This is a genomic window from Streptomyces sp. NPDC045026 (assembly GCF_056432625.1).
The window spans coordinates 56,513-144,127 of the sequence record NZ_JBWKIS010000011.1 but is presented as its reverse complement, the minus strand read 5'-3'; the positions used below and the strand labels follow the sequence as shown (position 1 = coordinate 144,127).

73 protein-coding genes, 1 tRNA gene and 3 pseudogenes are annotated in these 87,615 nt (G+C 70.6%); 45 read left to right on the top strand and 32 right to left on the bottom strand.

From position 1 onward, the window contains the following. Nucleotides 1-154: 154 nt before the first annotated feature. From AC07EJ_RS23955 to AC07EJ_RS23935, 5 genes are all read right to left on the bottom strand, one after another. Nucleotides 155-1,105 carry an alpha/beta fold hydrolase gene (locus tag AC07EJ_RS23955; RefSeq protein ID WP_389488242.1) on the bottom strand — a complete coding sequence of 317 codons (951 nt, stop codon included), beginning with the start codon at nt 1,103-1,105 and terminating at the stop codon, nt 155-157. Next, complete coding sequence (locus AC07EJ_RS23950; protein ID WP_389488244.1) at nt 1,102-1,611, bottom strand: phage holin family protein; 510 nt, start codon at nt 1,609-1,611, stop codon at nt 1,102-1,104. The genes AC07EJ_RS23955 and AC07EJ_RS23950 overlap by 4 nt, the downstream gene beginning before the upstream one ends. A gap of 98 nt (nt 1,612-1,709) precedes the next feature. Continuing rightward, nucleotides 1,710-3,125 (bottom strand): Na+/H+ antiporter NhaA, encoded by a 1,416-nt coding sequence (gene nhaA / locus AC07EJ_RS23945; protein ID WP_389488246.1) that lies wholly within the window; start codon nt 3,123-3,125, stop codon nt 1,710-1,712. 205 nt (nt 3,126-3,330) lie between these two features. Continuing rightward, the gene (gene acs, locus AC07EJ_RS23940) at nt 3,331-5,349 is read right to left on the bottom strand and encodes an acetate--CoA ligase (protein ID WP_389488248.1); all 2,019 of its coding nucleotides are present in this window, start codon (nt 5,347-5,349) and stop codon (nt 3,331-3,333) included. A gap of 124 nt (nt 5,350-5,473) precedes the next feature. Continuing rightward, nucleotides 5,474-7,831 carry a bifunctional SulP family inorganic anion transporter/carbonic anhydrase gene (locus AC07EJ_RS23935; protein ID WP_389488250.1) on the bottom strand — a complete coding sequence of 786 codons (2,358 nt, stop codon included), beginning with the start codon at nt 7,829-7,831 and terminating at the stop codon, nt 5,474-5,476. A gap of 347 nt (nt 7,832-8,178) precedes the next feature. Here AC07EJ_RS23935 and AC07EJ_RS23930 point away from each other — a divergent pair, with 347 nt between their 5' ends. Beyond that, nucleotides 8,179-9,459 carry a polysaccharide deacetylase family protein gene (locus AC07EJ_RS23930; protein WP_389488252.1) on the top strand — a complete coding sequence of 427 codons (1,281 nt, stop codon included), beginning with the start codon at nt 8,179-8,181 and terminating at the stop codon, nt 9,457-9,459. 28 nt (nt 9,460-9,487) lie between these two features. Here the strand turns inward: AC07EJ_RS23930 and AC07EJ_RS23925 are convergent, their stop codons facing one another. Beyond that, nucleotides 9,488-10,468: an ATP-binding protein gene (locus AC07EJ_RS23925; protein ID WP_389488254.1), complete on the bottom strand. Its 981-nt coding sequence runs from the start codon at nt 10,466-10,468 to the stop codon at nt 9,488-9,490. Between the two features lie 100 nt (nt 10,469-10,568). Between AC07EJ_RS23925 and AC07EJ_RS23920 the strand changes: the two genes are divergently transcribed. Beyond that, nucleotides 10,569-11,393, top strand: coding sequence for a Fic family protein (locus AC07EJ_RS23920; RefSeq protein ID WP_389488256.1), 825 nt, complete (start codon nt 10,569-10,571; stop codon nt 11,391-11,393). A gap of 417 nt (nt 11,394-11,810) precedes the next feature. On the opposite strand, the gene AC07EJ_RS23915 is transcribed toward AC07EJ_RS23920, so the two are convergent. After that, on the bottom strand, nt 11,811-12,659 hold the full coding sequence (locus AC07EJ_RS23915) for an HAD family hydrolase (protein WP_389488258.1): 849 nt from the start codon (nt 12,657-12,659) through the stop codon (nt 11,811-11,813). 594 nt (nt 12,660-13,253) lie between these two features. On the opposite strand from AC07EJ_RS23915, the gene ssd reads away from it, so the two are divergent. The 7 genes from ssd (at nt 13,254) to AC07EJ_RS23880 (ending at nt 18,639) form a co-directional block, all read left to right on the top strand. Continuing rightward, nucleotides 13,254-14,375, top strand: coding sequence for a septum site-determining protein Ssd (ssd, locus tag AC07EJ_RS23910; protein ID WP_389488260.1), 1,122 nt, complete (start codon nt 13,254-13,256; stop codon nt 14,373-14,375). Between the two features lie 149 nt (nt 14,376-14,524). After that, nucleotides 14,525-15,670, top strand: a complete 1,146-nt coding sequence (locus AC07EJ_RS23905) for a TadA family conjugal transfer-associated ATPase (protein WP_389488276.1) — start codon at nt 14,525-14,527, stop codon at nt 15,668-15,670. A 66-nt stretch (nt 15,671-15,736) separates the two neighbouring features. After that, nucleotides 15,737-16,651 (top strand): type II secretion system F family protein, encoded by a 915-nt coding sequence (locus tag AC07EJ_RS23900; RefSeq protein ID WP_389488262.1) that lies wholly within the window; start codon nt 15,737-15,739, stop codon nt 16,649-16,651. After that, nucleotides 16,648-17,433 (top strand): type II secretion system F family protein, encoded by a 786-nt coding sequence (locus AC07EJ_RS23895; protein ID WP_389488264.1) that lies wholly within the window; start codon nt 16,648-16,650, stop codon nt 17,431-17,433. Before AC07EJ_RS23900 ends, AC07EJ_RS23895 begins: the two co-directional genes overlap by 4 nt. Nucleotides 17,434-17,541: 108 nt before the next feature. Continuing rightward, nucleotides 17,542-17,745: a DUF4244 domain-containing protein gene (locus tag AC07EJ_RS23890; RefSeq protein WP_100597770.1), complete on the top strand. Its 204-nt coding sequence runs from the start codon at nt 17,542-17,544 to the stop codon at nt 17,743-17,745. Then, nucleotides 17,738-18,196 (top strand): TadE family type IV pilus minor pilin, encoded by a 459-nt coding sequence (locus AC07EJ_RS23885; protein ID WP_478884903.1) that lies wholly within the window; start codon nt 17,738-17,740, stop codon nt 18,194-18,196. The genes AC07EJ_RS23890 and AC07EJ_RS23885 overlap by 8 nt, the downstream gene beginning before the upstream one ends. Then, nucleotides 18,193-18,639 (top strand): Rv3654c family TadE-like protein, encoded by a 447-nt coding sequence (locus tag AC07EJ_RS23880; RefSeq protein WP_478884902.1) that lies wholly within the window; start codon nt 18,193-18,195, stop codon nt 18,637-18,639. The genes AC07EJ_RS23885 and AC07EJ_RS23880 overlap by 4 nt, the downstream gene beginning before the upstream one ends. Nucleotides 18,640-18,667: 28 nt before the next feature. Here AC07EJ_RS23880 and AC07EJ_RS23875 read toward each other — a convergent pair whose 3' ends face one another. Next, nucleotides 18,668-21,250, bottom strand: a complete 2,583-nt coding sequence (locus AC07EJ_RS23875; protein ID WP_478884901.1) for a DEAD/DEAH box helicase — start codon at nt 21,248-21,250, stop codon at nt 18,668-18,670. A gap of 80 nt (nt 21,251-21,330) precedes the next feature. On the opposite strand from AC07EJ_RS23875, the gene bldG reads away from it, so the two are divergent. The 13 genes from bldG (at nt 21,331) to AC07EJ_RS23810 (ending at nt 39,740) form a co-directional block, all read left to right on the top strand. Next, entirely contained in the window at nt 21,331-21,672 is a 342-nt protein-coding gene (bldG, locus tag AC07EJ_RS23870; RefSeq protein ID WP_003975386.1) for an anti-sigma factor antagonist BldG, read from the top strand. Between the two features lie 97 nt (nt 21,673-21,769). Next, nucleotides 21,770-22,207: an ATP-binding protein gene (locus AC07EJ_RS23865; protein WP_389488272.1), complete on the top strand. Its 438-nt coding sequence runs from the start codon at nt 21,770-21,772 to the stop codon at nt 22,205-22,207. A gap of 331 nt (nt 22,208-22,538) precedes the next feature. Continuing rightward, entirely contained in the window at nt 22,539-24,944 is a 2,406-nt protein-coding gene (locus tag AC07EJ_RS23860; RefSeq protein ID WP_389488274.1) for a sodium-translocating pyrophosphatase, read from the top strand. A gap of 218 nt (nt 24,945-25,162) precedes the next feature. After that, on the top strand, nt 25,163-25,753 hold the full coding sequence (locus AC07EJ_RS23855) for a small secreted protein (RefSeq protein WP_389489919.1): 591 nt from the start codon (nt 25,163-25,165) through the stop codon (nt 25,751-25,753). Between the two features lie 222 nt (nt 25,754-25,975). Then, complete coding sequence (locus tag AC07EJ_RS23850; RefSeq protein WP_478884900.1) at nt 25,976-27,499, top strand: DUF7059 domain-containing protein; 1,524 nt, start codon at nt 25,976-25,978, stop codon at nt 27,497-27,499. 303 nt (nt 27,500-27,802) lie between these two features. Then, complete coding sequence (locus AC07EJ_RS23845; protein ID WP_389489914.1) at nt 27,803-28,000, top strand: hypothetical protein; 198 nt, start codon at nt 27,803-27,805, stop codon at nt 27,998-28,000. A 250-nt stretch (nt 28,001-28,250) separates the two neighbouring features. Continuing rightward, nucleotides 28,251-31,100 carry a type I DNA topoisomerase gene (topA, locus tag AC07EJ_RS23840; RefSeq protein WP_389489913.1) on the top strand — a complete coding sequence of 950 codons (2,850 nt, stop codon included), beginning with the start codon at nt 28,251-28,253 and terminating at the stop codon, nt 31,098-31,100. A gap of 162 nt (nt 31,101-31,262) precedes the next feature. Then, complete coding sequence (gene tmk, locus AC07EJ_RS23835) at nt 31,263-34,514, top strand: dTMP kinase (protein ID WP_389489911.1); 3,252 nt, start codon at nt 31,263-31,265, stop codon at nt 34,512-34,514. Nucleotides 34,515-34,635: 121 nt separating this feature from the next. Further along, nucleotides 34,636-35,841, top strand: coding sequence for a DNA polymerase III subunit delta' (locus AC07EJ_RS23830; RefSeq protein WP_389489909.1), 1,206 nt, complete (start codon nt 34,636-34,638; stop codon nt 35,839-35,841). Between the two features lie 79 nt (nt 35,842-35,920). Further along, the gene (locus tag AC07EJ_RS23825) at nt 35,921-37,492 is read left to right on the top strand and encodes an alpha/beta hydrolase (RefSeq protein ID WP_389489906.1); all 1,572 of its coding nucleotides are present in this window, start codon (nt 35,921-35,923) and stop codon (nt 37,490-37,492) included. A 129-nt stretch (nt 37,493-37,621) separates the two neighbouring features. Continuing rightward, nucleotides 37,622-37,695: transfer RNA gene (locus AC07EJ_RS23820), tRNA-Thr, on the top strand. Between the two features lie 223 nt (nt 37,696-37,918). Then, nucleotides 37,919-38,428: a SigE family RNA polymerase sigma factor gene (locus AC07EJ_RS23815; RefSeq protein WP_389489904.1), complete on the top strand. Its 510-nt coding sequence runs from the start codon at nt 37,919-37,921 to the stop codon at nt 38,426-38,428. A gap of 37 nt (nt 38,429-38,465) precedes the next feature. Continuing rightward, nucleotides 38,466-39,740 carry a hypothetical protein gene (locus AC07EJ_RS23810; RefSeq protein WP_478884899.1) on the top strand — a complete coding sequence of 425 codons (1,275 nt, stop codon included), beginning with the start codon at nt 38,466-38,468 and terminating at the stop codon, nt 39,738-39,740. A gap of 200 nt (nt 39,741-39,940) precedes the next feature. Here AC07EJ_RS23810 and AC07EJ_RS23805 read toward each other — a convergent pair whose 3' ends face one another. The 5 genes from AC07EJ_RS23805 to AC07EJ_RS23785 form a co-directional block, all read right to left on the bottom strand. Next, nucleotides 39,941-41,632 carry a bifunctional 3'-5' exonuclease/DNA polymerase gene (locus AC07EJ_RS23805; protein WP_478884898.1) on the bottom strand — a complete coding sequence of 564 codons (1,692 nt, stop codon included), beginning with the start codon at nt 41,630-41,632 and terminating at the stop codon, nt 39,941-39,943. Between the two features lie 98 nt (nt 41,633-41,730). Then, nucleotides 41,731-42,570 (bottom strand): nitrilase-related carbon-nitrogen hydrolase, encoded by an 840-nt coding sequence (locus AC07EJ_RS23800; protein ID WP_389489897.1) that lies wholly within the window; start codon nt 42,568-42,570, stop codon nt 41,731-41,733. A gap of 212 nt (nt 42,571-42,782) precedes the next feature. Beyond that, nucleotides 42,783-43,709 carry an NADP-dependent oxidoreductase gene (locus AC07EJ_RS23795; protein WP_389489895.1) on the bottom strand — a complete coding sequence of 309 codons (927 nt, stop codon included), beginning with the start codon at nt 43,707-43,709 and terminating at the stop codon, nt 42,783-42,785. 294 nt (nt 43,710-44,003) lie between these two features. Then, a complete protein-coding gene (locus AC07EJ_RS23790) occupies nt 44,004-46,328 on the bottom strand; it encodes an ABC transporter permease (protein ID WP_478884897.1) in 2,325 nt (774 codons plus the stop codon). Next, nucleotides 46,322-47,188 (bottom strand): ABC transporter ATP-binding protein, encoded by an 867-nt coding sequence (locus AC07EJ_RS23785; RefSeq protein WP_478884896.1) that lies wholly within the window; start codon nt 47,186-47,188, stop codon nt 46,322-46,324. The genes AC07EJ_RS23790 and AC07EJ_RS23785 overlap by 7 nt, the downstream gene beginning before the upstream one ends. Nucleotides 47,189-47,442: 254 nt before the next feature. Between AC07EJ_RS23785 and AC07EJ_RS23780 the strand changes: the two genes are divergently transcribed. Continuing rightward, nucleotides 47,443-48,666, top strand: coding sequence for a DUF2786 domain-containing protein (locus AC07EJ_RS23780; protein WP_478884895.1), 1,224 nt, complete (start codon nt 47,443-47,445; stop codon nt 48,664-48,666). Between the two features lie 423 nt (nt 48,667-49,089). After that, nucleotides 49,090-51,261 carry an FUSC family protein gene (locus AC07EJ_RS23775; RefSeq protein ID WP_478884894.1) on the top strand — a complete coding sequence of 724 codons (2,172 nt, stop codon included), beginning with the start codon at nt 49,090-49,092 and terminating at the stop codon, nt 51,259-51,261. Nucleotides 51,262-51,495: 234 nt separating this feature from the next. On the opposite strand, the gene AC07EJ_RS23770 is transcribed toward AC07EJ_RS23775, so the two are convergent. From AC07EJ_RS23770 to rpmB, 3 genes are all read right to left on the bottom strand, one after another. Continuing rightward, complete coding sequence (locus tag AC07EJ_RS23770; protein ID WP_389489881.1) at nt 51,496-51,993, bottom strand: hypothetical protein; 498 nt, start codon at nt 51,991-51,993, stop codon at nt 51,496-51,498. 97 nt (nt 51,994-52,090) lie between these two features. After that, nucleotides 52,091-52,396 (bottom strand): 30S ribosomal protein S14, encoded by a 306-nt coding sequence (rpsN, locus tag AC07EJ_RS23765; RefSeq protein WP_478884893.1) that lies wholly within the window; start codon nt 52,394-52,396, stop codon nt 52,091-52,093. After that, nucleotides 52,396-52,632 (bottom strand): 50S ribosomal protein L28, encoded by a 237-nt coding sequence (gene rpmB / locus AC07EJ_RS23760; protein ID WP_389489877.1) that lies wholly within the window; start codon nt 52,630-52,632, stop codon nt 52,396-52,398. The genes rpsN and rpmB overlap by 1 nt, the downstream gene beginning before the upstream one ends. Nucleotides 52,633-52,803: 171 nt before the next feature. On the opposite strand from rpmB, the gene rpmG reads away from it, so the two are divergent. The 4 genes and pseudogenes from rpmG to rpsR form a co-directional block, all read left to right on the top strand. Continuing rightward, a complete protein-coding gene (gene rpmG, locus AC07EJ_RS23755; RefSeq protein ID WP_478884892.1) occupies nt 52,804-52,968 on the top strand; it encodes a 50S ribosomal protein L33 in 165 nt (54 codons plus the stop codon). Nucleotides 52,969-52,973: 5 nt separating this feature from the next. Continuing rightward, nucleotides 52,974-53,228: a type B 50S ribosomal protein L31 gene (locus AC07EJ_RS23750; RefSeq protein ID WP_389489875.1), complete on the top strand. Its 255-nt coding sequence runs from the start codon at nt 52,974-52,976 to the stop codon at nt 53,226-53,228. Continuing rightward, nucleotides 53,225-54,364, top strand: coding sequence for a CobW family GTP-binding protein (locus AC07EJ_RS23745; RefSeq protein ID WP_478884891.1), 1,140 nt, complete (start codon nt 53,225-53,227; stop codon nt 54,362-54,364). The genes AC07EJ_RS23750 and AC07EJ_RS23745 overlap by 4 nt, the downstream gene beginning before the upstream one ends. Before the next feature lie 15 nt (nt 54,365-54,379). Further along, nucleotides 54,380-54,511 (top strand): annotated as a pseudogene (gene rpsR, locus AC07EJ_RS23740) (30S ribosomal protein S18); the annotation flags it as partial. 19 nt (nt 54,512-54,530) lie between these two features. Here the strand turns inward: rpsR and AC07EJ_RS23735 are convergent. Then, a complete protein-coding gene (locus AC07EJ_RS23735) occupies nt 54,531-55,988 on the bottom strand; it encodes an aldehyde dehydrogenase family protein (protein ID WP_389489871.1) in 1,458 nt (485 codons plus the stop codon). Between the two features lie 163 nt (nt 55,989-56,151). Then, nucleotides 56,152-57,018, bottom strand: a complete 867-nt coding sequence (locus tag AC07EJ_RS23730; protein WP_393586747.1) for a helix-turn-helix domain-containing protein — start codon at nt 57,016-57,018, stop codon at nt 56,152-56,154. 266 nt (nt 57,019-57,284) lie between these two features. Here AC07EJ_RS23730 and AC07EJ_RS23725 point away from each other — a divergent pair, with 266 nt between their 5' ends. After that, on the top strand, nt 57,285-57,767 hold the full coding sequence (locus tag AC07EJ_RS23725; RefSeq protein WP_389489867.1) for an ATP-binding protein: 483 nt from the start codon (nt 57,285-57,287) through the stop codon (nt 57,765-57,767). 79 nt (nt 57,768-57,846) lie between these two features. Here the strand turns inward: AC07EJ_RS23725 and AC07EJ_RS23720 are convergent, their stop codons facing one another. Together AC07EJ_RS23720 and AC07EJ_RS23715 are read right to left on the bottom strand one after the other, a co-directional pair. After that, nucleotides 57,847-58,089, bottom strand: a complete 243-nt coding sequence (locus AC07EJ_RS23720) for a DUF397 domain-containing protein (protein ID WP_362900964.1) — start codon at nt 58,087-58,089, stop codon at nt 57,847-57,849. 140 nt (nt 58,090-58,229) lie between these two features. Beyond that, nucleotides 58,230-58,568: pseudogene (locus AC07EJ_RS23715) on the bottom strand (SRPBCC family protein); the annotation flags it as partial. 69 nt (nt 58,569-58,637) lie between these two features. On the opposite strand from AC07EJ_RS23715, the gene AC07EJ_RS23710 reads away from it, so the two are divergent. From AC07EJ_RS23710 to AC07EJ_RS23700, 3 genes are all read left to right on the top strand, one after another. Continuing rightward, nucleotides 58,638-59,279 carry a PadR family transcriptional regulator gene (locus AC07EJ_RS23710; RefSeq protein WP_478884890.1) on the top strand — a complete coding sequence of 214 codons (642 nt, stop codon included), beginning with the start codon at nt 58,638-58,640 and terminating at the stop codon, nt 59,277-59,279. 105 nt (nt 59,280-59,384) lie between these two features. Continuing rightward, nucleotides 59,385-60,365 (top strand): ATP-binding cassette domain-containing protein, encoded by a 981-nt coding sequence (locus AC07EJ_RS23705; protein WP_478884889.1) that lies wholly within the window; start codon nt 59,385-59,387, stop codon nt 60,363-60,365. Beyond that, nucleotides 60,362-61,132 carry an ABC transporter permease gene (locus AC07EJ_RS23700; protein ID WP_393586750.1) on the top strand — a complete coding sequence of 257 codons (771 nt, stop codon included), beginning with the start codon at nt 60,362-60,364 and terminating at the stop codon, nt 61,130-61,132. The genes AC07EJ_RS23705 and AC07EJ_RS23700 overlap by 4 nt, the downstream gene beginning before the upstream one ends. A 73-nt stretch (nt 61,133-61,205) precedes the next feature. On the opposite strand, the gene gad is transcribed toward AC07EJ_RS23700, so the two are convergent. Further along, on the bottom strand, nt 61,206-62,618 hold the full coding sequence (gene gad, locus AC07EJ_RS23695) for a glutamate decarboxylase (protein WP_389489858.1): 1,413 nt from the start codon (nt 62,616-62,618) through the stop codon (nt 61,206-61,208). 86 nt (nt 62,619-62,704) lie between these two features. Further along, complete coding sequence (locus tag AC07EJ_RS23690; RefSeq protein WP_478884888.1) at nt 62,705-63,982, bottom strand: ion channel protein; 1,278 nt, start codon at nt 63,980-63,982, stop codon at nt 62,705-62,707. Nucleotides 63,983-64,125: 143 nt separating this feature from the next. Between AC07EJ_RS23690 and AC07EJ_RS23685 the strand changes: the two genes are divergently transcribed. After that, a complete protein-coding gene (locus tag AC07EJ_RS23685) occupies nt 64,126-64,893 on the top strand; it encodes a MerR family transcriptional regulator (protein ID WP_389489854.1) in 768 nt (255 codons plus the stop codon). 6 nt (nt 64,894-64,899) lie between these two features. Here the strand turns inward: AC07EJ_RS23685 and AC07EJ_RS23680 are convergent, their stop codons facing one another. Beyond that, nucleotides 64,900-65,265 (bottom strand): YbjQ family protein, encoded by a 366-nt coding sequence (locus AC07EJ_RS23680; RefSeq protein WP_384683033.1) that lies wholly within the window; start codon nt 65,263-65,265, stop codon nt 64,900-64,902. A 131-nt stretch (nt 65,266-65,396) separates the two neighbouring features. Between AC07EJ_RS23680 and AC07EJ_RS23675 the strand changes: the two are divergent. Continuing rightward, nucleotides 65,397-66,062: pseudogene (locus tag AC07EJ_RS23675) on the top strand (DedA family protein); the annotation flags it as partial. Nucleotides 66,063-66,123: 61 nt separating this feature from the next. Here AC07EJ_RS23675 and AC07EJ_RS23670 read toward each other — a convergent pair. Together AC07EJ_RS23670 and AC07EJ_RS23665 are read right to left on the bottom strand one after the other, a co-directional pair. Beyond that, a complete protein-coding gene (locus AC07EJ_RS23670) occupies nt 66,124-67,821 on the bottom strand; it encodes a threonine/serine exporter family protein (RefSeq protein WP_389489851.1) in 1,698 nt (565 codons plus the stop codon). Between the two features lie 88 nt (nt 67,822-67,909). Then, nucleotides 67,910-68,401: an inorganic diphosphatase gene (locus tag AC07EJ_RS23665; protein WP_100597700.1), complete on the bottom strand. Its 492-nt coding sequence runs from the start codon at nt 68,399-68,401 to the stop codon at nt 67,910-67,912. Between the two features lie 86 nt (nt 68,402-68,487). On the opposite strand from AC07EJ_RS23665, the gene dacB reads away from it, so the two are divergent. From dacB to folE, 6 genes are all read left to right on the top strand, one after another. Continuing rightward, nucleotides 68,488-69,972 (top strand): D-alanyl-D-alanine carboxypeptidase/D-alanyl-D-alanine endopeptidase, encoded by a 1,485-nt coding sequence (gene dacB / locus AC07EJ_RS23660; protein WP_478884941.1) that lies wholly within the window; start codon nt 68,488-68,490, stop codon nt 69,970-69,972. Between the two features lie 166 nt (nt 69,973-70,138). Then, nucleotides 70,139-71,281, top strand: a complete 1,143-nt coding sequence (locus tag AC07EJ_RS23655) for a zinc-dependent metalloprotease (RefSeq protein WP_389487527.1) — start codon at nt 70,139-70,141, stop codon at nt 71,279-71,281. Between the two features lie 216 nt (nt 71,282-71,497). Then, the gene (tilS, locus tag AC07EJ_RS23650; protein ID WP_389487525.1) at nt 71,498-72,520 is read left to right on the top strand and encodes a tRNA lysidine(34) synthetase TilS; all 1,023 of its coding nucleotides are present in this window, start codon (nt 71,498-71,500) and stop codon (nt 72,518-72,520) included. 45 nt (nt 72,521-72,565) lie between these two features. Further along, nucleotides 72,566-73,126, top strand: a complete 561-nt coding sequence (hpt, locus tag AC07EJ_RS23645) for a hypoxanthine phosphoribosyltransferase (RefSeq protein WP_362901456.1) — start codon at nt 72,566-72,568, stop codon at nt 73,124-73,126. Nucleotides 73,127-73,323: 197 nt separating this feature from the next. Continuing rightward, nucleotides 73,324-75,333: an ATP-dependent zinc metalloprotease FtsH gene (gene ftsH / locus AC07EJ_RS23640; protein WP_389487523.1), complete on the top strand. Its 2,010-nt coding sequence runs from the start codon at nt 73,324-73,326 to the stop codon at nt 75,331-75,333. A gap of 78 nt (nt 75,334-75,411) precedes the next feature. Further along, a complete protein-coding gene (gene folE, locus AC07EJ_RS23635) occupies nt 75,412-76,017 on the top strand; it encodes a GTP cyclohydrolase I FolE (RefSeq protein ID WP_389487521.1) in 606 nt (201 codons plus the stop codon). A 57-nt stretch (nt 76,018-76,074) separates the two neighbouring features. Here folE and AC07EJ_RS23630 read toward each other — a convergent pair whose 3' ends face one another. The 6 genes from AC07EJ_RS23630 to AC07EJ_RS23605 form a co-directional block, all read right to left on the bottom strand. Continuing rightward, nucleotides 76,075-76,563, bottom strand: coding sequence for a DUF3180 domain-containing protein (locus AC07EJ_RS23630; protein ID WP_389487519.1), 489 nt, complete (start codon nt 76,561-76,563; stop codon nt 76,075-76,077). A 58-nt stretch (nt 76,564-76,621) separates the two neighbouring features. After that, nucleotides 76,622-77,233, bottom strand: coding sequence for a 2-amino-4-hydroxy-6-hydroxymethyldihydropteridine diphosphokinase (folK, locus tag AC07EJ_RS23625; protein WP_389487517.1), 612 nt, complete (start codon nt 77,231-77,233; stop codon nt 76,622-76,624). After that, a complete protein-coding gene (folB, locus tag AC07EJ_RS23620) occupies nt 77,230-77,589 on the bottom strand; it encodes a dihydroneopterin aldolase (protein ID WP_116511517.1) in 360 nt (119 codons plus the stop codon). Before folB ends, folK begins: the two co-directional genes overlap by 4 nt. 214 nt (nt 77,590-77,803) lie before the next feature. Beyond that, nucleotides 77,804-78,355 (bottom strand): nuclear transport factor 2 family protein, encoded by a 552-nt coding sequence (locus AC07EJ_RS23615; protein WP_389487514.1) that lies wholly within the window; start codon nt 78,353-78,355, stop codon nt 77,804-77,806. Continuing rightward, the gene (gene folP / locus AC07EJ_RS23610) at nt 78,352-79,218 is read right to left on the bottom strand and encodes a dihydropteroate synthase (RefSeq protein WP_389487512.1); all 867 of its coding nucleotides are present in this window, start codon (nt 79,216-79,218) and stop codon (nt 78,352-78,354) included. The genes AC07EJ_RS23615 and folP overlap by 4 nt, the downstream gene beginning before the upstream one ends. A gap of 60 nt (nt 79,219-79,278) precedes the next feature. Continuing rightward, nucleotides 79,279-81,108, bottom strand: coding sequence for a phosphatidylglycerol lysyltransferase domain-containing protein (locus AC07EJ_RS23605; protein WP_478884887.1), 1,830 nt, complete (start codon nt 81,106-81,108; stop codon nt 79,279-79,281). A gap of 185 nt (nt 81,109-81,293) precedes the next feature. On the opposite strand from AC07EJ_RS23605, the gene AC07EJ_RS23600 reads away from it, so the two are divergent. Next, nucleotides 81,294-82,409 carry an alpha/beta hydrolase gene (locus tag AC07EJ_RS23600; RefSeq protein ID WP_393586760.1) on the top strand — a complete coding sequence of 372 codons (1,116 nt, stop codon included), beginning with the start codon at nt 81,294-81,296 and terminating at the stop codon, nt 82,407-82,409. A gap of 28 nt (nt 82,410-82,437) precedes the next feature. Here the strand turns inward: AC07EJ_RS23600 and AC07EJ_RS23595 are convergent, their stop codons facing one another. Beyond that, on the bottom strand, nt 82,438-83,586 hold the full coding sequence (locus AC07EJ_RS23595; RefSeq protein ID WP_478884886.1) for an ABC transporter ATP-binding protein: 1,149 nt from the start codon (nt 83,584-83,586) through the stop codon (nt 82,438-82,440). Between the two features lie 185 nt (nt 83,587-83,771). Here AC07EJ_RS23595 and AC07EJ_RS23590 point away from each other — a divergent pair, with 185 nt between their 5' ends. The 4 genes from AC07EJ_RS23590 to AC07EJ_RS23575 all read left to right on the top strand — a co-directional run bounded on the left by AC07EJ_RS23590 (nt 83,772) and on the right by AC07EJ_RS23575 (nt 87,544). Further along, nucleotides 83,772-84,551 carry an ABC transporter permease gene (locus AC07EJ_RS23590; RefSeq protein ID WP_389487504.1) on the top strand — a complete coding sequence of 260 codons (780 nt, stop codon included), beginning with the start codon at nt 83,772-83,774 and terminating at the stop codon, nt 84,549-84,551. After that, nucleotides 84,548-85,267 carry an ABC transporter permease gene (locus AC07EJ_RS23585; RefSeq protein ID WP_389487502.1) on the top strand — a complete coding sequence of 240 codons (720 nt, stop codon included), beginning with the start codon at nt 84,548-84,550 and terminating at the stop codon, nt 85,265-85,267. Before AC07EJ_RS23590 ends, AC07EJ_RS23585 begins: the two co-directional genes overlap by 4 nt. Nucleotides 85,268-85,386: 119 nt before the next feature. Further along, entirely contained in the window at nt 85,387-86,364 is a 978-nt protein-coding gene (locus AC07EJ_RS23580; protein WP_478884885.1) for an ABC transporter substrate-binding protein, read from the top strand. Nucleotides 86,365-86,494: 130 nt separating this feature from the next. Further along, entirely contained in the window at nt 86,495-87,544 is a 1,050-nt protein-coding gene (locus tag AC07EJ_RS23575) for a hypothetical protein (protein WP_389487498.1), read from the top strand. Nucleotides 87,545-87,615 lie beyond the last annotated feature (71 nt).

The window sequence follows — 87,615 nt, the reverse complement described above, 5'->3', positions numbered from 1 at the left end:
GGCGGCGACGGGGCGGCGTCTAGCGGTCGGGCTCGGGGTCTTTCAGCCAGTTCACGAGTTCGTTGGAGAACGCGACCGGGTCCTCCTCGTGCGGGCTGTGTCTTCCCGGGGGATGACCCCCGGACCCCCAGCCGGGGCGGCGACGGGGCGGCGTCTAGCGGTCGGGCTCGGGGTCTTTCAGCCAGTTCACGAGTTCGTTGGAGAACGCGACCGGGTCCTCCTCGTGCGGGAAGTGGCCCAGACCGTCGAACAGCCGCCAGCGGTAAGGCGCTTCGACGTACTCGCCGGAGCCCGCCGCGCTGCGCGTACGCATCACGGGGTCGAGCGAGCCGTGCAGATGCAGCGTCGGCACCCGCACCGGACGCTTCATGCGCCGGTTGAACTGGATGCCGTCCGGACGGGCCATCGACCGCACCATCCACCGGTACGGCTCGACCGAGCAGTGCGCCGTGGACGGGATGCACATGGCGCGCCGGTAGACGTCCACGGCCTCGTCGTCGGGGAGCCTCGGCCCGGACCAGTCCCGGATCAGCCGCCCGACCAACGCGCCGTCGTCCGCGGCGAGCTGACGCTCCGGAATCCACGGCCGCTGAAAGCCCCAGACGTACGAGCCCGCGGCGGTCTGCTTGGGGTCGGACAGCATGGCCGAACGCCAGCGCCGGGGGTGCGGCATGGAGGAGACGACGAGCCGGCGCACCAGCTTGGGCCGCATCACGGCCGCGGTCCACGCGAGATAGCCGCCCAGGTCGTGCCCCACGAGCGCCGCGTCGGGCTCGCCGAGGGACCGGACGACGCCCGTGATGTCGAGGGCGAGGTTCGCCGGGTCGTAGCCGCGGGGGGTGCGGTCGCTGCCGCCGACGCCGCGCAGGTCCATGGCCACGGCCCGGAACCCGGCGTCGGCGAGCGCCACGAGCTGGTGCCGCCACGTCCACCAGAACTGCGGGAAGCCGTGCAGGAGCAGGACCAGCGGTCCGTCGCCCATCTCGGCGATGTGGAAGCGCGCGCCGTTGGCGGCGACGTCCCGGTGGGTCAGCTCGCCGCCGCCCGGGACGCCGATGCGTACGACCGAGGCAGGTTGCGCCGAAGGTGTGGCGGGGTCCGTCATGAAGACGAGCGTGCCACAGCCTCGACGGTGTCGCCGACTCGGTTCGCCGGGGTCACCTGACGGGGGTGCGGTTTGGCGTTCCCCAGTACGCCGGCCGTCTCCTTGACCGAGGCGGCGACCTTCTGCGGGCCCTTGCCCTTTTTGGCCTTCTTGAAGAAGACGAGGCCGATCAGGCCGAGCAGGACGGCCACCAGCACGTTCGCCGCGAAGGACAGCAGGAAGCACCAGGCGAGGTTCCAGCCGCCTTCGCCGTTGTGCCCGCCGGTCCACGCATGGATCCCGTACGCGAGCGCGAAGCTCAGCATCGGCAGCGAGAAGATCAGGATCGCGCCGGCCACCGCGAAGACGACACTGCCGATCGCGCCACGCGTCACGTCCTGCTTGAGCTGGGCCTTCGCCAGGGCGATCTCGTCGTGCACCAGCGCGGACATCTCGGTCGTGGCCGTGGCGACCAGCTGGCCGATGCTGCGCTCGGCGCCGACCGGTGTCCCGTCGGGTGCGCTCATCGCGTACTCCCTCGTCTCTTCGCGGGCTTGTGAAGCGGGTGGTGTATCGGGCGTGTCGTCCGCCGCGGGCCGCGCTCCTGCGCGGACCTGCTGTCAGATCATGCCGGACGACTGCTCTCGTCGCTTGCCCCGCCCGTCACTTCGGCAAGCCTGCGGTGTTCGGCGGCCTTCTTCTCGTAGATCTCCGCCATCCGCAAGTGGTACTCCGGCTTGTCCTCCTCGTAGATGTCGGGGATGCCGTCGAGGTCCTCGTCGCGCTCCTCCTCCGCGCACATCGCGCGGTACTTGGCGTTGCGGATCTTGAGCAGGATGCCGGACAGGACGGCCGCGATGAGGGAGCCCATCAGGACGGCGGCCTTGATCTCGTCGGTCAGCAGGGGGTTCTCGGCGAAGGCGAGTTCGCCGATGAGGAGCGAGACGGTGAAGCCGATGCCGGCGAGGGACGCGACCGCGAACACGTCGGGCCAGGCCAGTTCGTCGGAGAGCGAGGCCCGGGTGAAGCGGGCCGTCAGCCAGGTGCCGCCGAAGATGCCGACGGCCTTGCCGACGACGAGCCCGAGCACCACTCCGAGCGTCTCCGGCTTGGTGAACACGTCGGTCAGGGCGCTGCCCGACACGGCGACGCCAGCGCTGAGCAGGGCGAACATCGGGACGGCGAGCCCTGCCGAGAAGGGGCGCACCAGGTGCTCGATGTGCTCGCCGGGCGAGTGCTCCTCGCCTTCCTGACGGGTGCAGCGCAGCATCAGGCCCATGGCGACACCGGCGATGGTGGCGTGGATGCCGCTGTTGTACATCAGGCCCCAGATGACGAGGGCGAGCGGCACGTAGACGTACCAGCCGCGCACGCCCTTCCGCAGGAGCAGCCAGAAGACGCCGAGGCCGACGACGGCGCCGGCGAGGGCAGCGAAGTTGATGTCGCTGGTGAAGAAGATCGCGATGATCAGGATTGCGAAGAGGTCGTCGACGACGGCGAGCGTGAGCAGGAACGCGCGCAGCGAGGACGGCAGCGAGGTGCCGATGACGGCGAGGACGGCCAGCGCGAACGCGATGTCGGTGGCGGTCGGCACGGCCCAGCCGTCGAGCGAGCCGCCACCCGTGACGTTGACGAGGAAGTAGACGAGCGCGGGGATCGCCATGCCGCAGAGCGCGGCGGCGACGGGCAGCATGGCGGCCTTGGGGTCGCGCAGGTCGCCCGCGACGAGTTCCCGCTTGAGCTCGATGCCGGCGACGAAGAAGAACACCGCGAGCAGTCCGTCGGCGGCCCAGTGCTCGAGGGACAGATCGAGGCCGAGTGCCGCGGGGCCGAAGTGGAAGTCGCTCACGGACTCGTAGCTGTGGCTGAGCGGGGTGTTGGCCCAGATGATCGCGGCGATCGCGGCGACGAGGAGCAGGACTCCGCCGACGGTCTCGGTACGCAGAGCGTCCGCCACGAACGTACGCTCGGGCAGGGAGAGTCGGCCGAATGCCTTACGGCTGTTCTCGCTGGGGGCGGGCGTCTTGCTGGGCGCGGCCACGGGTGAAGACCTCCGGTCGGATTCGGCTTTCACAAACGCGTCGACGAGGGGTCGCCGACGGCGTTGCCGACCAGACTTCCCGGCACACCAGTTGAGCTTTCACCCTACCGGGTGTACGTGGGCCGTAGCTGGTGATCATCACTTTAAGCACGAAATGGGCACCCGGCGCGTTCTGCGCCGGGTGCCCATCGCGGTGTGCGTGCGGTCAGTCCTCGCTCGACGCGGCCGGGAGCTTGGTCTGGATGAGATCCATGACGGACGAGTCCGTCAGGGTCGTGACGTCTCCCAGCTCCCTGTTCTCCGCGACGTCACGCAGCAGGCGCCGCATGATCTTTCCGGAGCGGGTCTTGGGCAGCTCGGCCACGGGCAGGACCCGCTTCGGCTTGGCGATCGGGCCGAGCGTCGCGCCCACGTGGTTGCGCAGATCCGCGACGAGGCCCTCGTCGTCGGCGGACGCCGTGCCGCGCAGGATCACGAAGGCCACGATGGCCTGGCCGGTCGTCTCGTCGGCCGCGCCCACGACCGCCGCCTCGGCGACCGAGGGGTGCGAGACGAGCGCCGACTCGACCTCGGTGGTCGAGATGTTGTGGCCCGAGACCAGCATCACGTCGTCCACCCGGCCGAGCAGCCAGATGTCACCGTCCTCGTCCTTCTTGGCGCCGTCGCCGGCGAAGTATTTGCCCTCGAAGCGCGACCAGTACGTGTCGATGAACCGCTGGTCGTCGCCCCAGATGGTGCGCAGCATCGACGGCCACGGCTCGGTCAGGACGAGGTAGCCGCCGCCCCCGTTGGGGACTTCCCGGGCCTCGTCGTCCACGACCGTCGCCGAGATGCCGGGCAGGGCGCGCTGGGCGGAGCCCGGCTTGGTCTCGGTGGCGCCCGGCAGCGGCGAGATCATCATCGCGCCGGTCTCGGTCTGCCACCAGGTGTCCACGATGGGGCACTTGTCGGCGCCGATGTTCTTCCGGTACCACATCCAGGCCTCGGGGTTGATCGGCTCACCCACCGAACCGAGGACCCGCAGACTGCTCAGGTCGAACTTGGCGGGGATGTCGTCCCCCCACTTCATGAACGTGCGGATCGCCGTCGGCGCCGTGTACAGGATCGTCACCCCGTACTTCTGCACGATCTCCCAGAAGCGGCCCTGATGCGGGGTGTCCGGGGTGCCCTCGTAGATGACCTGCGTCGCGCCGTTCGAGAGCGGGCCGTAGGTGATGTACGAGTGTCCGGTGACCCAGCCGATGTCGGCCGTGCACCAGTAGACGTCGGTCTCCGGCTTGAGGTCGAACACCGCGTGGTGGGTGTACGAGGCCTGCGTGAGGTAACCGCCGGAGGTGTGCAGGATGCCCTTGGGCTTACCCGTCGTTCCGGACGTGTAGAGGATGAACAGCGGCTGCTCGGCGTCGAACGCCTCGGGCGTGTGCTCCGCCGACTGCCTCTGCGTGATCTCGTGCCACCACACGTCGCGGCCCTCGGTCCAGGCCACGTCCTGCTTGGTGCGCTGGACGACGAGGACCTTCTCGACCCCGTCGACGCGGCTAACGGCGTCGTCGACGGCGGGCTTGAGCGCGGACGGCTTGCCGCGCCGGTAGCCGCCGTCGGCCGTGATGACGACCTTCGCGTCGGCGTCCTGGATACGGGCCGCGATGGCGTCGGCCGAGAATCCGCCGAAGACGACCGAGTGCGCGGCGCCGATGCGCGCGCACGCCAGCATCGCGATGACGGCCTCGGGGATCATCGGCAGGTAGACGGCGACGCGGTCGCCCTTCTGCACACCCAGCTCGGTCAGCGCGTTGGCCGCGCGGCTGACCTCGTCCTTGAGTTCCGCGTAGGTGATGGCCCGGCTGTCGCCCGGCTCACCCTCGAAGTGGATGGCGACCCGGTCGCCGTTCCCGGCCTCGACGTGGCGGTCGACGCAGTTGTACGCGACGTTCAGCTTCCCGTCGGCGAACCACTTGGCGAACGGCGGGTTCGACCAGTCGAGGGTCTCGGTCGGTTCAGTGGCCCAGGTCAGCCGGCGGGCCTGCTCGGCCCAGAAGCCGAGCCTGTCAGCCTTGGCCTGTTCGTACGCCTCCGCTGTGACGTTGGCGGCAGCCGCCAGGTCGGCGGGCGGCGCAAACCTTCGCTCTTCCTTGAGAAGGTTGGCCAGGCTTTCGTTGCTCACGACATCTCCCTTACGGTGCTTTGCCGGGGCGCGACCGTTGTGTCCCAGGCCACAGCTCATCAGACGGCGCCCCTCGATGACAAGGGGGGTCCGAATAATGGTTTAGACCTGTTGAGCTTCAGGCGTGCGTGCCGATGGGGTCACCCACCGGCACGCACGCCGTCACCGGCGGGTTCAGGCAGGTTCATGCACGGTGCAGTTCACCCTCCGGCTCCACCTGGTCGAACACCTCGTCGGGCTGCTCGGTGAGCAGATAGGCCTGCGCCTCGCCCACGTGGAAGTACATCCCGTGCAGTTCGAGCGAGCCCTCCTGGAGGCGGCGGGTCACCGACTCGTGAGCCCGCAGATGTTCCAACTGCTGGACGACATTGGTCAGGCAGAGCTGCTCGACCGCGTCGGCGGGGGCGCGCCCGGCGAGCCGCGCCCATGGCTGGTTCGCGGCCGCCATGCGGGCCAGGCTGGGCAGGCCGTGCCGCAGCCATCGCTTCAGGGGTGTCTGCGCGCCGCCCTCGGGCGGACTGTTGAGCAGCGCCTGCATCGCCCCGCAGCCGGAGTGCCCGCACACGGTGATCGACTGCACCTTCAGTACGTCGACGGCGTACTCGATGGCCGCGGCGACCGAGTCGTCACCGCTCTCGGCGCCCGGCAGCGGCACCAGATTCCCCACGTTCCTGACGACGAAGAGGTCACCGGGGCCGCTGGAGGTGATCATCGACGTCACGAGCCGGGAGTCGGCGCAGGTCAGGAACAGCTGGGTGGGCCGCTGTCCCTCACGGGCGAGCCGGGCCAGCTCGTCCCGTACATGCGGCGCGGTGTTCCGCTGGAACGCGCTGATCCCACTGGCCAGTTGATACCCGCCACTGCCCGCGGGGGGAGCGGCGGTCTCGGTCTGCGGGCGGTCGCAGTGGTGGTTGCGCCAGGGTGTCCACGGCCGGCAGCAGGAGTTCGACGCCGAGGCGGGCTCGGCGATACGGGTCCCCGCCCGCCCGGTCACCTCGACCTTGCCGCCCTGCCCGACATGCGACTTCTGCCAGTCCTGGAGAGACTCGAACGCGGCATGGTCCATGAAGGACCCGTCCAACTCCACGACGCAGCGGGTTCCTTGGGGTACTTGGTGCAGTACGCGGCTGAGCCGGGGCACGGCGAGGAACGTCAGCTGCCCGCGCACCCGCACGTGATGAGTCCCGCCTTGGCCTTCGGCGTCCGCCTCGTCCACGGAGTGGGTGATCCGCGTGCGGGCGAGCCGGTGCAGGGCGACCCCGACGGCGACCGCGATGCCGAGGGCCACGCCCTCGAGTACACCGAGGACGACCACGCCGAGCGTCGTCACGACGTAGACGAGGATCTCGCGGTGGCGGGTGACCGTCCGGATGTGGTGCAGGGAGACCATCTGGATGCCGACGGCCATCACCAGGGCGGCGAGTGAGGCGAGGGGGATCAGCTCAAGCGCCGGGACCATCAGGAGCGCGGCCACTACTACCCAAACGCCGTGCAGCATCGTGGAGTTCCTGCTTTCACCGCCCGCGTTCACATTCGCGGCGCTGCGGACCGCTACCCCGGCCACGGGGAGTCCGCCGAGGGTGCCGGAGACGATGTTGGCCGCGCCCTGGCCGAGCAGCTCCCGGTCGAGGTCGGAGCGGCGCGCCTCCGGTCGCAGGGTGGGCTTCGAGGAGGCGAGCTTGTCCACGGCGACGGCGCCGAGCAGCGACTGCACGCTGCACACGAGCGTCACGGTCAGGACGGCCGCCGCGAGGCCCAGTACGGGCCCTTCGGGCATGGTGGCCAGGGCGTGGCTGCTCCAGGACGGCAGGTCGACCTTGGTCACGGAGATTCCGGCGAACGCGGCCGTCGCGGTGGCGCAGGCAACGGCGACGAGTGCGGCGGGCACCCGGCGCAGGGCCCGTCCGGCGCGTCCGGGGAGCCGGGGCCAGGTGAACAGGACCGCGAGCGTCAGCAGGCTCAGGAGCAGCGCGGCCAGGTCGACGTTGGTCAACTGGGCGGGCAGTGCGCGGAGATTGTCGAGAACCGCGCTCTGAGGGGTGCCGCCGAGCACGATGTGCAGCTGGGCGACCGCGATGGCGACGCCGATTCCGGCGAGCATGCCGTGGACGACGGCGGGGGACACGGCGAGCGCGGTGCGGGCCACGCGCAGGCAGCCGAGGCCGATTTGGGCGAGTCCGGCGATGACGGTGATCGCGCAGGTCGTCCGCCAGCCGTAACGGTGGATGAGGTCGGCGGTGACCACGGTGAGGCCGGCGGCGGGACCGCTGACCTGGAGGGGGGAGCCGCCGAGGCGGCCGGCCACGAGGCCGCCGACGGCGGCGGCGACGAGTCCCGCTTGGAGTGGGGCCCCGGTGGCGAGGGCGATTCCGAGGGACAGCGGCAGGGCGATCAGGAAGACCGCCCCGGACGCGGACAGGTCGGCGCCCGAGATGCGGAAGCGGCGGGGCGGCTTCGGCGGCGGGCTGTGGGGTGGGTGGGTACGGCTGGATTCGTCGGTCCGTGTCGGATCGGCGGGGCGTGTGGGGACGCAGGCTGACATATTTCCCGTCTCCTCCGGGGCAGCGCGGTCGCGGAATGAGGGGCCCCGTCTGTGGCGGGGCAGGGGCGCGGCCGTGGATCACGGCGTGCAGCGGCGGGATGAATCAACTCTCGGTAAATGGATCGTAATGCAGAGTAAAGGTTTTGGACGTATTTTCGGAGCAAATGGGGCAATGATTCACTCTGGTGGGTGAATAAGGGTCTTTATTTGGCTTGTCGTACTAATTCTTCGTCGGGCCTCGTGCGACGTTGGCGGCGCCGTCGATAAATGCGGCATTTCACCGCATTGCCCTGCCTTGGCGCGAAGAGATCCAAGCCGAAGAGACCCAAGGAAGAAGGTGGGCGGACGTGGCCGCCACCCAGAAGCTCGCCGCGAGCTTCACCGCCGCCGCGGCTTGTGCCGCCGTCCTGTCAGGTTGCGCGACTGGTGACCACCAGGCGACCGGACCCCAGCAGGGCGCTCTCGGCCCGAAGGGGGTGGCGCCCGCCCCCGCGCCGGGAAGCGCGGTGCGACTGATCGGGGACGGTTCGACCGCCTTCACGGGAGGTCAGCCGCATCTGCCGAGGGCCGAGCGTCTGAAGGCCGGCCAGAAGCCTCCGCAGTTCGTGGTGTTCTCCTGGGACGGCGCGGGGGAAGACAGTCAGAAGTTGTTCTCGCGCTTCCGCAAGGTCGCCAAGCGGAACAACGCGACGATGACGTACTTCCTCAGCGGCGTGTACCTGCTCCCGGAGGAGAAGCGTGACCTCTACCGGCCCCCGCAGCACTCACCGGGCAGCTCGGACATCGGATTCAATGACGAGCGGGGAATCAAGGACACCGTGGACCAGCTCCGCGGCGCCTGGCTCGAGGGCAACGAGATCGGCACGCACTTCAACGGCCACTTCTGCGGCAAGGACGGCGGCGTCGGCGAGTGGTCGGTGGCCGACTGGAAGGACGAGATCGGCCAGGCCAAGTCCTTCGTGAAGTCCTGGAAGACGAACTCGGGCATGAAGAACGCGGCCCCGCTCCCCTTCGACTACGACAAGGAGCTCATCGGCGCCCGCACCCCGTGCCTGGAGGGCAAGAAGAACTTCAGGCGAGCGGCCCACGACCTCGGCTTCCGTTACGACACCAGCGGCATCAACGACCAGGTCTGGCCCAAGAAGCAGGACGGCCTGTGGGACCTGTCGATGCAGCTCGTGCCCTTCCCGGGGCACTCGTACGAGCAGCTCACCATGGACTACAACTTCATGATCAAGCAGTCGGGCACCGCGACCCAGGGCGACCCCGACAAGCAGGAGCTCTGGGGTGACGAGATGCGGGACGGCCTCCTCCAGGGCTTCGACCGCGCCTACAACGGCAACCGCGCGCCGCTGATCATCGGCAACCACTTCGAATCCTGGAACGGCGGCAACTACATGCGCGCCGTCGAAGAGACCGTCCACACCGTGTGCAACAAGCCCGAGGTGCGCTGCGTCTCCTTCCGCCAGCTCGCCGACTGGCTGGACGCCCAGGACCCGCAGACCCTGGACCGGCTCGCCGAGCTGGGCGTCGGCAGTGCCCCGAAGCAGGGTTGGGCATCATTCCTGTCGACCAGCCCGGCCCCGGCGCCCAAGGGGGTTCCGGGCGCGCCGGCGGTCAAGCAGTAACCGAGCCTGTCGGGCGTGGTCGCGCCGGTCAGACCGGTGCGACCACGCTCTCCCGCAGGACGAAAACGGGGTCGACCTGGGCCGCCAGGTCGGCGCCCGTCTTCGCATTGCCCCAGCTCTGGGCGTTCTTCAGGTGGAAGTGGACCATCTGGCGTGTGTAGCGCTCCCAGTCACGGCCTCCGTATGCCGCGTCCGCGGTGGAGCGGAGTGTGCGCAGGGCGGCTGCGTTCGGCTCCTCCAGGAGGTCGAACCGGGGCGGGCGGCCCTTCTCCATGGCGCGCACCCAGTCGGAGTGCCCGACGGTGACAAGCAGGTCGTCCCCCACCTCTGCGCGGAGGAAGTCGAGGTCGTCCTGACCCTGCACCTTGTTGCCCACGACCTTCAGCGTGACGCCGAAGTCCCGTGCGTATTCCTTGTACTGGCGATAGACCGAGACCCCCTTACGCGTCGGCTCGGCGACGAGGAACGTCATGTCGAAGCGGGTGAACATGCCGGAGGCGAAGGAGTCCGAACCGGCGGTCATGTCGACGACCACGTACTCGTCGCGGCCGTCGACGAGGTGGTTCAGACACAGCTCCACCGCTCCGGTCTTGGAGTGGTAGCAGGAGACACCGAGGTCGGCTTCGGTGAAGGGGCCCGTGACCATCAAACGCACGGCCCCGCCGTCGAGTTCCACCGGGCGGGCACACGCGTCGTACACCGGATTGTTCTCGCGCACCCGCAGGAGTCGTGAGCCCTCGCCGGGCGGGGTCGTCTTGATCATCGTGTCCGCGGAGGCGATCCGTGGATTCGAGCCGCGCAGGTAGTCCTTGATGAGCGGGAGGCGCGCGCCCATGGCGGGCAGGTCCGCAGCCTGCTCGTCGTCGAGGCCGAGCGCGGGCCCCAGGTGCTGGTTGATGTCGGCGTCGACGGCGATGACCGGGGCGCCCATGGCGGCGAGGTGACGGATGAAGAGCGAGGACAGCGTGGTCTTCCCGCTGCCGCCCTTCCCCACGAAAGCGATCTTCATGTTCACCAAGCGTAGTGGGGTCGTCGCTGTTCGTGTCCGAGAAGCGTGAAGAAGACCACTCCTTCGTGGAGGGGGCCCTGAACTGCGTAATGTCGTACTCATGAGTACGACAGCCGATCCGCTCGCCGCCCTCGGGGCCTTGCCGGGCGTGGCCGAATCCGTGGATTCCGTGCGCAAGGCGGTGGACCGGGTCTACGGCCACCGGGTCATGCGGCGTCGCAGCAATGCGGTCACCTCCGAGGCCGCTCTGCGTGGCGCGCGCGGCAGCGCGGCACTGTCCGGCGCCGACTGGCCGCTCGAAGAAGTGCGCAGGCGCTCCGACTTCAGCGGCGCCGGTGGGGACGAGGAGGCACGCGCCGTCGGTGCCGCCCTGCGGCTGACCGCGGAGGCGGGCCAGCTCCTGTCGATCTGGCGGCAGTCCCCGCTGCGGGTGCTCGCCCGTCTGCACCTCGTGGCGGCCGCCGACAACGGCGACACCGTGGGGCGCCCCCGCCAGGGTGACGAGCCGGTCGACGAGCCGCTGGTCGAGCTGCCCCTGCCGGACGCGCAGGAAGTGGCGGGTCGGCTCGAGGGGCTCTCGGGGCTGATCATCGCGGGCGGCTCGGCTCCGGCCCTGGTCACCGCCGCTGTCGTGCACGGTGAACTGCTCGCGCTGCGGCCTTTCGGGTCGCACAACGGGCTGGTCGCGCGCGCGGCCGAGCGCATCGTCCTGGTGGGCAGCGGTCTCGACCCGAAGTCGATCTGTCCGGCCGAGGTGGGGCACGCGGAGCAAGGGCGCGCGGAGTATCTGGCCGCACTTGAGGGCTACGTGTCGGGCACTCCGGAAGGGGTGGCCGCATGGATCGCACACTGCGGCCGGTCCGTTGAGCTCGGCGTCAGGGAGTCGACGGCGGTCTGTGAGGCGCTCCAGCGCGGAGCGGCGTAGGCGCCGTAACGGGTTTTGGAAAGTCCCTGAAAGGGAGTCCCTGAAAAGGGTTGCGGCGGTACGAGTCCTCGTACCGCCGCTGGCATGTTCACCTGGTTACCAAGCGTCCTCGAAAGTTGCCCATCAGGTCGGGAACTTAGCCCGTGGCCTGGTGCGGCTGGCCCGTAATCGACGGGTCGACGTCGCGTGGGTGCCTGGTGTTCATGCTCGGTCCGTGGGGCCTTGGTTGCGTTTTAAGGTGATCCTCTCGGATGTCCCTTGGTCTCGCGGGCCGTTGCCTTATTTGTACTCCAGGAGTGGAGGAAGCGAAACCCCTGGCCGCACTTCTTTACTTTTAGGTTCAATTAGGGATGAAACGGGCGGCCCGGATACGGGACCGTCCAGCGGCCGTGTGGCGGGCTTGCCCAAAGGGGCCGGTCAGCCGGCTGTGGCGCGCCGGCGACTGGCGTACCAGACCAGGCCCGCGGTGGCGGCCGCGGCGCCGACGGCGGCGGCGGCCGCGACGAGGGCGGGCCGCGATGGCGCCGACAGAGAGGGCAGCCGCTGCTTAAGTCGGACGGGCCGGTTGAAGTCGAGAATCGGCCACTCGCGCGCGAGAGCCTCACGGCGCAGTGCCCGGTCGGGATTGACCGCGTAGGGGTGGCCGACGGACTTCAGCATCGGCACATCGGTCGCCGAGTCGCTGTACGCATAGCAGCGCGAGAGGTCGTACCCCTCGGACCGGGCGAGCTCCTCGATCGCCTCCGCCTTCGTCGGCCCGTACGCGTAGTACTCCACCTCGCCCGTGAAGCAACCGTCGTCGCCCACGACCATGCGCGTGGCCACCACGCGGTCCGCGCCGAGGAGTTCACCGATCGGCTCGACGACCTCCGCGCCGGACGTGGAGACGATCACCACGTCGCGTCCCGCGGTGTGGTGCTCCTCGATGAGCGACGCGGCCTCGTCGTAGATGATCGGGTCGATCAGGTCGTGGAGCGTCTCGGCGACGATCTCCTTCACCTGCTGCACGTTCCACCCGCGGCAGAGTGCCGAGAGGTACTCGCGCATCCGCTCCATCTGGTCGTGGTCGGCGCCGCCGGCGAGGAACACGAACTGCGCGTACGCGGTCCGCAGCACCGCCCTGCGGTTGATCAGCCCGCCTTGGTAGAACGACTTGCCGAAGGTGAGCGTGCTCGACTTCGCAATGACCGTCTTGTCCAGGTCAAAGAACGCGGCTGTGCGAGGCAGCGAGTGGGTCAAGGAGTGGTTTTCCACGAGCCCGAGCATAGGCGCCCACCATTCGGCGTAAGCTGTGGCGCGTGGGTTTGCCTGAGAAGGCTCTCGGGTACACCATGGAAGTCACGGATCGTTCGCGACCGTGCTAACCCGGTCTGGCTCCTCCCCCCCCGAGTCGGACCGTGGGGACGACCCCCGCTCTCCCCCCCGGCGGGGGTCGTCGCATGTCCGGACCCACTTTGGGTCCGGACTTTTGCGTTCTCCACCCCTGTTTCGCCACGTGTCGTGCTTCCGGCGCACGGCTCCCCACTGTCCGGTGCCGTCACTGTGTGTAGCCGTGAGGCTGCTCTGTGGAAGGTGTGGAGAGGGTAGTTGAGGGGCCGCCCTGGATGGCACAAGTGATGTCACCGGTATGGGCGATGGGGATATTCACAAGCACTCTCTTGTCCACAGTAATTGACCAAGATCCACACGATTTCCGAGATCGCTGCACGGTGATTCCACTCGCGAAGTCGGGACCGGTGTTCATTACCGGTTCGGTTCGCCGGCCGGGCAGTCGGTAGGGCTGTCGGCCGAGCCTGGCTGCGCGAGGGGAGTGCCCGGCTCGCAGGTGCGAGCGGGACAGCGAGCAAGGGGGCGGAAATCGTGGCGGGAGCCATCACATGTGACCGGGCGCCGGTCGCCGACGGGCGGCGGCGCACACCGCTGATCGTGACCGAGGACGTGGATCTGCTGGACGATCTGCTGCGGCTGTGCGCCGCGGCAGGCGCGCGGCCCGAGGTCCATCACGGGGTGCCGGAGCACAGAGGAAGCTGGGAATCTGCGCCGCTGGTGCTCATCGGGGACGACGCGGTCGAGCGGGTACGGGGTGTGGTGCGGCGGCGCGGCGTCGTGCTGGTGGGGCGTGATCAGGACGATTCGGGCGTGTGGCAGCGGGCCGTCGAGATCGGCGCCGACCATGTGCTGATGCTGCCGGACGGCGAGCAGTGGCTGATGGACCGGATCGCCGATGTGGCCGAAGGTGTGGGACGGCCCGCGCTCACCGTCGGGGTGATCGGTGGGCGGGGTGGTGCCGGGGCGTCCTCGCTGGCGTGCGCGCTCGCCGTGACCTCGGCGAAGGCCGGGCGGCGCACCCTCCTCGTCGACGCGGATCCGCTCGGCGGTGGGCTCGACGTGCTGCTCGGCGGGGAGGTCGCGGAGGGGATGCGCTGGCCTGCGTTCGCCGAGTCGCGGGGGCGGGTCGCGGGTGGCGCACTGGAGGAGTCGCTCCCCGAGCTGCATGCCTTGCGGGTGCTCAGCTGGGACCGGGGCGACACGGTGTCGGTCCCGCCTGAAGCCGTACGCGCGGTATTGGCCGCGGCGCGGCGGCGGGGTGGCGTGGTCGTGGTGGATCTGCCCCGCCGGGTCGACGAGGGGGCGGCCGAGGCGCTGGCCCAGCTGGATCTGGGGCTCCTCGTGGTGCCGCCCGAGCTGAGGGCCGTCGCGGCGGCGAAACGGGTCGCCTCGGGTGTGGGGATGGTGCTGCGGGATTTGCGCGTCGTTGTGGGGCCCGCGCGCGGGGGCTCTGCCGCCGCGCTCGATCCGGAGGAGGTCGCACGGCTTCTCGGGCTTCCCCTGGCCGGTGAACTTCCGGTCGACCGCGCGCTGTTGGCGGGCCAGGCCGACGGATTGCCGCCGGGTGGCGCGGCGCGGGGGCCGCTCTCGCGGTTCTGCGCGGCCTTTTGGGAGCGCGTGCCGGTTGTGGCGGCTGAGGGGGGCGGGGCGTGAGAGCGGGGGGTGGGGGTCGGTATGTGGGCGTGCGGCGTAGGGGTCGCTACGCGGGCGTGGGTGCGGCGAGTCGACAGGGGTGGGCTGTGAGTACGGGTGTGGTGGGTGATGACGGTGTGCGGCGCGTGAGTGGGGTTGTGGGCGTGAGCATGTTGGACGGGGTGCGTCAGTGGCTCGCGGAGAACGGTGCGGAGGCGACCCCGGCGCGGGTCGCGGAAGCACTCCGGGCCCAAGGGAAGCTCCTCGGGGACACCGAAGTGCTGGGCGCAGCAGGCCAGTTGCGCTCCGAACTCGTGGGCACGGGCCCGCTTGAGCCTTTGCTCGCCGACCCTTCGGTGACCGACGTGCTGGTGTCCGCGCCCGACCGGGTGTGGGTGGACCGGGGCGGTGGCCTGGAGCTGACAGGCGTGTCGTTCGAGAGCGCCTCATCGGTGCGGAGGCTCGCGCAGCGGCTCGCCGCGGTGGCAGGGCGACGACTCGACGATGCGAGGCCGTGGGTGGACGCCCGGCTGCCGGACGGGACCCGGCTGCACGCCGTCCTGCCGCCCGTCGCCGTCGGCTGCGCCTGCCTGTCGCTGCGGGTGGTGCGGCCGCGTGCCTTCACGCTGGAGGAGCTCGTGACGGCGGGGACGGTGCCGCCAGGCGGGGACCGGGTGCTTCGGGCCCTTCTCGGCGCCCGGCTGTCGTTCCTGATCAGCGGCGGTACGGGATCTGGGAAGACGACGCTCCTGAGCGCGTTGCTCGGACTGGTGGGGCCGGGCGAGCGCGTGGTGCTCGCCGAGGACTCCGCCGAGCTGCGACCCGACCATCCGCATGTGGTGCGGCTCGAGGCGCGGCCCGCCAATCAGGAAGGGGCGGGGCTCGTGGCCCTGGACGACCTCGTGCGTCAGGCGTTGCGCATGCGGCCGGACCGCCTGGTGGTGGGCGAGGTGCGGGGCCCGGAGGTCGTGGCGCTCCTCGCCGCGCTGAACACGGGACATGAAGGTGGCTGCGGCACGGTCCACGCTAACGCCGCTCACGATGTGCCCGCCCGCCTGGAGGCCCTGGGGACGGCGGCCGGCCTCGATCGCGGCGCCCTGCACAGCCAGTTGGCGGCGGCCTTGTCGGTGGTTCTTCACCTCGTACGGGACCGGAGGGGGCGGCGTCGCATCGCCGAGGTGCATGTCCTGGAGCGTGACGCGGCCGGCTGGGTGGTCACGGTGCCGGCGCTGCGGTGGGGCGAGGGGGAGTTCGTGCGGGAGCGGGGGTGGGGGCGGTTGCGGGGGTTGCTCGGGGAGTTCGTGGAAGGGGGTTAGGCGTGTTGGGGCTGGTGGGGGGCGGGTCGGGGTGGTCGGGCGGGGCGTGGGTCGACGTGAGGGGTGATGTCCGTGGAGGGGGCGGTGTTTGTGGTTGGGGCTGGGCCGGTGGGGGTCGGGGTGGGTCCGGGCTGTGCGGCTCTGCTGTGTGTCGGGGTCGCGGCCTGGGTTGCCGGCGGTGGGCATGGGCGTGAGGTGCGGCGGGCGAGGGAGCTGCTGGGTGCCGGCGATGGTGTGCCGTGGGGCTCGCGGGCGTGGCGTGTGGGGTGGGCGCGGTGGCGGGAGCGGTGGGAGTGGTGGGTGCTGGTCGTAGGGGCCGTGCTCGCGGTCCTCGGAGCTTCCGTGGTGCCACTGGTGGTGGGTGCGGCCGGGGTGCCTCTGGCGGCGCGGGTGCGGGGTGACCGGGAGGCGCGGCGGGTGCGGGAGCGTCGGGCGGGCGCGGTGATCTCGTTGTGCGGCGTGCTGGCAGGGGAGGTGCGGGCGGGGCGGCAGCCGGGGGAGGCGCTGGTCGTGGCTGTGCGCGAGGAGGGAGGGCCGAGAGAGGGCGACGGCTCGGGTGTCGGCGATGGGGCGGTGGTGGCTGCTGCCCGGTTCGGAGGGGATGTGCCGGGGGCGTTGCGGGAGGCGGCGCGGGAGCCGGGGGCCGAGGGTCTGTTGGGGCTGGCGGCCTGCTGGCGGGTGGCGGTGGACCGGGGCGCCGGACTCGCGTCCGGGCTGGAGCGCCTTGCCGACGCACTTCGGGCCGAGCGGGACCAAAAGGCGGATCTGCGCGCCCAGTTGGCCGGTTCGCGGTCGACGGCGGTGATGCTCGCGGGGCTTCCCGTCCTGGGTCTGTTGCTGGGGAGCGTGCTCGGGGCCCGGCCGTTGAGGGTGCTGCTGCACACCGGTGCGGGGTTTGGGTGCCTGCTGGTGGGTGGGGTGTTGGAGGGAGCGGGGCTGTGGTGGGCGCTGCGGATCGTACGGGGGGCGGAGGAGCGATGAACGTTGTCCACAGGCTGGGGCTCGCGCTGTGCGCCGTGGCGGCCTTGGGATGGGTCGTGCACGAGGTGGCGGTACGGCGCAGGGAACGGGCACTGCTGCGGAGGCTGAACGCCCTGCTGGAGGCGGTGGCCGAGAAGCCGGCGGGACGGGGGGTGGATGTTCGGGGCGCCGTGGGCCGGTGGGGGCCGTCAGCGGGGGCGGTCTGTGCCGGATACGTGCTGGTGGGTGGGGTGGTCGGGCTGTTGTTGGGGCTGGTCACGGCGTTCGGGGTGTGGCGGTGGCGGCGAAGGGCCCGCGCGGCGGCCGACGTGACATCGCCCTCGGAGGCCGCGCACGCAGAGGCACGTCGGCAACTGCCGCTGGCTGCTGACCTGCTCGCCGCTTGCATTGCTGCCGGGGCGGATCCTGTGAGGGCGGCGAGGGCTGTGGGGGAGTCGCTGGGCGGCCCGGTCGGGGAGGTCCTGGCACGGGGTGCGGCCCAGGTGCGGCTCGGCGGTGAACCACGTGCTGCGTGGAGGCAGTTGGCGTCGATACCGGGGGCCGGTGCGCTGGCCGGACTCCTTGAGCGGGCCGGCGATTCGGGCGCCCCGGCCGCGGAGCCGGTGGCGCGGCTGGCCGCGGAGGCCCGGGCCGAGCGGGGGCGTGCGACCGCCGCGGTGGCGCGCCGGGCGGCCGTGCTGATCACGGCACCGGTGGGCCTGTGCTTCCTGCCCGCGTTCGTGGCCATCGGAGTGCTGCCCGTGGTGATCGGAGTGGCCGGCGGGCTGTTGGGAGGTCGGTGAGAGGCCGCGGGGGCGGCGCGGGCCGTTGCGTGGCTCGGCCCGAGTTCGGAGGACGTCATGTGGGCGTCGGTCGGTGAGGAACTTCAGAGGAACTTCATGGGGGTTGAGATGTACGGAGTGATGCGGGCGCGTGCCGGGATGTGGGTGCGTCGGATGCGTGCGGCGAGGCGGGACGCGGGGATGGTCACGTCGGAGTACGCGATGGGGCTGATCGCGGCGGTCGGGTTCGCCGGGCTGCTGCTGAAGGTGCTGACCAGCGGACAGGTGCAGGCCGCGCTGCAGGGGATCGTCGAGAGGGCGCTCCATGGGTAGGGCCGACCCGCGTACGCGACGGGCCGGTGCGCGGCGGGCCGGCCTGCGACGGGCCGGGGACCGGGGGTTCGTGACGGCGGAGGCGGCCGTGGTGCTGCCGGTACTCGTGACCTTCACGTTGGCGCTGGTCTGGGCGCTGATGGCTGCGTCCGCGCAGATTCAGTGCGTGGACGCGGCCAGGGCGGGCGCCCGGGCGATCGCCCGCCAGGACCCGCAGGGATCGGCGGTGGAGTCGGCGAAGAGGGTCGCGCCACGTGGCGCGAAGGTCGTCGTGAGCCGGGAGGGCGACCTGGTCCGGGTCGCGGTCGAGGCCGCGGCGCCGGGGCCGGGAGTGCTGAACGTCCACCTGCGGGCCGACGCGGTGGCGTTGGCGGAGGAGACGGTGGGGACGGCCGAGGCAGCCGAGGTAGCCGGGACAGTGGGGATGGTGGGGACGGTGAGCGCGTCATGAAGCGGCGAAAGGAGGCCGGGGACCGGGGTTCCGCGACCGTGTGGGCCGTGATGGCGATGGCCGCGCTCGGGCTGGTCTTCGGATGCGTACTGACCATGGGGCAGGCCGTCGTAGTACGTCACCGGGCAGGCGGGGCCGCCGACTTGGCCGCTCTCGCGGCCGCCGATCACTGGATGGAGGGCCGGAAGGAGGCCTGCGCCCACGCGGGCCGGGTGGCGGCCGCGCAGGACACGCGGCTCGTGCGGTGCACGGTGTACGGAGAGGTGTCGGATGTCACCGCGGCGGCCGGCGCGGCGCCGTTGGCCACGGAGGTCAGGGCCAGGGCGGGCCCTGCGGGGCCGGTAGCGCCTGAGCTCCCGACCGACCCGGCCGGTGCCGGTCCAGCCGGATCTGAGATCCCGGCCGACCCGACAGATCCTGCCGATCAGGCCGGCCCTCGCTGATCCCAGGTGAGGGGCTTCGGGGGACCGGTCAGTCGGCCGCCTGGCTGGGTTTCTGGTCCTGCGATGGCGGACGCTCCTCCGGCGGAAGCCCTTCCGGCGAGGCCTCCGCCGGAGACGCCGCCGTAGCCGTCGAGACCGGTGTCGGGGCCTCCGGAGCCGTCCCCGTCGGTGCGTCCTTGAGCAGGACCTTCAGCAGCCGTACCGCGCCGCGCTTGTGGAGAGGGTCATTGCCGTTGCCGCACTTGGGGGACTGGATGCAGGACGGGCAGCCTGCCTCGCACTCGCAGGACGCGATCGCTCCGAGGGTGGCCGTGAGCCACTCGCGGGCCGTGTGGAACGCCCGTTCCGCGAATCCTGCCCCGCCAGGATGGCCGTCGTACACGAAGACCGTGGGCAGCAGGGTGTCCGGGTGGAGGGGGATGGAGACGCCGCCGATGTCCCAGCGGTCGCAGGTGGCGAAGAGCGGCAGCATGCCGATGGAGGCGTGCTCGGCGGCGTGCAGCGCGCCGCCGAGGATCTCCGGGTTCACGCGGGCCGCGTCGAGTTGGTCCTCGGTCACCGTCCACCACACGGCGCGGGTGCGGAGGGTGCGTGGAGGGAGGTCGAGTTTGGTCTCGCCGAGGACTTCACCGGTGATGAGGCGGCGACGCAGGAAGGACACGACCTGGTTGGTGACTTCGACGGAGCCGTAGCACAACCTGCCGTCGCCCCAGGGGACTTCGACGTCCGTCTCCAGTACGGAGATGGCGGTGGTGTCGCGGGCCGTCGTCGAGTAGGTCGGGTTGGCCTCCTCGACGAGGGCGACCGAGTCCTCCAGATCCAGGTGCTTCACGAGGTAGGTGCGGCCCTGGTGGAGGTGGACCGCGCCGTCGTGGACGGTCGTGTGCGCCGAGCCGGCGTCCACGGTGCCCAGGAGGCGCCCCGTACCTGCCTCGACGATCTGTACAGGGCTGCCGCCGTCGCCGCGGATGTCCGTCAGATCGGCGGCCCGTTCGCGGCGGGTCCAGTGCCAGGCCTTGGTGCGACGGCGCAGCAGCTTCGCGTCCTCCAACTGGGGAAGCAGCTCGGCGGTCGTCGGGCCGAACAGAGGCAAGTCGTCGTCGGTGAGGGGAAGTTCGGCGGCGGCCGCGCACAGGTGGGGGGCGAGGACGTACGGGTTGTCCGGGTCCAGGACGGTGGACTCCACCGGCTGGTCGAAGAGGGCTTCGGGGTGGTGGACGAGGTACGTGTCCAGTGGGTCGTCGCGGGCGACGAGGACGGCGAGCGCGCCCTGTCCGGACCGTCCCGCGCGGCCCGCCTGCTGCCACAGAGACGCCCGGGTGCCCGGATAGCCGGCGATGACGACGGCGTCCAACCCCGAGACGTCGATGCCGAGTTCGAGGGCGGTGGTGGCGGCGAGGCCGAGGAGTTCGCCGGAGTGCAGGGCGCGTTCGAGGGCGCGGCGTTCCTCGGGCAGGTAGCCGCCGCGGTAGGCGGCGACGCGGCGGGCGAGGGAGCGGTCGATCTCGGCGAGGCGTTCCTGGGCGATCACCGAGATCAGCTCGGCGCCGCGCCGCGAGCGTACGAAGGCGACGGAGTGGACGCCCTGCACGGTCAGGTCGGTCAGCAGGTCCGCCGTCTCGGCGGTTGCGGTGCGGCGGACGGGCGCGCCCTTCTCGCCGTGGAGTTCGGTGAGAGGGGGTTCCCAGAGGGCGAAGACGAGCTCTCCGCGCGGTGAGGCGTCGTCGGCGATCTCGAGGACGGGGAGGCCCGTCAGACGCTCGGCAGCGACGGCCGGGTCGGCGGCGGTGGCGGACGCCAGCAGGAACACGGGTTCCGAGCCGTAGCGGGCGCACAGGCGGCGCAGCCGGCGCAGGACCTGGGCGACGTGGGACCCGAAGACACCGCGGTAGGTGTGGCACTCGTCGATGACGACGTACTTGAGCGACTTGAGGAAGGAGGACCAGCGGGGGTGTGAGGGCAATATCCCGCGGTGCAGCATGTCGGGGTTGGTCAGGACGTAGTTGGCGTACTGCCGCACCCACTCGCGTTCCTCGACGGGGGTGTCGCCGTCGTAGACCGCGGGGCGGATCGCCGTGCCGAGCGGTTGTGAAAGTTCCTTCACCGATCGGCACTGGTCCGCGGCGAGCGCTTTCGTCGGCGCGAGGTAGAGCGCGGTGGCGCCGCGGCCGTTCGGGGCCTCGGAGCCGTCGAGGAGCCGGGAGAGGACCGGGACGAGGTACGCGAGGGACTTTCCGGAGGCCGTTCCGGTGGAGACGACGACCGACTCGCCGTCCATCGCGTGCTCGGCGGCGAGTGCCTGGTGGGCCCAGGGGTGCTCGATTCCGGCCGACTGGACGGCGGCGATGACCTCGGATCGGATGCGGTCGGGCCATACGGCATGACGACCCGGTCGCGGGGGCAAGTGCTCCGTATGAGTGATGCGCGAAGCCCGGCCCGGACCCGAGGCGAGCCGGTCGAGAACCGCCCCTGGAGAGGGGCGGGAAGCGGTGTCCGCCGTGGGTTGTCCGCGACGGTGATTCTTGGCCATCGGCACCGAGTGTGTCACTGGCGTGACGGACAATGCTCCTAAGGCGTCGTGCACGCCTGCCGGTAAGTGATTGAATGCCATCGCGGCTGGCGATCCGTCCCGGGGGCTCTGCCGAGGTGTCCCGAGGGACGACCGCTCGATAGCAAGGTGCTGGAGGATCCGTGGACCTGTCCCTGTCGACCCGTACCGTCGGCGATCGTACGGTCGTCGAGGTCGGTGGCGAAATCGATGTATATACCGCGCCCAAGCTGCGTGAGCAGCTGGTCGAGCTGGTGAACGACGGCAGCTTCCACCTTGTCGTCGACATGGAGGGAGTCGATTTCCTCGACTCCACCGGGCTCGGCGTGCTGGTGGGCGGTCTGAAGCGAGTGCGGGCCCATGAGGGCTCGCTGCGACTGGTCTGCAACCAGGAGCGCATTCTCAAGATCTTCCGTATCACCGGCCTGACCAAGGTGTTCCCCATCCACACCTCGGTCGAGGAAGCCGTAGCGGCTACCGACTGATCGGTCACCGGCCCACAGGCCGGTGGCTGAGCGGAAGTGGGGGCCGGGCCGATGGCCCGGTCCCTTCCGAGCACGCCCGTACATCCGAGGGGGATGCATGGCCACCGTCGAACTCCGATTCAGCGCGCAGCCCGAGCACGTCAGAACCGCCCGTCTGGTGGCGGCCGCGGTGGCGCGCAGGGCCGGAGTGGACGAGGCCGTGCTCGACGAGGTCAGGCTCGCCGTCGGCGAGGCCTGCAGCCGTGCCGTCGGTCTTCACCGCAGTGGCGGTATCGCTGCACCCGTTCGGGTCCTTCTCACCGAGGAGGAGAAGCAGTTCTCCATCGAGGTCGGGGACGAGGCTCCGCGGAGCGTTCCCGGCGAGCAGTCGTCCGACGCGCCCGGCGGGTCGGACGATCTGGAGGCGGAGGGCGAGGACGACATGGGCCTCGCCGTCATCAGCGGCCTCGTCGACGATGTGGAGGTCACCGCGGACGAGTCCGGTGGACTCATTCGGATGACTTGGCCGACCACGCCGGCGACTCTTCCGTCCTGACGCGGCCCACCCGGCGTCCACACAACGCCCCCTGATCCACCCGTACGAGGCCCCGCCCGACGGCGCCCCCATGTGATCGTTTCTGGTTCGAGGCCCTGCACTCACCCCGGTGAGCAGGGCCCTTTTGCGTTTCCTAGATCGTCGATCATAATTGGATCACGCCTCAATGCTTTCAGGGCATTACCGCTTCTTGTGCGCCCATCGTGTTGGACGATCATTTGCCGGGTAGTAACGGATGGCAAATTCCGTTTCTCGCGCACTGTTTTGATCAGGCGCCGCTCCCTACAATCCGTCCACATCTTGAGCTCAGCCCAAGCGTCAAGGAGGACGAATGGCGGGGCTTTCTACCCCTCAAGCGTTTGACCACCCCTCAACCTTCGCAGCCGCGGTCCTGACCGACGACAACCGGCTCATCGTCATGGTGATCGGAATCGTCGCGCTCGCCGCCCTCGTGGTGGCCGCAGTGCTCGTACGCCAGGTACTGGCGGCAGGCGAGGGCACCGACAGCATGAAGAAGATCGCGGCAGCGGTCCAGGAAGGCGCGAATGCCTACCTCGGGCGGCAGCTGCGGACCCTCGCGGTATTCGCCGTCGTGGTGTTCTTCCTGCTCATGCTGCTGCCCGCGGACGATTGGAATCAGCGAGCCGGGCGTTCGATCTTCTTCCTGATCGGCGCCGTGTTCTCGGCGACCACCGGATACATCGGAATGTGGCTCGCGGTGCGCAGCAATGTGCGCGTCGCCGCCGCCGCCAGGGAAGCCACCCCGGCGGAAGGCGAGCCGGAAAAGGATCTCACTGCTGTCTCGCACAAGGCCATGAAGATCGCTTTTCGCACGGGTGGCGTAGTCGGCATGTTCACGGTGGGGCTGGGTCTGCTCGGCGCCTCCTGTGTCGTGCTGGTCTACGCGGCCGACGCGCCCAAGGTCCTCGAAGGATTTGGCCTCGGTGCGGCGCTCATCGCGATGTTCATGCGTGTCGGAGGCGGCATCTTCACCAAGGCCGCCGACGTCGGCGCCGACCTGGTCGGCAAGGTCGAACAGGGCATTCCGGAGGATGATCCGCGTAATGCCGCGACCATCGCCGACAACGTGGGCGACAACGTCGGTGACTGTGCCGGTATGGCCGCCGACCTGTTCGAGTCGTACGCCGTCACGCTGGTCGCCGCGCTGATCCTCGGCAAGGTGGCCTTCGGTGACTCCGGGCTCGCCTTTCCGCTGATCGTTCCCGCGATCGGCGTAGTGACGGCGATGATCGGAATCTTCGCCGTGGCGCCGCGCCGGTCCGACCGCAGCGGGATGAGTGCGATCAACCGCGGGTTCTTCATCTCCGCGGTCATCTCGCTCGTCCTGGTGGCCGTAGCGGTCTACATCTATCTGCCGGCCACGTATGCCGAGCTCAACGGCATCACCGACGCGGCGATCAGGGTGAAGGACGGCGATCCGCGGGTCCTCGCCCTCGTCGCCGTGGCCATCGGCATCGTGCTCGCCGCGCTGATCCAGCAGCTGACGGGCTACTTCACCGAGACCAGCCGGCGCCCGGTGCGCGACATCGGAAAGTCGTCGCTCACCGGCGCCGCGACCGTCGTGCTCGCCGGAATCTCCGTCGGCCTCGAATCGGCTGTCTACACCGGCCTGTTGATCGGTCTCGGCGTGTACGGAGCGTTTCTGCTCGGCGGCACGTCGATCATGCTGGCGCTGTTCGCGGTCGCCCTCGCGGGCACCGGCCTGCTCACCACGGTCGGCGTCATCGTCGCCATGGACACCTTCGGGCCCGTCTCCGACAACGCGCAGGGCATCGCCGAGATGTCCGGCGACGTGACGGGATCGGGCGCGCAGGTTCTCACCGACCTGGACGCCGTGGGCAACACGACCAAGGCGATCACCAAGGGAATCGCCATCGCCACGGCCGTACTCGCGGCCTCGGCGCTCTTCGGGTCCTATCGAGACGCGATCGTCTCCGCCGCCAAGGACGTCGGCGAGAAGGTCGGCGACAGCGGCCCGATGAACCTCGTGATGGACATCTCGCAGCCCAACAACCTGGTGGGCCTGATCGCCGGTGCCGCGGTCGTCTTCCTCTTCTCCGGACTCGCGATCAACGCGGTGTCGCGGTCCGCAGGTGCCGTGGTCTACGAGGTGCGGCGGCAGTTCCGCGAGCACCCCGGGATCATGGACTACACGGAGAAGCCGGAGTACGGGCGCGTCGTCGACATCTGTACGAAGGACGCGCTGCGGGAGTTGGCCACGCCGGGTCTGCTCGCCGTTCTCGCGCCCATCGCGATCGGGTTCACGCTCGGTGTCGGGCCTCTCGGTGCGTTCCTCGCCGGCGCGATCGGCACCGGGACCCTGATGGCGGTCTTCCTCGCCAACTCCGGTGGCGCGTGGGACAACGCGAAGAAACTCGTCGAGGACGGGCACCACGGCGGCAAGGGCAGCGAGGCCCATGCCGCGACCGTCATCGGCGACACGGTCGGAGACCCGTTCAAGGACACGGCCGGGCCCGCGATCAACCCGCTTCTGAAGGTGATGAACCTGGTGGCGCTCCTCATCGCGCCCGCGGTCGTCAAGTTCAGCTACGGGGCGGACGCGAGCGTGGGCGTACGGATCGGGATCGCCGTGCTGTCGATCGCCGTGATCGTCGGTTCCGTTTACGTCTCCAAGAGGCGCGGCATCACGGTCGGCGACGACGACAACTCCGACCACGTACCGAAGCAGCCGGCGGATCCGGCCGTGGTTTCCTGACCCCGGGTTTCACCTGGTCAGGGACGGCCGCAAGCTCAACGGGCGGGCGGGCAGCGCGCATTGACGCGCTGCCCGCCCGCCCGTGTCAGATGACGGCCCTTCAGTGAGGCTTATCTCTCTTGGTGCAAATGGCTTCAAAAAGCCGATAGGGCACCCAAACTGGACGTCCGACATGCGATTGTCGCCCACTTGGCGTGTATGTTCCGGGGCCGAGAGCCATGGAAGGGACCAATCCGGTGAACAAGAAGCTTGCAGCCGCACTGTCCGGCGGTGCGGTACTGGTGCTTGCGCTGTCGGGATGCAGCAGCGACGACGGCAACGAGAAGCTGGACTCCTGGGCCAAGACGGTCTGTGACGCGGTCCAGCCGCAGGCCAAGAAGATCGAGAACGCCAACGCCGCGATCCAGAAGGAGACCTCGGACAACAGCAAGCCCGCGGACGTCCAGAGCACCGACTCGCAGGCCTTCCAGGACATGTCCGATGCCTACAAGGCGATCGGTTCGGCCGTGGACAAGGCGGGGGCCCCGCCGGTCGACGGCGGCGCCAAGAAGCAGAAGGACGCGGTCAAGGAGCTCAACGGGATCTCGGCCTCGTACGCGGACCTGAAGAAGCAGGTCGACAAGCTCGACACGAAGGACCAGGCGAAGTTCGCCGACGGCCTCAAGGGCATCGCGGGCGAGCTCGACAAGCTGAGCCAGAGCGGGAGCGACGCGCTCAAGAAGCTGGAGGAGGGCGACGTCGGCAAGTCGATGGCGAAGCAGGACAGCTGCAAGAGCGCGTCCTCTTCCCCGGCTCCCTCCAAGAGCTGACGCAGGCGAGCTGTTTTCTGGAGTTGGCTCCGGGAGAGTTCCGGGAGGGCCTCGGGGAGAGCTCAGGGCGATCTGACTCCGGGGGCCGGCCCCGAGTGAGCTGATCCCGGGATCTGACGCAGAGCGCTGACGTTTCCCCGTGTCCCCGGTGCCGTCTTCACGCGGTGCCGGGGACACGTCGTAGGTGGGTGGTCATCGGGGGTCCGGGGTGACAATGGGGGCGTGAGTAGCTCCAGTCTGTCCAAGTTGCCGTCCATTGACCGTGACGATGTCGCCGCCCGGCTGCGTGAGTCCCTGTTGGGGGCCGAGTTCACCGCCGACGGCCTGCTCGAGCTGCTCGGGGCGCCGGCCTACGCGGCGCTCGCGCGGAGCGAGACCGTCCCCGCCCTGCGGGCGACCCGCGGGGACAGCCCGCTGGAGACGCTCGTACGGCTGTTCCTGTTGCAGCAGCCCGCGGAGTACGCGCGCGTGGCGGCCGTTCTGCCGGTCGACGAGTGCCTGGAGAGCGGGTGGCTGACGCGCGCCGGTGGCGACGAGGTCGCCGCGTCCGTCGACGTGCGGCCGTACGGCGGGCCCGACGGCGAGGACTGGTTCATCGTGTCCGACCTCGGGTGCGCCGTCGGCGGCGCCGGAGGTATCGGCAACCACGCCGAGGGCGTCGTCCTGGGTGTCGGTGGCGCGTCCACGACGCTGTCCGGGATCACCGTGCGTACGCCCGCGGCGAGCGCCCTCGACCTCGGTACGGGCTCCGGGATCCAGGCCCTGCACGCCACCCGGCACGCCACGCGTGTCGTCGCCACCGACCTCAACCCGCGCGCCCTCCACATGACGGCGCTGACCCTCGCCCTCTCCGGTGCCGGCCCCGCCGAACTGCACGAGGGGTCACTGTTCGACCCCGTGGGCGAGGAGACGTACGACCTGATCGTGTCGAATCCGCCCTTCGTCATCTCGCCGGGGGCGCGGCTGACGTACCGCGACGGCGGGATGGCCGGGGACGATCTGTGCCGCACGCTCGTTCAAGAGGCGGGGGCACGGCTGAACGAGGGCGGGTACGCGCAGTTTCTCGCCAACTGGCAGCACGTCGACGGAGAGGAGTGGACCGACCGGCTCCGGTCCTGGGTGCCGCGCGGATGCGACGCGTGGGTCGTGCAGCGCGAGGTGCAGGACATCACGCAGTACGCCGAGTTGTGGCTGCGGGACGCCGGGGATCACCGCACGGACCCGGCGGAGTACGCGGCTCTGTACGACGCGTGGCTCGACGAGTTCGAGGCCCGCAAGGTGCGCGGCGTCGGTTTCGGGTGGATCACGCTGCGCAAGGCGCCCGAGGGCGTCGAGCCCTCCGTCACGGTGGAGGAGTGGCCGCACTCCGTCGAACAACCCCTCGGTGACACGGTGCGAGCGCATTTCGAGCGTCTCGACTATCTGCGCACGCACGACGACGCCGCCCTGCTCGGCGCCCACTTCAAGCTCGCGGGCGAGGTCGTGCAGGAGCAGGTCGGGCTGCCGGGGGCCGAGGACCCGGAGCATGTGGTGCTGCGCCAGCACCGCGGGATGCGGCGGGCCACGAAGGTGGACACGATCGGTGCCGGGTTCGCGGGCGTCTGCGACGGCACCCTCAGCGCCGGCCGGATCCTCGATGCCATCGCGCAACTGGTCGGGGAGGACCCTGTCTTGCTGCGGGACCGCACACCCGCGCAGATCAGGATGCTGGTGGAACAGGGGTTCCTGGAGCCGGCTCAGGTGTGACGTCGTGAGCCGTGAGTGATGTGTGCAATGCACGTCATGCGCGTGATGTCCGTGACATGTGTGGCTGCCGAGATGCGTGCCGGCTGAGCGCGGGGTGTGGGGCGCTTCCCCGGATCCTGCGCCCGGCACCCCATTCCGCTTTTCTTTCGCAAGATCTTCCGGAAGACCCGGATCCGCCCTGCGACATCGTTGCCAAGCCGCGCCGTGGCGGCCCGTGGCGGCCGTTCACCCGGGGTTCGTCCTGTCGTCTCCCGCGCGTGTCAGCCTCACCGGCCTGGGACCCCAGCACCGGGAGGGAAAGCCATGGAGAGCGGACCAGCGATCTTCGCCGGGGCCGTGTTCACGCTGTTCGGAGCGGGACTGCTGCTGTGGACAGGGGTGCGTGTGTTGCACCGCGCACCCGTCGCCGACGGTGTGAACCCCGTCGCATCGGCGACGCTCGCCACACTGGCCGCAGTGGCCTCCCTGGTACTCGGGGTGTGGTGCTTCGGCCGGTTCTGAGCGGCGGCCCGCAGGGGGCGTCCCGGGCGCGGGCCCGGTGGACGTCCCGGACACCCTGTGGGCACTCCGGGCGGCAGGATCGTCGGTAGTCGGGTTACCGTTCGAGTGGCCGTTGCGGGCTTTTCCCGTTTGACACGGGGGCGGGAGGTACCGTCACACTCCGCAGCGACACCGCACGTACCGCAGTGCCGACCCCCACGTCCCGTAGGGCGCGGGGGATCCCCAGCGCCGACCGGAGAGAAGAGCGAAGTTGTCCCCGACCAGCGAGACCGCACACGGCGGCCGCCGACTCGTCATCGTCGAGTCGCCTGCCAAGGCGAAGACGATCAAGGGCTACCTCGGCCCCGGATACGTCGTCGAAGCGAGCGTCGGGCACATCCGCGACCTCCCGAGCGGCGCCGCCGAGGTGCCGGAGAAGTACACCGGCGAGGTGCGCCGGCTCGGCGTGGACGTCGAACACGACTTCCAGCCGATCTATGTGGTCAATGCTGACAAGAAGGCCCAGGTCAAGAAGCTCAAGGACCTGCTGAAGGATTCCGACGAACTCTTCCTCGCCACCGATGAGGACCGCGAGGGCGAAGCCATCGCGTGGCACCTCCTCGAGGTCCTGAAGCCCAAGGTCCCCGTCCACCGGATGGTCTTCCACGAGATCACCAAGGACGCGATCCGCAGCGCCGTCGCCAACCCGCGCGAGCTCAACCAGCGCATGGTCGACGCCCAGGAGACCCGCCGCATCCTCGACCGCCTCTACGGCTACGAGGTCTCGCCGGTCCTGTGGAAGAAGGTCATGCCGAAGCTGTCGGCGGGCCGCGTCCAGTCCGTGGCGACCCGTCTCGTCGTCGAGCGGGAGCGCGAGCGCATCGCCTTCCGCTCCGCCGAATACTGGGACCTGACCGGCACCTTCGCGACCGGCCGCTCCGGCGACGCCAGCGACCCGTCGAACCTCGTGGCCCGCCTGAGCGCGGTCGACGGCAAGCGCATCGCGCAGGGCCGCGACTTCGACTCGCTCGGCCGGCTGAAGTCGGCGAACGTGCTGGCCCTGGACGAGACGAACGCCCGCGCGCTCGCCGCCGCCCTGGAGAACACGAACTTCGCCGTACGGTCCGTCGAGTCGAAGCCGTACCGCCGCTCCCCGTACGCCCCGTTCCGTACGACGACGCTGCAGCAGGAGGCGAGCCGCAAGCTCGGCTTCGGCGCGAAGGCCACGATGCAGGTGGCCCAGAAGCTGTACGAGAACGGCTTCATCACCTACATGCGTACGGACTCCACGACCCTGTCCGACACGGCGGTCTCGGCCGCCCGTGCGCAGGTCACGCAGCTGTACGGCGCCGACTACCTGCCGGACAAGCCGCGCACGTACGCCGGCAAGGTCAAGAACGCGCAGGAGGCGCATGAGGCGATCCGTCCCTCGGGTGATCGTTTCCGCACGCCCGCCGAGACCGGCCTGACCGGTGACCAGTTCCGGCTCTACGAGCTGATCTGGAAGCGGACCGTCGCCTCCCAGATGAAGGACGCGGTCGGAAACTCCGTCACGGTCAAGATCGGCGGTACCTCCGCCGACGGCCGCAACGCCGAGTTCTCCGCGTCCGGCAAGACGATCACCTTCCACGGCTTCCTCAAGGCCTACGTCGAGGGCGCGGACGACCCGAACGCCGAGCTCGACGACCGCGAGCGCCGACTGCCGCAGGTCACCGAGGGCGACGCGCTGTCCGCCGAGGAGATCACCGTCGACGGCCACGCGACCAAGCCGCCGGCCCGCTACACCGAGGCCAGCCTGGTCAAGGAGCTGGAAGAGCGCGAGATCGGCCGCCCGTCGACGTACGCGTCGATCATCGGCACCATTCTCGACCGCGGCTATGTGTTCAAGAAGGGGACGGCTCTGGTGCCCTCCTTCCTGTCCTTCGCCGTGGTCAACCTCCTGGAGAAGCACTTCGGGCGGCTCGTCGACTACGACTTCACCGCGCGGATGGAGGACGACCTCGACCGCATCGCCCGCGGTGAGGCGCAGGCAGTGCCGTGGCTGCGGCGCTTCTACTTCGGCGAGGGCGAGGGCTCGGGGGGCGCCGCCGAAGCGGGTAACGGCGACGGCGACCACCTCGGCGGCCTCAAGGAGCTCGTCACCGACCTGGGCGCGATCGACGCCCGCGAGGTGTCGTCCTTCCCCGTCGGCGAAGGCATCGTCCTGCGGGTCGGCCGCTACGGCCCCTACATCGAGCGCGGCGAACGCGACTCCGAGAACCACCAGCGCGCCGACGTGCAGGAGGACCTCGCTCCTGACGAGCTCACCGTCGAGTACGCGGAGGAGCTCCTCGCCAAGCCGAGCGGCGACTTCGAGCTGGGCGCGGACCCCGTCTCCGGGAACCAGATCATCGCGAAGGACGGACGCTACGGGCCGTACGTCACCGAGGTGCTCCCCGAGGGCACCCCGAAGACCGGCAAGAACGCGGTCAAGCCGCGTACGGCGTCGCTCTTCAAGTCGATGTCCATCGACACGGTCACCCTGGACGACGCCCTCAAGCTGATGTCCCTCCCGCGCGTGGTCGGCGCCGACGCCGAGGGCGTCGAGATCACCGCGCAGAACGGGCGGTACGGGCCGTACCTGAAGAAGGGCACCGACTCGCGCTCCCTGGAGACCGAGGACCAGCTCTTCGCCATCACGCTGGAAGAGGCCCTCGCGATCTACGCGCAGCCCAAGCAGCGTGGGCGCGCGGCCGCCAAGCCGCCGCTGAAGGAGCTCGGCGAGGACCCGGTCAGCGGGAAGCCCGTCGTCGTCAAGGACGGCCGCTTCGGCGCGTACGTCACGGACGGCGAGACGAACGCGACGCTCAGGTCGTCCGACTCCGTCGAGGAGATCACGCCCGAGCGCGGCTACGAACTCCTCGCCGAGAAGCGGGCGAAGGGCCCCGCCAAGAAGACGGCCAAGAAGGCCGCGAAGAAGGCTCCGGCGAAGAAGGCTCCGGCGAAGAAGGCGCCCGCCAAGAAGACGGCTGCCAAGAAGACCGCCGCTTCGAAGACGACGGCTGCCAAGAAGACGACCGCCGCGAAGAAGACGACAGCCAAGAAGGCGACGGCTTCGAAGTCGGCCTCTACGGAGGAGTAGTCAACCTCAGGTGGTCCTCTGCTGAGGTCCTCCAACGGAGGAGTGGCACACAGCAGTGTGCACGCGCGCGTGAATGTCATACGGCCGCCGGGGCGAGTGCCCCGGCGGCCGTATGTTCGGGTGGGCCCTCGGGGAGTCAGTGGGTCCGGATAGGCTGGACGAATGACGCGAGCCGAGCAGCCAACGGCCCAGAATCCGGCCCCCGACGACGCCCTGGTCGCAGATTCCCGGGAGCGCGCCGTCCGCGCCCTGCTGCGGGTGCCGCAGCTGAAACGACTGTGGAGCGCCCAGCTCGTGGGCGGCATCGGTGACGCACTCGGGCTTCTCGTGCTCGTGGTGCTGGCCCTTCAGACAGCGGTCTCCGAGAGCTCGTTCGGGGGCGGGTACCGGGGCGTGGCCTTCGCCGTCGCCGCCGTGTTCGGCGCGCGCGTCCTGTCGACGCTGCTCTTCGGAGCCGTACTGCTCGGCCCGCTCACCTCGCTGACCTCCAAGGACGGTCCTCTGGACCGGCGCTGGACGATGGTCGGCGCGGACGGCGTGCGGGCCGCCCTCCTCATCGTCGCGCCCCTGTGGATCGACTGGACCCCGGACAACGCACTGGCGGTCCTGCTCGTCACCGCCTTCGTCGTCGGTGTCGCCGAGCGCTTCTGGACCGTGTCGCGCGAGAGCGCGGCGCCCGCGCTGCTGCCCGCGCCGCCCCTCGAAGGCGCGGCCGTACGCCCGCTGCCCGACCACATGGAGGCGCTGCGGCGCCTCTCCCTGCGCACCGGATTCGTGGCGCTGCCCCTCGCGGCCGCCGCGCTCGTCGTCGTCACCCTCGTGGGGAACCTGATCGGGGCCGGGGTCGACTGGTTCGGCCTGCACCAGGCCGCACTCGCCTCCTACGTGGCGGCCGGTCTGTTCGCCGCCTCGCTCTCCGTCGTCTTCTTCCTCGAACTGCCCGACACACAGACCCCGCGCGCGCGGTCCCCGCTCGAGGGCATGCGCCGCCCCAAGACCGGCAGCGGTGTGGACAAGGGACGCACGGGGGCCATCCCCCTCCTCGTCCTCGCCTGCGCGGCCGTCGCCGCCGCGATCTCGGCCGCCGTCGCCGTGTCCGTACTGCACGCCAAGGACCTGTCCGGTGGCCCGGTGACCTTCGGGCTGCTCGTGCTCGGGCTCACCGGCGGCACCGTCGTCGGCATCCGCTCGGCGCCCTCCGTGCTGCCGTCGCTGTCGCGCCGCAGGCTCCTCGCGCTCGCGATCGCCCTGACCGGCATCGCCTTGCTCGCCGCGGGCCTGGTCCCCGACGTCACGAGCGTCCTGCTGATCGTCACCCTCGCCGGCGTCACGGCCGGCATCGCCGCCAACACCGGACACACCCTCCTCGACCAGGAGTCCGAGGACTACCGGCGCGCCCGCACTACCGAGCACCTCCAGGCGGTCGTACGGGTGTCCATCGCGGTCGCCGCCGTCGCGGCGCCCCTGCTCGCGGCCGCGATCGGCCCGCACCGGCTGGTCAACGGGAAGTTCGTGTTCGCGCACGGCGGCGCCGCCTTCACGCTGATGCTCGTCGGCGCCCTGCTGCTGCCCGTGGCTGCCCTCGTCCTCGCCAAGGCCGACGACCGCAGCGGAGTGCCGCTGCGGCACGACCTGCGCGACGCGCTGCTCGGTGGGAACGACCCGGCGCAGGCCGCCGCAACCACCGGCTTCTTCATCGCCCTGGAGGGCGGCGACGGCGCCGGGAAGTCGACCCAGGCCGAGGCGCTCGCCGAGTGGATCCGCGCCAAGGGCCACGAGGTCGTCGTCACCCGCGAGCCCGGCGCGACCCCGGTCGGCAAGCGGCTGCGCTCGATCCTCCTCGACGTGTCGTCGGCCGGCCTCTCGCACCGCGCCGAGGCCCTCCTGTACGCCGCCGACCGCGCGGAGCACGTGGACACCGTCGTACGGCCCGCCCTCGAGCGCGGCGCCGTCGTCATCTCGGACCGCTACATCGACTCGTCCGTCGCCTACCAGGGCGCCGGCCGCGACCTGTCGCCGACCGAGGTCGCTCGCATCAACCGCTGGGCGACCGGCGGGCTCGTCCCGCATCTGACCGTCCTGCTCGACGTCGACCCGCTGGCGGCGCGCGAGCGGTTCACGGAGGCGCCCGACCGGCTCGAATCGGAGCCGGCCGAGTTCCACGCGCGCGTGCGCTCCGGTTTCCTCACGCTCGCCGCTGCGGACCCGGGCCGCTACCTCGTCGTCGACGCGGCCCAGGAGCCGGAAGCCGTCACGACCGTCGTCCGGCACCGGCTCGACATGGTGCTGCCGCTCTCCGAGGCCGAGGTGAAGGCCCAGGAAGAGGCCCGTAAGGCCGCCGAGGCGGAGGCCCGCAGGAAGGCCGAGGCCGAGGCTGCCCGCAAGGCCGAGGAGGAGCGCGTCGAACGCGAGCGGCTGGAACAGCTCGCCAAGCTGCGCGCCGAGGAGGAGGAGCGCAAGCAGCGCGAGCTGGAGGAGGCCCAGCGGCGCGAGGCCGAGCGCCAGGCCGAAGAGGCCCGGCAGCGCGCCGAGGCGTCGCGTCGCCGCGCCGAGGAGGAGCGTGCCAGGCTCCTCGCCGAGGAGCAGACTCGGGCCGCCGAGGAGGAGCGCCGCCGTCGCCAGGCGGACGAAGAGGCGCGCCTGCGCGCTGAGGCCGAGGAACGGCGCCTGGAGAAGCAGCGCAAGGCGGAAGAGGCGCTGCTGCGGGCGGAGGAGGCCCGTCGGCTCGCGGCGGCTTCTGCGGCGGCGGCTTCTGCGGCGGCCGAGTCCGCCTCTGCCGCTGGGGCGGGGGCCGGGTCCGCGAGGGGTGCCGGGCGCACGGTGGCCGACAACGAGATCACCGTTCCCACGCCTGTGGTGAAGCCCACGGGTGGCGCGGCCGACGAGACGGCCGTGCTGCCGCCGGTCAGGGATGCCGGTACGGGTTCCGGGGCTCGTCCCGCATCTGACCGTCCTGCTCAGGCTGATGCCTGGCGTGGTGGGGACAACGACGAGACGACTCAGCTGCCGATGCCGCCGCACCCCACGCAGCAGCAGGCTGGTGCCGCCGATGAGACGGCGGTGCTGCCGCCGGTGAGCGATGACTCGGTGCGTGGGGGCGCCGGTTCTTCTGGTGCTGGCGTTGCCGATGGGGGACCGACGGACCGGGTTCCGCCGGGCTACTTCCGTGATGAGCGCCAGTCGTCGGCGCCGTCGGCCGGGGCTGCGGGCCCGGGTACTGCTTCGAATGACCGGACGCGTGAGCTGCCCCAGGTCGACGAGGAGGGCCGGCCTCGTCAGCGGCCGAGGCCCGACTGGGCGGAGGAGACCCCGCTGGACGACCTGCCGTCGCTGGCGGACGAATTGCTCGGCCGGCATGACGACGACGGTGAGGGTGACGAGGGTACGGACGGCAGGCGCCGGGGCCGGCGCTGAGCCGACCGCCCCACCTCCGGGCGGGTAGCCGGATCGGTCGCGGGACGGCGTTGTCAGTGCCGTCCCGCACAATGAATCCGGTAGAGCGAAGTGCCGGAGTTCGACGGTGAGGCGGTAGTCCATGCCCGTATGGGACGACCTGGTGGGACAGGAGCGCGTGGCCGCGCAGCTCGACGCCGCCGCGCGGGACGCCGACGCGCTCGTCACGGCCAACGCGACGAATACTCCGCCGCCCGAGGCCTCCAAGATGACGCACGCCTGGCTCTTCACGGGACCGCCCGGCTCGGGCCGGGCGACCGCCGCGCGCGCGTTCGCCGCCGCGCTCCAGTGCGTCAGCCCGGACCGGGCGCTGGGCGGAGCCCCTGGCTGCGGTTTCTGCGACGGCTGCCACACGAGCCTCGTGGGCACGCACGCCGACGTGGAGATCGTCCGTACGGATCTGCTCTCCATCGGCGTGAAGGAGACCCGCGAGCTCGTCCGCAGGGCACAGCTGTCGCCCGCCGTGGGCCGCTGGCAGGTCATCGTCCTTGAGGACGCGGACCGCCTCACGGAGGGCGCGGGGAACGTCCTGCTGAAGGCCGTCGAGGAGCCAGCCCCGCGGACCGTCTGGCTGCTCTGCGCGCCCTCCCTCGAAGACGTGCTGCCCACGATCCGCTCCCGCTGCCGCCACCTGACGCTGCGTACGCCCGCGGTCGAGGCGGTGGCCGACATGCTCGTACGACGCGACGGCATCGAGCCGGACGTGGCCGCCGAGGCGGCCCGCGCCACGCAGGGCCACATCGACCGCGCGCGGCGCCTCGCCACGGACCCGCGCGCGCGGGCGCGGCGGGCGGCGGTGCTGAAGCTGCCCCTGCGCGTCGAGGATGTCGGCGGGTGCCTCAAGGCCGCGCAGGAGCTGATCGACACCGCGGCGGAGGACACGAAGCAGCTCGCCGAGGACGTCGACGCCAAGGAGACCGAGGAGCTGAAGGCGGCGCTCGGCGGGCAGAGCGGCGGCCGGATGCCACGCGGCACGGCGGGCGCGATGAAGGAGCTGGAGGACCGCCAGAAGCGGCGCAGAACGCGTACGCAGCGCGACAGCCTCGACCTGGCCCTCACGGACCTCACGGGGTTCTACCGCGATGTGCTCGCCCTGCAGCTCGGCTCTCGCATCGCCCTCGCGAACACCGACGCGCAGGACACCCTGGAGCGCCTCGCCCGCGCGGCCTCGCCCGAGTCCACGCTCCGTCGCATCGACGCGATCGCCGAATGCCGTGATGCGCTCGACCGCAATGTGGCGCCGCTGCTCGCCGTGGAAGCGATGACGATGGCGCTGCGGGCGGGCTGACACACCCTTCGGTTAACTCGTACGGGGCGCGGTCGCCACACACTGCGACCGATCGAACGCGGACGGTTAGGCTCGACTGATGCACTTCAGGCGCCATCATTCCCCTGTCCGAGGCCTGCGGGCCTGTGGAACCCTGCTCGCCGCCGGACTCCTCATGTCCGCCTGCTCACCTGGGAGTTCGGGAAGCACACGGACGGCGGACATCTCGCTCGCCGCGCTGCCCAAGGCGACCCCCGCCAACCTGTCCTCCTACTACGGGCAGTCGCTGGCCTGGCGCGACTGTGGCGTCCCTGGCTTCCAATGCGCCACGATGAAGGCGCCGCTGGACTACGAGAAGCCGGAGGCCGGTGACATCAAGCTGGCCGTCGCCCGCAAGAAGGCCACCGGCCCGGGCAAGCGCCTCGGCTCACTCCTGGTCAACCCCGGCGGGCCCGGCGGCTCGGCGATCGGCTACCTCCAGTCGTACGCCGCCCTCGGCTACCCGGCGGCGGTCCGCGCCCGCTACGACATGGTCGCGGTCGACCCGCGCGGCGTCGCCCGCAGCGAACCGGTCAAGTGCCTCGACGGCAAGCAGATGGACGCGTACGCGCAGACCGATGTCACGCCCGACGATCAGGCGGAGACGAACGAACTGTCGGCGGCCTTCAAGAAGTTCGCGGCCGGCTGCGAGGCGGGTTCCGGCAAGGTGCTGCCACACGTCTCCACGGTCGAGGCGGCCCGCGACATGGACGTCCTGCGCGCCGCGCTCGGCGACGACAAGCTGACGTATGTCGGGGCGTCGTACGGCACGTTCCTCGGGGCGACCTACGCGGGGCTCTATCCGAATCGGGTCGGCCGCCTCGTCCTGGACGGCGCGATGGACCCGTCCCTTTCCTCGCAGGAGATGAACCGCGACCAGACGGCCGGCTTCGAAACGGCGTTCCAGTCGTTCGCGAAGGACTGTGTACGGCGTTCCGACTGCCCCCTGGGCACGGTGAGCGCCGCGGACGCGGGCAATCGCCTCAAGGCCTTCTTCGCCGACCTGGACCGCACCCCCATCCCCACCGGTGACCCCGCGGGCCGCAAGCTCGGCGAGGCCCTCGGTACGACCGGAGTGATCGCGGCGATGTACGACGAGGGGGCGTGGCCGCAACTGCGCTCCGCGCTCAGCTCGGCGATCAAGGACAAGGACGGCGCGGGCCTGCTCGCCCTCTCCGACAGCTACTACGAGCGCGACGGCGACGGCACATACGCGAACCTGATGGCGGCCAACGCGGCCGTGAACTGCCTCGACCTGCCGCCGTCCTTCAAGAGTCCCGACGACGTGAAGGCGGCCCTGCCGTCCTTCGAGAAGGCGTCCCCGGTCTTCGGTGACGGCCTCGCATGGTCGGCGCTGAACTGCGCGTACTGGCCGGTGAAGGCGACGGGTGAGGCCCACCGCATCGAGGCGAAGGGCGCCGCCCCGATCGTCGTCGTCGGCACGACCCGCGACCCGGCCACCCCGTACCGCTGGGCACAGGCCCTCGCCGGCCAGCTCGACTCCGGCACGCTCCTCACCTACGAGGGCGACGGCCACACCGCGTACGGCCGAGGCAGCACCTGCATCGACTCCACGATCAACGCGTACCTCGTCGACGGCACGCCGCCCAAGGACGGAAAGCGCTGCTCATAAGGGGTGCGATGGCACTTTTCGGCACCCCGGGACGCCCGTCCCGGGGCCTCCGCAGGGGGTGTGCGGAGCACCCCCGAAAACTGTGTAGACTTGGCGACGTTGCTGACCGCACCATGGTGCAGACAGCGCGCCGCCTTAGCTCAGATGGCCAGAGCAACGCACTCGTAATGCGTAGGTCTCGGGTTCGAATCCCGAAGGCGGCTCTGTGGAAGCCCCAGAACTCACTCGCCGTGATCTGGGGCTTTTGCTTTTCTTGTTGTAGAGGGGCCCTCCGCGAACGGAAGATCGCGGAGGGCCCCTCTGCGTGGCCGCGGACGGTGGAATGTGGCCCGCTGCTGAGGTGCTCGTGATTCCTGGCGCCGTTGAAACATCCCGTCCGCCTCACCGCATCTAAAAGGTGTGGGGCGATGAGGGGGAGGGCGCCTGATGAGGCGGTCCAAGGAGAGCGGGTTCCGGGAGTTCGCGGAGGCCCGGACAGGACACCTGTTCCGTTCGGCATGCCTGTTGACCAGTGGCGACACGCACTTCGCCGAGGATCTGGTGCAGGAGACGCTGGGGCGGATGTACGTGGTGTGGGGGCGGTCGTCACGGGTCGGGAACCCGGCGGCGTACGCCCAGACCGTCCTCATACGTGCCTTTCTCGCGCACCAGCGGCGGCGTTCCGCGCAGGAGCGGCCCAGCGACGAGCTCCCTGAGACCACGGACAGCGCGCCGGGTGACGCCTCACTGCGGATCACTCTTCTCGACGCGCTGCGGCAGCTGCCGCCGAAGGACCGGGCGGTGATCGTGCTGCGGTACTGGGAGGACCGATCCGTGATGGAGACCGCGGAGATTCTGAACGTCAGCTCGGCGGCGGTGCGTACGCGGAGCACGCGGGCGTTGGCCCGGCTGCGGGAGCAACTGGGCGGCAGCGTGGCTGAGTTCGCCACGTCATGAGCTTGACTCGATCTTGTGTGAGGAGTGGTGGTTCGGCGTGTCAGGAACAGACGAAGACCGTGACCGGGAAGCCTTCGTGGATGGCCTCGGGGAGGCCCTGCGGATAGCTGGTGAGACGTTCAATGTCGCGGGTGGGCCTCTGGTCGACGGTGGTGTGGTGCGCGGCCGGCGCAGGCTGCGACGCCGGCGGGCCGCGACGGTCACCGGGAGCTTCGCTGCGCTCGCCGCGGTCGGCTTCGGCGCGTCGTACGCTGCCGGCGCTTTCGGGGCCGAGGCGGAGCACGGCAGCCCGGTGGCCGCGCAGCCCAGGCCGGGCAGCACTACTCAGGGGAAGACCAGCACACCCGGCGAGGGGCCACATTTCCCTGCCAGCCATCTGATCAAAACCCTCGAAGAGCTGCTGCCCGACGGCAAGTTCAGCAGCGAGTCGGGGCGCGGCACGGAGGGGGAGCTCGGGCCGCTCGCCTCGGTCGTCTTCGACGACGGCAAGGGCAAGGCGGCGATCGGGCTGAGTCTGGGCCGGGTCGACCCTGAGGGCACGAGGGTCGCGGAACAGCTCGCCTGCCCCGAGAAGGACTACACGCCGTACGACTCCTGCTCCAGCAAGAAGCTGGCCGATGGCTCCCGGTTGCTGCTCCTGCGGGGCTACGAGTACCCGGACAAGCGCGCGGACACCAAGTGGTGGCACGCGTACATGGTGACGCCGGAGGGCTTCACCGTCGACGCCAGCGAGTGGAACGCGCCGGCGGAGAAGGGCGAACCCGCCTCCCGGGACGAACCGCCGCTCAGCACCGCACAGTTGAAGGCCCTGGTGACCTCCAAGGAGTGGCGTCCGATACTGCGGGCGTTGCCGAAGCCGCAGGACGAGCCTGTGCAGTCGCTGGCCCCGCAGGCGACCGGCGGCGAAACCATCCTCAAGAACCTCACCTCGCTGCTGCCGAAGAGCGCCAAGGTGTCGACCCGCCAGGGCGAAGACGGCTTCGCGTACGTCGTGGTGAACGACGGCAAGGGGGCGAGCCTCGTCCAGATCAATGTGCAGCCGAACATGTCCGACGTGGAGGGCGAGCTCTTCAGCTCCGGTGCGCAGACCCTGCCGGACGGCACGAAGGTCGTCACACATCAGGGGCCCGGTGAGAAGGGAGGCCAGGGCGTGGCGATGTGGACCGTGGACACGATCCGCAAGGACGGGTTCCGCGTCTTGATATCGGCGTTCAATTCAGGCTCGCAGCACACCCCGGCCACGAGGACCACGCCCGCGCTGACCATGACACAGCTCAAGGCGATAGCCACGAGTGAGAGGTGGCGGGGGTAGGGCCGGTGCCGGGGCCACCCTGGGCTTTTGGTTTGTGGCTTGTGGCGTCGCGGCTTCGCGGCCTGGGGCCTGCGTCTGGGGCCCGGAGCTTAGGGTTTAGGGTCCAGCGACCGGTGAGCGATATGTGCTGGGCAGTGTTTGGTGATTGGTGGCCGCGGGGTGATGCGATCCGAGGCCGTGAGTGGCCCTGGGGGCGGGTGTCACTTCGCGTCGGCGTAGCACTTCACCACTGCGGTGGTGAAAGGGAAGTGGACCGGGGTGTCGCCGAAGGTGAGCTGGCCGGCCAGTTCTGCGGCCTCGCGGATCGCCACGGTCACTGCTTCTGCTTCCTCTTTCGGGCAGTGCACGATCACCTCGTCGTGCTGGAAGAAGACCAGTTCGGCCGCCATCCCGGTGCAGGACTGGCGCAGGGCGGCCAGCATCAGGTCGGCCCAGTCGGCGGCGCTCCCCTGGACGACGAAGTTGCGGGCGAAGCGGCCGCGGGCGCGGGAGTTAGTTGAGGCGTAGCCGGGGGTGAACTCGGTGTCTCCCGAAGCCTGTTCGGGGGACGGGTCGTCCTGGGGGATGCCGGCCTCGTCCTGGTCGCCGGCGCCGGCGACCGGTGGGCAGGTGCGGCCGAGCCAGGTCCGTACGAGGCGGCCCTCCTCGCCGGCGCGGGCCGCGTCGTCGACGTAGGCGACGGCCTGCGGGAAGCGGCGGCGGAGGGCGGCGAGATTCTTGAGGCCGTCGCCGGACGTCTGGCCGTACACCGCGCCGAGCACCGCCAGCTTTGCCTTGGCGCGGTCGCCGGAGAAGGCCCGGTCGGAGACGGACTGATAGAGGTCGGTCTCCCGCCCGGCAACTTCCATCAGGCCGGGATCGCGGGAGATTGCGGCGAGGACGCGGGGTTCCATCTGGTCCGCGTCGGCGACGACGAGCCGCCAGCCCGGGTCGGCGACGACGGCGCGGCGGATGACCTTGGGGATCTGGAGTGCGCCACCGCCATTGGTGACCCAGCGTCCTGTGACCGTGCCGCCGGGCAGGTACTCGGGGCGGAAGCGGCCGTCGCGGACCCAGTCCTGGAGCCAGGACCAACCGTGTGCGGTGTAGATCCGGTACAGCTTCTTGTACTCGATCAGGGGCCGCACCGCCGGATGGTCGATCGACTCGATCTCCCAGCGGCGCGTGGACGTGATCTTCACGCCGGCCTGGGCGAACGCCTTCACCACGTCGGCCGGGAGATCGGGGCGTACGCGGCGGCCGAACGCCTCGGACACCTCGTCGGCCAGTTCGGCGAGGCGGCGTGGTTCGCCACCGCCCGCGTAGCGCTCGCCGAGCAGTTCGTGCAGTAGGGAGCGGTGCACGTCCGCGCTCCACGGGAGGCCCGCGGCGTTCATCTCGGCCGCCACGAGCATGGCCGCGGACTCGGCGGCGGTGAGCAGCCGCATCCGGCCCGGGTGGGCGGTGGCGTCGTGGCGGCGCTGCTGATCGGCGTACACCTCTATGAGGTCTTCGAGGGGGACATGAACGGGTTGGGGTTCGAAGAGGGAGGACTGGGAGCCGGGGGTCGCGGCGCGTTGCGGGGGGTCCGGAGGGACGGCTGTCCCGCGGATCCTGGCCAGGGTGGCAGCTGCGGAGCGGGGTTCCCCGAAGCGGCCGGCGTGGCCGAGGAGGAGGGTCTCGGCGTCCTCGATGTCGTAGCAGCGCGGCACGCGGACTCCCGCGGCGAGCAGCCTGGGGTAGACAGCCGCTGTCGATCCCCAGATCCAGCGCGTGACGTCCGGACGTGCGCGGACCGCTTCCGCGAGGCTGGGCTCTTTGCGGACGGGAGCTGCGGGTGTGCCGTCGGCACCGAGCGGCGTGAGTTGGGCTCCGCCGTCCTCGGTGGCCGCGATGGCCCACTTCTCGGTCATGTCGGTGAGTCTTACACCCGGCACTGACAGCGCCGGGGTCGTCGATAGGCGGTGGCGGTGGCGGTCGGTGCCCGCGCGGGCGTGGGCCCGGGTGCGGGTCAGCTGTCGCCTCCCTCGTCGATCAGGCGGCGGACCTCCCGGTCGATCAGGCCGAGGCGGGCTTCCGCGACCAGCGGGACCGACCTGCGCTGCCGGCGGGCCTCATGGAGGTCGATGTCGATGGTCACCAGGGCCGGTTCCCATTTGGGGGCCTGGGCCACGACCGTCCCGCGTGGGTCGACCACGCGGGAGCCACCCCAGAAGGAGGCGCCATGTTCGTTGCCGACGCGGTTCACGAAGACGACCCAGCACTGGAGCATCTTCGCGGTGTAGGCGAGGAGGGTGTCCCAGTACAGGCCTGTGTCCATGGCCTCCGGGTCGAGCGTCGCCGCGCTGTTCGCGGGGACGATGACGACCTCCGCGCCGTCCTGCACGGCGAGCCACGGCAGGACGGGCTGCCAGGCGTCGTTGCAGACGAGGGTTGCGGCGCGGCCGTGTCCGTGCGGCAGGTCGTACGCGCGCAGATGCTGGCCGGGGCTGACGTGCTTGCGTTCCTCCCAGGCCAGGTAGTTCGGCAGATACAACTTGCGGTGGGAATGGAGGAGTTGGCCATCTGCGTAATAGGCGGAGGTGTTGTAGGCGCGCAGGCTTGTGTGTTCGTGCAGGCCGATCACGACATCCGCGCCGAGTGTCGAGAGGGCGGCCAGGCGCGGGTCCGTCACCGGGAGGGAGACGTCCTGGCGCAGGGCGCCGAGGTGATAGCCGTGCAGGCTCAGCTCGGGGAACACCACGAGGTCTGCGCCCTGGGCCGCCGCCTGCTCGGTCTGCTCCCGGGCGACGGCCAGATTCGTGTCCACTTCGCCGAGCACACAGTCGGTCTGCGCAAGCGCCACTCTCATCCACCGAGCGTCGCAGCGTCCGGCGGAGTCGGCATCCGCAGGGGCGGGTGGTGTTTGGGGGAGTTGGCATCCGCAGGTGGCAGGTGGCAGGTGGCAGGTGGCGGCTGGCGGGTTCGCGGGTGGCGGAGGTGGGCTCCCCGTCGGCGGCGGGGGCCGGTGTCCCTGCCCCCCCGGGGCCGGGAGGGCCCACCCCATTGGGACCACCAGTCATGTCACCCCACCAGAAGCACCAGCTTCCCCCGCGGGTGTCCTCCCTCGCTCAGGGCCTGCGCCTTGGCCGCGTCGCGGAGGGGGAGCGTGTCGGCGATCGAGATGCGGAGCTTGCCGTCCGCGGCGAGTGCGGCCTGGTGGGTGAGGTCCTCGAGGGCCTTGGCGCGGTCACCGCCGCCGGACGTGAAGACCACGTCGTACTTGGCCGCGTCGGGGTCGGCGATGGTGACGACTCGCTCCGGGGTGCCGCCGCGGAGTTCGACCGAGTCCGCCAGCGCCCCCTTGCCCGCCGCGTCGAACACCGCGTCCACGCCGTGCGGGGCCACCGCGCGCACCCGCTCCACGAGCCCGTCCCCGTACGCGACGGGGATGGCGCCGATGGAGCGCAGAAAGTCGTGGTTGGCGGGCGAGGCCGTGCCGATCACCGTCGCGCCGAGCGCCACGGCCAGCTGTACGCCCATCGAGCCGACCGCGCCCGCAGCCCCGTGGATCAGCAGCGTCTCGCCGGTGCGTACGCCGAGCAGGTCGAGTACGCGCTGGGCCGTTTCGCCGGCGACGGGGAGGGTGGCCGCCTCGGCGGCTTCGAGTCCGGCGGGCAGTGGGGTGACGGCGGAGGCCTGGGCCAGGGCGTAGGCCGCGTACGCGCCGGTCGTGGTCCAGCCGAGGACTTCGTCGCCCACCGAGAGGCCGGTGACGCCCTCGCCGATCTCGTCGACGGTTCCGGCGAACTCGTTGCCGGGTACAGCCGGCAGGGCGGTCGGGAAGGCCTGCTCCATCCAGCCGTTCCTGATCTTGTATTCGATGGGGTTGACCCCGACCGCCGCGACCTTCACGCGGACTTGGCCGGGACCCGCGTGCGGCTCCTCGACGTCGTCCTTGAACCGCAGTACCTCGGGTCCGCCGAACTCCTCGAAAACGATGGCTTCCATACCGGTGTCTGCCTCTCACTGCTTGGTCGAACCAGGCGGTGCTGGTCCTGCTGGTCCTGCTGGTGTGCTCTGGTGTCCTCTGCTGTTCTCTGGGTGATCTCGTCCGGTCGCTTGCGTTCTCCGGAGCTACGTCCTTCCGGGCTACGTTCCCCAGAGTCGATCGTCGCCGGGGGTGGGCCGGGCCGCCCTTCGAACGGTTCTGCCTGGCCGAAAGACCGGCCGACCGGCGTACGCCCCGGTCACCCGACGCCGTCCATCCCGGAGGCACTCACTCACCGCCCGTCACCCGAGCCCTCACCCACCACTCCCCGCACCATTCCGGCGCCCCCATCCCGCGCCCAGTACCCCCGCCCCCACAGCGACCACCGCGCACAGCGCCACGGACCCGCCGACGACACCCCACGGAACCACTACGCCGGCCCCGAGTCCCGGCAGGACTCCCGCCCCCGTCGGCGAGAGCCGGCCGAGCGCAGCCGCAAGTCCGCCCAGGTTGAGTGCGATGACGGCCAGTCCGAGGGCCGTGCCGGCCGCGACCGCGACCAGCGCTTCGCCGGCGAACATCCACCTGACCTGGGCCCGCGTGGTCCCGGCCCTGCGCAGGGCCCGCAGCTCCCCGTCCCGTACGGACGCGGCCATCAACTGCGTTCCGGCCAGCGAGATCGCCGTATAGGTGAGGGCGATGCCCAGGAGCAGCAGCATGCCTTGCCGGGTCTGGGGTTTGACCCGGGGATGGGTGGCGTCGAGCCAGGCGGCCGCGGTGTGTATGCGCAGGTCGTGCCCGGATGTGGCTGCTCGCAGCGCGCCCGTCACAGCCGAGGGTGAGGCGCCCGGCGGCAGGCGTACGTCGATCCGGTCGACCGGCGCCGCTCCCGCATTGGGCAGGGTGACGTACGCGCCGTTGTCGCCGGTGCCGCGCGCCAGGACGGCGGCGATACGGAGAGTGGTGCGGCGTCCGTCGCCGAGCCAGACGGTCAGGCGGTCGCCGACGCGGTGGTGCTCCCACTCCTCGTTGACGACGATGGAGCGGTCGTCGAGGCGGCGTATGTCACCGGCTACGACGGGGAGGCGGCTCGTCGCGGCGAGAGCCGCGGGGTCGCTCACGGCCCGTGCCTCGGTGCGGACGAGGGCGGTGCCCTCCTCCCGTACGAAGACCGCGGTAGAGGCGGACGGGGAGACGGCGGCCGCACCGGGAACCGGCCGCGAGATTCTCAAATCGTCGCCGGTGGCGATGAGTTGGGCCCGCGTCTGCTCGCTCGCCTCCTGCGCCTTCGCCGCGCTCACAGATTCTGCCGAGCCCATCAGGGAGCCCGCGAGCGCCACCGTCACCAGGACGGGTGCGGCGATCGCGGCGGTGCGGCGGACGGAGGCGGTGGCGTTCTCGCGGACGAGGAGCCCGACCGCTCCCGGCAGCCGGACCAGCCGCAGCACGGGGCGGACAAGGAGTGGGGCGAGCGCTGCCGCCGCCGTGATGAGGATCATCGGCTGGGTGGTGTACGTCTTGCGCTTCAGGAGCGCCGACGGGTCGCTCCAGAGGGCGTGGACCGTCAGGCCGAGCCCCATGGCGAGAAGCGCGGCGCCGACGATCCGGCGACTCCACGGCATGACGTCCGTGTCCACGTCGGCGTCCCGCAGCGCTTCCACCGGGCCGATGCGTCCGGCGCGGCGCGACGCGGCCCATGCTCCCGCGACCGCCACGAACAGGCCGGTCCAGAAGGCGAGTTGAAACGGCCAGGAGGTCCAATAGGTCCAGTCGGTCCAAGAGGTCGAAGAGGGTGTGGGGCTCCAGGGGGTCCATGAGGCGGAGGAGAGGGAGGAGGTGGAGGAGGGGGAGGAGGTGGAGGAGGTCCACTGTGGTGACGTGCCGGTGCCGCTCATGGTGAACCACGGAGGCGCGATGCCGTTGTCGATCAGGGCCCGGCCGAGCAGTGGCGCGCCCCAGGAGCCGAGGACGCAGCCGGTGGCGCTCGCCGCACCCCCCACCGCGAGGGCCTCGGTGACGAGTTGTCGCCGCACATGTCCCGGGGTGGCGCCCGCGAGCCGCAGCAGTCCGAACTCCCGCCTGCGCAGGGCGACCACGAACGCGAACGTCGATGCCGTGACGAAGACGGCGACGAACGCCGAGACTCCGCCGGCCGTGCCCAGCATCGCCCGCACCGCGACGACGGCCTGCGCGTCGCGTTCCGCGCCCGGGTCGGCCTGGCGGCGGGCCGCGCCGGTCAGGACCTGCGCCCGGTCGCCGACCACCTCGCGTACGGCGGCCGCCGAGGCGTCTACGCCGACCGCGTCCGGCGCGAGATGATCACGATGGACGGTGCCTAGATCGGCCAGTTCGCGGAGGATTTCTTTATCCACAGGCTGTGGATGGGGGATTCGCTTCGAGTCGTGGGCACGGTGCGGGCCCCGGTCGACCTCTACGGTCAGGGCGTCGTGTGGCATGACTACGACAGGCTGCGCGGCGAACCGTTGCGGCTTGCCAGGGGGCGGGTCGGCAGCCGCCGCGAGCCCCAGCCCCATGCCCGCGACCAGGGCCACCCCGAGCGCGACGGCGACGAACACACCCGCGAAGAGATGCCAGCGAGTACGCAGGTTCGCCCGGACGGAGGCGAGTGTGGTCAGCATGCGTCGACCTCCTCGCTGAGCGTGTTGCCGGCGGACAGGGGGCGAGTGGCCGCGGCGAACATGTCACCCGCACCGGCCCCCGCGCGAGCCCCCGCACCCGTATCCGCGCGAGCCCCCGCACCCGTACCCGCGCAAGCCCCCGCGCCCCCCTCCAGCCCCGTCATCCGTGTCGCGACCGTCTCCGCGTCCGGGGTCAGGAGCTCGTCCACCACCTTCCCGTCGACCAGGAACACCACCCGGTCCGCGCGCGCCGCGGCCACCGGGTCGTGCGTCACCATCACCGTCGTCTGACCTTCCCGGTCGACCAACTCCCGTAGCAACGTGAGCACGTGACGTCCGGTGGTCGTGTCGAGCGCGCCCGTCGGCTCGTCGCCGAAGAGGACGGCCGGCCGGGTGATCAGGGCGCGGGCCAGGGCCACCCGCTGCTGCTGGCCGCCGGAGAGCTGCGAGGGGCGGTGCCCCATGCGGTCGGCGAGACCGACGCGGCCCAGCGCCTCGCGTACCTCCGCACGCGAGGGCCGCCGCCCGGCGAGCCGAAGGGGGAGCGCCACGTTCTGTGCGGCGGTCAGTGAAGGCAGCAGGTTGAAGGACTGGAACACGAAACCGATCCGGTCCCGGCGCAGGAGTGTGAGCGCCCGTTCGCCGAGTCCGGTGAGGTCGGTCCCGGCGACGGTGACGGTGCCCGACGTCGGGCGGTCCAGGCCCGCGGCGCACTGGAGGAGCGTCGACTTACCGGACCCGGAGGGTCCCATCACGGCGGTGAAGGTCCCGGCGAGGAAGTCGAGGTCGACCCCGTCGAGGGCGGTGACGCCGCGGTACTCGCGGCGTACGGCGGTGAGGCGCACGGCAGGTGTGGTCATGCCTCAACCCAAGCGCCGCGGAGCCCCGCGAACACGACCACTGGGGGGTGTCCCGGGGGTAGGGCCAGCCATACCCCCGGCCCCCGTACACGCCTGAGACCATGGAGGACACGACGGGCCACGCGACGGACGACCACACGGCGAACCGAACCGGCAAACCGGTAAACCGGCACGCAGGTAGACCGGCAAACCGGCGCGCAGGCGCATAGGTACACAGGCGCATAGGTACACAGGCAAGGAGGCGGCGCTCCCGCATGGCAGAACGTACGACGCGGACCACGGTCGAGCGGGCCTTCGCCGCCGCCCTGTACGGGGAGGGCGCCGAGGCCGGGCTCGACACGGGCGCGTCCCTGCTCGCCGCGGATCCGTCCGCCGATACCCAACTCGCCTTGCGCGGGCAGGAGTTCGTGCGTCGGGCCTGGGAGCGCGGCTGGCAACCCGCCGATGTCATGCGCATCGTCGTACGCGACCTGGAAGAGGCACCGCACGGACACATCGCGGCCCGCCTGATACGCGCCGAGACCGCACGGTACGAGTACCTGCCCCCGCGCTGGGACGCACAGCTCGCCGAGCTGCCGCGGGACGCGGGGCCGGGAACGGGTTCCGGGTCGGGATCCGGATCTCGGTCCGGTTCAGGGTCGGGTTCAGGGCTTCCCCGTCTCGACCGCTTCTCGTATGCGACCGCCGTCCTGGAGCTGTACCGCCTGCTCCTGCGCCTCCCGCAGATCGAGGCCGTGGGGCCCGTGCCGGGAGAGTCCGTGGCGCGGCCCGTCGCGGGGGAGCCGCGCGAGCTCGCCCGGATCCGCGCGCTGCTCGCCAAGGCCGAGGCGACCGGCTACCCGCCGGAGGCCGAGGCGCTGGCGGCGAAGGCGCAGGAGCTGATGACCAGGCACAGCGTCGACGCGGCGCTGCTCGCGGCCCGTACGCACGCGAAGGACACGCCCGTCGCGTGCCGGATCAGCGTGGACGCCCCGTACGAGACGGCGAAGGCGGCCCTCCTGGACGCGGTCGCGTCGGCGAACCGCTGCCGCGCGGTGTGGAACAGCGGCTTCGGCTTCTCCACGGTCGTCGGTTTCGAGTCCGACCTGGAGGCAGTGGAGCTGCTTCATACGTCGCTGCTGGTGCAGGGAACGGCCGCCATGACGCGGGCCGAGGCCGAGCAGCGCGCCGGGGGACGCAAGCGGACCAAGACGTTCCGGCAGGCGTTCCTCGCCGCGTACGCGCATCGCATCGGTGACCGGCTCGCGGCGGTGGCGGAGGAGGTGACCGGCCGGAGCCAGGAGGGCGGGCTCCTGCCGGTCCTGGCGGCGCGCGACGTTGCGGTGGCCGACCGGGCGGACGACATGTTCCCGCAGACCGTGACGACCAGGGTCCGAGGCGTCAGCGACGGAGCTGGCTGGGCGGAAGGCGTGGCGGCCGCGGACCGCGCCCGCGTCTCGGACCGCGCCGAGGTACGTGGCGGCGGCACACCGCGGTGAACAGGCGACGCTGAGCCTGCACTTCACGGTGCTGTGCGACGCTGAGCCTGCACTTCACGGTGCTGTGCGAGGCGGGTGCTGTGCGAGGCGGTGCTGCCCGAGGCGGTGCTGTGCGAGGCGGGTGCTGTGCGAGGCGGTGCTGCCCGAGGCGGTGCTGTGCGAGGCGGGTGCTGTGCGGGGCGGCGCTGATCGAGGCGGTGCTGTGCGGGGCGGTGCAGTGCGGGGCGGCGTTGATCGAGGCGGTGCTGCCCGAGGCGGTGCTGCACGAGGCGGTGCTGATCGAGGCGGTGTTGCGCGGGGCAGCGCTGATCGAGCAGCGTGACGCGTGGCCCAGCGCCGGGCGGGACGCCGGGGCCACCCCCTACCCCACCCCATATGCCCCACTCTCCGCTATTGATCCAGACTCGCCCGTATCCTGGCGGAGTGAGTTGGTTCCGGGCGCTCAAGGACACCACCCGCTCGGGGCTGAGTGTCGAGCGGAAACGGCTGGAACCCCTGGTCGCGCTGCGTGGTGCCGCCGGTCTGGCCATCGTGATCACGGTCAGCCTCACGTTCTTCGGCCCGGCGGTCGCGGCGAGCTCCGCGTTCGGCGCGTTCCAGGCGGCGATCGCCACGTTCCAGCGCAGCTGGCGCCCCCGCCCCGAGCTGGCCGTGGCCTCCGGCGCGAGCCTCGGCGTCTCGACGTTCCTCGGCTACCTCACCGGCGGCCACCTCGTCCTCTTCCTCGCGCTCCTCGTCCTGTGGACGTTCCTGGCGGGCCTGGCCTGGGCGGCGGGCCCGACAATCGGCATCATCGCGTCGTCGAACGTCGCGATGATGCTGGTCACGATCACCCTGCCGACCTCGGTCGCGGCCGCCGCCGGGCACGCCGCGATGATGGTCTTCGGCGGTCTCGTCCAGGCCGCGCTCGTGATCCTCTTCCCGGTACGCAGATGGGGGGCGCACCGCGACGCCCTGGCCGACGCGCTCGCCGCGGAGGCCGACTACGCGCGCAGGCTGCGCCACGACCCGGTCGCCCCGTTCGACGGGGAACCGCTGATGCTGGCGCGCAGCGCCGCCGCGCTCACCCCGCGCCAGGCCCGCACCCGCCCGGCCCAGCTGCGCGGCGCCCGCGGCATCGCCGAACGCATCCGCCCCGTTCTCGCCTCCCTCGCGGATCCGGCCGTCGGCGTCCCGGACGAGGGGCCCGAACGCGAGCGGGTCCGGGAGCTCCTGGGCGCGGCGGGATCGATCCTGGACGCGGCGGCACGGGCGATCCGCCACGGCGCCCCGGTCAAGGTGCCCCCGGCGGCGGTCGCCACATTCAAGACCCCCGACACGGGAGCGATCCTCTCCGGCCCGGCGAAGCGGGCGGCGGCGCGCCTGGGCTCGCTCCTGAGGGACGTGCTGGAGACCGCGGGCGCGCGCACGGACACCCAGCACCCCGAGCCCCGCAACGAGAACGCCCAGCTCAGCCGCCCCACCCTCGTCCGGCTGCTCCCCATCGCGGCCGGAGCGATGCGCAAGGAGATGCACCGCGGGTCGCAGATTCTCCGGCACGCCATCCGGGTGTCGGCCGTCGCCGCAGTCGGCTACGTCATCGGCACCGCCCTCCCCTTCGGCCACGGCTACTGGGCACCGATGACCGCCGTGATGATCATGCGCCCCGACTTCTCGCAGACGTACTCCCGCGCGGTGGCCCGCTTCGGAGGCACGGTCATCGGAGTCGCCCTCGCCACCGGGATCGTCCAGGTCGCCCACCCGGACACCGGCATCTCCGCGGCGCTCGCCGTCGTCTGCGCGGGCCTGATGTACCTCGTGATGCGCACGGGCCAGCTCGCCGCGCAGGCCTGCATCGCCGCGTACGTAGTGTTCCTGCTCGGCATGGGCGGCGAGGCGTGGGACCAGACGGTCCCCGAGCGGGTCGTCCTCACGCTCGTCGGCGGCCTCCTCGCCATGCTGGCGTACGCGCTCTACCCGGCCTGGGAGACACCCCGCCTGCGCACGCGCCTCGCGGACTGGCTGCTCGCCCTCGGCCGTTACGGCGCCGCCGTGATCGGCCGCTACGCGGAGCCCGGCGGCGGGAACCTGCCCGATGTGCGCGAGGCCCTGCTCGCCGCCCGCACGGCCGAACTCGCCTGGCAGGACGCCGCGTCCAGGGCGCGGACCGAACCGGTGCGCCACCGCGGCCTCTCCCGCGCCGCGGCCGACGACGCCGAACACGCCCTGCGGCACATCGGCCGGGTCGAGATGCTGATGGAGGCGCACCTCCCCGAACGTGACGCGACCCCGGTCCCGGCCGCCGCCCGCTTGGCGAAGGCGCTGAGCACGGCCACGGAGGACGGCGCGCGTACGGTGCGCGAGCGCCGGGTGCCGAGCTGGCAGGCGGTTCGTGACGCCCTCGCGGACTGGGACGGCGAGGGCGTGCCGGACCGGGTCGTGCGCAGGGGCGCGGGCCTGCTCCTGGAGGCCCTGGAGGAACTCTCCGACGCACTCGACACGGACGTCCCCCCGATCACCCTGAAAGCCGAGGACCCGCCAGCCCTCGATGACGGGCAACCCGACGACCGGAAACCCGAAGGGCCGCCCGGTCCGGAGGATCAGGCGGCCCGATAACGGGGAAGCGGGTTACGGAAGTTGGGCGACGGAACGGCGCCGACGGAGACGCCTGCCCGCGCCGATGGAGACGCCTGCCCGCGCCGAGGAGACGCCTGCCTGCGCCGACGGAGGCCCCTGTCCGCGCCGACGAGACCCTTGCCCGCGCCGACGAGACCCTTGCCCCATCACCCGAGACGGGCACCCGCATCGCGCCCGTCGCGCCCGTCGCCCGAGTCGGCCGAGAGGCCCCCGTCAGGACTTCGGTAGCCCCATCGTCGGGAACCCCGACGGCAGCTTCCCGTTGTCCGTCTTACGGAACGTGTCGTCCCCGAACCCTTCCCAGGACACCTTCAGGGTCGTGGCGTCGACGGACTTGACCTGGCCCATGTTCCGGTCGGTGTTCCCGTCGGCGCACTTCAGGGTGAGCATCTGCATGCCCATCTCGTCGCCGGCGGTTCCACTGCACACGTGCTCGCCGACCAGCGCGACCTTCTTGCCGCTGATGAGCAGGGCGACACTCTTGCCCTGGGATGTGGTGACCCAACTCCCCTGAAGGCTGCCGGACTTCCCACCGGAACCAGAACCGGAACCGCCGGTGTCGGCCCCCGCGGACGCGTTGTCCGAGGCCTGCGGAGTCTCCTTGGACTTGCCGCCGTCGCCCCCGTCGCCGCTGTCACTGCTGCATCCGGTGACCACGAGCGCCGCGGCAACTCCCGCCGCGGCGGCACCGATCCGTACGCGCTTGAGCACAAGATCCCCCTACGTTGCGGATGTGACTGCCGGTACGTGGCCCGGCCCGCAGCAAGCTACCAGCCGCCCCTCACACCATCGGGGGTCGCCGGGAAGATCACCAGGAGGACTTCCGCACTCCGGGCAGGAAGCCCGCGTGGGCCTGCCCGCGCAGGTTCACGCGGGAGAGGCCGAAGGCGCGCAGATATCCGCGCGGCCGGCCGTCGACGCTGTCGCGGTTGCGTACGCGCGTGGCGCTCGCGTCCCTCGGCTGACGTGCCAACTCCCTTTGTACGGCGAATCTTTCCGCGTCGGTGGACGACAGTCGGCGGACGATCTCGTTGAGCTCGGCCCGGCGCGCGGCGTAGCGGGCGACGACCCTCCGGCGCTTCTCGTTCTTCGCGATCTTGCTCTTCTTGGCCATCAGATCCTCACTCCTCGGGCACGAATCCTGGCGACGGCGGCTTCCACGCCGATCGCGTCGACGGTCCTGATCGCTCTGGCGCTCAGCCGCAGCCGTACGTGCCGGCCCTCGCTCGGCAGCCAGTAGCGCCTGCGCTGGACGTTGGGGTCGAAGCGGCGTGACGTGCGCCGGTGGGAGTGGGAGATGCGGTTGCCGAAGCCGGGGGTGGCCCCGGTCAGCATGCAGTGCGCGGACAAAACGACGTACCTCTCTCGTTGGCTGCGGCCCGTTACCCGGAGCTGCGGCCCGTCACCCGGAGCCGCGGCCCGAAGGCCATGCGACCCGAAGACCGTGCGGCCTCCCGGTCCTGGTCCTGTGACTGACCCGAGCCATTTTGGAAACGGGATTCATTTTCATATACTAGCCACATGGCACGCAACGAACTCCGCCCAGTGATCAAGCTCAGGTCCACCGCGGGTACGGGCTACACCTACGTCACCCGCAAGAACCGCCGTAACGACGCCGACCGCGTGACCCTGCGCAAGTACGACCCGGTCGCAGGCCGACACGTCGACTTCCGAGAGGAGCGCTGAGCCCCGTGCGCGAGGACATCCACCCCGACTACGGCCCGGTCGTCTTCCGTGACCGCGCCGCGAACCACGCCTTCCTCACCAGGTCCACCGCCACCAGCGACAAGACCGTCGAGTGGGAGGACGGCCGGACCTACCCCGTCATCGACGTCGAGATCTCGAACGTGAGCCACCCCTTCTACACGGGTACCGCACGCGTCCTCGACACCGCCGGGCGCGTCGAGCGCTTCGAGCGGCGCTTCGGGAAGCGGGGCGGCCGGTGACCCGGCTGCCCGTGGTGATCGTCGGCGGCCTGCACGCTCAAGCGCGCCGGGCCGCCGTCGAGGAACTGCTCGCCACGGTCCCGGGCAGCGTCGCGCTCCACCATGACCTCTCAACTGCCGTACAGGGCAAGGTCGTACGCACTCTGCGTGACGCCACCGGGATCCTCGGCACCGGCGAGGCACCCCTCGTCAACGACTGCGCGTGCTGCGCCCTGCGCGAGGACCTGGTCCCCGAACTGGAGCGGCTCGCGGACGCCGGGCTCACACGGCTCGCGGTCGTCGAACTGTGGGACTCCGTCGAGCCCAAGGCGATGGCCGAGGTCGTCGCCGCGCACGGCGGGCCCGCGCTTCCCGTCACCGGCGTCATCACCGGCGTGGATCCCGCGCTCCTGCTGGCCTGCCTCGGGAACGGCGACGACCTCATGGACGCCGGGCTCGCGGCGGCGGCCACGGACCGGCGCACCATCGCCGACACCTGGGCCAGGCAGCTCGAATACGCTCCGGTGCTCGCGCTCGTGGATTCCCCCGAGGCCGACGACGCGGACCGGGCCTTACTCGCTCAGCTCCACCCGACGGCCTGCCAGGTCCCCATCGGCCACGGCGGCCTCGCGGGCGCCGCGCTCGCCGGATTCGACGTGGAGGCGGCAGCGGCGGCCCAGCACCCGGCGTGCGCGCTGCTGCCCGCGGAGGCGGACGAGGCCGGCGTCTCCACGCTCGTCTGGCACCGCGACCGGCCGTTCCACCCGGAGCGGCTCTACGCGGCGCTGGAGGACCTGACCTGCGCGGCGGCCCGCAGCCGCGGCCGGTTCTGGCTCGCGGACCGCCCGGACATGCTCCTGCACTGGGATGTGGCGGGCGGCGCGCTGTGCGTCGAGAGCGCAGGGCCGTGGCTGGTGTCCCTGCCGGACGCCGCGTGGGACCTGGTCCCGCCGGTCCGCCGCGCGGCCGCCGCCCTGGACTGGCACCCGCAGCACGGCGACTGCTGCCAGCACCTCGTCTTCACGTCACCCGGACTCGACCGCGACGCCCTCGCCGAGATCCTCGAGTCCTGCCTGCTCACCGACACCGAGTACGGCGCGGGCCGCGAGTCCTGGAAGGGTCTGCCCCGCGCGTTCGACACCCTCCTGGGGGTCTGAACGCCCCCGCGCAACTCCGACCGCGGCAGGATCCGCAGCCGTCGCGTCACCCGCGTCACCTCCGTCTCGGCGCAGCAGCAGCGCCAACTCACCGCGGCGATCAAGAACGCCCGCGAGATGGCGCTGCTGCCTTACGGAACACGCTGACCCCGGCTGAGGCTGAGGCTCAGAACGGGAACTGGCTCCGGCCGTGCTGCACGGAGATCCACTTCTGTGTGGTGAACGCCTCGACGGTCGCCTCGCCGTTCAGCCGGCCGAGCCCGGACCGCTTCTCACCGCCGAACGCGACGAGCGGCTCGTCGTGCACCGTCCCGTCGTTGACGTGGATCATTCCGGTGTCGATGCGCCGCGCGAACGCGACGCCCCGCTCCACGTCCCGCGTGTGGACGGCCCCGCTCAGCCCGTACGGGGTGTCGTTCGCGACCGCCACCGCCTCCTCGTCCCCGTCGAAGGGGATGAGGAGCGCGACAGGACCGAAGATCTCCTGCCGCAGCACCGGGGAGTCGGCCGGCAGGCCCGTCAGGACGCTCGGCTCGACCAGATTGCCGACGGCCTTGCCGTGCAGCAGCGCGGTCGCGCCCTCGGCGAGCGCCTGGTCGACGGCGCCCGAGACGGCCTCGGCCTGCGTGGAGTTGATGACCGGACCGATGACGGTCGACGGGTCGCGCGGGTCGCCCACCTTGAGGGACCTGACCTTGGCGACGAACTTCTCGGTGAACTCCTTCTCCACCTTGCGGTCCACCAGGATCCGGTTGGCGGCCATGCAGACCTGGCCCTGGTGCACGTACCGGCTGAAGACCGCCGCGTCGACCGCGTAGTCGATGTCCGCGTCGTCGAGCACGGTCAGCGCGCTGTTGCCGCCCAGCTCCAGGACGGCGTGCTTGAACTGCGAGGCGCACACCGTGGCGACGTGCTGGCCCACCGCGTCGGAGCCGGTGAAGGAGATGACCTTCGGCACGGGGTGGGTGAGGAGCGCGTCGCCTATCTCGGCGATGTCGGTGATGACGACGTTCAGCAGACCGGCCGGCAGGCCCGCGTCCTCAAGGATCTTCGCGACCAGCGAACCACCGCAGATGGGCGTGTTCTGGTGCGGCTTGAGAACCACGCCGTTGCCGAGGGCCAGCGCGGGTGCCACCGACTTGAGCGACAGCAGGAACGGGAAGTTGAAGGGGCTGATGACGCCGACGACTCCGACGGGAACGCGGTAGACCCGGTTCTCCTTGCCGTCCACGGGCGACGGGATGACCCGCCCCTGCGGGCGCAGCGCCAGCTGGATCGACTCGCGCAGGAACTCCTTGGCGAGATGCAGCTCGAATCCGGCCTTCAGCCGCGTACCGCCGAGCTCGTCGACGATCGCGTCGGATATCTCGTCCTCGCGCTCCTCGACCAGGCGAAGGGCCCGCTCGAAGACCAGGCGGCGCGTGTACGGGTTGGTGTCCGCCCAGCTCTTCTGCGCCCGCTCGGCCGCGCGGTAGGCCTCGTCGACCTCGTCGGCCGACGCCACGGTGATAGAGGCCAGCTTCTCGCCGCTGTACGGGTTGAAGTCGATGATGTCCCACGCCCCTCGGCCGGGACGCCATGAACCGTCGATGTATTGCTGGGCCAGTTCGGTGAAGTAGGACATGGGATCCCTTGCTGCTGCCGGCAGACACCTAATGGCTCGTCATCTTACGTCTGTACCAGTCGAGTTGTGGCCTGGTTAGGACGTCCGGCCGATCGCATACCGATCGCACGCCGATCGCATACCGATCACCGTCGATCGGAAAACGGGCGGGGAGGAGCGGTCCTCAGGCGGCCCTGGTCAGCAGGCCGCGGATGATGTCCACGCTCTCCTCGGGCGTCGGGCACTCCGCCTGGAGCTGCTCCATCGACCGCGCGTACTGCGTGACGTCCTCGCGCTTGTCGAGGTACAGGGCGCTGGTCAGCTGCTCCATGTAGACGATGTCCGAGAGGTCGGACTCCGGGAAGCTGAGCATCGCGAAGGCGCCGGTCTCACCCGAGTGGCCACCGAAGCCGAACGGCATGACCTGGAGCGTGACGTTGGGCCGCTCGGAGATGTCGATCAGATGCCGGAGCTGACTCTGCATCACCTTCGGTCCGCCGTACGGGCGTTGCAGCGCCGCCTCGTCGAGCACCACGTGGAACTCGGGGGCATGCTCGGAGACGAGGAGCTTCTGTCGTTCGAGGCGCAGCGCCACACGCCGCTCGATGTCCGCCTTCGGCGCGCCCTTCATGCCCCGGGCGACGACCGCGTGGGCGTACCCCTCGGTCTGCAGGAGCCCGTGCACGAACTGCACCTCGTAGGCGCGGATGAGCGACGCCGCGCCCTCCAGGCCGACATAGGTGGGGAACCAGCCGGGCAGGACGTCCGAGTACGTATGCCACCAGCCCGCGACGTTGGCTTCCTTGACGAGGGAGAGGAGCGCGCCGCGCTCGGCCTCGTCGGCGATGCCGTACAGGGTCAGCAGGTCCTCGACGTCCCTGGCCTTGAAGCTCACCCGTCCCAACTCCATGCGGCTGATCTTCGATTCGGATGCGCGGATCGAGTAGCCGGCCGCTTCCCGGGTGATGCCACGCGATTCGCGCAGGCGCCTCAGTTGCGAGCCCAGCAGGATGCGTCGCACCACTGAGCCGCTCGACTCTCCCGCACTCACGTCGCTGCACCCTCCCCATCGCTTCAGGAGCCGAAGTCTGCCATTAAAACGCTCCGGCCTGTACTCGTTCGGTTACAGAAACGGAAAGGTTGCGAAAGGTCTCCACAAGAAGTCGTGGGAAGAAATGAGCAAGAAGTGGTACGTGAGGGGACAGGCCGGGCGCGTGCACGTGCATCTGCCCTTGCATCTGCTGTACGCATTCGGAACGATGGCCCACGCACCACCGCTCCACTCGCTATGTACCGCGAATCCCGGGAGTGCCTCGGATGGGGACGAATGGACCGGCCATGCTCGAGCCGTTAAGGCAGGGGCTTCCGCCACTCGACCCTTCAGGCGTCTCCAGCTCCGCCTCCTGCGCCCTTCCCGCGCAGTACGAAGCGGTGGGCAGCGCCCGTGAATTCACGCGCGGGACGCTCGACGGCTGGGACGTGGCGGACAGATTCGACGACGTCTGTCTGGTGGTCTCCGAACTCGTCACCAATGCCCTGCGGCACGCGCTGCCCTCGGACACTCCGCGCTCGCAGGACCCGCCGGTTCGGCTGCACCTGCTGCGCTGGACCTCACGCCTGGTGTGCGCGGTGCGCGACCCCAGCGACGAGAGTCCCGTCGCCCGCGAGACGGAGGACGACTTCAACGCCGAGTCGGGCCGCGGCCTGTTCCTCGTCGACTCGTTCAGCGACAGCTGGGGCTGGCACCCGCTGGCCGGCAGGCTGAACGGGAAAGTGGTGTGGGCGCTGTTCCGCTTGTGATGCCCCCGGCCCGGCAACTGGCCGTCGCCATTGGGCAGATGTCGATGGTCGTCAGCCGTCGGCTATGAGCTGTCAGCTGTCAGCTGTCGGCTATCAGGTGGTCGAACTCCCCGTCCTTGACGCCCAGCAGCATCGCCTCGATCTCGGCGGGCGTGTAGACGAGTGCCGGGCCCTCCGGGAAGTTCGAGTTGCGCATCGCCACTCGGCCCCCCGGCAATTTCGCGAACTCCACGCAGGAGCCCTGCGAGTTGCTGTGCCTGCTCTTCTGCCAGACCACACCGTGAAGCTCCGTGGCCGCCATGCCGTTGTATGCGTGGTGCACAGTCGCTCCCCGGTCGTGCTGTGGCCTCTGAGGCTCATGTGGCCAGTGAGTCAGGTGTAGTGGTCAACTGTCCTGGATCATAGCTGCGTTCACATGCCGATGCATGGGCAGATGCACGTGCACGGGGGGTGTTCCCACGGTTACAGCTCTTCGAGCGTCTGCCCCAGCGCCCGCATGACATGCGAACGCCGGCCCCCGTCCATGATCTTCCGCGCCATCATCTGTGCCGGATCGTCCGGATCGAATCCGTCGTGCACTAGGAAGAGACGCGTGCCACGGCCATCTGGCTCCAGGTTCCGCGTATTGGTCCAGTCCGCAGAATTGGCCGGATCCCGGTCCTGCCACCGGACGCTCAGCATCCGCTCCTCCTCGTACGCGAGGACCTCGACGTCGACGGTGCCGGAGAAGCCGGTGTTGGGGCGGGGCACGGCAGTCGTCACGTACCGATGGCCCACCTCGAGGCGGAAGTGCTCACTGCCCGGACGAAAAGGAGAACCGCGCACGAGCTGGTGGCGATGGCGCGGGAGTGACGTCCTACGCTGGGGCCCATGTCAGCGATCCGCCTCCTGGTCCTCGGGGCCGTACGCCAGCACGGCCGCGCGCACGGGTACCAGGTGCGCAACGACCTCGAATACTGGGGCGCGCACGAGTGGTCGAACGCCAAGCCCGGATCGATCTATCACGCGCTCAAGCAGATGGCGAAGCAGGGATTCCTCGTCGCGCACGAGATCGCGCCCTCCACGGCGGGCGGCCCGCCGCGCACCGAGTACGAGATCACGGACAAGGGGACCGAGGAGTACCACGCGCTGCTGCGTGAGGCGCTCGTGACGTACGACCAGAAGCCGGACATCCTCTCGGCGGCGCTCGGCTTCATCGTCGATCTGCCTCGGCAGGAAGCCGTGGAGTTGCTGCGGCGGCGCGTGGCCGGCATCGAGGAGTGGCGCCGCTCGGTGACCGAGCACTACACGCCCGAGGACGGGCCCGAACAGCTCGGTCACATCGGCGAGATCATGAATTTCTGGGTGCACTCGGCCGACACGGGCGCGGAGTGGACGCGGGGTCTCATCGGCCGGATCGAGGGCGGCGCGTACGCGTTCGCGGGGGAGGGTGAGCCCTTTGTCGGCGTGCTGGCCGAAGGGCAGGAGAACCCCTTCGCTGCGGGTGAGCCGCACTCCGAGGATCCTCGTTAATCAAGTTTGACCAATGGTGGGCGTGGGGATACCTTTCGTGTCGTAGTCAAATTTGATTACCGGCGTATGCCGGTGATTACTGGGGTTCTCGGTGGGAGGAGCCGGATGGCCGACGCGATCATCGTCGAGGGAGCGCGGAAGAGGTACGGGGACAAGTGGGCGCTGGACGGGCTCGACCTCACGGTCGCCCGCGGCACCGTGCACGGGCTGCTCGGGCCCAACGGCGCGGGCAAGACGACGGCCGTCCGCAGCATGACGACGCTGCTGCGGGCCGATGAGGGCCGGGTCGAGGTGGCGGGGTACGACGCGCGGCGGCAGGCGGGCGAGGTGCGGCGCCGTATCGGGCTCCTCGGTCAGCACGCGGCGGTGGACGAGGAGCTCGGCGGGTGGCAGAACCTGGAGATGTTCGGGCGCCTGCACCACCTGGGCGCCCGCCGCGCGCGGGTGCGGGCCGGTGAACTCCTGGAGCGCTTCGGGCTCGCCGGGACCGGGCGCAAGGCGGTCAGGCGGTACAGCGGCGGCATGCGGCGCCGGCTCGACCTGGCCGCCTCGCTCATCACGGACCCCGAGGTGCTCTTTCTGGACGAGCCGACGACGGGCCTCGATCCGCGCGGGCGCGCCGAGGTGTGGGGCGCGGTGCGCTCGCTCATCGGGGGCGGCACGACGGTGCTGCTGACGACGCAGTATCTGGAGGAGGCCGACCAGCTCGCCGACCGCATCCCGGTCGTGGACCGGGGCCGGGTCGTCGCCGGGGGCACGGCCGACGAGCTGAAGGCCCGGCTCGGCGGTGACCGGATCGACGTCGTCGTGCGGGACTCGGCCCAACTGGACGTAGCGGCAAGGCTGTTGCCCGACGGTGCCGTGGTCGACGCGGACCGCCGACTGGTCAGCGCGCCGGTCGCCGACCGGATGGCCGCGCTCACCGAAGTCGTGCGTGCGCTTCAGGACGCGGGTGTGGAGGCGGAGGACATCGCGATGCGCCGGCCGACCCTGGACGAGGTGTTCCTGCATCTCACGGGAGAGCGGGACGGCAGGGCAGGGCCGGAACGTATGGACACCGCCGGCCGGCCGGAGGTGAGGGCATGAGCACGCCGATGAGCTGGGCCGTCGCCGATTCGTGGACCATGACGCGGCGCGAGCTGGCGCACTGGGCGCGGCAGCCCACGCAGATCGTGGTCGGCCTGGTCTTCCCGGTGATGCTGCTGCTGATGTTCGGCTTCCTGATCGGTGGCGGCAAGGGCGTCGAGGGCGAGTACGTCGACTATCTGGTGCCAGGCATGCTCGCGCTGACCATGGCGTTCGGGCTCGAAGCGACGATGCTCGCGGTGACGCAGGATCTCAATAAGGGCGTGATCGACCGGTTCAGGTCGATGCCGATGGTCAACGGAGCGGTGCTGGTGGGCCGTTCGGCCGCCGACATGCTCCAGTCGGCCGCCGCTCTCGTCGTGATGACAGGCGTAGGAGTAGCCATCGGGTGGCGTCCGCACGGCTCGGCCGGGGCGTTTCTGGGCGCGCTCGGGCTGCTGCTCCTCTTCCGGTTCGCGATGCTGTGGATCGGCATCCACCTGGCGATGGTGGCGGGGAAGCCGGAGCTGGTGCAGGCCGTGCAGATCCTGGTCTGGCCGGTCGGATTCCTGTCGAACGCGCTCGCCGAGCCCGGCTCGATGCCCGGCTGGCTGGGCGCGGTGGTCGAGTGGAACCCGATGTCGCACACGGCGACGGCCGTACGGGACCTGTTCGGCGGGCCCGGCGGGGAGCCGGGACACCTGTGGGCCGCGGTGCTCTGGCCGCTCGCGCTGCTCGCGGTGTTCTTCCCGCTGGCGGTACGGAAGTTCGCGGCTCTCAGTAAGTAGCTCTCAGTAAAGAGAACTCGGCAACGAGAACTGAGCACAAAGAACTGAGCACAGAGAGCTCGGCAAAAAGAACTCAGTGATGGAAGCCCGTCGCCGCGTCCTTGTCGCGGGTCAACGGGTGCGGCTGCTGGCGCAGTTCGGGCAACAGTCGCTTGAGGTCGGCGAGGAAGAGCGCCGCCAGGTCGGCCGTGAAGCCGTTGCGGCACACCAGCCGCAGCACCGCCAGGTCCTGGCGGTGCGCGGGGAAGGTGTACGCGGGCACCAGCCAGCCGAATTCGCGCAGGCGGCGTGACACGTCGAAGACGTCGTACGCCTTCACCTCGGGCGCCGTCGTGAAGGCGATGACGGGCAGTTGGTCGCCGCGCGTGATGAGCTGGAAGTCGCCCAGGGTCTCGATGCGTTCGGCGAGGCCCCGGGCGACGTCGCGCGTCGACTGCTGCACCGCGCGGTAGCCCTCGCGGCCCAGGCGCAGGAACGTGTAGTACTGCGCGACGACCTGGGCGCCCGGCCGGGAGAAGTTCAGGGCGAAGGTCGGCATGTCGCCGCCCAGGTAGTTGACCCGGAAGACCAGTTCCTCCGGCAGGTCGTCCGCCGTACGCCACAGGGCCCAGCCGACGCCCGGGTAGACGAGGCCGTACTTGTGGCCCGACGTGTTGATGGACGACACCCGCGGCAGGCGGAAGTCCCAGACCAGCTCGGGGTCGATGAAGGGCGCGATCATGCCGCCGGAGGCGCCGTCGACGTGGACGGGGATGTCGAGGCCGGTCTTCTCCTGGAGGCTGTCGAGGGCGGCGCACAGCTCCTCGATCGGCTCGTAGGAGCCGTCGAACGTCGAGCCGAGGATGCCGACGACGCCGATGGTGTTCTCGTCGCACAGCTCGGCGGCGGCCTGCGGGTCGAGGTGGAAACGGTCGCCCGCCATGGGGACCTGGCGCGCCTCGACCTCCCAGAAGTTGCAGAACTTCTCCCAGCAGACCTGGACGTTGATGCCCATGACGAGGTTCGGGCGGGCGTGCTTGGAGGGGTAGCGGTCGGCGTTCCGCTTCATCCAGCGGCGCTTGAGGGCCATCCCGGCGAGCATGCACGCCTCGCTCGATCCGGTGGTCGAACAGCCGATCGCGCCGTCCGGGTCGGGCGCGTGCCACAGGTTGGCGAGCATCGACACGCAGCGCCTCTCCAGCTCGGCGGTGCGCGGGTACTCGTCCTTGTCGATCATGTTCTTGTCGCGGCACTCGCCCATCAGGACGCCGGCCTGCGGTTCCATCCACGTGGTGACGAACGTGGCGAGGTTGAGCCGTGCGTTGCCGTCGAGCATCAGCTCGTCGTGGACCAGCTGGTACGCCGTGGAGGGCGGCATGGGGTCGTCGGGCAGCCGGTGCTTGGGCGGGGCGTCGGTCATGCCACTGACCGGATTGGCCTCCCCGTAGAAGGGATTGACGGCCGTCGGGCGCTCGTCGTGATGGGCGGGACCGTGGTGCAGCGGCATCGTCGCGGGCTCCCTCGATACGGGGTCGTGGCCTCATCGCGAGGATACGGACGAGTGGGGCGTACCGCCCGGCGACGCTGCGCCGCTCAGCGCAGGGCCGTGCCGTCGTCGTGGAGCTGCATCTGGGGGCGTCCGGTGACCAGGAGCCAGGCCGGCAGCGAGGCGATGCACAGCAGGGTGAGGATCGCGGGGGACGCGGCGAGGATGGCCGCGACGAACAGACTCACCCAGCCCTGCCGCGTGATGGCGAGCAGGATGCCGAGGACGCCCGCCGAGACGCCGACGGCGGGGGGCACGCTCGGCACGAGCGCGTGGGCGAGGAGGCCGAAGGCCGTCCCGATGAACACCGCGGGAAAGATCCGGCCGCCGCGGAAGCCGCAGGAGGCGGCGATCAGGAGGGCCGCCAGCTTCACCACCGTCATCAGGGCGAACTGGCCGGCCGACCAGCCGTCGGGGTCCGCGGCCAGCTCGGCCACCTCGTGGAGGCCCTTGAAGAGCGTGAGATGTCCGCCGAGTGCGCCGAGCAGGCCGAGCACGAGACCGCCCACGGGCAGCATCAGCATGGGGTGCTTGAGGCGTCCGAACGCGGTGTGTGTGTAAGGGAAGGCGTAGACGGCCACCATGCCGAGGACCGCGGCCGCGGAGGCGATCACCAGGGCGGCGAGGAGGTCGCCCCAGCCCGGTCGGGTGAAGGCGGGCAGGCCGAGGTCGAAGGTGGGGTGTGCGACGAGGGTCGTGGTCAGCGCGCCGGTGGCGGCCGCGATGAGCGGTGCGAACAGGGCGTCCCACAGTGAGCCCTTCATCGGCTTGCCCGCGAGTGCCTCGGAGATGACGAGGGCGGCGGCGACGGGCGTGCCGAACAGCGCGCCGAGCGTCGCCGCCTCGGCCAGCGTGCCCCACAGGGCGGCGGGGGCGTTCGGCATGGTCTTGGAGCCGAGCCAGAAGGCGAGGCCGACGTTGGCGGCGATGATCGGGTTCTCGGGGCCGAGGCTGGGCCCGCCGGCCAGCATCAGCGCGGTCGCGACGAGCAGGCCGGGCAGTACGAGCGGCGGCAGCGGGCCGCTCGCGAGCCCGACGGTGGCCGGGTCGGGCCCCGCGTGGCCGGGCACCTTCCAGACGACGAGGCCGACGAGGATGCCGGTCACGGTCAGCATGACGATCATCCAGAGCGAGGAGTACCCGCCGATGCCGAGCGCGTCGGGCAGGTCCGTCCACAGCACGTTCTGGAGCTGCTCGGCGAGCTCGCTCACGCCGAGGAACAGCAGGCTGCACACGACGCCTGCGGCGAGTGCGGGGAGGACCAGCGGCAGCAACGTCCTTGCCGGGGCGGTCTCCTGGGTCGCGGCCTGCGCGTCAGTGCTCACCGGCTCACCATAAGTGGATGAAAGCCGCACAACATCCGGAGGAATTCATGCTTGCACCTCACGTGGCGTGAGGCTGCACGCTGGGACCCGTACCGACGACGTACCGACGACGTACCGACGACGACAGGGAGGGGGCGGGAGCCGTGAGCTACTCCGTGGGGCAGGTCGCCGGGTTCGCCGGCGTCACGGTGCGCACGCTGCACCACTACGACGAGATCGGCCTGCTCGCGCCGGTCGGGCGCAGCCACGCGGGCCACCGGCGCTACAACGACGCCGACCTGGACCGGCTGCAGCAGATCCTTTTCTACCGGGAGCTCGGCTTCCCCCTCGACGAGGTCGCGGTCCTTCTCGACGACCAGGCCACCAGCAGAGCTGACCCGCGCGTGCATCTGCGCCGCCAGCACGAGCTGCTGACCGCCCGGATCGGCAAACTCCAGAAGATGGCCGAGGCCGTCGAACACGCCATGGAGGCACGCAAGATGGGCATCAACCTCACGCCCGAGGAGAAGTTCGAGGTCTTCGGGGACCACGACCCCGAGCAGTACGCCGACGAGGTCCAGGAGCGCTGGGGCCACACCGACGCCTACGCCGAGTCGCAGCGCAAGGCCGCCTCGTACACCAAGGCGGACTGGCTGCGGATCAAGGAGGAGAACGAGGACTGGATGCGCCGCCTCGTCGCGGTCATGGACTCGGGTCAGGAGCCCGCGTCCGAGGCCGCCATGGACCTCGCGGAGGAGCACCGGCAGCAGATCTGCCGGTTCCACTACGCGTGCACCTACGAGATGCAGACCGCTCTCGCTGAGATGTTCGTCGCGGACGAGCGCTATCGGCGCAACCTCGACAAGGACCGTGAGGGCGTGGCCGCCTTCCTGCGCGACGCGATCCTCGCCAACGCCGTCCGCAACGTCTGACCGGCGCTACAGGGGCGCGATCACCACGGCCGTGCCGTACGCGCACACCTCGGTGCCCACGTCCGCCGCTTCCGTGACGTCGAAACGGAACATCAGCACTCCGTTGGCGCCGCGGGAGCGGGCCTGTTCGACGAGCCGCTCCATCGCCTGGTTACGGGTCTGGACCAGCGTCTTGGTGAGGCCCTTCAGCTCGCCGCCGATCATCGATTTCAGGCCCGCGCCGATCTGGCTGCCCAGGTGCCTGGAGCGGACGGTGAGACCGAAGACCTCGCCGATCACCTTCTCCACCCGGTAGCCCGGCACGTCGTTCGTGGTGACGACGAGCACATCCGTCTGCGGATTCTGGCCGCCGCCGAAGTCTTCGATACCCATACACGCAGGTTTGCCACAGTTGACGCACAGTGCATCCTGGGAGGGCCGCTGGAACCTGGTGGCGTCATCCGGCGTTGATAACTTTGCACCGCCATTGCCCTCGCTTCACCACCCCTCAGGAGTCCGGAACCGTGACGACGCTTGCTCTCGGACCAAGCTGGCTGGACCCGGACCACCTGCTCAACACGTTCGGCATCTGGGGCCTGCTCCTGATCGTGTTCGCGGAGTCCGGCCTGCTCATCGGCTTCTTCCTGCCGGGCGACTCCCTGCTGTTCACCTGCGGCCTGCTGATCACCGCCGGCACGCTGGACTTCCCCCTGTGGGGCGCCGTCGGCCTGATCTGCGTCGCCGCGATCCTCGGCGACCAGGCGGGTTACCTCTTCGGCAAGAAGGTCGGCCCCTCGCTGTTCAACCGCCCGGACTCCCGCCTTTTCAAGCAGGAGAACGTGGTCAAGGCCCACGAGTTCTTCGAGAAGTACGGCCCGAAGTCCCTGGTCCTGGCCCGCTTCGTGCCCATCGTGCGCACGTTCACGCCGATCATCGCCGGCGTCAGCGGCATGAAGTACCGCTCGTTCATCACGTTCAACATCATCGGCGGCGTGCTCTGGGGCGCGGGCGTCACGCTCCTCGGCTCCTGGCTGGGCAACATCGAGTTCGTCCACAAGAACATCGAGGCGATCCTGATCCTGATCGTCCTGATCTCGGTGGTCCCCATCGCGATCGAGTTCCTGCGGGCGCGCAGCAAGTCGAAGAAGGCCGCTGCGGCGACGCCCCAGCCGCAGACGCAGACGCCGCCGCAGGCGGGCCAGCGCGGCCGCCACGCGAAGCGCTAGGGCTTCTCGCCCTTGTCGTAGCGCCCTAGAACCCTCGGGTCCGCTTCGCCGCCCGGCGCGCTTCCGTGCCGGGCGAGCGCAGGAACAGCCGCGCGATCTCGGACCCGAGGTTCACGCCGATCGCGATGGCCATGGCGAGAGCCGCCGCCTTCGTGAGCGACACGAGACCCGCGTCCACGTCGTTCTGCGCGATGGCAAGGAGCCCGAAGTACGTCGCGGAACCCGGCAGCAGCGGCCCGATCGCCGCCGTCACGTACGGCAGCGCGGACGCGAAGCGGTAGCGCGAGAAGAGCTGCCCGAACAGGCCGACGAGGCCGGCCGCCGCCGCGGTCGAGGCGACCGGTGAGATCCCGCCGACGACGTGCATGGCCCCGTACACGACCCACGCCACACCGCCGTTCAGCGTCACCGCGAGCACGGTGGAGCGTTCCTGCTGGAGCAGGACGGCGAAGGCGAGCGAGAGCGCCATCGAGGCCGCGATCTGCCAGTAAGGGCGGTCGATGACCTGGAGGGCCGCCTCCGGGTTCAGCTGCGCGTGCAGCTGGACGCCGAGATAGAGCACGATCAGGACGCCGATGACGATGCCGACGAAGAAGTACATGACTTCGAGCAGGCGCGCGGCCGCGGTGATGTAGTAACCGGTCAGACCGTCCTGCACGCCCGCCACGAGGGCCCGCCCCGGCAGCAGCGCGAACAGCCCACCGGTGATCACCGCGGAGGCGCGTACGTCCACGAGATTGTGCGCGAGGGTCAGCAGGATCCCTATGGCGGCGGGCGGCATCGCGGCGACGGTGAACTGGTAGAACTCCGGCAGCCCGCGGCCCGCGCACAGCCAGGCCAGCCGGTCGCCGAGGATCGCGCCGAGCGCCGCCGCGACGAACACGATCAGGTCACCGCCGACGAGGATCGAGGCGCCGCCCGCCAGGAGCCCGGTGGCCGCGGAGAGCACCCAGCCCGGGTAGGGGTGGCGGTTGCGGCGGATCTCGGCGAGGCGCCGGTAGGCCTCCTCCAGGGAGACGTCGACCTCCGCGTCGCTGATGTCGTACACCAGCTGGAACACGGCCGCGAGGCGTGTGTAGTCGGTGCCGCGCCGGCGCACGGTGCGCGAGGAGGTCACCGGGTCGTCGACCAGGGACGGCTGGTACGAGATCGAGAGCAGCGTGAAGGTGACCGTCGGCTCGCACCGGTCCAGGCCGTAGGAGCGGCACACGGCGAACATCGCCGCCTCCACGTCCTCGGCGCCCTCACCGCCCGCGAGGAGCAGCTCGCCGATACGCAGGGTCAGGTCGAGGACGCGGGGAACGGCCGGCCCCTCGTCGTCGTGCTTCTGCACGGGCTCGGCCGCAGGGCGCTCGGCGACCGGCATGCGCAGCATCGTGCGCATCCGGTCCTGCCAGGGCGCCTCCTTGGTCAGCTTGACCATGGGGATGCCGTGGGCTGGGGTGAACGCGGGCGGCGCGTGCCGGGAGCTGTAGGTCTGCGGGGGAGTGAAGGCCGAACCGCTGGTGTCGGCGGGTGCGGCGACCACCGTGCTGAGCCCGTCCGGGAGGGCGAACTCGGACGTCGTCTGCGACTCGTCCTGCTCGGGCGCCGGGGTCTGCGGCACCACTCCCTGCGGCGGGGTGAAGGCGCTGCGCGCCTCGTCCGACTGCGGTTTGCGGTCTTCGGCCGCCTCCGGCTCCCGCTCCGTCACCAACTCGCCCTTCGTATGACGCTTGCGCACCTCCAGTACGCCTCAGTATGAGCACAGATACGCGAACGGGCCGTCCGACCCCCACAGGGGTCGGACGGCCCGTTCGTGGCGGGGGAGGTCAGTGACCGCCCTCGTCCTTGAAGCGCTTGTAGGACCGCTCGATCTCGGCCTCGGCCTCGGTGCGGCCGACCCAGTCGGCACCCTCGACGGACTTGCCGGGCTCCAGGTCCTTGTAGACCTCGAAGAAGTGCTGGATCTCCAGGCGGTCGAACTCGGACACGTGGTGAATGTCCCGCAGGTGCTCCACGCGGGGGTCCGAGGCCGGGACGCACAGCAGCTTGTCGTCGCCGCCGGCCTCGTCCGTCATACGGAACATGCCGATGGCGCGGCACTTGATGAGGCAGCCGGGGAAGGTCGGCTCCTCCAGGATGACCAGCGCGTCCAGCGGGTCCCCGTCCTCACCGAGCGTGTTCTCGACGAATCCGTAGTCGGCCGGGTAACTGGTCGAGGTGAAGAGTCGACGGTCCAGGCGGATCCGACCGGTCTCGTGGTCCACCTCGTACTTGTTCCGCGAACCCTTCGGAATCTCGATCGTGACGTCGAACTCCACCGGTGGCTCCTCCATGATCAACACATACGACTGGTGGTTAAGTGTCCCTCACGCAGGTGTGTGATCGCGAAAGGGGCTGGTCCGTGGTGCCCGAGCTCAAGCCTTCGCAGGCAGTTTCACAGGCAGTGAAGGTGCTCACGAAGGTCAAGACCTGGCAGCTCACGGCGGGCGCTGCCACCCTGGGCCTCGTGCTCTCGGCCGTGGCGGTGGCCTCGGCCGGTCCGTGGGACTCCAGCGGTCAGCGTACGGCGGAGGCGCGCCGGGCTGCCTCCCAGGAGGCCGGGGGTGGCACAGATCACGGCCGTGACGGGCGCTCCGAGGATCCGGACGCGGCCCCGAGCGCCCGCGCGGTCCTCGCGGCGCCGGGCGGCTCGATCCCCGGCCCCACGAAGGACGCGCTCGCCGACGTCCTCGACCCGCTCCTGAACGACCCGGCCCTCGGGAAGCGGCGCACCGCGGCCGTCGTCGACGCGGCCACCGGCGAGCGGCTGTACGGCAAGAGCTCCGGCGACGCCCTGACGCCCGCGTCGACCACCAAGCTCGCCACGGCGGTCGCCGCCCTGTCGATGCCGGGGTCCGACCACCGCATCGACACGAAGACCGTCATCGAGCCCGGCTCGAAGGCGCACAAGGTCGTCCTCGTCGGCGGCGGCGACCCCACGCTCACCGCCCGCAAGGACGCCGGACCGAACGCGAGCCTGCGCACCCTCGCCGACGCCACCGCCAGGGCACTCCAGGACCGGGACGCGGACGAGGTCACCCTCTCGTACGACACCTCGGTCTACTCGGGGCCGCTCCTGCACCCCATCGGGCCCAACGAGAACATCGCGCCGGTCAGCGCCCTCATGGCCGACGAGGGGCGCATGGACGACTCGTCGAGCGGTCCGGCGCCCCGCGAGTCGGACCCCGCGGCGGCCACCGCGCGCAAGTTCGCGGATCTGCTGCACGACCGGGGCATCAGGACGAAGGGCGAGCCGGGCCCCGGCCGGGCGTCGGGCAAGGCCGAGAAGCTGGCCAAGGTGTCGTCGCCGCCCGTGTCCGCCCTGGTCGAGCGCATGCTGACGCACAGTGACAACGACATCGCGGAGGCCCTGGCACGTCAGGTGGCCCTCGCCACGGACGAGGCCGCGAGCTTCGACGGAGGGGGCAAGGCGATCCGCAAGGAGCTGGCCAAGCTCCGACTCCCGCTCTCCGGAAGCCACTTCGCGGACGGCAGCGGCCTCGACCGCGCCGACAAGGTCTCCGCGGACCTGCTCACCCAGGTCCTCGCGCACGCCGTCGAACGCGGGCGCCCGGGGCTGCGCCCGGTCCTCACCGGACTGCCCGTCGCCGGCTTCACGGGCACGCTGACCAAGCGGTACACCGACGAGGCCGACGCGGCGGGCATCGGCCTCGTGCGGGCCAAGACCGGCACGCTGACCGGGGTGAACACGCTGGCGGGCACGGTCGTCGACGCGGACGGGCGGCTCCTGGTCTTCGCGTTCATGACGGACGGAACGGTGAACCCGGGGCAGGCCCAGGCGGCTTTGGACCGGCTCGCGTCGACGGTCGCGAACTGCGGCTGCCGCTGACCCGCCCCCGCGGCCCCGCCCGTCTCCCCTGCCTGCCGTGTCTCCTGCCTGCCATGTCTCCTTCCCGCGGTGTCTCTTACCTGCCGTATCCCCTAGGGGACACAACCGGGGCGCCGTCCGGGGCCAAGCCCCTGTGCACCAGGACCCGAGCACGTACGGTTGACGCATGACGAGCATCGGTGGTGCTTCTGGGATGGTCGACTGGAATCTCGCGGTTTCGACCGCGACCCGACTCGTGCGGCCGGGTCCGGAGGTGAGCCGGGACGAGGCGCGGGCGATCGTCGCGGAGCTGCGCCGGCACGCCAAGGCATCCGAGGAGCACGTCCGCGGGTTCACGCGGATGACCACCGAGGAGGCGCACGACACGCCCGTCCTGGTCGTCGACCGCCCCGGCTGGGTCCGGGCGAACGTGGCGGGGTTCAGGGAACTCCTCAAGCCCCTCCTGGACAAGATGGAGGACCGGCGCGGCTCCGGCCCCGGCGGAGCGGTCCTCGGCGCCGTCGGCGGCAAGGTCACGGGCGTCGAGCTCGGCATGCTGCTGTCGTTCCTGTCCTCCCGCGTCCTCGGGCAGTACGAGACCTTCGCCCCCGCCACCCGAGACCTGCCGGCCGCGCCGAACGGCGGCGGAAGACTGCTCCTCGTCGCGCCGAACATCGTGCATGTGGAGCGCGAACTCGACGTGAATCCGCACGACTTCAGGCTCTGGGTGTGCCTGCACGAGGAGACGCACCGCACGCAGTTCACGGCTGTGCCCTGGCTGCGCGACCACCTCGAGGGCGAGATCCAGTCATTCCTCGCCGAGACCGATGTCGACCCGATGACGTTCCTGGAGCGCATCCGGGAGGCCGCCCAGTCCCTGGTGGGCGCCCGCCCCGAGGGCGAGCAGGGCGAGGGCGACGACGGGGGCCGCTCCCTGGTCGAGCTCGTGCAGTCTCCGGCCCAGCGCGACATCCTCGCCCGGCTCACCGCAGTGATGTCGCTGCTCGAAGGGCACGCGGACTTCGTGATGGACGGGGTCGGGCCCGCGGTGGTGCCGTCGGTGGGCGAGATCAGGGAGAAGTTCAAGGAGCGCCGCCAGAAGGGCGCGTCCCGCCTGGACCTGGCGCTGCGCAAGCTCCTGGGCCTCGATGCGAAGCTGCGCCAGTACCGCGACGGCGAGCGGTTCGTCAGGGCCGTGGTGAACGAGGTGGGTATGGACGGATTCAACCGCGTATGGACATCCCCGAACACGCTTCCCACCAAGGCGGAGATCGCCAAACCGGCGGACTGGGTCGCGCGGGTGCACCGCAAGGCGGAGGGTGCACCGTAAGGCAGGGTCGTGAAACAAATACGGCCAACGGCAGGAGAACGCCCCTGTAATCACCCATCCGAGGGACCGTGAGCCGTGGGTAGGCGTGCAATGCTCGGGGAAATGGCTCGGCTCTGTCACCATCGACACACTCTGAGTGACTGATATCACCGAGTCGCTGTTGAGTGACTGGTCCGAGCCACACCCCCACCGAAAACTTCATGAAGGGAACCGGACATGGGTCCCCATCCTGCGGTCGCGGCGATACGCCTGGCGGTCCGCCGCGTACTCCACGACGTACTCAACGACCACGACGCCCCCCGTGCGGTGCCAGAGTCCCCGCGCACCCAGCCCCTGGTGCTTGTCGCCTGCTCCGGCGGTGCCGACTCCATGGCGCTCGCCTCCGCCCTCGCCTTCGAGGCCCCCAAGCTCGGCATCCGCGCCGGTGGCGTGACCGTCGACCATGGTCTGCAGCCCGGCTCCGATCTGCGCGCCGCCGAAGTCGTCGCGCGGCTCGGCGCCCTGCGCCTCGATCCCGTCGAGTCCGCGGCCGTGCACGTCGGCCGCGACGGAGGACCCGAAGCCGCCGCGAGGGACGCCAGATACGCCGCGCTCGACGCCGCCGCGGACCAGCACGGCGCCGCCGCGATCCTGCTCGGCCACACCCGCGACGACCAGGCGGAGACGGTCCTGCTCGGCCTCGCCCGCGGCTCGGGCATCCGCTCCCTGTCAGGAATGGCCGCGACCTCGGGGGTCGACGGCCGTTACCGCAGGCCCTTCCTCCAGGTCGACCGCCAGACCGCCCGGAGGGCGTGCATGGCCCAGTCGCTGCCGGTCTGGGACGACCCCCACAACACCGATCCTGCGTACACGCGCTCCCGGCTGCGCCACGAGGGGCTGCCCGCCCTGGAGAAGGCGCTCGGCAAGGGTGTCGTCGAGGCGCTCGCCCGTACGGCCCAGTTGTCCCGGGACGACGCCGATGCCCTGGATACGTGGGCCGCGCAGGCCGAGGCCATGGTGCGTGACCCCGCGGGCCTCCTGGAGTGCGCCAAGCTCTACGCGCTGCCGCCCGCCGTACGCCGCCGTGTACTGCGCCGCGCGGCCATCGAGGCCGGCGCCCCGGCGGGGTCTCTGTTCGCCCGGCACATCGAAGAGGTCGACCGTTTGATCACCGGCTGGCGCGGCCAGGGGGAGATCAACCTCCCCGGCAAGGTCGTGGCTCAGCGGCAGGGTGGCAGACTGGTCATCCGGCAAGGCTGACGCGGGACGCGAGTCCTTGAGCGGCCGGTGGGACGACCGAAAGTGATGCGGGTGGACGCGAAAGACATGGGCACCGACCTCAAGTCGGTGCTCATCACCAAGGAAGAGATCGACGCGAAGCTGGCCGAGCTGGCCGCGAAGATCGATGCGGAATACGCGGGCAAGGACCTGCTGATCGTCGGTGTCCTCAAGGGCGCCGTGATGGTCATGGCGGACCTGGCGCGTGCGCTGTCCACCCCCGTCACGATGGACTGGATGGCGGTGTCCTCGTACGGCGCTGGCACCCAGTCGTCCGGCGTCGTGCGGATCCTCAAGGACCTCGACACCGACATCAAGGGCAGGCACGTCCTGATCGTCGAGGACATCATCGACTCCGGGCTGACGCTGTCGTGGCTGCTCACCAACCTCGGCACCCGCGAGCCCGCGAGCCTCGAGGTCTGCACGCTGCTGCGCAAGCCGGAGGCGGCGAAGGTGGCCATCGACGTGAAGTGGACCGGGTTCGAGATCCCGAACGAGTTCGTCGTCGGGTACGGCCTGGACTACGCGGAGAAGTACCGGAACCTGCCGTTCGTCGGCACGCTGGCTCCCCACGTCTACGGCGGCTGAACCACCGTAGAAGCCATGTGAGACGGTCGGGAACCCCAGCGGGTTTCCCGCCGTTGGAGCATGCGTGGGCGAGATTCCCAGCCGTCCCCTGCGGCTGCGGGTGACAATGCTGGGGTACCGTCCGAAGAACAGTCTTCAAAACAGCCTTTATCAAACTCACTATGGCAGGAGGGACGGGGCGTCATCGCTCCGTATGGATGGACGTGAAGCGATACTTCCGTGGGCCGGTCATGTGGATCGTGCTGGCCGTCCTTGCCGTGGTCGTGTTGATGCAGGTCGTCGGTTCGTCCGGTGGCTACAAGACGGTGGACACCGGCCAGGTCATTCAGGCCATCAACGACAACAAGGTGCAGTCGGCCAAGCTGACCACCGGCGACGAAAACAACATCAAGGTCGAGCTCAAGAACGGCCAGAAGGTCCAGGGCAGCAGCAAGATCCAGGCGAGCTACATCGGCGACCAGGGCGTCGATGTGGCCAAGGATCTGCAGGCCAAGTTCGAGGACAAGCAGATCCCCGACGGGTACACCGTCGCCCCGACGAAGCAGAACGCCTTCGTGGGGATCCTGCTCTCCCTGCTCCCCTTCGTCCTGATCGTCGTCGTCTTCCTGTTCCTGATGAATCAGATGCAGGGCGGCGGCTCCCGAGTCATGCAGTTCGGGAAGTCCAAGGCGAAGCTCATCACCAAGGACACCCCGAAAACGACGTTCGCCGACGTGGCGGGCTCGGACGAGGCCGTCGAGGAGCTCCACGAGATCAAGGAGTTCCTCCAGGAGCCGGCGAAGTTCCAGGCCGTCGGCGCCAAGATCCCCAAGGGTGTGCTGCTCTACGGCCCGCCCGGAACCGGTAAGACGCTGCTCGCGCGCGCCGTCGCCGGTGAGGCGGGGGTTCCCTTCTACTCGATCTCGGGTTCCGACTTCGTCGAGATGTTCGTCGGTGTCGGTGCCTCCCGAGTCCGTGACCTGTTCGAGCAGGCCAAGGCGAACGCCCCGGCGATCGTCTTCGTCGACGAGATCGACGCCGTCGGCCGGCACCGCGGTGCGGGTCTCGGCGGCGGTCACGACGAGCGCGAGCAGACGCTCAACCAGCTGCTCGTCGAGATGGACGGCTTCGACGTGAAGGGCGGCGTCATCCTGATCGCCGCCACGAACCGGCCCGACATCCTCGACCCGGCGCTGCTGCGCCCGGGACGTTTCGACCGGCAGATCGCGGTCGACCGCCCGGACATGCAGGGCCGTCTGGAGATCCTCAAGGTTCACCAGAAGGGCAAGCCGGTCGCACCCGATGTCGACCTGTCGGCCGTCGCCCGGCGTACCCCGGGCTTCACCGGCGCCGACCTGTCGAACGTGCTGAACGAAGCTGCGCTCCTCACGGCGCGCAGCGACCTCAAGCTCATCGACAACTCGATGCTGGACGAGGCGATCGACCGCGTCGTGGCGGGCCCGCAGAAGCGGACCCGGATCATGTCCGACAAGGAGAAGAAGATCACCGCGTACCACGAGGGCGGACACGCCCTGGTCGCGGCGGCTTCGCCCAACTCCGACCCGGTGCACAAGATCACGATCCTGTCCCGTGGACGGGCCCTCGGTTACACGATGGTCCTGCCCGACGAGGACAAGTACTCGACCACGCGTAACGAGATGCTCGACCAGCTCGCGTACATGCTGGGCGGGCGTGCGGCCGAGGAGCTGGTCTTCCACGACCCGACCACGGGCGCGGCGAACGACATCGAGAAGGCGACCGCGACCGCGCGGGCCATGGTCACGCAGTACGGCATGACCGAGCGGCTCGGCGCGATCAAGTTCGGCGGCGACAACACCGAGCCCTTCCTGGGCCGGGAGATGTCGCACCCGCGCGACTACTCGGAAGAGGTCGCCGCGCTCGTCGACGAAGAGGTCAAGAAGCTCATCGAGAACGCGCACAACGAGGCCTGGGAGATCCTGGTCGAGAACCGCGACGTCCTCGATCAGCTGGTCCTCCAGCTGCTGGAGAAGGAGACGCTGAACAAGGAGCAGATCGCCGAGGTCTTCGCTCCGATCGTGAAGCGCCCGGCCCGCCCCGCGTGGACCGGCTCCTCCCGGCGTACTCCGTCGACCCGTCCGCCGGTGCTCTCCCCCAAGGAGCTGTCACTGACGAACGGTTCGAACGGCGCGGTTCCGGCCGTCGAGTCCGGTCTGGACATCGCTCCTACGGACAGCCCCGAGGCCTGATCACCCCGGAATGGATGCTGCGTCCCCCACGCCTTACGGTGTGGGGGACGCGGTTTTTTGTTCAAGGAAGAGGCACAGATGACCGACCCGGTGACGCTGGACGGCGAGGGTCCGATCGGCAAGTTCGACGAGAAGCGGGCCGAGAACGCTGTGCGTGAGCTGCTCATCGCGGTCGGTGAGGACCCGGACCGCGAAGGCCTCAAGGAGACGCCGGCGCGGGTGGCGCGCGCGTACAAGGAGATATTCGCGGGCCTGTGGCAGAAGCCCGAGGACGTTCTGACGACGACGTTCGACCTCGGTCACGACGAGATGGTCCTGGTGAAGGACATCGAGGTCCAGAGCAGCTGTGAGCACCACCTGGTGCCGTTCATCGGTGTCGCCCACGTCGGCTACATCCCGTCGAGCGACGGCAAGATCACCGGTCTGTCCAAGCTGGCCCGCCTCGTGGACGTCTACGCCCGGCGCCCGCAGGTGCAGGAGCGTCTGACCACGCAGATCGCCGACTCCCTGATGGAGATCCTGGAGCCGCGCGGCGTGATCGTGGTCATCGAGTGCGAGCACATGTGCATGACAATGCGCGGGGTGCGCAAGCAGGGCGCGAAGACCATCACGTCCGCGGTGCGCGGTCAGCTGCGCGACCCTGCGACGCGCAACGAGGCGATGAGCCTGATCATCGCGCGCTGACCCAGGCCCGGACCGCGGCCCGGAGGACCAGGCGGGTCTCTGGCGGGTCCTGGCGGGTCAGGCCGCCGGTGCGGCCCCGCCGTGGTCCTCGTCGTCGTCCTCCGGGAGCTTGCAGACGCGCTCCAGGAAGAGGGCGGCCGCTATCACGGCGATGCCGGTGAGGACCGAGAAGCCGGCGTAGATGGCCTGGTCGCGGCGGGCCGGGACATCGAGGTGTTCGAGCAGGAACGCGCCCGTGCCGCCGTACATCCCGGCGACCAGGGCGGCCACCAGGGCACTGGCCTGGCCGAAGACGAGAGCGCGGGCCGCCATCAGCGGGTCGACGCCCTTGGCGCCGGGCTGCCGCTCGCGCTGGGCGCGTAGCCGGGACCGGATGGAGAGCGCGGTCGCCAGCAGGATCACGGCGATCGCGGCCAGGACGATCGGCGCCGCCAGCGGGACCCGCGGCAGCGTGCCGATCGAGTCCCACAGGCGGGCGCCCGCCCAGCTCAGTACACCGGCGACCAGGAAGAGGCCGGCCAGCGTCCTGATGCGCAGTTGCTTCATTCCGGTGGTCGCCCCTCAGTCCCCGCGCTGTCTTCGTGTGCCCGCATGACCCTAACGACTATTCGGGCAGCTGGAGTTCCAGGTCGGCGCGCGGCGCGACGCCTTCGCGGGTGACCGCGGCGAGCAGCTCGGCGACCGGCCCGTGCCCCGGCAGCTGCGCCTCGGGCTCCACGTCGAACCAGGGGGCGAGGACGAAGGCCCGCTGGTGCGCGCGGGGGTGAGGGAGGGTGAGGACCGGGTCGTCGGAGACGACGTCGGCGTACGTGACGATGTCGACGTCGATCGTGCGGGCGCCCCAGCGCTCGTCACGGACGCGGTGGAAGGCCTCCTCGACGGCGTGTGCCCGCTCCAGGAGGGAGGACGGGGGCAGGGTCGTGCGGAGCACGATCACCGCGTTGAAGTACGCGGGCTGGCTGCCCGGCTCGACGCCCCACGGTTCGGTCTCGTAGACGGGCGAGACGGCCTTGACGCGGACGCCGGGGGTGTCCTCCAGGGCGTCGATGGCGCCCTGGAGCGTCTCCAGGCGGTTCCCCAGGTTCGAGCCGAGGGCGATCACCGCGTTTTTGGGGTTGGAGAGTGTGGTGTCGGCCGCGTCCACCTGCTCCACCACGGAGGCGGGCACCGGCTGTACGGTCGGGTCGCTGGGGCCCTCGGTGAAAGATGCAGTCATACTCGGCTCCGGGTGATGGTGACGGTCACATCGTCGAAGGGGACGGTGATCGGGGCGTCCGGCTTGTGGACGCAGACCTCGACCTCCAGGACTCCTTCGTGCTTCAGGCACGTCCCGGCGATGCGCTCGGCGAGCGTCTCGATGAGATCGACCGGATCGCCTTCGACGACGGCCACGACCTCCTCCGCCACGATGCCGTAGTGCACGGTCTTCGCCAGGTCGTCGTCGGCCGCGGCCGCGCGTGTGTCCAGTCCGAGCACCAGGTCCACGATGAAGGTCTGGCCTTCCTCGCGTTCCTTGGGGAAGACGCCATGGTGCCCGCGGGCCTTGAGGCCGCGCAGCGCGACACGATCCACGCGAATCACTCCTGCAATCGTCGGTAGCGGCGGGTTCATACCGAGTGCGGTCGGCATACCAGCCTCGATCGAATCTACCTGCGAGCACCGACAGCTCTCGCCCGCGGGGGCTATGGACAGGACGGCTCACCGCTGGTAGCCGCCCCTACCCACCAGCGCGCTTCGGCAATCCCGTGGGGGACACCTTGGACCCGCCTACCCCGTCAGGAGCGACTCAGGAGGGTGTCTCGTCGCTTTCTTCGCCGTCCTCGCCCACGCCTTCGGACTCGGCGAGGACGGGAGACGCGTGGTGCGACCAGAGTTTCCAGCCGTCACGTGTGCGACGGAACACATTCGTGGCGACGACGCGCTGGCCGACGAGCGGGCCGAGCTCGTCGCCCTCCTTGGGGGCCGGGCCGCCGCTGAGGATGTTCTCGGTGCAGGTGATCAGAGCGGTGTCGGCGACGATGCTGATGTGCACATCCGTGAGGAAGAACTGGATGTACTCGGTGTTCGCCATGATCAGCGCGTACGAGCGCAGAACCTCGCCGCGGCCGGTGAGCACCGGCCAGCCGGGGTGCACGCAGCTGATGGACGTGTCCTCGGCCTCGTCGGAGTCCTCGCTGTACGAGACGTCCTCGGGGGCGAGCCAGAGCGTCGTCAGCAGTTCGAAGTCGGCCCGCTCCAGAGCCTCGTAGAAGGCACGGTTCGCGCGGTCCACGGCCTCCGCGTCGGTGCGCCGGCCTGCCGCGCCGAGCGGCTCGTCGGGCTCCCTCGGTGGGGTCACTGGGCTCCCTCTACGGCGCGGGCGACACGGACCGCGTCCGCCGTCGCGCGGACCTCGTGGACGCGGACCGCCCAGGCGCCCTGGTGGGCCGCGATGGCGGAAACGGCGGCCGTGGCGGCGTCGCGCTCGCGGGCCGGGGGCGGCGGGGCGCCCTGCTCGCCGGCCAGGACATGGCCGAGGAACCGCTTGCGGGACGCGGCGACCAGCAGGGGGTGGCCGAGCGCGCGCAGCTCCTCCAGGTGCGCCAGGAGCTTCAGGTCGTGGGCGGCCTCCTTGGAGAAGCCGAGGCCAGGGTCCACGACGATGCGCTCGGGGGCGATGCCGCCCTCGACAACGGCCTCCACGCGTGCGTGGAGCTCGGCGACGACTTCGGCGACCACGTCCTCGTACGTGCCCTTGACGTTGCCTCCCTCCAGGAAGCCGCGCCAGTGCATGACGACGAAGGGGGCGCCCGCCGCGGCGACGACGGGGATCATCGCCGGGTCGGCGAGGCCACCGCTGACGTCGTTGACGAGGGAGGCGCCGGCTGCCAGGGAGCGTTCGGCCACACTGGCGCGCATCGTGTCGACGGACACGGCGACGCCCTCGGAGGACAGGCCCTGCACGACGGGGATGACGCGCTTGAGCTCTTCGTCCTCGTCGACGCGGGTGGCGCCGGGGCGGGTCGACTCGCCGCCGACGTCGATCAGGTCGGCGCCCTGCGCGACCAGGTCGAGGCCGTGTTTCACGGCGGCCGTCGTGTCGAACCAGCGTCCGCCGTCGGAGAAGGAATCGGGCGTCACATTGACGACTCCCATGACCGCGCAGCGGTCCCATTCGGGAAGGCCTGTGACGTGGCCGCGACGGCCCTGCGACGTGCTCATGTCTTCAAGCCTAGGCCCGGCGGCCCGCCGGCCGTGCCACGGCCGGACTGCGGACGGGCCTCAGGCGGCCCGCACCCCGCTCCGGCCGTCGTCGTGCGCGGTGTCGTGGGCGGTGTCATGGGCGCAGGGCCGGGGCGCGGCCGTCCGCCGGCGCAGGACGCGCGGCAGGCCGAGGTTCACGAAGCCCTCTGCCTGCAGGGCGGCGAAGCCGATCCGGGGCAGGTCGCGCGGGGAGCGGTAGACCACGAAGCGGGGTTCCCAGCGCGGCCGGAACTTCGCGTTGAACCGGTACAGCGACTCGATCTGGAACCAGCGGGACAGGAAGACGAGCAGTCCGCGCCAGGCCCGCAGGACCGGGCCCGCGCCGATCTTCTCGCCGCGGGCGAGGGCCGCGCGGAACATCGCGAAGTTCAGGGAGATCCGCGTGATGCCGAGCTTCGGGGCGGCCTGGAGAGCGGCCACGATGAGGAGCTCGTTCATGCCGGGGTCGGCGGCGCGGTCGCGGCGCATCAGGTCGAGGGAGACGCCATCGGTGCCCCAGGGGACGAAGTGGAGTACGGCCTTCAGGTCTCCGTGCGGGCCGGCCGGGTCGTCGGCCTTGTGGGCCGTGGCGACCAGGCAGTCGCCGTCCGCCGCGTCGCCGATGCGGCCGAGGGCCATGGAGAAGCCGCGTTCGGTGTCGGTGCCGCGCCAGTCGTCGGCGGCGCGCCGGATCCGCTCCAGTTCCTGGTCGTCGAGGTCACGGATGCGTCGCACCCGGGTCTCGTAGCCATTGCGCTCGATCCTCTTGACCATCTGGCGTACGTTGCGCATCGCACGCCCGGCCAGGGAGAAATCCGCGGTGTCCACCACCGCCTCGTCGCCCAGTTCGAGCGCGTCGAGGCCGGTCTCGCGGGTCCACACCTCGCCGCCCGTCTCGGAGCAGCCCATGACGGCGGGGGTCCACGAGTGGGCCTTGGCCTCGTCCATGAAGCGTTCGATGGCTCCGGGCCATGCCTCCACGTCCCCTACGGGGTCGCCGCTCGCAAGCATCACGCCCGACACGACGCGGTAGCAGACGGCCGCCTTGCCGCTGGGCGAGAAGACGACGCCCTTGTCGCGGCGGAGCGCGAAGTGGCCGAGGGAGTCGCGGGCGCCGTGCTTGTCCAGGAGGGTGCGCAGCCGCGCCTCGTCGTCCTCGGTGAGACGGGCGGCCGGGTGTTCGGGGCGGAACGCCAGATAAATGGTCGTCAGCGCGGTGAGCAGGCCGAGCGCGCCGAGCGAGCAGGCGACGGTCGAGGAGGTGCGGCCCGCGTAGTCGACGGGTCCGTCCATGCCGAACAGGCCGTACAGGACGTGTTCCAGGCGGTCGGACAGGCTCGGGTCGCCCACCAGCTTCTTCGGGTGCGCGCTGACGACGGCGAGGCCGATGACGAGGGAACCGGCGCCCATGAGCACGAAGTTCGCGAGCGCCCGCCAGCGGCTGCGCGGGTCGGGCAGTGCGGCGAACTCACTCCGGTGGCGTAGCAGCAGGGTGAGAAGCACGAGCGGGATCAGCACACCGAACAGGGAGTGCCGGTACGCGAACTGCGCGAGCGCGCCGAGCGGCAGGAGCACCACGGCGGCGCGCCAGGCCCGCCGCTTGTGGCGGCGCAGCCCGTGCGCGAGGAGGAGCAGCAGGACGCCCGTACTGATGGCGAGAGCGGCCGCGAACGGGCCGAGGGCGCCGGGCAGGACCTCGGCCAGCGTGTGCATGCGGCTGTGCCGGAACCGGGGGAAGACGCCCGCCGCGACGTCGAGGAGTCCGACGAGGATGCAGGCCCGGGTGATCAGGACGGGGACGGCCTCGGGCCGGGGGCCGCGCAGTATCCGGCGCAGGTGCCGCGTCCCGCCCGGAACCCCGCCTGACATATCGGCATCTATCCTGACAGACATCGCATCCCGTAGTTCCGCGAAAGGGCTCGAAGCCGGTGCCATTTCCGGCATCCGGCCACATTGCGCCCTCTAGGACGGGACTTGTGGGAGGCGGGTTCACTCGGCCAGGTAAACCGGTGGAAAAGGTTCAGAAGCCAGAAAGCGCAGGCAGGTTCAGCACGATGGGTCTCACGAGCAGCAAGGTCCTTGCGCTTGCGGTCATTCTGGCCGCGCTCCTCTTCGCCGGCACGGTCTGGCTGTGGCCACGGCTGGCGGGCCGCACCTGGGGATCCGTCGCCGGGCGGGTGGGCCTGCTGCTCGCGACGCAGCTCGCGCTCTTCCTCTCGGTCGGACTCGCGGTCAACCAGGCGTTCGGGTTCTACGCCACGTGGAACGACCTCCTCGGGCGGGAGCAGGGCCAGGGCGTGGTCACCGACCTCGGCGCAGTCGACACCCGGGGGCCCCTGCAGGTGGTCGGTACGCGGTACGTGAACGTGCCGGGCGGCTCACGGCCCGAGCTCGGCGGCCAGATCCAGAAGGTCGACATCGTCGGGCAGCGCTCGCACATCGCCACCTCCGCGTACGTGTATCTGCCGCCCGAATACTTCAAGGGCAGCCACAAGACCCGTACTTTCCCCGCCTCGGTCGTCCTCACCGGCTATCCCGGCACCGCCGAGGCGCTCATCAAGGGACTGCGCTACCCGACCACCGCCCACGAGCAGGCCAGAGCGGGCGCCATGCAGCCGATGATCCTGGTGATGATGCGCCCGACCGTGTCGCCGCCGCGGGACACGGAGTGCGTGGACGTGCCGGACGGCCCGCAGACGGAGACGTTCTTCGCCCAGGACCTGCCCCAGGTGATCTCGGCGCACTACAGGGTCGCCGAGAAGCCCGGCGGCTGGGGCATCGTGGGCGACTCCACGGGCGGCTACTGCGCCCTGAAGCTCGCCATCCACCACCCCCGTGTCTACGGCGCGGGGGCGGGCCTGTCCGCGTACTACAAGGCGCCGATCGACCCCACCACGGGCGACCTCTTCCACGGCGACGCGGCACTGGAGCGGCGCGCCGACCTGATGCGGACCCTGGCACACGGGACGCCGCCCGCCACGTCGCTGCTCGTCACCACGAGCAAGCACGGCGAGAGCAACTACGGGAACACGATGAGCTTCATCCGCAAGGTGAAGCCGCCCACCGAGATCTCGTCGATCGTCCTGGACAGCGGCGGCCACAACTTCAACACCTGGCGCCGCGAGATCCCGGCCACGCTGGCGTGGCTGAGCGCACGCATCACGGCGTAGCGCAGGGGGCTTCGGGGTTCACGCGTCCTCAGGCGCCCGTCACGGTCTCCAGTTCGACCTCCGCGCGCGGGATGTCCCGGGCGTCCGCCGCCGTCGACCGGCGCAGCGCCTCGTGCAGCCGCGCCGGGGTGAGGACGCCGAGGAAGCGGCCCTCGCTGCGTTCGTCGATGACGGCGATCCAGCCCGCGTCGTGCTGGAGCATCGTGGCGAACGCCTGCTTGAGGGAGGCGCCGACGGGCAGCCAGGCCTCCATGCGGCGGGCGTGCTCGCGGACCGTGCCGCTCTGCACGCGCGCGTGCTCCGCGGAGATCCAGCCGTGCAGGTTGTTGTCGCCGTCGAGGACCACCGCCCAGGGGGCGTCGAGCTTCGCCGGCAGCGGGTCGTCGAGATGCACGACCGGCGGCTGCTCCACGTCGCTCTCCTCGATGGGCGTGACGGAGAGCCGCTTGAGGCCGCGGTCCGCGCCGACGAAGTCGGCCACGTAGTCGGTCGCGGGCGCCCCGAGGACGGTCGACGGGGTGTCGAACTGCTCGATCCTGCCCTGCCCGTACACGGCGATCCGGTCGCCGAGCCGGACGGCCTCCTCGATGTCGTGCGTGACGAACAGGACCGTCTTGCGCACGGCCTGCTGAAGGCGGAGGAATTCGTTCTGCAGGTGTTCGCGCACGACCGGGTCGACCGCGCCGAAGGGCTCGTCCATCAGGAGCACGGGCGGATCTGCCGCCAACGCCCTTGCCACACCGACTCGTTGGCGCTGGCCGCCGGAGAGCTGGTCGGGGTAGCGGTCGCCGAAGGTGCGCGGGTCGAGGCCGACGAGGTCGAGGAGTTCGGCGGCGCGCTCGCGGGCCTTGGCGCGCTTGACGCCGAGGAGATGCGGGACGGTCGCCGTGTTGTCGAGGACCGTCTTGTGCGGGAAGAGGCCGACCTGCTGGATCACATAGCCGATGCGACGCCGGAGTTGGACCGGGTCGATATCGGATATGTCGTCGCCGTCGAGGAATATCCGGCCCTCACTCGGTTCGATGAGCCGGTTGACCATCTTCATCGTGGTGGTCTTGCCGCAGCCCGACGGGCCGACGAGCGTGACCAGTTCCCCCTCGTTCACCTCGAAGGACAGGTCGTCGACGGCCGTTGTCCCGTCGGCGTAGCGCTTGGTGACGTGCTCGAACCGGATCATGGGTCCCCATTGTGCCGGGCTGCCGCCGCCTGTGGGCCGTTGCCGTGTGAAGGCCATGTTGCGTCGTGACGAGGGGCCTCGGCGATTGTCAGTGGTGGGGGCTAGGGTCGTCCGCAGTCGGAATCAGGCGCTCGCGCGAGCGGTTCCAAGACATATGTACGGGGATTTCGGGGGAGGTGGGGCGGGTGAGCAGTCCCAACTGCATGGTGACCAATGAGTGGGTGTGCGGGGAATACCTGCGAACCCGCAGACAGGAGCTGGTCGACGCGGTCGTCCAGCACATCGGCATCACGGCCGCTTCCGTCGTGATCGGCGTGCTGATCGCCTTCCCGCTGGCCCTCCTCGCCCGGCACCGGCGCGCCTTCGCGGGCCCGGTGCTCGGACTGACGACGGTGCTCTACACGATCCCGTCGCTGGCGATGTTCTCGCTGCTGCTCCCGCTGTTCGGGCTCTCCGCCTCGCTCGTGATCACCGGACTCGTCCTCTACACGCTGACGATCCTGGTGCGGAACTTCCTGGCGGGCCTCCAGGCCGTGCCGGACGAGGCCGGAGAAGCGGCCCGCGGCATGGGGTACGGGCCCGTCCGGCTGCTGTGGGAGGTCGAACTGCCGCTGGCGCTGCCCGCGATGCTCGCGGGCGTGCGGATCGCGACGGTCTCCACGGTCGCGCTGACGACGGTCGGCGCGATCGTCGACTACGGCGGCCTGGGCACGCTGATCATGGACGGCCTCGACAGCGACTTCAAGGCCCAGGTGCTCACGGCATCCGTGCTGTGCGTGCTCCTCGCGGTGGGCGCCGATCTGCTGCTGCTCGGCCTCCAGCGGTGGCTGACCCCCTGGACCCGCGTCGCGTCCGGGACGTCCCGCATACGCAGACGCGCGGACCGCTCCGGTGGTCCGGACCGCCCGGGTGGCGGCCCGGACGAGGCGGAGCGACGTACGGAGAAGGCGGCGCAGGCGGCATGAACGCGATATCGGGGGCCTACGACTGGCTGACGACGGGGGCCAACTGGCAGGGCGACAAGGGGGTGTGGCACCGCCTGGCCGAGCACCTGTACTTCAGCGGCGTCACCCTGGCCGTGTCCTGCCTGATCGCCCTGCCGCTCGCGCTGTGGCTCGGGCACATCGGCAAGGGCGGCGGCCTCGCGGTCAACATCTCGAACGCGGGCCGTGCGGTGCCCACGCTCGCGGTGCTCGTCCTGCTCACGCTGACGCCGCTGGGCCGGCACGGGGACCTGCCGACGTTCATCGCGCTCGTGCTGTTCGCGGTGCCGCCGCTGCTGACCAACGCCTACATCGGGATGCGCGAGGTCGACGGGGCCGTCGTGGAGGCGGCTCGGGGGATGGGGATGAGCGGCGGGCAGGTGTTCCGGCGGGTCGAACTCCCGCTGGCGTACCCGATGGTCATGACCGGGATCCGGCTGGCGGCGGTGCAGGTGATCGCCACGGCGACGCTCGCCGCGATGGCCGGCAAGGGCGGGCTCGGGCGGATCATCACGGCCGGGTTCAACCTCCAGGACACCCCTCAGGTCGTCGCCGGCGCCGTCCTGGTGGCGTTGCTCGCGCTGCTCGTCGAGGGCGTCCTGGCGGGCGCGGGACGGGTCCTGAACCCTTCCCCGAGCTCTCGGCTCCGCTCGAGCAGGGGAGGCCCCGATCCGGGCCGCTCCGGCGCGGCGCGCTGAATCCCGGCGGGGCGGCGCGACGGGGCGATTCCCGGCGGGCCGCCGCGGTGGGCGGGACGCCAACTTGATACCTCGTTACGGCTTTTCGATCATTCCGGCTTTCGATTGGGTGGACAACGATGAACAGCAGAACGCGACGGATCGCCGTGGCGGCGGTCGCCGTCGGCGCGCTCACCACCGGGCTCACCGCGTGCGGCGGGGACAGCCTGGAGGGCGGCAAGAGTGACAAGGCCGACTCGGGCTCGGCCGGCGGAGGCAAGAAGGGCACGGTCGTCGTCGGCGCCGCCGGGTTCACCGAGTCGAAGGTGATGGCGGAGCTCTACAAGCAGGTTCTCGCCGACGCCGGATACTCCGCCTCGGTCAAGACCGTCGAGAACCGCGAGATCTACGAGCCCCAGCTCGCCAAGGGCGCGATCGACGTCGTTCCCGAATACGCGGCGACGCTCGCGGAATTCCTCAATCTCAAGAAGAACGGCGCGGACGCCAAGCCCGTCGCCTCAAGTGATCTTGATGCGACGGTCACCGCGCTGCGCGGGCTCGCCGGTCCGGAGGGACTGACGGTGCTCGACGCCGGGGAGGCCGTCGACCAGAACGCCTTCGCGGTGAGCGCGGATTACGCGAAGCAGCACCACCTGAAGACCCTTTCGGACCTCGGCAAGTCCGGCCAGAAGGTCAAGATCGCGGCCGGTGACGAATGCGAGAAGCGGCCCTTCTGCGCCCCGGGTCTCGAGAAGACGTACGGCATCAAGGTCAGTGGCATCGACCCCAAGGGCGTCGGCACCACGCAGGCCAAGCAGGCCGTCAAGAACGGTGAGGACCAGCTGGTCCTGACGACCACCACGGACGCCACGCTGAAGAACTTCGGCCTGGTGCTCCTGGAGGACGACAAGAAGCTCCAGAACGCGGACAACATCGTTCCGGTCGTGAACACCAAGGATGCGGGCGACAAGGAGATAGCCGGCGTACTCGGGAAGCTGACCAAGACGCTGACGACCGACGATCTCGTCGAGCTCAACCGGAAGGTCGACGCGGAACGCCAGAAGGACGCCGATGTCGCCAAGGAGTATCTCCAGTCGAAGGGCCTCTTGAAGAACTGAACGGTCCGCGGGGGAACTGATCGGCAAAGGCGCCGAGTACAGGGGCGAAATGGGAGTGGAGGGACAGAAGACCACGGGATTTTGGCTGCCGGGGCACCACGATTCGCCTACGCGCGGTAAGTTTCTGGCCATGCCACGTGGACGTCACCGCCATTCCCCACCCCTGCACAGGCTGCTTCCCCCCTCGGCGATCGCAGGCGTCCCGCTCGTCTGCGCGGCCGGCGCCTGGCTGACCGCGGAGCCGCTCGTGCTGCGCGGCCTGGCCGGTGCGGCCGCCTGCGCCGCCGTGGTGGGCGCGGTCGTCATGCGCCAATGGGACCGGCTCGCGGGCAAGCGCGTCGCCGAGCTGAACCGGTCGCGGGCGAGCGACGAGTGGCGCCACGACGAGCGGGTCGCCGAACTGGAGACCGACCTCGAGGAGTCGCGTGAGCTGCGCTTCAAGCTGGAGGCGAAGCTGCGCGGCAAGCGCACGGAGCTGGCGGCCCTGCGCAACGAGCACGCGGCCCTGCTGCGGCGCTACGCGACGGCGGAGACGGAGCGGGCCAGCGCCCTCGAGGGCCGCAGACAGCTCGCGATAGAGGCCGCGGCCCCGGCGCGTGCGCTGCCCGCGGCCGCCTCCCCGGCACCCGGCGCCGAGCTCGTCCCGGCACAGCGCGCCGCCTCGGCCGGCACGCCGGTGACTTCTCCGGTGCTCTATCTGCGGGCGAACGCCGCGCTCGACCGTATGGCGCGCGCCGCGCACCCCCCGCGGGGCGAGCGGCCGAAGGCCGAGGAGTCCGGGGGCGGTGAGCCGCAGGGGAAGCCCGAGGCGGCCCGCGCACAGGAGCACGAGCACGTGGCCGCCCTGCCGTCCGGCGTCCCCGGCCACTTCACCGTCCCGGCCGCGGCGGCGGTTGTGCCGCCCGCGGCGGTCCGGCGGCCCCTGGTCGAGGGCGGATTCGACTTCTTCGGTACGAAGGGCGTGGCGCCCGCGGCCCTGGAGGCGGTGCAGAACGCGGACCTGGCGGACGTCGTCGGCGAGGAAGCGTTCGCGCTCCACAAGGCGGACGCCGAGGCCGACTTCAAGCAGCCCGACGCCACGACCACGGGCGAGGGTGTGAGCCAGGTCATCGACCTGACGGAGCACGACGAGACGGAACAGATCGACGTGGCGGAGCTGCGGTCGGCGCTGCGGGCGTAGGTTCCGGCGCAGACGTCAGGCACGTAGCACGCAGGACGTGAATGGGGCGGGGCCTCGGTGTGTGTCACACC

Coding starts and splice junctions, on each gene's coding strand:
- AC07EJ_RS23705 (WP_478884889.1), top strand. CDS start 59,385: ATGGCCGACGCGATCATCGTCGAGGGAGCGCGGAAGAGGTACGGGGAC.
- ftsH (WP_389487523.1), top strand. CDS start 73,324: ATGGACGTGAAGCGATACTTCCGTGGGCCGGTCATGTGGATCGTGCTG.
- AC07EJ_RS23605 (WP_478884887.1), bottom strand. CDS start 81,108: ATGTCAGGCGGGGTTCCGGGCGGGACGCGGCACCTGCGCCGGATACTG.
- AC07EJ_RS23950 (WP_389488244.1), bottom strand. CDS start 1,611: ATGAGCGCACCCGACGGGACACCGGTCGGCGCCGAGCGCAGCATCGGC.
- AC07EJ_RS23865 (WP_389488272.1), top strand. CDS start 21,770: ATGGCCACCGTCGAACTCCGATTCAGCGCGCAGCCCGAGCACGTCAGA.
- AC07EJ_RS23855 (WP_389489919.1), top strand. CDS start 25,163: ATGGAAGGGACCAATCCGGTGAACAAGAAGCTTGCAGCCGCACTGTCC.
- gad (WP_389489858.1), bottom strand. CDS start 62,618: ATGCCGCTGCACCACGGTCCCGCCCATCACGACGAGCGCCCGACGGCC.
- AC07EJ_RS23600 (WP_393586760.1), top strand. CDS start 81,294: ATGGGTCTCACGAGCAGCAAGGTCCTTGCGCTTGCGGTCATTCTGGCC.
- AC07EJ_RS23785 (WP_478884896.1), bottom strand. CDS start 47,188: ATGACCACACCTGCCGTGCGCCTCACCGCCGTACGCCGCGAGTACCGC.
- folP (WP_389487512.1), bottom strand. CDS start 79,218: ATGAGCACGTCGCAGGGCCGTCGCGGCCACGTCACAGGCCTTCCCGAA.
- AC07EJ_RS23630 (WP_389487519.1), bottom strand. CDS start 76,563: ATGAAGCAACTGCGCATCAGGACGCTGGCCGGCCTCTTCCTGGTCGCC.
- AC07EJ_RS23860 (WP_389488274.1), top strand. CDS start 22,539: ATGGCGGGGCTTTCTACCCCTCAAGCGTTTGACCACCCCTCAACCTTC.
- AC07EJ_RS23655 (WP_389487527.1), top strand. CDS start 70,139: ATGACGAGCATCGGTGGTGCTTCTGGGATGGTCGACTGGAATCTCGCG.
- AC07EJ_RS23845 (WP_389489914.1), top strand. CDS start 27,803: ATGGAGAGCGGACCAGCGATCTTCGCCGGGGCCGTGTTCACGCTGTTC.
- AC07EJ_RS23880 (WP_478884902.1), top strand. CDS start 18,193: ATGAAGCGGCGAAAGGAGGCCGGGGACCGGGGTTCCGCGACCGTGTGG.
- AC07EJ_RS23935 (WP_389488250.1), bottom strand. CDS start 7,831: ATGTCAGCCTGCGTCCCCACACGCCCCGCCGATCCGACACGGACCGAC.
- AC07EJ_RS23595 (WP_478884886.1), bottom strand. CDS start 83,586: ATGATCCGGTTCGAGCACGTCACCAAGCGCTACGCCGACGGGACAACG.
- AC07EJ_RS23825 (WP_389489906.1), top strand. CDS start 35,921: ATGCACTTCAGGCGCCATCATTCCCCTGTCCGAGGCCTGCGGGCCTGT.
- AC07EJ_RS23805 (WP_478884898.1), bottom strand. CDS start 41,632: ATGACCGAGAAGTGGGCCATCGCGGCCACCGAGGACGGCGGAGCCCAA.
- AC07EJ_RS23885 (WP_478884903.1), top strand. CDS start 17,738: ATGGGTAGGGCCGACCCGCGTACGCGACGGGCCGGTGCGCGGCGGGCC.
- AC07EJ_RS23735 (WP_389489871.1), bottom strand. CDS start 55,988: ATGTCCTACTTCACCGAACTGGCCCAGCAATACATCGACGGTTCATGG.
- AC07EJ_RS23800 (WP_389489897.1), bottom strand. CDS start 42,570: ATGAGAGTGGCGCTTGCGCAGACCGACTGTGTGCTCGGCGAAGTGGAC.
- hpt (WP_362901456.1), top strand. CDS start 72,566: ATGCGGGTGGACGCGAAAGACATGGGCACCGACCTCAAGTCGGTGCTC.
- tilS (WP_389487525.1), top strand. CDS start 71,498: ATGGGTCCCCATCCTGCGGTCGCGGCGATACGCCTGGCGGTCCGCCGC.
- AC07EJ_RS23915 (WP_389488258.1), bottom strand. CDS start 12,659: ATGCTCGGGCTCGTGGAAAACCACTCCTTGACCCACTCGCTGCCTCGC.
- AC07EJ_RS23575 (WP_389487498.1), top strand. CDS start 86,495: ATGCCACGTGGACGTCACCGCCATTCCCCACCCCTGCACAGGCTGCTT.
- AC07EJ_RS23925 (WP_389488254.1), bottom strand. CDS start 10,468: ATGAAGATCGCTTTCGTGGGGAAGGGCGGCAGCGGGAAGACCACGCTG.
- AC07EJ_RS23830 (WP_389489909.1), top strand. CDS start 34,636: ATGCCCGTATGGGACGACCTGGTGGGACAGGAGCGCGTGGCCGCGCAG.
- rpsN (WP_478884893.1), bottom strand. CDS start 52,396: ATGGCCAAGAAGAGCAAGATCGCGAAGAACGAGAAGCGCCGGAGGGTC.
- AC07EJ_RS23790 (WP_478884897.1), bottom strand. CDS start 46,328: ATGCTGACCACACTCGCCTCCGTCCGGGCGAACCTGCGTACTCGCTGG.
- tmk (WP_389489911.1), top strand. CDS start 31,263: ATGACGCGAGCCGAGCAGCCAACGGCCCAGAATCCGGCCCCCGACGAC.
- AC07EJ_RS23900 (WP_389488262.1), top strand. CDS start 15,737: ATGTCCGTGGAGGGGGCGGTGTTTGTGGTTGGGGCTGGGCCGGTGGGG.
- AC07EJ_RS23700 (WP_393586750.1), top strand. CDS start 60,362: ATGAGCACGCCGATGAGCTGGGCCGTCGCCGATTCGTGGACCATGACG.
- AC07EJ_RS23890 (WP_100597770.1), top strand. CDS start 17,542: ATGTACGGAGTGATGCGGGCGCGTGCCGGGATGTGGGTGCGTCGGATG.
- acs (WP_389488248.1), bottom strand. CDS start 5,349: ATGAGCTGTGGCCTGGGACACAACGGTCGCGCCCCGGCAAAGCACCGT.
- folK (WP_389487517.1), bottom strand. CDS start 77,233: ATGACTGCATCTTTCACCGAGGGCCCCAGCGACCCGACCGTACAGCCG.
- AC07EJ_RS23580 (WP_478884885.1), top strand. CDS start 85,387: ATGAACAGCAGAACGCGACGGATCGCCGTGGCGGCGGTCGCCGTCGGC.
- AC07EJ_RS23815 (WP_389489904.1), top strand. CDS start 37,919: ATGAGGCGGTCCAAGGAGAGCGGGTTCCGGGAGTTCGCGGAGGCCCGG.
- AC07EJ_RS23780 (WP_478884895.1), top strand. CDS start 47,443: ATGGCAGAACGTACGACGCGGACCACGGTCGAGCGGGCCTTCGCCGCC.
- rpmG (WP_478884892.1), top strand. CDS start 52,804: ATGGCACGCAACGAACTCCGCCCAGTGATCAAGCTCAGGTCCACCGCG.
- AC07EJ_RS23585 (WP_389487502.1), top strand. CDS start 84,548: ATGAACGCGATATCGGGGGCCTACGACTGGCTGACGACGGGGGCCAAC.
- AC07EJ_RS23955 (WP_389488242.1), bottom strand. CDS start 1,105: ATGACGGACCCCGCCACACCTTCGGCGCAACCTGCCTCGGTCGTACGC.
- AC07EJ_RS23875 (WP_478884901.1), bottom strand. CDS start 21,250: ATGGCATTCAATCACTTACCGGCAGGCGTGCACGACGCCTTAGGAGCA.
- AC07EJ_RS23795 (WP_389489895.1), bottom strand. CDS start 43,709: ATGGAAGCCATCGTTTTCGAGGAGTTCGGCGGACCCGAGGTACTGCGG.
- AC07EJ_RS23710 (WP_478884890.1), top strand. CDS start 58,638: ATGTCAGCGATCCGCCTCCTGGTCCTCGGGGCCGTACGCCAGCACGGC.
- AC07EJ_RS23905 (WP_389488276.1), top strand. CDS start 14,525: ATGTTGGACGGGGTGCGTCAGTGGCTCGCGGAGAACGGTGCGGAGGCG.
- AC07EJ_RS23920 (WP_389488256.1), top strand. CDS start 10,569: ATGAGTACGACAGCCGATCCGCTCGCCGCCCTCGGGGCCTTGCCGGGC.
- AC07EJ_RS23895 (WP_389488264.1), top strand. CDS start 16,648: ATGAACGTTGTCCACAGGCTGGGGCTCGCGCTGTGCGCCGTGGCGGCC.
- AC07EJ_RS23725 (WP_389489867.1), top strand. CDS start 57,285: ATGGGGACGAATGGACCGGCCATGCTCGAGCCGTTAAGGCAGGGGCTT.
- folE (WP_389487521.1), top strand. CDS start 75,412: ATGACCGACCCGGTGACGCTGGACGGCGAGGGTCCGATCGGCAAGTTC.
- AC07EJ_RS23680 (WP_384683033.1), bottom strand. CDS start 65,265: ATGGGTATCGAAGACTTCGGCGGCGGCCAGAATCCGCAGACGGATGTG.